Raw genomic sequence first — 111129 nt, forward strand, 5'->3', positions numbered from 1 at the left:
TCGGCTTGCTTTGCGCTATGCCGATGTTTCACAGGATTGCAGACCAATTTCAGGAAATTTCCTGCCGCTTGATAAGTTTCGACCGTCCGACCTGCCGACAGTTATGCGAAAGGCCTTTGATCTGACGCAAGGTTTTTTGCAGGAAGATTGAGTATCCCCGCGAAGACGCGTTATGATTTCACCAAAATCAAAAGGACGCCTGCGATGATCCCTGCTGCACAGGTTGCTAAGCTGCAAAATGCGTTGCCGTTCTGGCTTTCGCTTGGGATGGTTCCGCTGACCTATCTGGGGGCAGTTTTTGGCGGTTGGGCGCTTATCCTTCAGCCGTTCTATGGTTTGTGCCTGTTCAGTATTCTCGACAAACTCACCGGTCTCAATCTGGAAAACCCCGACGTAGAGACTGATGAGGCCGATTTGTTTTGGTATCGGCTGATTACGTTGCTCTGGTTTCCGATTCAGCTTTGCGTGGTTTTTGGGACAATCTGGTGGGTGACGCACACCGATCATCTGGCACTCTGGGAAAAGATTGTTCTTTTTTACGGTGTTGGGATGCTGTCAGGCGGTATCGGCATAACCTACAGCCACGAACTGATGCACCAGAAAAACAATCTGGAACGCTGGTTGGGGGATCTTTTGCTTGCGATGGTTCTCTACAGCCATTTTCGCAGCGAGCATCTGCAGGTGCATCACAGCTATGTCGCAACACCGCGAGACCCGGTAACAGCGCGTTACAACGAAGGATTTCACAAGTTTTTCCTGCGTGTGCTGCGCCAATGTCTGCGCTCTGCATGGAATGCAGAAAAGGCGATGCTGGCGCGTAAGGGCAAAGGTGCCTTTGACAGATCAAACCCGTTTTTTCGCTACGGGACATTGCAGGCGGCAATGCTTGTTCTGGCCTATCTGATCGGCGGTTGGGGCGGGCTGGCACTGTTCATCTATCAGGCATCCGTCGCTGTCTGGTTCTTAGAGCTGACGAACTACGTTGAGCACTATGGTCTAACCCGCAAACATCTTGGCGACGGAAAGTATGAACATGTCAAACCACGCCACAGCTGGAACGCAGCGCATAAAACAACAAACTGGTTGCTGATAAACCTGCAGCGCCATTCAGACCACCACTACAAACCGAACCGGCGTTTTCCGTTGCTGCAAAACTATTCTGAAGCAGAGGCACCACAGTTGCCCTATGGCTATCCGGTAATGACTGCAGTCGCGATGGTACCACCGCTCTGGCGGCGCATGATGAACCCGCGCGTGCGAAGGTGGCGTTCGATGTATTATCCGGAGATCACCGATTGGTCGGCCTACAAAACCGCGAGCAATCCAATGCCGAGGTAGCGACAGAAGGGCCGTCATGTCATTTCAATCCACAGATTTAGCGCCTTCAGCTATGGGCTCTTTCACCTTTAGGCGGTGATTGGCCGGTACATTTGACTAAGCGGCACACCCACAATATCTTTTAGAAGTCCTTATCTTTAAGGCCAAGGAAGGCTGCGACATTTGCTCGCAAATAGTTAGTATACATTTGTATACATCGCAGTCGGTAGTGTATGCGGCACGTGGCCGGGCACATCAGTGTTTAGCGTCACTGACCCAGTAGCGAGATGAATTTTATGACCCAAGCAACAATTTCCATAGACGACCGTATACAGTTCCTTGATGACCTCGAAATCATGGAAGCGGATTTTTCAAATTATGCGTTTGTGACATCTCCGGATGTAAACCATTTCTATGATCGGCTCGAAGCTCGGATCGCAGAAACCGGAGAGGACAAATGGTTCTTCCTGGTCAACCTGTCCGGTATGCGGATCGACCCAAGTGCGTGGCTTGTTTACGCAAAGCGCGGCAAGGCATTGAACCTCGCCCATTCGCAAGGATCCGTGCGGTTTGACGCAAGCGACGAAACCAAACGTCAGATTGAGCGCGACGCAAAAACAGAACGCTTTGACCCGAACCTCTTTTCCAATCGTGACGCCGCGCTCGCCCGGATTGCAGAGATGCCATCGAAACGTCGCCGTAAGATCGTTTATGATCTGTCACTCACGCTGGACCAGATTGCTGAACGTGTTCGGTTTTTGTTTGATGATCAGATTATGGAAGCGGATTTTTCGAACCTCACTTTTGCGCATTCCGGTGACGTGAACGCGTTCTATGACTTTCTGGAAGAAGCGATCAAAGAAACTGGCCAAAAATGGTATTTCCTCGTCAACTACGAAAGCACAAATATCTACCCGGAAGCTTGGGTCAGCTACGCCCAACGCGGCAAGAATCTTAACGCAGATGGTTCTTTGGGCACAGTACGCTTTGCGCCTGGTTCAGGGACTGAAGAACTGATCCGCATGCGTAGCGAAGGTCAGGACAGCCGCCCCAATATCCGCAACACGCGCAAAGAAGCGCTTGAGCGGATCGCCGAAATGAAATCTGGGCAGGCCTAAGAGCGGTATGTCATTCTGACATTTCGCTAAAGCGCAGCCTGTTCATCTGAATCTGCGGAAATTTGAAACTGCTGGAGTGTTAGGCGTAGTACCGAAAGCTCAGTTACCCGCTTGCCCGGTAGACACGCTAATTGAATTTGTAGACCTGTTTTGCGCCACCATGCGTTCCCGCTTTTCAGCCAGCACTTCCTCACGCGGGCGCCAGGCGTAGCTCGAATCTTCACGCGGTGGCGTCCAGTGAAGCTCGCCGCTGTATCGCCAGGGGTCAAGCACCAGCCCCTCATACATCGTATCCCCACGGCTGCTGACGATTACAGTGCTGTGATCAATCCGAAGCAGCATGTTGGAATTCGCGATGGCCCGATGCAAATCGAGCGTTTGAAAGTTCTCTTGCTTTAGCCGGGTCTCCATATCCTGGGCCCAATGCCAGCAGAGCCCGCGCGGACGCGTGCCATTATTGACCTTCATATTATGTATAAGTGCCGAGTCAGTGATCTGATATTCTTGCGCCAGCTGAAGCGGATACTCGTAAGCAATGTGGGCCGCACGATCTGCCTCTTCGGGATCAACATCGTCGCCAAGCGCACGAATGACCTGCGCAAGTTCCAGAATCTCTTGCTGGTTCGGCGGTGGCGGACCAGCCGGAGACGTTGTTGCGCAACCGGCGAGAATAGTTATCACCAGCAGCGAAAGCACACAGGATATTCGCCTGATAATTTTCAATGTCTTAGCCCGACCTCTGAACACGGTGCCAAAGATGCTAGCGCGTCATTTCGCGGTTGTCGAGTAACTGCATGAATTACTGCTTCAATGTGCAAAAGAACGTGAAGCATTGTCGACTCCAGCGTCTGCTCACTGTTCTTTTCTTTGATTCGCAACTCCACTACGGGAGACGTCAGATAAAAAAGCCCCGCCGAAAAACGGCGAGGCAAGTTAATGCACTGTGTCAGGCCACAGGCACCGGCGGTAATTTCTTGGTTAGTTTCAGTTTGGCCGATCCGCCATTTCAGCGCGGATCTGTTGGCGCAGCAGGTCAATCGGAACACGCTGCCCGTCACGCTTGAAGCACCAGTATGTCCAGCCATTACAGCTTGGGGCGCCTTCAAGTGCGGCACCTACCTGATGGATAGAGCCCTTAACATCGTCACCAATCAGCGTGCCATCGGCGCGCACCTTGGCCTTGTGGCGGTTGTTCATACTGTAAAGTTCATCCCCTGGTGTAAGCATGCCGCGTTCTACAAGTTGGCCAAAGGGAACGCGTGGTTCAGCGCGTTTAGACGTGCTGACCTGAAGCGATTCACGGTCAAATTTGCGCACTTTGGAAAGACGTTTTTCAGCGACCTTGCGGTAGGCCTCTTCGCGTTCGATCCCGATGAATTCACGGCCTAGTTTCTTCGCCACTGCCCCGGTTGTGCCAGTTCCAAAAAACGGGTCCAGCACCACATCACCGGGGTTGGTTGACCCAACCAGAACACGGTGGAGAAGGCTTTCGGGTTTTTGTGTTGGATGGGCTTTCTCGCCCTCCTCATTCTTCAGGCGTTCATGTCCGGTGCAAATCGGCAAGACCCAGTCACTACGCATCTGCACGCCTTCGTTCAGCGATTTCAGCGCTTCGTAGTTAAAGGTGTATTTGCTGGCTTCTTCTTTTGAGGCCCAGATCATTGTCTCATGCGCGTTTGTGAACCGCTTGCCCCGGAAGTTGGGCATCGGGTTTGACTTGCGCCAGACCACATCATTCAAAATCCAGTAACCGGCGTTTTGCATCGCGGCCCCAACCCGAAAGATGTTGTGATATGAGCCGATGACCCAGATCGCACCGTGAGGCTTCAGCAATCTGCGTGCAGCCTTTAACCAGCCATTGGTAAACTTGTCATAGACAGCAAATGAGGAAAACTGGTCCCATTCATCATCCACAGCATCTACCTTGGAATTGTCGGGGCGGTGCAGGTCACCTTTGAGCTGTAAATTGTAAGGTGGATCAGCAAAGATCAGATCAATAGATCCTTCGGGCAGAGAGTTCATGATCTCTATGCAATCACCATCAAGAATTTGATTCAGAGGGAGCTTGCTTGCCCCTTTTGTATTTGTTTTTACCGTCATTTCCGCCTCTTTGCCCGAGCGTCATTTGCGCTTCGTTTATTTAGGACAAAGATGATTCATTGATGATTCGGCGTCAAATTCTTTTTTGAATCAGTTACTTACTGTTTTGTCTTGATACAAGATATTGTGCACTGGTTTAAAAGAACGTCTATGGTGTGGGGTCACACCCAGATTTCGCAGGGCTTCTTTGTGTGCCGGACTCGGATATCCGGCGTTTGTTTCCCATCCATATCCGGGAAACTGTTGCGCTAAATCCCACATCAGCCGATCACGCACAATTTTTGCCACAATTGAAGCCGCTGAAATCGACACGGATCGAGCATCGCCTTTGACAATTGTTTCGGCAGAAATGGTCACACCGCGCGGAAGCATATTGCCATCAATCAACAAATGGTCCGGTGGTGTCTGCAATCCGGCAATGGCCCGCTCCATTGCCAGATGCGAAGCACGAAGAATATTAATCTCGTCAATCTCTTCCACACTTGCATGGGATACGCTGACATCCGCTACTTTAAGAAGTTCCTCATAAAGCGTTTCACGGCGTTTCGCTGTAAGAACTTTAGAGTCATTCAGCCCGCTGGGAACATTGTTGGCATCAAGAACAACTGCAGCAGCGGTCACAGGTCCGGCAAGTGGGCCGCGCCCGACTTCGTCGACGCCCGCAATGCGGGTTGCGCCACGTAGCAGGGCCGCTTCTTCAAAGGTGTAGTCAGGAATGGATTTTGCCATAGGCAAACATCAACCCTTTAAGCCGGTCCTCTGCAAGAAAAAAAGGCGGAGGCTGGGGACCTCCGCCTTGTCGGCGCAACTGGGCTAGGGACACATTGCGCCTCTGCTCGACCTTAAAGATCATTCATGATCGCGACCGCGCCCAAGGCCGTGCCGGCGGGTAGAAACGCGATACCCCTGGCGGTCGAGACAGCGTGCCGAGTAAACATGGCGGGTACCACGCGGGGTATTCAACTGACGGGCACAACGGTTCGGCAGCCGAATGTTTCCGGCATTGCGGTTCAGACAACGCGCGCCGAAAGCGTCACGTGGGCCGTTATAGGTTTGAAAGGTGCGCAGACATTGCGCTGGCAAAACCGCACGACGGCGATTTTGCGGCCGGTAGTTGCGCTGGTGGATCCCTCCGTCGTTGTAGTACCGATCACCGTATCTGTCGCGCGTTGCCGGCGCGTGCTGTGCCGCCCGGCGATCATTGTTGTTATCAACAGCGGCCGCAATACCGCCAACGATTGCGAGACCAAGCAGGACTTTGGCAATGTCAGAGCCGTCAGCTTTGGCCTGGGTTGCGGTTACACCTGTTATGGCGAGCGAAGCAGCAAGTATTGCTGCAATAAAACTCTTGGTCATTGGTCCATCCTTTTTTTGCACCCAGCGTCGTCGGGCGTGCCAATTTCGATGAACCAAATTTGCAGCAGGGGGCGTCTGATAGACAATGACACCACCATGTTATCGGATAACCTGCACCGCGTTACCCAGTGGCAGCGTAGTTGTTATTGAATATCAGCGCCGCGTTCGCCATTCTCGCCCTCATGATGAAAAAACTTTTCCTGATCCTTGCGCTTCTCAGCGCCTCGCCCGCCAGCGCAGCCTGCTACGCCGACTACAAGGCCAAGCAGGACAATCCGCTTCGTCTGCATTATGGGGTGATTGAATTGCCGGACAGTGCCTGCACCGTGGCCGCTGCGCGGGGACAGATCGCAGCGCGGTTACGGGCTGACGGCTGGAAGTTGCTGAATGTTGTTTCGGTCTTTGACGAAAGCGGGCTGGCAGAACGCAGAGCCAGTGCAGGGCCATTCTATCTTCGTTATTGATAATTGGATTGGCGAAAACGAAGTATTACATGTCTTAAGGTTGGGGGCGCAGTTTCCGGGAAATCTGAGCTGCGGTGCCGGAAGGGCAAAAGGGAATATCCGTGATTGAAACGCAAACAAAGTTAGCTGCTGGCAGATTACACGGCAACCGTACAGTCGTGATCGGGCTTGTGGCGATTGTTACGATTTTGTTGGTTGCTGCGGTTCTGCTGTTTCTCAACCTGCCTGACGCAAATGCCTTTGACAGCCGCGTTGAGCAGATCTTTATTGAAAATGATGACCTGACGTCCACGGCTGAGATCAAGCTGCTGGAGATACTGGCGCAGTCTGGAACCGCCTTTTCCGATACGCTTGCGTCTTACCGGACGATCATTTTCGTTCTGTTGGTTTTCGCCACCTCGTTGCTTATCGCGGCATTGGTGTTTCTGGTCACCATACTCACGCTCAACCGTCGTATGTCAGAGATCGAGCGTGCTGGTATTCAGGTTTCTTCCCTGTTGATCAGCCGCGAGGAAAACACGGTTTATCTGAACAATATGGAATTCAAACTGACCGAAGCCGCGCTTGAGACCCTGTCTGTGCTGGCAGAGGCGCGGATGGATGACGAGGTTTTGTCAGGCGCCGAGATTGAATCGGTGATCACGGGAAAATCAGCGTTTGACTGTGATGAAGCGGCAGGTGCCACCCGGATCAAACGTCTTCGTGATACATTGGGAAATCAAATGGTAAGCGATCTGTTAGTCAAAAACATTGCGCGACGTGGGTACATGCTGGCGATCGAAAAAGACGTGATTAAAATGGTTTAAGCCCAAGCCGGGGCCCTTATCCGTCAAATGCGGCTTCAGAAATACGCACCAGATGCTTGAAGACTCCTTTTCCGCCAACTATTACGCGGCCACCTGTGGCGATCATATGATCGGCATTCTGCTCTTCGACGCACCCGCCTGCCTCAGAAATCAGTAACTGGCCAGCCAAACAGTCCCAGGCATTCATATGTTCCTCGGAATATCCCAGCAAGCGCCCTGCCGCGACATAGGCCAGCGATAACGCACCTGATGCGTTCCGCTGAAAAACGCTGCCTTCATCAAGCAGTGATCTGATGAGTTTGCAGGTCACATCAGGGCTGGTTCGGTTGGAATACCCAACGCCAATTGACCCGTCAGAAAGCCTTTTGTCGGTCGCCATTTGCAACTTTCGACCGTTAAGTGAAGCGCCCTGACCCGCGACTGCAGAATATGTTTCGTCATAGCAGGGATCATAGATAACCCCTAGTTCTGTCTGGCCACTGCGAACACCTGCCAAAACGACCGTCCATATGGGAATGCCGTTCACAAAGTTGGCTGTGCCATCGATCGGATCAATAACCCAGGTGAAACCAGAACTTCCAATTGTCGGGGCGTGTTCTTCGCCGACGATAGAGTCTTCGGGAAACATTTTGCTTAGCTCATCGCGCACAAAAGTTTCGACATCGCGGTCTGCCTGGCTGACGAAATCCTGATGCCCTTTTTCTTCGACAGTCAGACTTTCGAGTTGTCTAAAGTATCGTAGCGCCAACGCACCTGCCGCAGTTGCTATCTCAGAGGCTTTCTCTGCTCTCTCGCTAGTGGGCATCGAACTTCCTTTTTATAGTTTCAACGAGGGCGTTTACTATAAAAACAAACTACTCCAAGCAAACACCGGATAACCATGAAATATTTACCTTCCAATTTGAAGAGATGTTATCAACAGCCCATATTCAGCCATAACGGGAAAGTTTGAGAAAATATTTGGATTCACTAAATGAGAAAAAGAAACACCCATCGAACGCAAATATTTGACCTCTAACATAAATCTTGCTGTGGGAACTCCGCAACATCATGTAAAACCTTTACCAAAACCTTAATTCATCCTATTGCGTTAACGCAAACAATCACGTGATGGTTGTGCGAATGAAACGATTCGGCGAATGAGGAAAATTATGGTTGGCAATCGGTCGGACACAACGACAACATATGTAACGGGTATTACAAACCCGAAGTCAGATCAGCTTAAGCCTGGTGAGGTAGAATTTTCTGATCAGGTAAAATTGGTTGAATCTGCGATTGAGGTAGACTGTCTTACCCTGTGTGCTGAACCAAAAGAGTTTGCTGTCCACACCTTTGTAAAAGCGATTTTTCTGGCACACGCCTATGAAAAAGACGAAGTCATCGCCTACAATATCGCACCATGGATAAACAACTATTGCCGCAAAAACTGCACCACAGCCGAAGCTCTGAACTGGTTTGAAACAGTTATCACTGATGCAAGCAAGATACTTGAATGGTCAGCTCCATCAGTGGCACCGGATAAGCGCGACGATAATCTGGCATTCCGACTGCACGTTAGCAGGGATATCTCGGACTAAGCCCGTCTTTTCCTAAAAGAATATTAACAAATTTATGGTGACCCCGAGTGGATTCGAACCACTGGCCTACCGCTTAGGAGGCGGTCGCTCTATCCTGCTGAGCTACGGGGCCTTTGTTTAATTTCAATCACTTATGATTTACAAAAATATCTTAGTCTCTTTTTAGTCTCTTTTTTCTGCATACATCTAACGATTCACGGCTAGCCACGAACTATACTAGTCGAAACATCCGATCAATTGCATGATTGCTCGAACTAAAAACAAGCTTGCCGAAGATAAAAGCGTACAATGAACAATTTTGGCTAGCACCGTGTCCTAATCGCCAAATTGCCTGTCACCTAGACCAAGCGACAACGTTTCCTCGGTTAAAATTATCCTTTGGCTATGAAGTTTTCTGTTTCCCTCGCCACGAAGCATTTCTGCTGCTAGCCTGATCCCGCCTGGGTATTGTCGTAACCTTGGGCATCGCGATGCTCTTCAGAGATGGAGATATCGTGATGAGGATACTTTCAAAACCCCAGCTGAAGGAGTTGGTTCTTTATTCACCGCAACATGTCGCACGTCTGGAAAAGGCCGGTCAATTCCCCAAGCGGGTACAGCTTGGTCCAAACAGAGTGGGATGGGTAGAGGATGAAGTTCTGGACTGGCTTCAGCACCGGCTGGAGCGCCGAGACGACCTGACCGACACTCCTGAATAGGAGCCGGGTGACCAGATGTGCACATTTCTGGTCACCCATTTTTTAATCATTTGTGAGCAAAACCTCACCATAGGAGACTCTCGTCCAGGGTTCATGATATAGATTGGTCCAAACTTTCGATGGCATCCGTGGTTCTTGTGTGCCTTGAATTACCTGAGTCAGGACAAATGCTTTCGCACCACCACCTTGTGCGCGCATCATTTCCAAAAACCGAGCCTCGTTTGTTCTGTTGGTGAACACCCAAAGCACCAGCAAGCTTGCCTTGAGCCCGTAGTGGGATTTGTAAATCTGCCGTTCAATCAAAAGCCGATACATCTCAATTGAAGACGCATAGCTCTTACGCGCAACTGTGGACGTCTTCGGTTCTGTCCCGCGATCAACCTCGAGCGCAAAGACGCGGTAGCTGCTACCATAATCAAGGGCAAAGAGCTGATCCGGGATAAGTTTTTGTCCGCCAATTGGGATGGCCAGCGAGGCGTCCTTGATTGCGAGGATGTCATGTGCAGGGATATAACGCACACCTTCGCGTGCGGCCGCGATATCGATGGAGCTTGTGACGCACGACGTCATGTACCCATGACCCCAGTGTCCGGTGGGGCGAATCGTGGGCTCTGATATTCCGAGATCAAAAAGATGGTCCTGCGCTTTTTTTGTCAGGTCATAGATGTATGGATTGAACTCCGCGAACTCTGTTGCACGTTGCTGATGTGGAAGTCTCAGGACTCCGCCTGCCCGCAGCTTTTGCATTTGTCTGAGAGCCGTGTCCCTGCAGCGATGCGTGTCTCTGGTCAGCTCGAAGAGATATGCAGAGTTTTGCGGGCCGTGACGCTCTATGTGCTTGAGCCAACGCAGTTCACGCAGCGTAGGCCGCACGCCCTCTTGCGGCGGGATATGATGGAAGGTCGCACGACCCAACCTGTCTGTTTGTTTTTGTGCCTGTCGCATAGGCGTCAGGTTAGCTGGATCTAAAGCTCCGGCGAAGGATTTGTCGGGTCTTCCGGGTCGTTTTTCTCAGGAGGTTTTGGCGGACCATCGCTTGATGTGTCGCTATCTTCTACCTTGCGTTGCCATGGTTCTGCATAGGCCGAACGGCTGTGTGCCTTTATCGCCGCAATTTCTTCTTTTGTGGCACGGGGAAGCTCTTCCATCACAAAGAAGGGAAAGCTGATTGGGACAGCGCGTTCCGTGAGGCCGCGCACGAAGGTTGCAAATGTACCTTTCGGCTGGCGTTGAATGAGATCAGCATCCGCTGACATTTGCCCGGCCAAAGCACGTGCGTCCCGCGCCGAAACACCTCCGGCCAGTTTGATTGAGGTGTTGGCCTCAAAGGCCTCTTGCAGGCCGTTGCTGAGCTGGCCCAGATACTGATGTGCCATAATCATCCCAACGCGGAATTTGCGCGCCTGGCTCAGAATGATGCCGATGTTCTGGTCAAAGTAATCTTGGGCTTCATCGATATAAACCATGGCTGGAAGACGATCGCGGGCTGGTAGCGTGGCGCGTTCCTGAGCAGCCTGGGCAATCAGCGCGATAAAGAACCGTCCGAAGATCTCGGTGCCCTGTTCCTTCAACAGCGACTTTGAGGTGTTGACCAGAATGAGCTTGCCGGCATTGAGTTCGGTAAACATGTCGAACTTCGATTGCGGGTTGGTGAACATCCTCTCAAACGTCTGGTTTTCCAAGACCCCGTACAGGCGACGCAGCACTTGCGTTTTGGTGTTGGTGAACTCTTTGCTGTCAAACTCGGTCTCAAAGAACCGCCGCGGCGTGCCGTCCAGTTTGGCGATGTGATCGCGGTACTTGTCGGTGCCACCGGCCTCCATCAGTTCGCGCAGCGTATGAATGGTGGCGTCAGGAATGTGGAACATCAACCGTGTCACATAGCGAAACACCACACTTTGTTTGGCGGTCATGCCTGCAGACAAAAGCGAGCCCAGCACAAAGTCATAAAGCTCAATAATCGAATTGGTCAGACGCTCACGCTCGAGATCATTGTAGCTGTTGAGCCGGTCCTGGCCGACCGAGAACAGGTTGAGGCTGACGGGGTAGGCAATATCCTCTGGGTCAATCAGTACAATCTGCTCAGGTGGCAGGGTTTTTGCCTTGAGGATCGTATTGATGAGATCGCCCTGGCTATCAATCACCACGACGGATTTGTCGCCCCGCGCCACATCTTCCAGGTCTTTCGCAATGAAGTATTGCAATGTCTGGGTTTTACCATGGCCGGAACCCGCCACGATGTGGGTGTGTTCGAACCTCCTTTCCTCGGGGATGGCGAAGGGCGTTTTGAGCTTGAAAATCTCCTTGAGATAAGTTCCCCGGAGATAGGTCTCAACTACATCGTCGCCCTTAAAGTCGACCGGGTATACTGGGCTGGTACGATGCGTGGCAGTCAGGTTTGCACCAAGCCGTTCCTTCAAGCCTTTGAAGAGCGTGTAGTCGTTGTCCTGGAAAAACGGCGCAATAACATTCTGGATTGCCTGGCCGAGCGGGTGTGTGAATTGAGTCACCCCAACCAACACATCGCCTTCAATCGGCGGTACCGCATTGGCGATCGGAGCCAGTGCTTGGGAGATGATTTTAAGTGCCGTCAACGACATGTTCCGATCGCCGCGCGCCTGGCCAATTCGCGCCAACTGGTCCCTGTAGCGCGCGGCTTCCACCGTATTGTGAAGTGCTGGTGGTCGCGGGATCTCCGGACTGAGCCCTTCATCAGCAAAGATCGCTTTCCCAACCTCGATAAGCTGGATGCGCAAACTTTCCGGAACATCCGGAGGAAAGCTGGATGCCAGCGCAGTTTCTATCTCTGCGTCGCTCAAACGATCACGCCCGCGTCTCGCGTGGCGGTAAAGCGCCATAGTTTCGCGTCGGGCGGAAATTTCCGCCAAGAGTGGACTGTGCCGCAGCAATCGATATCCCGCCCAAACTGGAACCGCGATTAGAAAGAGGGGCGTCATAAGAAAAGCCAGAGACAAAATCAAACTAAGGAGCATCAAGTATATGATGATCTCGCCAATTGCGTAGAACGGGTCACGATCCATCATAGCTCGATAATCCGTCCCTCAGCCGGGTCAGCATTGTCACCGAGCCAGAGTTTCACCATCCGCAGCGCATCGATGAGCGTTTCTTCATATATTTTGGCTTCAGAAGGTGTCGCGCATTTGAACCGGTCAGTCTTACGTCGAACCAGGTGTTTTAGCCGCAGTTCAAACCAGTCATCCGGGTCATCATCACGCGCATTCGCTGGTCGGCGATCCATGATCTTGGTTTCCATGAGATCACGCTGGCGAATGATTTGTTTTTCCTCATGCGTGAAGTCCACACGTACACAAACTTCATGCATGGTGCGCCTAAAAAGGCCACCGACAGTTACGTCATTGTGGGTAATTTTGATCCTCATATGTAAGCCCGGCCCCTTACCATCGATCCCCCATCTCTCGGCGTAAACGGATCTGACGAGCTTTCCGGCGCAAGAGTTGGCCTATCATCACAAAGGCGGTCCCCGGAACGAAGAATATAAATGCAACCGGTGGAAACCAGAAAGCAAAGAGGCCGCAAATGAGAAAGATGAACCCAAATCCGACGAACACCGTACCAAGGAACCCCATGCGCCAGACCTTCAAACATCGCCACTATTATCGGCCCGTCGTTCCAGTGGTACGGTCTCGGGTTGCTTAGGATTGGATAGGATCGGCTCGGACCGATCGACCTGACGAAACCCTGAAGTGGCTTCATCCTTTTGACCAATCGCCGAATCGGAAGCTACAGTCCCATTCAATTTTTCTCGGCTGTTCTTACCCCTGTCACTTTGAGATGAAGCAGCGGTAGATGTGCGAGATCCTCGTCCGCTCTTGGTAAAAAGACCAAAGAAACCGTTTCGACTCGTCTTGCCATTTCCAAGTAACCTTCCTTGCTCGTCGGGTGCCATCTCAGCATAACCAGGGACAGAAAGGACGCCGATCTTTAGTGCTTGCCGCGATACTTTTAGCTGATCTTCCGCGACCCGAAGCATTTTCTTTGTGGCTGTCGCACTATCAAGCGTTGCCATGTAGTGATCCACCATGGCCAACAGTACCAGCCCGACCAATGCGATGATCATACCTGGAATAGCCGCGAGAATGGACGCAGGAATCGCCACACCGTAGCTCTGTCGCAGAGAATAACCCGCGCCCCCTGCGGCCGAGATCGCAATGATCACACCGACGACTAAAAGGCTGGCGCTGACAAGTCCAAGAAAAGCAAGAACGATACGTCCAAAAACATAGTCCATTTTAAAAATCCCCCAGTCAAAAATAGGCAGAGTTTTCCTCCACCATTCCTTATTCAAACTGCATCGTTCTCAAATGGATTCTTATTGTTACTCAAAGCCTAGACGGGCGTAATCAGGAAAGGAACAGTTTCTTTGTATTGGCTTTGCTTTGCAGCAGTTGACTGAGGAAGACGAGCGGTGTGGAGACACCGCGCATATCATCCACGAAAGTGGATGAAGTCATGGCTAAGAAAGCGGGTTTCCTGTTCTGCTATGCTCTCAAGCGTTCAGGGATGTATCCCCATACGTGATCCCCATAGAGGTTGGGGGTGTTCTATGGGGGTATTGATCCGTTCCAATTTGCTGAACTAGGAAAGCTATTTGGCGACAGGTAGCTCGTCTCCTAATGGCGACCTACTCCAACTCATCGCCCCCTAAAGGCTCCAGCAAGCCTGCATCCCGCGCCAAGGCCAGGGCTTCAAAACACGCCAGATTGTAAGGTTCACTTTTCCAGATCGGCGGTTTTTTGGGTACCAGATGCTTAATATCCGGAAACTGTTGCCCGAGGTCTTCAGCTTCGAGATAGGCATTCTTAAAATGCTTTTGCCGTCGCACCATCATGTTGAGGATGGGTTGATCTTCCGCGACAGTCCCTAATGTCTTCAGGATCCTAAGTTGCGCCCCGCGTTTTTGTCCCGCGCTGTCAGGGTTTTCTGTCACGAGAACATCTGGTCTGAACTCACAGATCCAGCGCCGCAGTTTTCTGGCGGCTTGCGCTTCTGTCTTAACCGCTTTGCGTGACGCATCCCAAATGATCAGGTTGCCGTCATCAATAACCACACAGGCCATGCGCCCTGTGCGCACAGCGACCGACAGAACCCGCCCACCCTCACCCGGCATACCGCGGATGGGATTCTTCCTGTAATCTCCGTTCAAGGGCTTTAAGCGTACTGGCTCGGTTAAACCCTCCAGGACGTTCTGCAACCGGATCCGGCAAAGTTTCGAGGTTCTCTGCCAAATCTTTGCGCACCTCAGTAAACATCTCGCCAAAAAGACTTTCAAAGTTGCGCCCGTATATAAGTGAAAGCGCACAGATCTCCTGGATCGTCGGGGGGCGTTCCCCGCGTTCCAACTGGCTGATCTTGTGGTTTGAGCCACCAATCAGGTGACCGCAATCTTCCTGAGTGAGGCCCGACTTTTTGCGGGCGACCTTCAGGTCTAAAATGAACTCTTCAAACATAGCATTGTTTGGTTACTGAATAATGGCCAATAATAACTCCCGCTCTCAATCTACAATACCACCCCTCGGTCGCATTTGATGAAAACGGGTTTTGCCTTTGCCACCGAGGCCGGAGCCGCGAGATACATTGACGCGCGAAAGGGCAAAGCCCGTTTCGCATCTCCCGACCCGAGCCCCGAAGTGGCAAAACCCGTTTTCAAATCCAGAGAGTGTCATTGTCGTCGAATTCACAAACCAAAACCAGACCCCCGCATTCGCAGAGAGTGCGACACCCATCGACTACAAAACAGCCCGCCCCATTTTTGGGGCGGGCCTTTGTTACAGAAGCGGTATCTGGGTATCGTCCGGGTCCGCGATCCCGTAAATGTAGCGCGCCATCGCCAGGGTCTCGCACCCCTGAAAGATCGGACGTTCCTGGTGATGGTTCACGATATGCCAGCCCGCCCAGATCTTCAGGCCGGAAGCCTGGTGCGCCACATCGAGCCGCCCCGGACCGCAACTTTCGCCAAAGATACCAAGAACCCGTTCCAAGGCGTTGGCGAGCTCATCATCGCGCATACCGAGCGTGATCTCTCTCGCATACCATTTTGGCAGTGCCCGGGTTGCGATCCGAAACGCCTCTTCTTTGTCAGCAACACTCAGGAAACGTTTCTTACGTGCCATCAATATTCACTGGCCAACATGATCGTTAACACGCGATGCGTTAGGACTGGATTTGCCGCATCGGGTGAATGCATCTCGAGCTTCAGATCAAAGTAATCAATCTTCCAGAAGATCTTTTGATCTTCCACCGTGATCGCACCAAAGTCATGCTCGCCGTGTGGGTCATTGTCTTCGGTAAAGCTTTGATAGTCCCGCACAGACTGGCTTGTACGCGCCAGAAAAGCGTCCCCCATGGCTTTAAGACCCGCAGTCACCACAACCGTCGCATTTGTGGCCTGACCCTGCCTCAGAGCGTCATTCAGCCGACAAATACGCTTTTTCCGGAAGTCCTTGTCGACCTTCCAGACCGGTTCATTGACTTCGCCGCATTTGTCGCAGGCAAAATCGTCAAACACCGTCTTTAACACCCAGTCCCCGGATGCCATGCTCCATTCAGCCCAGGCATCACGCACAACATTGCGCGCTCCACAAAGACCGCAGACCGGATAAGCACCGACCAGATCGCATACATCAATATCTTTTGGCATGTCTCTCTCCTTGCTTGAGGTGGGCCCGAAGGAGTTCAGGCGCACCGCTGGCAAGGAGAGAAAAGAACTGATCTGCACGTATTCTGACGCACATGCGAAATTCGAAAAGACCACCCAACTCGCAAATTTTGCAAATCGTGCAGAACCCGTTTTGGGTGGTGTATTTCCACACTATGCCTTCGGGCAAACTGTCTGGGATGGCAGATTTCTACAACCCAATCACCAGGCTTGGTATGGCACATTACCGCTATGGGGATTTTCCCTTTGGCATTCATCAGACTGACCGGTTCTCACATCTTTATGTTATTGGCCAAACCGGAACTGGGAAATCCACACTTCTTCTCAATATGGCACTGCAGGATGCAAAGCGTCTTACCGGGTTTTGTCTCATTGATCCTCACGGTGATCTCGCCAAATCGTTGTCAGGCTCATTAGAAGAAAATCATATCTACTGGGACGTTGCCGATGCGAGCAGCCCGCTTGGATACAATCCGCTGACCAGAACCAGCCCGGCTTTGCGTCCACTGATCACGTCTGGCCTCATCGAAACGCTCAAAAAGCAATGGACCGACGCCTGGGGGGTGCGGATGGAACACCTATTGCGATATGCCATTCTGGCGCTTCTCGAGCTGCCTCAGACCGATCTGCGCGACATTCTCCGACTCTATCTCGAGCGGGAGTTTCGCAAAGACGTCATATCCCATGTTTCTGACCCGCAGGTCCTGCAGTTCTGGACCAAAGAGCTGCCCGCGATGAACTACAAAAACGCCGCCGATGGGCTGGCTCCAATCGCCAACAAGCTTGGCGCGTTTCTGGCGCACCCGATTGTGCGCAAAGCAATCTGTGAGCCTGAAACGCCACTCAGGTTTCGTCAGATCATGGATGAAGGAAAAATACTGATTGTGAACCTGTCCAAGGGCCAGCTTGGCGCAGACGTGGCCAATGTCCTGGGCGGCTTGCTGGTCTCAAGTATCACGCACGCGGCGTTCACGCGTCACTCCATCCCTGAACCTGATCGTCGCCCGTTCATGCTTTACGTCGATGAGTTTCATTCGTTTACCACCGAGACGATCGCGGATCTGCTCTCAGAAACCCGTAAATACAAGCTTGGGATTGTCCTCTGCCAGCAACATACCCAGCAGGCCGGCGCTTCCGTCTTTGCCTCAATCATGGGGAACGCGGGTAGTTTGATCAGCTTTCGTGTCGGGGCCAGTGATGCGCCGATCTTAGCAAAACAGCTTGGAAACTTAGATCCCAGAGACCTGATCACTCAGCCAAATCACCGGGCCTTTGTCCGACTTATGGTTGAGGGTGAACAGACAAAACCCTTCACAATGACCGGGTTTCCGCCACCAACACGCGGGAATTGAAAATGCGGCTGTCTTTTATCTTCTCCTGGTTCCGGTAACCTGATCCTCATGAACAAAGACGATCATCTTCAACAGCATCTTGAGCTTTGCAAACGTATCTATTTGCGCATGCTCGCCGACGGATCCTGGCCCTGGAAAGACGGCAAGGATTCGCAAAAATCTGAGGATTTGGTAGAGTCAGGCGACAAACAAAACGACATATGAAACCGTGCTTTGGATACATTCGAGTATCCACCCAGAAACAAGGTGAAGGAGTGTCACTCGAGGCTCAAAAAGATGCAATCGAGGCTTTTGCGAGTCAAAACAACCTTACCGTCACCAAATGGTTCGAGGAAAAGGAAACCGCTGCTAAAAGCGGGAGGCCGATTTTTAACGCGATGCTGAAGCAGCTTAAGCACGGTGCCGCGTCCGGTCTGATCATGCATAAAATTGACAGGTCTGCGAGGAACCTTAGGGACTGGGCGATCGTATCGGAATTGCCTGATGCGGGAGTCGACGTCTACATCGCCACCGAAAGTTTGGACTTCAACTCGCGTGGAGGGCGTCTGACCGCTGATATTCAGGCCGTAATTGCTGCCGACTACATCCGCAATCTGCGCGAAGAATGTATCAAAGGGCTTAATGGACGACTGAAGCAGGGGCTGTATCCGTTCCGTGCACCGATTGGGTATTTGGACAATGGACGTGGGCAGCCAAAAACGATTTGCCCAGTCAAAGGGCCACTCGTTCACGATACCATTCAACTATACGCCAGTGGACGTTTCTCTATTAGGTCACTGATGAATGAGGCTGAACGTCGTGGGCTGCGCAACCATGCAGGCAAGCCACTTAGTCAGCATGGTATCGAAACCATTCTCGCAAACCCGTTCTACACCGGCCTTATCGTGATCAAACGTACTGGTGCAACGTTCCAGGGCGTTCATAAGCCATTGGTTGAAATGAAAACATTTCAGCGCGTTCAAGATATCAAAGCTGGAAAAGCCGGTAAGAAAGTGACCCGACACAATCATCAATACCGTGGTCTGTTTCGATGCGGTCTTTGCGATGGCCCAATGTCGCCAGAACGTCAAAAAGGCTGGGTGTATTACCGATGCCAGAAACCTGAGTGCGCCACCAAAACTGTCCGCGAAGACGCAATTGATCAAGCAGTCCAAGCCGCTTTGGGATTGTTAGAATTGTGCGAAGCTCAGGCAGAAAAATTGCGGAACGACTGGCTGGCATGGATCGAGAGCAACCAGAGAGAAACACACATTCGATCGATCGAATTGCGCCTTGATCATACGCGTGAGCGGCTGAGCCGACTGACTGATTTGCTCATTGATGGCACAATCGGAAAAGCAGATTTCAATGATCGCAAGAGAACGCTCGCATTAGAGCTAGCGCAGCTAGAAGAAAATCGGAAGGACGCAGACCGAAACCATCTTTCAATCGAACAGATGGAAATCTTCATCGAACTGATGAAAAACCTTTCCAGGCTTCATATTTCAGCGGAACCAGCGGAAAAACGATCTTTGGTTAAGAATTGCTTCTCGAACCGGACAGTGGTCGGAAAAGAGCCCTGTCTAAAGCCACATTCTTGGCTTCAAAGCCAAGAATTTTCCGAACTGTCCCCTTTGGTGAACCATATCGACCCACTTATCGAACTTTTTTGCAAATCTCGCAAACCAGCGGGTCCAAAAACTGAACCGCAATGGAAAAAGAACCTAAAGTATCAACATCCGACCGATGGCCGTTTGAATGACACTGTCTAGTGTTTTTCTTCATTGCCTTTGTATTGAACTACGCCGTCAATTATCATGCGATGACCGTTATGATCATCAGAAAAGACAAGCGCTCGAAGGCTACCACCCTCAAGGTCTGACTTAGTCTTTCCTCGAAAAAAATTTACTGCAGGTTTTTTGGGGATATTTATTTTAGGCATCGCTATTTCGTGATTGATGACTACCAGACGACCAGCATCTGCAAGCGATAGCTCAGCTATTATATCAGCATTTTGTACATCCAAATTCAGACTTGGTTTGACCATCAGGATCATTGTCTCGTTTGCCTTACCGATTGTAGCGTTCGGAATCTGAACAGCGTTCTTCATGCCTTTAGAAAGTGGCGAAGTGGCGGAAGACCATGGTGTCAGTATTTTGTAGGCGAGGATGATACCCGGTTTCACTTCAGAAGGCCGTGGCCATTCCTCTATTCGCCGCCGCCTCGAGTTTGAAGAAGGATCCAGCGGTAGCTTTGCCGCCGCCTCTGCGGAAAATGTTGTATGCCATTTACCTGAAGCATGAAAACTTGTATGTATTGTGCCGCCAAGTTCACGACAGGCCAAGTAGACTTCTTCACCCCACTGGGACGGTTGGGTCCATAACCGCCACGACGCTGCGCGAAGACGTTCCGTCGTTGTTACACAAAATCTGACTGGGTTGCTCATATGACTATGATACATCGGACGTCATTGCGATGCTACGTATGCCGGCTGGTGACGCACCGGCTACGGCTCGGGCAAACATTGAGCCTTTTTATTATTTCAATTTTGAAACCCAAAACAAGCCCCACCCATACGCGTTTCATGCGAATGAACTGGTCTAGACAATGTGACCCGCATCGGCACACAGATCCAACTTTTATTATTTGAAGAGAACCAAGAGCCTGTTTGAGTTATTTTTTGAGAAACAATCTGATTTTCCGAAAGCCTTTAACTCAATATGAGCATCAATTACCTTGAATGAAAATCGTCAAAATGACGGCAGTAGGTTACCAACATTTGTAAAACCGCACAAAATTTAACTTTCATAGTATTACATCAAAGCTGGTCGGAGAGATTTTTCATCAAATACGACATGCAACAGCTTGCGAGCTGCGGCACATGTGGTAAGGTTGGATTCATTGGAGCACCAAATGTAGTGTCAGCAAAACTTGATCTGACCAATACACCGAGACGCTTGATTCAAGTGCTCTGTGGGTCTAGATTGGTTTGGTGATGTTCCTTTGGAACGTTTCAGCTTTGATCGATGAGCCAGGTTCTAACTTTCAAGTTGAATTGATGTTGGGATTGCCCTTGACGGGCGGCATTGGCTCAGAGATTTGGCCTCGGGTGTGTTGATACCACCCCGAGGCCTTTTTATTTTTTGGAAACTAAATTGCCCGAGCCACGAATGGCCCGGGCACATAGGAAACCTAGATATGAGTTACCTATGTAGTGATGTGAGAAGCTCCCACCATGAGCCAGCCATAATGTAGCACAATATCTGCGCATATTACGACCACCAGGTGGAAGCAAAATTGAACAATAAAGCCCATCTCAGCCTCCTTTAGTAGTTTCAGCAATACCCGGCCGATCTGCTCTCGCAGTGATACACAGCCAAGGCAGCGAAACCGTACACTGAAATATGTTAAAAATTCAAGGTTTATGGATTACTGTCTGATGCTTCGAAAATTGGATTGGTGTGGAATAGGCCCATTTGTCCCTAACGAATGCATAAGAAAACCGTTCGATTGAACGGTTTTCTTGACTACTGCCACCGAATGGCAAATTTTGCGAATGTGAACCATATCGACCCACTTATCGAACTTTTTTGCAAATCTCGCAAACCAGTGGGTCATAAACCTGAGCCTCAATGGAAGAAAAACCTAAAGCATCAAAATCCAGATGTCGATTTGCCAGATGCGGCATGATTTGGTTTACTAACAGCAGACGTTGTCCTTGGGAATTTGGATTTAACTTTTTGAATCTATCAACCGAGGAGAATGAGATGCGTGAGAAATATATGCTGATCGAAATATATGACCGTAATGTAAAAAAGTTTGTGCCTCGTTGGTACAAGATTGGGTCTTGGTGGGAACTTCTCCCTGAGGGAGTTCACCCCGTATAAATGAAGTAGCATTTCATATTGCATGGTCGGAAGAAATCTAGAAAGGCTAGATTCATCCGGCCTTTTTATATTCTCAAATTCTGACTCCAAAACCAGACCACCCCATACGCATAGAGTGCAAATGGGTTAACCAAAGACTCCTCACACCACAGAGTCCAAGACTCGCAACGCTGACTCTTTCAGGATTCTTGATAGGATTCAAAAATGGAAGAAGATCCAGATTTTCATGTGCAGCAGCACCTAGAGCTTATGAAGTGTATGTATCTGAGGATGCAGAAGGATAACTCGTGGCCGTGGGTGGTCGACCCAGAGTCGTGGAGTAAGAATTTTCCGAAATCCAATGCAAAAACAAAATTATTGTCACATGAACATGCCAGAAATTCCGATTATTGATGAGTACTTCATGGGTCAGATGCATTACCAGGAAAAAACACCTTCGCAGACTACTTTGCGTAATACTTTTCACCTCGGTTTTTGAAAGAGGGCAACGTACCTTCCAAGACATCCAGCGCCGCCTGGTTCAGACTATAGGACTCAATTGAGCCGGACTCATATTTGACCTTGTTTCCGTGAGTTCGATCAATTTCAGACAAAATTATTTGTTCAGCGTCGCACACAACTGCTATGTTTGGGCTATGCGTTACCATTATCACCTGACGACGAGTTTTGACTTCTTGAATTGCAGGGGCAAGTAGACTGAAAACAGTTTGATTATCCAAATTTTCCTCAGGTTGATCTATCACTATTGGAATCTCGCCTTTGTCCAAAAGCAGGAAGAATACCAACAGAAGTAAACCTCTTTCTCCAGGTGAAAGTTGACTGAGATCTTTCCCATCCATTTGCAATGAGAATTCTGGATTCAGATACTCAAGCGACCAAAGATAATCGTAGATTTCTTTTCGTCCTTTGCCCTTTCGAAATTGCTTTTCTACGTCGATCGTTTTTGGAGACGCTTGACGATGGTCTTTGAGCAGTTGATCTTCTAGTTGTCTGGCTAGTTTGGTAACCGAGTGCATGTCCTGCAGATCTGAATTGTCCAGGGCTTCCTCAAGCCGACCCATGCCATCTTCCTTGCCCTGAAACGTGCCAACAACGTCCTGACGAATATACTCCTCAAACAAATTCTCGACCAATTGAGCGGCGTTGATGCTCGTATGAAAACTTAACTTCATTTGCTCCTTAATTATTGGATGTTCACCAATAAGGCGCGACAATGGAGAAAACAGTCTCTTGTGAATCTCTTGAATATTTAACAATTCAGAATGAATCTTTTCTGTCAGTTGTGTCCTTTTTAATTTTAGATTTTCGATTTTCGAAGGAAGGCCTTTATGGTTTTTGATTTGGTGGGATATGTACTCGATAGTCCCCAACGTCGTCTCATCACCAATAAGTTCAATTCGCCTTTTTCCGGCTGCCTTGAGCACCCCCTGGTAGGTTTGGTATCTTTTGGAAGGTTCATCCAACGCTTTTTGTAGCGCTGCAACTTCTTTGTTCAATTTACTCTTTTCAAACAACCAACCTGTAGCAATTGCAGGGTTAAGTTGATCGTTAACGACCACGAGCTCGGCAGAAAGCAATTGATTCAAAGTAGTTATGCCAGTCGTATCTACCGAGTATGAGATTACTTTTTTTACGTCGATTTCGAATAGCGCTAGTTCGTTTACTATCTCAGAAATTGATGATTCTACGGTTTCATCAAGACTTTTCAACTTTTCCAGAATCTTCCCGAGCCGGGCCTGCTTTTGTGCCAATTCAAGCTTCTTAGCGTGCGCAATTTCAATTTCTCGATCAAGAACCTCTAGGCGTCCTTTCTTATCTTCAATAGACTTGCGGAGTTCCGATAGCTCAGATCCAGACTTTTCTTCTGGAGGTGCCGGAACGGCCGGTACCAATTTTTGTTTTTCATCAAAAACTCTCAGGTGCTCCTTTTTTTCGACGAGCTCTAACTCTAACTTCCTCAGGGTAATCGGCGCCGCCCGCTCCTCCAGTTTTACAATGTCAAAATTGAGTTTTCGGATCTCCGCTTTGATCCTCGAAATCCGATCTTGGATCTCTTCATCATGATAATCGATAAGGTCATCAAGTGATTCTTTTTCCAACCTGTCGTGCCGTTCAATATGAGAAAAAATTACATTCTTTATCTCAGTTTGGAAAAGACTCTTTATCCCTGGTGACGTCTCAGTGCAGATCTTTTCCAAATATGATTGCGGTAAGTACCGGATTTTCTCTGGCTTAAGTGGATCTGGATCATCATTTAGATTTTTAGTCGTTTTTGTTCCGTCCGCCCAAGTCGCTCGCACCTCAAATTGTTCTGCTAGCCGCCCTCCTTTTTCACGGAATTTTCCTTTACTAAGAAATGAAAAATATCCAGAATTCCTAGCATTTCCGGCTAAGGCGATAATGTCCAAAAGGGCACTCTTCCCGTTACCCTTGTTGCCAATCACTGCTACCATATCGTGGTTGATTTCTAGGTTCACGTCGAACCAGTCATTTGAAGCTTTGCCGTCAACTCTCTGAACTTCAATACTAGCTAAATAATTCGATCTTCGACTTTCAAAATGTTCGAGTTTCGTTGGCAATTCACCTATGAACACACGTTTCTGAGGCTCATGAACGATTTGTTTGAGTCCTTGGAACGTTGGATCCGCTTTGATCCAACAAAACTTGTCTGTGGGAACGGAATTTTCGTCTTTCAAATTTCCGATCGGATCCTTCAGTGAATGTGAATCGCTACCCTTAACGCAAGGTTTTTTACGCTTAAACCATTTCAGGTATTGTTCTTCAGAATACTTTTTATCTTTCCACAAAAAGAAGTCGGACTGCTTCTTGTTTGATGATCCCAGAATATCAGCCTTCTTCACGAGCTCCTGTTTGAACATTGGGCTAGAAACAGGGTCAATCTCATCGATACCACCATATTCATCGTAGGGGATCCAGATCAGATGGCTGTCCTTCAACGTGGGGTTATTTCGCAATTCGTTTACGGTTTTGTTAAAATCCACCTGAACATCAGCCAACAAAAACTTGCGATCGCCATAGCGGCTTCCGATTCTAGTGTTGTCACTCAACTCCATCGATTTGACGAATGATTCAATTTCTTCAACTGGTAAATTGTCATCAAAAATTATGTGGAAATTTATCCGTGGTGTACCACCGTGACGGCTTTGGACAATGTTTGCCATCCTGCACTCGACCACAGGAATCAGCTTTTTTTTTCGTAACTTTTCGAGGCCGTCCAGAAATGCGTCACTAGTAATTTCCGGTGATTGCGAGCCATCCAGATAAGCTTGAACAATCTTGTAACCCGCGACTGAGAAGTAATCATTGATACCAATGACATCGCACTTCGAGTTACCTAATTGAATAACGAAATCATCAAACCCACCGTTCACGCCGTCTGAGGCTGGGCTATGAACATGCAAATCCCATATCCGCCATTCTGATCCTTTTGGAAATAGTTTACTTTTCATATTTTTCTCTAAAAGTTGTTTCGTATTGTCATATCACTATACCTTTAGTTGAACGCTCTGCAAAACATCACATTTACGTTCTCTAAGTGGGAGTATCAGGGCAAAGGAAGAAAGTTCGATTTCCCTTGGGTTGTTTGCCATTTTTGATGCAATTTTCCCAATTTACTCACAAAAAGACCGCTCAAAATAGGCGGTCTTTTTGTCTACTGCCACCAAATGGCAAATTTTGCGAATGTGAACCATATCGACCCACTTATCGAACTTTTTTGCAAATCGCGCAAACCAGTGGGTCAGAAACCTGAGCCTCAATGGAAGAAAAATCTAAAGCATCAGAGTTATGGTAAAGGTTTGCCAGAGTCAGCCTAATTTTTTCTGGCAAGATACCCTTCAATGATTGACTGAGTAACTTTTAAGGATTCAGATAACTCATCTGGTGTCATCTTGCGTACCAGGACCCGCTATAACCCGCATCCGGTCATGTTCAGAACCTGCGATGCCGTGCGCTGATGATCCCGCCTCTAGTTCGTCATTCCAAGCCATATCTGTAGTTCACCTAATATAGTACGGGTGTATCGTACCATGAGTTCGATTCTCCTCAAGGCTGTACAGAATAACGTTCACTTTCGTGCAGTTCTGCGCTTTGTTCTCGAACCGAAACCATCGCTCAACAGAGCGGTGGTTCTTGTCTACCCCTGCCAAGTAGCAAATTTTGCGAATGTGAACCATATCGACCCACTTATCGAACTTTTTTGCAAAGATCACAAACCAGTGGGTCAGAAACCTACGCCTCAGTGGAAGAAGAATCTGAAAGTTCAGCGTGCTGATGAATTAAGGGATATGGCGTAATCGCGAGAAATTAGTGAGTATCACGATATTGCTGCCTAGTCTGAGTAAAGAAATTTTGGTTGCCGGTTTGTTGATCAACTATCCATTCCGCAAACTCCTCGCTGTATTGGGGAGATGCGTTTTCGTGAGGCTTGAATACCAATTCCGGCCTGTTTTCAGGCTGGATGTTGTGCTGAGTTCTAATGCACAAGATATCATGCCCATTAAACCTAGTGCCGTCAGGTAGTTCCCTGAGGACTCGATCGATCAATTGAGTTTGGCGGTATGGCCAAAGTTCTTCAGCGTTATTTGGCCGAAAAGCTGCCGCACCGGGATCGTTACCAATCCTAGCATTTATGATTCCCCCGTCTGCATCAGCTTCCCTGACAATCTGAATTGTGTGACCAGACGGCGCCTCAACAACCTGCCTGATTCCACCGAGCCAGCTTTCTCTAGTTTTTTCCAACTCACGGTCTCGCCACTGCCTTAGATCATTCATCGTACCTGGTTCACTCTTCGCTCCATGGCGAAAGTAAACCGTACCCTTCGAGAACGCAGTTTTTTGACGTCCAGGCTCGACTTCATACGTTCCAGGCAATTCAAAAACCATTGGTGTGTTCGCTCCAAAAACAATGATCGCCGCAATAGGATGTTCTTCACGTTGTAAACCGTGGATTTCAAAATCCGAAAATTGGTGTCCAGTGTATCTTGCGATGCGGTTTGTCACGTCAGCTGGGTCAATCGCCAGCACTGGGGCAACATCAGTTCTCGACGGTTACCCACTATCGTTCAGTCCAATCACAAGCACACCGCCACCCGAGTTGGCAAAAGCAACTATGTCTTTGATGATCTCACACCAGTCACCCCTTTGGGCAAGGTTGAATTCCGATTTAAAATCCAATGTCTTGTTTTCTCGGACACCATTTTGTGCGCGGTCAAGTAGCTTTTCACGAGTAATCATAGGTTGAGTATACCAAAATCAAGCTATCTTACGCTAAGCATTTTCGTAATTTTGGTACATGGAAATGCCTGGCATCAGACGAGGTGCCTGACAGCTGGTGACGCACCGGTTAAGGCTTGGCCAACCTGAGCCTTTTTATTTTCTCAATTTTGAAACTCAAAACTAGACCCACTTATCGAACTTTTTTGTAAATCGCGAACCAGTGGGTCAGAAACCTGCGCCTCAATGGAAGAAAAACCTAAAGCATCAAATACCCAGTAAGAATGACGCAGTAGGAACGGCGGAATAGTCGACCGCAGATTGAGGACACAATCGGCGCACACTACGATGCTAACTGTTTTCTTTGTTCTCGGCGCTCAAAGGAGTCCCCAGAACGAGGCACGTTCCTAGGCGGGTGGGGTCTTCACCCGCCTGTCCGCGTCGCGAATTGTAGAAAAATCGAGAGGTGCTTTCCCCTAGCGCGCCGGTAAACCCCAACATGGCCGGGGCAGCATTCTTTCAATCTAGTCTGCGGAAGGTGACGACGATGTCACCCCGACTAACCAGTACACGAGTGTTCGTGCCCTCGTTCACACCGAGGTCGTATCGGGCGAGAGGAACTACGACCTCCGCGCCTTCTGAAAGATCTGCAACACCTATTACGAAGCTGTCAGGCTCTATCTCAGGTCCGATCATCGCCATTATTCTTAGTCTGTTTGCTCGGGTTTGCATTGTAAAGACAGCTGCACCAAGTGGAAGCGTCTGTCCCGGGAAGCCGTCAATCGTTGCTGTCCCGTCGCCAATAACGGCTTTACGACCAATCCTACGCGCAAGCTGATCCGGGTTACCTTCAATCGCAAATACTCGGGCAGCGGCTGTCAGTCGACCATCAGACCTAAAAAAGAAACGATCTTTGGTTGTTGGAGCAATTACAAGCTGCGTAAGATGTTCGTTGGGCAGCATGTTCCTGGCCGTCACCTCAAAGTTTCCCGCGTTTGCGAAACTGGCTGAAAACATCAAGATTACATAGGTAAACAGTCGAAACATGAATTTAATCCTTCTAAGGCGTGAACATTTGAAAACCGGTGCCGGAAGTTTGAATGAATTTCCGGTGGACCTTAAACTCAAAGAGCCGCTTTTGTTCTTCGGCCAAACCGTATTGCATCAACCATATCAGGAATGATGGCAGTAATGGAATGCTCAATTTACCAAGGCTGCTGCCCCGGCGCATCTTGGTCCGTCTTGAACTCCGAACCAATTCAGTCTCTCTGAAGTACAGGATAGCCCCGTGTGTAAATCCAATCTGTATCTTCTGCGGGTAACCAATACGTGCGCCAGTTGCTCGTGGTGGGAGTGACGTCGCTTGTCAGGCAGCAGCGCTTCCATCCGGAAAGAGCAAGCAAATGGTTGGCGGCGCAGTTTGAACGCAAACCCGCCTGTGTAGCGTCTGTTGCAATGGCGAACAAAACAGCTTGGATCGTCTTGGCAGTTTTGACAAAAACGAGCCTTACACGCCGAGAACAGCCCGAAAAAATTGAGGAACAAAAAACAGCAAGACCTACAAAATATTGGTGCACAAATCAGTCACAAAACCAAAACAACCCATCTAATATCCTGGGCGTCACTGCCCACAAAACAGAAAGGAACTTGGTTCGCGAACCCCATCTAGGCCAGCGGTCGAAAACCGCGTAAACAGACCGGACACAAGGCTGCTTCTTACCAGTATGCAGATCATACCAAATGCTGCTATTCGGAACCATACCCATCAATCGCAATAGTCAGTTCGAATGAAGCCCTTAGCTTGGGGCTCCTTTAAATGGCACCCCAAATTTTCGCAGCTTCGGTGGCTAGATATCAGCTTGAATTTGGGAAGTGTATTTTAGCAATAGCTTAGTGAAGTAACGGTAGTTTCCCTGTTTTTCTGGGCAATCACTAGCTCCGCCCTGAAATGCCGTTTTCGACTGCATACTCCGGACATGAGGAGAAGTCTTATGTGCGTTGTTGTCGGCATCCTGAAGGGGTTGGGAGCGTTTTGTTGCCGGGCGGAGACGACAGTATGTTCCTCTTGTCAAATCCTGAATTTGCGCTTCGCGGCTTGGGTGTTTTTCTATTGATGATCATAGTTATTGCGTTCTTACTAGACTTAAAATGCGACTTTTCTCCTAAACCCGTTTACTTCGCAAATCTGTTTCGTTTACCAAATATTGAACCGATGCTACGCTTTGTTCCAACGCGACAACGGGCATTTGAGAGCGCGCAAGTATACGCAGGCCGACATATTGGGTTTTCAGCACGTTTGCTAAGCCTCGACGTGCGTCAACGCTCGATGTTACATGTGAAAGGGATGCATCAAGCGCGACTTCAAAGGCTGCACGCATTTTTTCGAGCCCTCGTTTGACGACCTTGGCAATTTCGGGATCGTACGAAGCAGGACCCGCAGCAGCGGAACAGAGTAGACATCCTCTACGGTCGTTAATTTTCACGGCTCTCAAGATGATATCAAAAAGCATCGTAACACGGTCCCAGCCGTTTACAATTTTTGAGTCTGTTAAGAGCACTACCGCATCCTCAACTAACTTCTTTTCATAACGCTCCAACACGAGCATGAAAAGTGACTTCTTGTCCTTGAACGCTTTGTAAAGACTCCCGCGGGTCAACCCCATACCTGATAAAAGATCTGGTAACGACGTTCCCTCAAAGCCATGTATCCAGAAGACATCCATCGCGTCGTCGATTGCCGCGTCAATATCAAATTCGCGAGGTCTCGCCATTTTTTTTGCTCCGTATCAAGCGCATTCTTATAGTTCGGAACCAAAAGGTCAACAATTCACAGCTTTGTGTTTGGAACTATATGGTTCCTAACGTTATCCACACCGCGAAGCCAAGCAAATGGAGTTGCTGAAGCTCGACAAAAATTTTAAAAGGAACTTGAAATGAAAAACATCCTCGCACGAACTACAGCTGTTGCACTGTCGGCAATTTTCTTGTTTGCCCCCTTAGGCGCCAGCGCTGAAATTTCACCAACCACTGGAATGTTCACGGGTGCAAGTAATCACGTCACAACAGGCGGAGTAACAATTCTAAAGACTGCTGACGGGGGCGCACTTGTCGTTCTTGATACAGATTTTTCTTTGGACGGCGCACCCGATCCGCATGTTGGCTTTGGCAAGGACGGCGCTTTCGAGGTTGCGACCGATCTTGGGAAGCTTGAAAAATCTGACGGCCTTCAGGTTTTCGTCGTACCCCCAACGGTAAACGTCGACGATTTCAACGAAATCTATGTCTGGTGTTTAGAGTTTGGCGTGCCTCTCGGAATTGCTGCGTTGAATTGAAATCCTTCTATTCCTTTGTGCCTGGCAGGACAGTATTACCTGCCGGGTGCGCAATCCCTCAGTTTTAGTATCAATGATTTCGTACCGCCTACTTTTGTCCGACTTCAATGCACCTAGAGTTTTGGGTGTTATTGCATTTCTCATAGGGCCAAGCCTAATACAGTGACATGCCGCTTGTCGTGTTTGATTTGGGACAGATTGGGGCTGAACGTGTAGGATTGAAAAGCGAACCGTTGTGGTCGTTGGTGGTAAGATAACCTACCGAGAAGTTAGCGTCTTATCCAGAGCGACTTCTTCGGCAAGTTCTTGCATATTCCGACTCCCATACGACCTAAAGCTTTCAAGGTGGAAAGCCGTGAAATCCGAATATTTTCATCTTTGAGCGCCAACTCGTAAAACATTGTAGGTGCCTGAGCCAACCTGAGAAATTGCGTGCAATACCAATCGGTGAACTTCCTTTTTACTCCTTCTCACCTGATTTGGAACTTAAGAAGGTTAGCCGCGAAGCGCAATTTAGTTGCATATAAAACCTTTTAGATGTATATGCAATGAACTGCGCCCAACAAGTAGAGTGTGGCGTATCGAATCAACGTTCAAACGTCCTAGTGATCGTGTGTCGCACCGAGTCGCATTGATGTTAGCAGGCCGCGACAGCGCCGATGTGGAGAGGGAAAGCATGCCGGTGTACACCGCTTCAAATTGTCGAGTTCCGTTGCTACAGCCGCATAATACGTCAATCCCTGAATTGATCATTGGGTTGCAAAATACCAACATCGGTGCCCCAATCAGTTTTGCGCAAGTCAAAGCAAGGCTCACGGGTTGTCCCGCATTTTCTAGGCAGCCGGCGGAACACCAAACGGAAAATTCTCATTCCTGTTCGGTCCGAGCAGGGCGAAACACGCAAGTAAAAAACTCCCTAACATCACATGAGTCAAAAAGTTCCAGGTTGGATAATTTCATGATTTCTGCTGTTCTTTCGAACAGGTTTCCTACGGTAAAAGTACTTAAAAATGAAGAATTTCTCGATGAAAGGACAACTGTTTTCCTTGATGGCCGCCAAGTAAAACTTCCAGCTACATCCACCTTTGTGACGCGAGTGTGAGAATTATGAGCTACGTACAATGGTCCCTTCTCGGCATGGTTGCATATTCTCTGGTAACGCTTCTGGTAAAGTTTGCCACGCGCCCCGGCACACATTCCAGCTTTGCGGTACTAGCTGTCGCTACGGTCATCGTTGCTATCGGCGCTGTTGGAATTGCGCTTGCCGGGGGTCATTTTAGGACATTTAAAGGTGTTGACTATTTCAGCGTCAGTACTGGCTGGAGCATTCTGGCTGGAGCCGTTCTGCTGATTGCTGTCGGATCGCTGTTTAAGGCTCTGTCGCTGGGACCGGCAAGTGAAGTCGTTCCAATCTATGGAATGTTTGTCGTGGGCGGGTCGGTGCTTGGAATTATTTTCCTGGGTGAAGATCTGAGCCTCTCGAAAGTCACTGGAATCGCGCTTGCGGCGCTGTCGATTTACCTGATCGCGCGGTAGACGAACTGCACGTCCGCTCAAAGCTGCTCGTCAGCGCAAATTTACCTAAGCTTTTCTCTTCTTTCCATTAGAAGAGATTTGCTGAAGTTTTTCCAACGTTTCTAGTAACGGATCGCCACTGTCATCAGAAAAAATTTCGGAAGCGGATTCTCTAATCTTTTCCTGGGCTCGGCGCCAAGATATCGTCGCGCTTGCCAATTTTTCAATCCCTTTCGAGCTTAGTATCACTCGCTTTTGGCGTAGGTCTTTAGTTGATGAAAAATCAACCCAACCGTTTGAAGCAAGTACCTTTACATTCCGCGAAATAGTCGTCTTATCCAGAGCTACCTCTTCAGCGAGTTCTTGCATTGTTGCAGAGCCCATGCGGTCCAAAGCCCGCAAAGTAGAAAACTGCGAAATCCGGATTTTTTGTTCCCTGAGGGCGGAGTCGTAAATCTCTGTGAGTGCTTGCGCTGAGCGACGGAACTGCGTGCAATAACAATCGGTGAACATTCTATTGCTCCTTTTCATCAATGATATCCAATATGGAGAAACCTACCGCGAAAGGCAATATAGTTGTATGTAAAATCTTTTTGGGTGTATGTGCAATTAATAACGAATATGGTATACACACAACCTGTCAGGTCAACGTTCGCTTGAAAACTTGAGCTGAACAGGCTGCGGTTGAACTGAGGTGCATAAATCTTTTGCGGCTACGAACAACGGGTGCGATCTGATCGAACGGGCAAAATACTACGACTGCAGGCAAGCAGTTCTTTAGTCACAGACGCAAGGTTGCTATGATTTTTAAGGTTATAAGCTGACTGGACGCTGAAGATGCTTGGCAATGTTCCCTCGGGCGGCTTGCGGGGTAGTGAACTGCTCCTCGGCGCAACGCTCCTCCTGAGAAATGTATCAGCGATACCTTCCAAACGAGATATTTAAGAACAATGTCACTGAAGAAACCGCAATTCGGGTGTCACGCAACGCTTTCAAACCTAGTCACCATGACTATCGCCGCTATGATCATGGACGCCTTCGTCTGTGCCCAAGGTTGCGGCGCAGGACCCCGAATGTTCGTCTTCCATAGTCATACATTCGCCATCGTCAGGCGTGCAGTGATATTTTTCGACTGTATCCGATAGCGTTACAATATCTCGATAGGGCTCAGAGATGTTAAGTTTCAACGTCCACTTGCCTGGCATGTCAAAGTCAATAGTAGCAATGTACATACCTGGTTCGCCGGAAGGCTCGGCGATTTTTGCGGGCATATGATGAGCCCCGGGCATTGCCGGCATGTCTGTTGTGACTTCCATCACTACACCGTTGACCGGCTCGCCGCTGCTTAGGTTTGTGATCACGAAATTATACGAATATTCAAGGCCGCTTTCGCTTCGCGTAATCTGTTTCACGAATCCTGCCGCCAATCTCTCGCGAGCCAGGGCCGGGCTTTGAGACGAGAGGACTATTAGCGAGATCGCGATCGTTAATATAAATTTCATGAGTAGACGCCTCCTTGGCTTGGTTAAAATTTAAGGTATACGCTTGGCCGATTTGGCGAGGTAGGCTGTCGTCAGTGCTGGATCTTTCTTAAGCTCGTACGCCGCGCCTTCTGCGACAATGCAACCGTTGGCAAGGACATAGCCTCGATCAGAAATATCAAGAGAATGGGTCAGATGTTGTTCGACCAAAAGAATGGAAACCCCATGCTTGGATAATTTGGAAATTTTGCGGAACATGTCTTCGACGATACGCGGTGCAAGGCCCAAAGTCGGCTCGTCCAGCATAAGCAATTTGGGGCGCGACATAAGCGCCCGCCCAATCGCGAGCATCTGCAACTGTCCACCGCTCAACGCGCGTGCGCGTTCGCTCAGCCGACTGCGCAAGTCAGGAAACCAGTCAAGAGCCAGGTCTAAGTCGGGCTTTCGTTTCGCTATTTCGGCACCGATCATCAAGTTTTCGCGGACGGAAAGATCGCCAAAGATCATCCGGCCCTCCGGAACATGAACGACTCCTCTGCGAACAGCAGTATGACCGCCTTGGCCCAGGTCTGTGCCGTCAAGCGTGATTTTCCCGGCCTTTCGTGGTGCAACGCCGGAAATCGCCATCAGGGTAGATGTCTTGCCAGCACCGTTTGGGCCAAGAAGGACAACTATTTCGCCTTGCAATACGGACAGGCTCACGTTTTGGACCGCGAGGATTGCGCCATACGCAACCGTTAATCCCTCAACTTCAAGCATCGAGACCACCGAATCCAAGATATGCGTCTCGAACCACCGGATCGGATTGCACCGTTTCCGGAGCACCGTCGGATATCACTTTCCCCCGCTCAAGCACCAGAATGCGCTCGCTCAGGGACATGACCACTTCAAGCTTATGTTCGACTATGAGCACCGCAACACCGCGTTCAGCAATATCTGCGATCGTGGCGACAAGGCTGTCAGTTTCGACCGGTGTCATCCCGGAGGCTGGCTCGTCTAACAGGAGGAATTTAGGACGGCGCGCGATTGCGCGGGCCAGTTCCAATCGTCGCAACTCACCCAGAGGCAAATCGGTCGCTTCATCAAATTGCCGGCCTTCAATCCCTACAACCGCAAGGCATTCGCATACTTCGCGTGCACTATGTCGACGGCTTCTGAGATTACTCATCAAACCTTCGGGCGAAAGTCCGGCAGCGACATTGTCGAACACAGTCATATGAGGAAACACGGCAGGCGTTTGAAAGGTTCTGGCCACCCCGAGCCGTGCAATTTCGTGCTGCCCCTGCCCTACGACGTCGCGACCAAATATCTCAATGCTGCCGGCATCCGGTTTGAGCGCACCGCAAAGAATATTGATCAGGGTAGTTTTTCCAGAACCATTCGGACCAATAAGTCCAGTAATGCCCGAACTAAAATGGGTCGAGATGCCGTCAAGCGCCTTGTTAGAGCCGAAACTCTTGCGAATTTTCGCAACCGAAATAAGAGGCGGGGCCGCGTTCATGTCCTGCCTCGCCAAACCTGTCTAGCGACCGATTGATAAACCTTGCTTGCACGTTTCGAAACCGAACGTAAGGTGCGCTCGTCTAGCAACCCGCGCGGTCGTACAATCAAAATCAATGCAACCAACGAACCGAAGACAATCATCCGATAGCCGCTGAATATACGCAAAGTTTCAAGTAACCCGATATCTATCCCAACGCCTATTAGCGGCCCCAGAGCACTTCCTAATCCCCCAATCAAACCATAGGCAAGACTGTGAACGCCCAGCATGACTCCGAAATTCATTGGATCGAGAAAAGTCATGAAATGAGCAAATAAAACGCCACCCAGGCCAGCGATACCAGCTGCAACCCCCGACACAGCAATCCTGTAGGTAAGCGGGTTCACACCCATCGCAGAGGCGATTTCGGGTCTGCCTGCGATCATTCTAAGGCGAAGGCCAAAAAAAGATCTCTCCAGAAACATGAATAAAAGAAGAATAGATACGAGTATGGCAACGACGACCAACAGATAGGCCTCGGCAGACCACTCATTGTCCAGGACATAACGAATATCACGAAATCCCTCTGGTCCTTGCGGTCCGACAGAGATGTTGTCGACCTCCACTTGCCAAAACAGATTGACCCAGATCAGGCGTGTCATTTCGGCAAAGGCAAGGGTTGCGATGGCGAAATATAGTCCCCCCAGGCGCAATGTTAAGTAGCCCACAAATGCGCCTGCAGCCCCGGCAGCAATACAGGAAACAAGAATGGCTGTTGCAAGGTTCCAGCCGAACATACTTGTCATTGCGCCACCAAAGTAGGCACCGATACCAAAATAGGCCTGTTGTCCAAAAGAAATCTGCCCGGTGATAAGAAGAAGGTAGGCACTGAGTGCCATGAACGATTGGATGCCCACCAGCGTAAGAACACTTATCAAATAACTACTCATGTCCTGTTCCGCCTTTAGTAAAACGAGTCAACAGACCGCGCGGCGCAATAACGAGAAGAACGAAAAGCAGGAAGAACGCTGTCAAATCTCTAAAATTGGTACCAAGATACCAAGTGGTCTGAGTTTCAACCACGCCCAACATCAAACCGCCCAGCACAGCACCGGTTATGGACCCGACGCCACCAATCACCATCACGATCAGCCCTTTCAATGTCGCCCAAAGGCCAAAGTTTGGGGTGATTTGATAGAGGCTAGCCGCAATAAAGTAGGCAACCAGCGCTCCTACGGCGTGAACGATAACAACAACTTTTGTCGACACCCGCGGAACATCGATCCCGACTACACGGGCTGAAGAGGCATTTTCTGCAATGGCGCGCATCTGTCTACCTGTCGCAGTTCGGTATACAAGCAACCAGATGACACTCATCAGCACTGCCGCAATACAAAATAGAAACAGATAATCTCCGCGCAGGTAGAACGGGCCGAATTTAAGCGGCTCCAATCCGATTGGATTTTCAACCGGATATCGTCTCCCCCAAGTGAACAACACAATTATTTCTTCGAAAACCATCCACAGTGTGAAAGCACTGACCATTGACGCAAGCGGGTTCTCGCTTTTCACCCAACGAAAACTAACGCGGTCAACGACAAGGCCTGCCAGGACAGCGACACTCATTGCAACGACCAACGATGCAATCAACGACGAAAATATAAAAAGGCTGAACGAGCTTCCTGCATACACACCGAACATGAGCGTCGGTCCATAGGACAAATTCAGTTGCCGCATTATTCCAAAGGTCAATGTAAACCCTAGACCAAGCAGGGCGTAAGATGACCCAAGCATGATCCCGTCTAGGCAATTTTGAACAAAATCGTTCATCCTAGAACCCTTCTTTGTCACCTCAAGATAATCAATGCGGCGGCACGAATATCGCCACATTGATTATAGCTCATTTAAGTATCGACAAGTCGTAGGGAATTTCGTACGCCGAGTTTCGCGCGCCGGACGGCCCACGTCCGTCGGGTGCTTTCACCAACAACGTAACGCTTTCTGTTCCACTGAGCCCTGACGCATCGAAATCCACGATCGCGCCAGCCGTATAGGCAATATCTCCCATGAATCCCGACGGCGATGCCTTTTGCGGCGCATCAACCAGTATCGGCTCCAGAACTGCATCCCCGACAGACATGGAAAATTCGTAGGCAAGCATAAAGTCTTCGGTTGGGCCGGACGCCGTTACAATAAACTGCAAGCCACCGACAACTTCGTCATGGGCCGCTTTGATACGCTCATCGGTGATTTCGTGTACCCGCTGCGTACCGAATTTACGCTGAAATTCCGAACGCCGCACATAATCCGCCACTGCAAGATAGCGCGTACGCAACAGAACTTCTGGGTAGCCCAGACCGAGGTTGGTCAAGTAATCCCATTGGAATGCCACGGGGTGTTGATCAAAGTTGTCTGTGCCCAACTGGACCGCCTCTCCGAGCGTATCCTGGCTTGGATTGATCATCGTTTCGGCCAGTGCAGACTGACTAGTCAGAGCAAAGGCTAGACTAAAAACTGCTGCCGACCCTAAATTTGAAATTTGCATTTTGTTTTCCTCCTGTCGATTTTTTTCACTTTGAATTTGTTGCGGTGTGATTATCCGAATGCCCGGAGCCGCGGCGAAAGATTTTTTGAGTTATCTGCTTGACCAATGCCGCGGTGACGAGACCCTGGGGACGAAACAACATGGCGAGAAGCATAGCTGTCCCAAAAATTTCGAGCCGGTACTCTTTGGTAAAGCGAACGACTTCCGGCAAAAACGTGAAAAGAAGTGCGCCGATCAATGGGCCCCAGAATGTCTGCCCGCCACCGATCACGACGTAAGCAAGTATCATGACCGTCAGTGGGATTCCAAAATCGTCGCCACTGATAAAGGTGAGCAGGTGTGCATAGAGCGATCCACCAATTGCAGCAATGGCCGCACCTGCCGAAAATGCGATGACCTTCAGAAGGTTATGTGAAAGCCCAATGCCCTGCGTGGCGATTTCATCTGCCTCGACCGCACGCAACGCATAACCAAAACGAGACCGTTCCAGGAAGAAGAAAAGGACACCCAAAATGATCACAACCAAAATCAGCGCAAACGCATATTCGCCTGGTGAAATTCCGTTATCGGTCAAGTACGTAATGTGTCGAAACCCAATCGGACCGTCTGGACCAATCCAAGGAACATCAGCAGCATCTGAACTTTGAATTGCAAGCGTGCCCTCTCGGCCGTAGTGCATGTTATGTGTAACGACGCGCACGACCTCGACAAAGGCGACTGTTGCAATCGTCAAGTACAAACCGGTCAACCTGAGAGTTGGAATTGCAATAACAAGACCGATGGCGGCACCAACCCCGGCACCAAAGAGCGTTGCGGGGATGATGTGCCAACCATAAATCGCGGTCATCGATGCACCGGCAAAGGCGCCAATTCCGAAAAATGCAGCCTGGCCGAGTGAAACCGTGCCGGTCATGAAACTTGCATAGACACTCCACGCCAGAATGACGTTTATGCAAGCGAGGCTGACGATGGTATACCAATAGTCCATTTCTTTAACCTTCTAGATTTTGTCTTCGGTCTTGGTGCCAAAGAGCCCTTGGGGCCGTATAACCAAGAGAAGGAACAGCATTCCCATCGCAATGGCATCTCTGTAGGCGAACGAGACCAGGAACGAACTTTGTAATTCAACAAATCCGAGAACTGTGCCGCCGACGATTGCACCAGGCAGGCTTCCGGCTCCGCCAAGGATCATCGTGAACAGGCCTTTCACTGTCGCCAAGCTACCAGCATATGGGTTGGCAATGTTGGAAACGAGGCCCAAGAGATAGCCAGCCGCCCCACCGAAAGCCCCTGCTATTACAAAAGCGGCTGTCAGATGGCGTAGGACGTCCACTCCCATAAGTTGGGCGACATCGTGGTCCGCCGCGATCATACGAAAGGCCAAGCCAAGTTTTGTCCGGTAGATGATTATGTATAGTATGATTACCATCACTGAAGCCACTGCCAGCGTCAGCACATAATCGAAGCGAATAAAGAGTCCGCCGACTTGAAAACTTTTCAATGTGTAGGGGTTTGGAAATCTCTCGAAATCCGTGAAATAGAGATGAAAGTAGACCTTCTGAAGGGCTTCCTCTGTGGCGATCCAAAATCCAAGCGTTGCAATCATGGGCACGAGTTCGTGTGCTCTGCGAAGTGGTCTGTAGCAAAGCCGCTCGATGATGAATCCGATCGACATACCAGCCAACATTGAAAGCCCGAACGACACCACGGGCGGCAGCTCATAAACTGTAGCCGATATCATGCCTATGAACATTCCGAATGCGACAGTCTGACCGTGCGCCAGATTTAGAATTCCCAGCAACCCCCATATCAGGGCAAAGCCGATTGCCATCAGAGCGTAAACCGAACCAAACATGATCCCATCAAGGGCAGTCTGCGTCAGGTCTAGGAAAAAGAATTCGTCGAACACGTTACTTCTCCGATAAAGTTTCGATCAGTTTTGGCCTGAAAAAGGAGGAGCCGTCGTCGTTCCATCCGGCTCCCCAAGTCAGGGAGATGGTTAGTGCTCGATGAAACCCCTCTCAGGATGCCACCAAAGCTTGAAGTCACCGTCTTTGATCTGCACGTAGACATATTCGCGCGTTATGTCGCCGGTTTCTTCAACGGTCAGTTCAAGCCCAATCGGGTTCACCCAATTTTCCATGGAAGCCAGCTGATCCCGGACTTTGCGACGGTCTTCTTCAAGTGTCTCCGGAAGGTTTTTGATACCAGCGTTCTCGATCGCCCATTTAAGAATATAGATGCCCTCATATCCAAGATATGTGAAAGCTGGCATGTACCATTCGCCGGTCCGTGCTTTGTACTCTTCGTAAAGATCCTGAACACCAGGATTCCGGAAAAACGCAGTCGACGGGAATACAACGCCTTCAACTGCTTCACCGCCCAGATCAATCATCTCGACAGCATCCGACCCGATGTGACCCATTATGTATTCAGGACGTACGCCTTGTCGCGCCATTTCCAGCATTGCGCCCACATTCGCTTGATAATGCGAGCTCAGAATGAACAGATCCGGGTCAGCACGACGCATCCGGCGAATCTGAACCGAATAATCAGTGTCGGATTCGAACCATTCTACGAATTCCGAAGGTTCCAGGTCTCGTGATTGAAGCGAGCGATCGTAACAGGCGCGCCATGCAGCAACCGAATGCGCTTCATTGGACTCAAGCCCTACGACAACGCTGTCCCAGCTACCACCACCCTTGTGCTCTTCCATCAACGCCATGAGCTGTTCGTGCTGGTCGCATTCCTTTCCCGCGTTACGGAACGCCCAAGGTGAAATTGAAGCTACACCGGCCTTCATGGACAGAAATGAAATCGACGGCACTCTAAGGCCATTGTCCGAGGGGTCATCCAGGTTTTTTTGCAGCAGACCCCACATGCTTTCTGTCACCCGGCTGTATTGGGTGCCGGAAATAGCCAGAACTCTGTCGCTGCCTTCGAGCTTCCGAAAGATGGCGATGCCCTGGTCCGGCTTCGCCTGATCGTCCTCTGAGATCAGTTCGATCATGACCCTCTCGCCGTCGATCATGATGCCGCCAGCGGCATTGATCTCGTCGACGGCGATCAACTTGCCAATGTAATTCGGCTGTCCCAAAACGGCCGCAACACCGGTGAGAGGTTCCGTACTTCCTATCCTGACAGTTACCTCATTTTGAAAAGCGGCGGCATATGTCGCTGAAAGCGCCAATCCTATACCAATTGACATCCCCGCGATCCCGTTGCGATATTTATATAGAGTTTTCATCAGGTTCCTCCCTTATTGAAAAAGTCAATTTCAAGTTAAAGTAGTTGCTTCGTTCCTATTGCTCCCCCAGATATGCATCCAGAAAATCTCTGTTTTCGAGCAAATTCTTTGCCGTGTCTTCTGCCACGACCTCTCCGACGCGGAGCACGTAAGCGTAGTCAGCAATCGCAAGGGCACCGTAGGCGTTTTGCTCAACAAGCAGGATCGTTGTACCCGATTTCTTCAGTTCAGAGAGCGTCCTGAACATCTCTTGAACAATAAGCGGCGCGAGGCCCAGAGACGGCTCGTCAAGCATCAACAGGCGCGGTCGAGCCAACTGGGCGCGCGCGATCGCAAGCATCTGCCGTTCGCCGCCGCTAAGTGTTCGAGCTTTTTGCTTCGCACGCTGACGCAGGATCGGAAAACGTTCTTCGACCTCCAGGATATCCTCTTCGATAGCGGACTTGTCATTGCGACAGAAGGCGCCGGCACGAAGGTTTTCGTTTACGGTCATATCTTCTATCAACATGCGACCTTCGGGCACATGAATGAGGCCCGTGCGGGTCACCTGATGCGCGCCCAGTTTCAATAATTCCTTACCTCCAAAAGTGATTGAACCTTGAGTTGCACCAATCAGGCCAGAGATAGTGCGCAGGATCGTGGTTTTTCCAGCACCGTTGGAACCGACCAGTGAAACGAGTTGTCCCTGCTTGACATTGAGCGAAATGCCTTTAACCGCTTTTACCTCTCCATACGAGACGTGCAGATTTTTAACCTCAAGCATCGACATCCTCCGCGGCGGTTCCCAAATAGGCCTCGATAACCTGGGGGTTGTTGCGTATTTCATCCGGTGTGCCGGTCGACAGCAATTTACCGAAGTTCAGGACGACCATTTGATCTGACAGACCAAGCGCAACGTTCATGTCGTGCTCGATAATGGCTATTGTTACGCCCGTGCGGCTAAGCCTTCGAAGGTCTTCGATCAGCTGTTTGGTCTCGACGGGGGTCAATCCTGATGCTGGTTCATCCAACAACAAAAGCTTTGGCTGTGTGGCCAGAGCACGACATATTTCAAGACGCCGCATATCGCCGAATGCAAGATCTCCAGCTTTGCTGTCTTTCTTGCCGAGCAAGTGAAAATCTGACAGCAATTGTTCTGCTTCTGCTCGCAATGATTCTTCGCGACCTCGGGAAGAGAAAAATGTTGGGAACATGAAATTCACAAGCGCGTTCTGAGCCAGCCAGACATTCTCCCAAACCGTCATTCCCCGAAACAACCGAACGCCTTGGAACGTCCGCGCAATGCCGTGATTTACAATACGGTGGGGACGGGCGCCAGTGATGTTCTTGCCGTCAAAGGTAATCCGCCCTTCTGTCGGTACCGTAAATCCCGTGATCAAATTGAAGAGTGTGGTTTTACCGGCTCCGTTTGGGCCGATGATGCCAAGGGTCTCTTTCTCACGGCAGACAAAGTCCACTCCTGAAACCGCCTCGAGACCACCAAACCGCTTCGTCAGCCCACTAATTTCTAAGAGTGCACGCCCAGACATCAGAGGTTAACTCCATCATCGGCCAAAGCAACGCGCTTTTCGGGGGAAACTTTTTCTATCCACTCGGCCTCTAGGCCCGGCTCTGGCAGAACTCTGCCATACTCGATCATCTGAGCGGCTGAAATATCCTGAATGTACATCCAGATGTCTTCTCGACCGATTGAACAAATTTCAGCAACTGCCGCCACAACCCGAGTCATTAGGCTGTTTTTCGCCTCTGCGCTGCGTCCGACTCGAATCAATCCGTTGATAAAAATGTGAGGGTGGGTATTCTGATTTCCACCGAGAAAATGGTCTTCTCCTGCACAATTTTTAAAAAAAACCTGCGCAAAAAACCCAGGTGCGCCAGTATTGTCGTGGTGCGATTCCGTTATCGCTTCTGCAACCTTTTTCTTCTGTTGAATTGACAGGAAAACCCCAACAGATGAAACAGAATATGTAGGCATTGGTTCCTCTCCCAAATTAGCATTATTTTTGACGACTGAGTTGTCCGAATGCCGTCACGATAGAGGAATTAAGTTGTATGTGCAATCAAAAAGTTGCTAGTACAACTTTATTTAGGAAATCCCATTGGCAGAGCCACAGCGAGAAGTTCAAAGCCAAAGATCGCGAAAAATGCTTAGCGATTGATTTGGCTTATAAATTCAGGCCCAAGCCAAACACATATGTTTCCGATTTCTGCTTTGAATGACGGAAACATCCGATTCTGCAACATTTGCTGGTCTGCGTGGGACATAATACACACACTGCTACGGTAAGTATATGTGCTGCGATGAGAACGCGTGGAGGCTACCGGAAGAATTGAAATATCGAGAGTACCGTGAGGCGTCACGCACTCAACAAAGGCGTGGCTGTATACGAAACATCCTTCGAACCACAATCGTAGCCAGTTATCGCCCCCCAAATAGTCATAAGCGAACATCGGGCAATACCTTTTTGAGCAACCGATTTTTCCGCTGCGCGGTCGTTCGTTTAAGAAGAGGCTAGGGACTGCTTCGAGCCAAAGTGGCGAAGCCACCTGATAACGTGAGCGTGGTTGTCGCGAGCAGTTCGATCGCGATACCTATCGCCAGCAACAACCAGTGCATTGAGACATCACCCTTTCAGTTGTTTAAAAATTCTGCGATCAACACTGGCCGCACAAAGAATCCCGCCCCAGAGCGCGCCTTGAATGCCGATACTGACCACGTCCTGCCCTGAGAGATAGAGCCCTTCGATTGGGGTTTTGGCTTGGAGCGCATCGCTCATGACGCGTTCCGGCGTCCCATCCAGCCCATAGAAGCGGCCCTCGTGGTGACCGGTGATCGCGGCCGTTGCCAACGGCGTCGAAAGCTCACGAAAGACCACCAGTTCGGCCAGATCGGAGAAGTAGGCTTTGAACAGCGCGAACATCTTGTCCTCGACCTGCTGCTTGAAAGCTTTGTACTCGGCACCCCGTGCGCCCGAGGGAAGGTCCGCCCATCGGGCGACGCTGTTCCAATCAGCCCAGACGACCATGTCGCCCGCATATTTCTGCTTGGGCCCCGGATCGTGGTTTGGATCCTTCAGAGAGCCAAATGAGACGAAAAAGCCCGGCGGATTTCCATTCGGTGCATCGGCCCAGATCGCGTCGATCTCGCCCGTTGGATAGACCCAGTGGTTTGACCGTGTCGCTCCCGCCTCTTCCACATCGCCTTCAAAGCCAAGGAACAGATCAAAATGGGCAATGGAGGCGGGCAGCGCTTGTATTTCACTGATCCAGTCTTCGGGACCGAAGCCTTCGGGCAGCAAATTGTTGAGCGTCTCGCGCGCACCGATATTGGATATGACAACGTCTGAATAGATGTTTTCACCTGTCGATGTGCGTACTCCGACGACCTTGTCGTTCTCCACCAGAAGCGTTTCAACCTTCACTCCGGCGCGGGCCTCTCCACCCGCTTCTATGATCGTCGGTATCAGATGTTCGGCAAAAGCCTTTCCACCCCCCACCGGATACCATGCGCCGCTTTCCAGATAGCAACCAAGTATCAGGGCATGCATGGCAAAGCTTGCCTTGTGGGGACGTCCCCCATGATCCCCCCATTGCGCGGTAAAGGCAGCGGCAAGGTCCGGATTTTGCGTGATGCTGTCGACAACCTCCTGTGTCGTGCGCTTGCACCATTTATCGATGGCGCGCTGGTTCCACCATTCAATCATTTGGCCGACAAAGTCCGGCATGGCGCGGGTTGAAGCCACCGTGTACATCGTTTCCCGCCCTTCCCGGAGTGCTATGGTCCATTCCTCGATCGCTTCGGCCTCATCAGGGAACCGGTCTTTCAGATCGCGCTCCTGGGCCTCGAAGGGGCGTGAAAGCGCAAGCGGCGGAGCGTCCGCGAGATGCAGGTTGTCATAAACGGCCCCCATCGATTCAAATTCCATCGGCGTGTGGGTCAGCCAGTCGAGCATACCCCGCTCCCGGTCCTCGGGGGCCATGCAGCCGAGATAATGGATCCCAACGTCCCAGGAGAAGCCCTCGCGCGAGAAACTGTGCGTCAGGCCGCCCAAAGTCTTGTACTGCTCCAGAAGCAAGACCTTGTGGCCCATCTTCGACAATGCTGCTGCCGATGTCATGCCGCCCATACCGGACCCGATAACGATGGCGTCCCAATGTTCCTGATCTGTCATTTTGATACCTCCCTAAAAGAACTCGAAAAATTGCGCGTGGCCCGCGACACAGATTCTTCCGCGCCAAAATCATGCGATGCCACAACTGTCAGGCCCGGCAGGCATTGCTTCAACCGACGCACCTTGGCGAACGAGGCACATAGAGCTTCTCTGTCACCGGTCCCTGGGACGATATCGTCCTCAAGCAAAGCCGCCTCATAAGTGAGGTCTCCCACCAGAAGGATCGGGTCCCACCCGTCTTGGCGGATCAACATGGACATGGAACCGGCCGTATGCCCCGGTGTGGGTAGCAGGATCATCGAGCCGTCGCCGACGACGTCGTGGATTCCGTCAAACCCTTCGAAGAGCGGGTCGTCGGTCGGCTCGAACGAAATTTGCCGCCACTTAGCCGCAGGGATTTCGATGTGCTCGCGTAGGGTCCACTCGCGCTCGGGATGCGGTTCCGAGAGAATTGCCCACTCTCGTGCGCTTACCAGCAAGTCGGCCTGAGGAATAAGCGCAATCCCACCAACATGATCGAAATGAAGATGAGAGATGACTGCCTTATGAATGTCACTGGAAGCGACGCCCGCGGTTGAAAGAACCCGATCAATGCGATCGGTTTCTTTGACCTGCAACCGAAATATCCTCGGCAACAGAAAGCGACCGATCGCTTGTTTGATATAGCGCTTGTCGGACATGATTGCCGGGTCGATTCCAGTATCAAACAGCACCACCCCGTCGCGGTGATCAATCAAGAAGCATTGCAGAGGCACGGGTACCCAGCTCCGACCAAGGAAGACCCACCAAAGCTGCGGCTTCCTGCTGCCGTAGCGATGCTCTTCGTGCTGCTCGGCGCTCCCGCAATTCAAAACGTGAACCGACGCAATCTGTCGATCGGCCTGGCTGGCTGGTTCGACTTTGCTAGCTTGTGAGTCAGCCATGAGCCACCCCCTCCAGAAACGTCAGTCAAAACCACCGAACCCAACTGGATAGGTCACTCAGGAAACAGTAGCTTCGATTTCCAGCCTTGCACATAAAATGTCCGGTTCAATTGACCTGCCTCAATGACCCCCGAGCGCCCCTTGGCATAAAGCCAATGACCGGGCTCACATTGCGTTCGGTTCGCAACTAGGGGGCTCGATATGAAGGGTGCCATTCTTTATGCGACCAAATACGGTACCACAGCCCAATACGCTGAGTGGATTGTGGGCAAACATCAAACGGATGAACCGGCAACAACCAAACGCCAGAGACTTACGTGTCAGTTCCCAAGCGCGGGTCATGATGTCTGAGCGGTTAACCTGAACGCAGAAATCATTCTTGGTGCGGTGGCTCAGAACTCAAACTTTGGTGCGCACAGCGATATGAGCACGCACGCACGTAAATGTAAAAAATATCACAAAACTGTGCATTGAAGCTGGAAGCCGCTATCACCAATTCCAGGTCATGGGGCGCGACTGACCCAGAAAAATTCGAAATTCAACTTAAGGAACACACCATGAAACGTATCGCATTGAGCACCGCTCTTGTCCTCTCATTTGCAGCGCCGGCTTTGGCAGAAGATGCAGCTGAGTTTAACCTTCTAATCGCATCAACTGAAAAAACTGAGAATGTCGTTCAGACGAACCACGCAGCAATGTCAGCTTCCAGTTCAAGCAACGTGAATGCACGCAGTAATGTCTTTCACGAGCCTGTTGGTCGGTAACTTACCTTCTAATTCTTGATAAATTTACGGGCGAAGGGTTCCCGGATAGGGATCCCATTTCTCTCCTCTATACTTGGTAACTTCAGCCCTGACACGTTTGATCTGGACCTTGAGTCAAGTATTCGATCTCGGTAGCTTGGAATACGCTTATCATCCGCAACAACGCAACGCGTTTCTCGCTTTTGGCAATCTGCGTCATATGCCGCGAATGCCGCAGGATCTTCGCATGTAGGAACAGCAGTTGATCGCAAAGGTCCAAGACGACCTCTTCGGCGTCCTTTGGCAGGTTCAGCGGTTCTCCAGCCACGCAGTCCTTAGCAATTTGCAGCGCGTGATAAACGCCCTGAGGCAAGACGACACCAAACTCAGCCAACTGTGCCCGTAGCATATTGATGGTTTGAGTGCGCTGTCTCACGATCAGGTCGCGCGTGCGATGAACAGCGAGTATCGCCTGTTGTTCGGGTGTCTTCACCTCAACAAATCGCATGGTGGGCCGAGTGACAGCCTCGCAAATGGCCGCAGCATCAACGGCGTCTGATTTGCCACGCTTGACGTATGGTTTCACATAAGCAGGTGGGATCAGTTTAACGTTATGACCCAGTTTGATCAGTTCACGTGCCCAGTGGTGGCTTGTTCCACAGGCCTCAATGCCGATCAGACACGGCTCAAGACGTTCAAAGAATGCCAAGACTTGTACTCGTCTCAGAGCGCGGTTGAATGCAACCTCGCCGTGGTCGTCGATACCGTGGACCTGAAAAACGTTCTTGGCCAAATCTAGGCCGATTGTTGTAACCTGCATTGGGTGGCTCCTCTCATAAGCAGTTTATGATAACTGCACTATGGCGCATTGCGACGCCGGTTGATGCAGGAGCCATCCACCCCATCCGCATAGCAGACATTTGTGCCGGCCGAGCTCTAGGTCTGCTTTCGAACAACCCGACCGTTTTCTACGGCTAATCACAACTGCAGTTGTGGGTGCGTCAAAATTGTTGATTGCACCAAACACAGAATGCTGAATTATTTTTATTCCCCCGGGCAAAGAAATACTCGCGAATCATAGAAACGGTCCTCGTTGGGACTTCAAATCCCAAAATAAAATGGGTAAATGGGGTATCGCCGGGGATATTGGCAAAAATCGAACTTCTTATTTTCGTTTAATAACAAATCGATATTCTTTTTAAATGGGTCCTCTTCTGGCATTATCCAACTGCAGTGAAGACTTCTTCTGACAAGCAAAAAGTGTGTGGGTGCTAGCATTTAAAAGCTCTTAAACTTCCCGAACAGGATATCCCTGAACCAAGACCTGATGTACTGCATGACGCTTAAAATCTTCACTGCAATTTGATTTTCCCCTGAGATACGCTGGCACGGAAGCAAGGGTCACACGACTCGTACAGAAGCGGTTTGAGATTTCACGCACTGCCTATGGCGGCGACAAAGGTGAGCTTCACTTGATGAAACTGGTAGAAGACGCCGCTGGCGTTGAATTGCAAATGGATGGAAACTGGCTACCACATTAAAAAATAATCCCTCGAGGTGTCTATTTAGCGTCAGGTTGATACCACTTCGAGTGAGCGACGGAGCGGTTAGCTTTGGAACTCTCACGTGTGAAAAGGTGGCGTTGTTGATTGAAACGGAGAGGCTCAGCAGGGTTTCAGCGCGCTCTAGTGACTCACCTCAAATCCAACGATTTTTGCAATGTGCTGCTCATATGAACTTACGGCCGCTCGCATTTCTTCTAAATAGGTATGCCGATTGTAAATTGCCGCCACCCCACTGATCGTCCCAGAAACGTGGTTAAGAAGGCGTTCTGTAACGTGGAGGGGTGTCCCAATCTTAGCGTGTTCGGTGGAGTACGTCCTCCGGAGATCGTGGTGTGTCCAATGTGGGAAATTGAGCGCTTTATCGATTCTTACCTTTGCATTGTTCCAGCCATTGTAGATTTTGTGATCTGTAGTCGGTAGAAAACGCGCTGTTAGCGGGCCAAACGGAAATGTGTGCTCATATTTGTTTTTACTTAGCGAAGCTGGAACAGTAATTGTTCCGTCCGAAATCCAGCTTGGTTGAATATTGGCTACTTCACTCTTCCTTTGGCCCGTAAGAAGCATAAGTTTCAACAAGTTAGTGTAGGGTTCATCCTCAACAACCCATAGGAGCTCAATTTCTTCGTGGCTCAAAACCCTCGATCTTTTACCGTAAACAATAGGTATGTGTATGAAAGGATTCCGTTCACAATATTCGGCTCGAATGCACCAATTAAAAAACACCCTCCAAGCGTTAACTGCATGAGGTTCTGAAATATCCACTTGTCGTTTCTCGATCTTATCTAGCTGAATATCCGACAATTTCATTAAATGGCGTCGATACTCCTTTAAAGTGTTTGGTCGAATGCGAATTGCGCAATCTTCGAAATACGCTTCGCGAACTTCAGTGAACCGGTATACCTTTTTTCGAATTGGCCTACGTGCCAAAAGTGACATTGCTTCTTTTCTTGCATCTGCGAGCGATACTTCCGGATATCGCCCAATAGTCTTCAACTGTCGATCTTTCCCATACATTACGACAAAAGATTTGGATTTTGCCGAACAGCGAATACCAAACCCCGGTAATAAGTCATCGAAGTGGGTTTTCTGCCCTCTAACCGTTAGTGGTAATTTCCTGACTGCCAAATCTGTCAACTTCATTTTAGTCTCTTTTTAGTCTCTTAAATCTCTTACGTAATGATGATAAGCTATGTTCAGCTAAGATTCTATAACCATTTGGTATATAATACATATATACAAAAGATGTTCATTTATGATAAGCTATGAATACTGCAAAATTACGCTTAGGAGGCGGTCGCTCTATCCTGCTGAGCTACGGGGCCAAACATGGGCCAATAGCGCCTTTGTCGCGGGAAAAATGTAACAATTCAACCATGTTCTTACACTTGTTATGAAATGAAAAAGGGAAGACAAGTTTGGCCCACCGTCTTCCCTTTCGCCCGGGCAAAGCATGCTGAAGGGAGCTCACCTTGCTTGCCGGATGAATTGCTAGCGCTAACATATACGTCACAGATGACTTGGACAAGCATTAGTTTATCGCTAACAAGGAAGTATTAGAAAACACAGGATAGTTACAAATGACTCGCGGCTCCCAAGATCAAGCAAAACGCCCCCTGACCCTGCGTGATGTTTCAGAGGCTTCAGGGGTCAGCGAAATGACGGTTTCAAGGGTATTGCGGAACCGGGGGGATGTGTCTGCCGCGACGCGTAAGAAGGTGCTCGCAGCGGCAAAGACGCTTGGTTATGTCCCAAACAAGATTGCCGGGGCGCTCGCCTCTCAACGCGTTAATCTTGTAGCTGTCATAATTCCTTCTATGTCGAACATGGTTTTTCCGGATGTGATGACAGGAATTTCAGAGGTGCTGGACAACACACCGCTGCAACCGGTTGTCGGGCTGACAAATTACCTGCCGGAAAAAGAAGAATCCGTTCTGTACGAAATGTTGTCGTGGCGGCCCTCTGGCGTGATCATCGCTGGTTTGGAACATACAGATGCTGCTCGCGCAATGTTGCGGGGCGTCGATATTCCTGTTGTCGAAATTATGGATGTCGATGGCACGCCCATAGACGCGATGGTTGGGATATCGCACCGCCGCGCCGGGCGCATGATGGCACAGGCGATCGCTAAGGCAGGGTACGAACACATAGGGTTCCTCGGCACAAAAATGCCGCTCGATCACAGGGCCCGCAAAAGGTTTGAAGGATTTACAGAGGCTCTCGCCAAAGAAGGGCTGGAAGTTGAAGATCAGGAATTTTACGAAGGTGGATCTGCGTTGGTCAAAGGCCGCGAAATGACAGAAACCATTCTAAACAGATCCCCAGACCTTGATTTTCTTTATTATTCCAATGACATGATAGGCGCAGGCGGGCTGCTTTACTGCCTTGATAAGGGCATTGATGTGCCCGGTCAGATTGGGTTGGCTGGTTTCAACGGGGTGGAACTGCTCCAAGGTCTTCCCAAGCTACTCGCTACGATGGACGCCGGGCGAATAGAAACAGGCCGCAAAGCTGCCGAGATTGTTGCACGCATGGCTGCTGGTGACGTTGAAGGTTTGCAAACACGGGTGGAACTGACACCGAAGCTTCAGTACGGCGAAACCCTGCGCCGCTGAACAGTGTAGCCTTTGGGTCGGCTGGCTTTTAACCCACTCGTGCGCTGCCTACCCGACACTCATCGCCAATACACGACTGATTTCGGTTAGTGATCGACCAGATTGTGCAGCCCATTCATTGAATGCCGCCTGCGTTGCCGCCAGTGCTTTTTTAGATGTCGGGGTTTTGTCAACCACGTCTTCGGCGACAAGCCGCGCGACAACATCGGCAGACAGTACAAAACTATCTTTGCCCATGAAACGCAGGAAATACTGGGCTGTGGAACCGCCAAGCCGCGAGCCTCGTGATTTAAGCATCGAAAGTAGGCCGATGTAATCCTCAGACGGCCAGTCTGCAAGAACCCTGGCTGCACTGCCATGTTCTTTTTGGAGTTCCAGTAGAAAGGCGGCGTTTTCAGGCACTGATTTGATCTTTGTGCCGTTCCGGACAATGCGGGTGTCTGTCAGCAGGCTGTCAAACCACTCATCATCCATGAAAGCGCAGCGCCCAACATCAAATCCTTTGAACGCCTCTTCAAAACCGGGCCACTTGGCCTCAATCACTTTCCAGTTGAAGCCAGCGGAGAAAACCATTTGCGTTAACTTCGCAAGCCAGCGGTCATCTGGGATTGCGGCCAAAGCTTCTGCGGTTTGAGGCTTGCTTAATAATGCCTCAAGCGCGTCAGGACCACCCTTGCGATCAGCGGCAATTGCAAAAATCTCGTCAAAACTGCGCATCTTACTCCCCACACGGCTCCACTCTGCTCAACCAGAGTGTCGCAAACTGTACCGATATTCCAGTCACATAAGAATTGCCGCGCCAAAGCCTGTGTTTGCAGGCGATTGTCGTGGGGTTACCCTCCTCTGTGTTTGAAACTGTCACGGCGAAAACTGTAGAGAGCAGCCGGGTCAACCATGACATCGACGACCGCGGGTTTGCCACAGGAAAGCGCCGCCTCTATCGCTTCCGCCATTCCGCTCAGTGTATCTGCGCGATACCCCTTGGCGCCATAAAGCTCTGCCAGTTTGTCAAAGGCGGGACTGCTTACATCGGCACCGATGTAGCGTTCGCCAAAGAAATCACGCTGATACGCCTTTTCTGCCCCCCAGCATTTGTTGTTCATCACAACGGTTACTGTGTTGATGCCATGATCAACCGCTGTAGAAAGTTCCGACACGGTCATGCCAAAGCCGCCATCGCCCATCAGGCTGACAACCGGGCGGTCGGGACAGGCGAGTTTCACGCCAAGCCCGCAGGCGAAGGAAAACCCGACAAGCCCGAAATCAAGCGGCGTAAACAGGCTTTTATGGTGCCAATAGTTCAGCGCATCGGTCGCCTGCAAACATAGCGTACCCGCGTCCATTGTTACGGCAGCATTCTGTGGCAGTACATCGCGTAAAGTCTTGAACAGGCCAGAAGGGTGGATGGGCATCGCATCAACCTGCGCATCCGCATCTCGCTTGGCCAGATAGGCAGTTCTCTCTGCCTTAAAGCTTTCGGTCCAGGCGTCTGCCACCGTGCGTTTCACAAGCTTGTTCAATGCCGCACATAACTGCAAGGCCACGGTCGGGGCATCCGCCCAGATGCCCATCTCAACCGGGAAGTAGCGACCAATCGCTGTTGGCTCCAGTTCCACATGAATGATCGCCGCATCGCGATTGATGTTATCGTAACTGTAAAAAGTTGCGTTGAATCCGATCCGCGTCCCAAGCGCCAGAATGACATCGGCCTCTTGCACCAGCCGCGATGCAACGGGGTTGCCACGCGGGCCCATCTGGCCGGCATTCAGCGGATGGCCAAAGGGTATGGCGTCGCCGTGCCCGGGTGAGGTGACGATGGGTGAGTTAAGTGCTTCGGCCAGGGCAAGCACCTGTGCGTGCCCTTCGGTATTCTTGATGCCACCTCCTGCAATAATCACCGGGCGGGCGGCCTTGTACAAAAGCACAGCTGCGCGATCAATTGCGTCTTGCGATGCCGCCGGAACCGATTGAGACCGATAGGTTTCGGGGCGTTGAAAACCTTCATACTCCGCTTGTGCTGAAAGCACGTCGCGCGGAAGGTTCAGTTGAACGGGGCCTTTGCGCGGGGTGTTGGCGACGCGAAACGCCTCGCGAAACATTTCAGGCACCCGGTCGGCACCTGTGGCGGTCCATGTTTTCTTTGTCACTGGCGTAAACAACGCCTGCTGGTCAACCTCTTGAAACGCATCACGATAGACATGTGACGAAGCCAGAGACCCGGCAATCGACACCACCGGCGAAAACGCAGCCATCGCCTGACCCAGGCCCGTCACAAGGTTGGTTGCCCCCGGCCCATTCTGGCCCGCAAGTATGACGCCGGCATTGCCACTGGCACGGGCATAACCATCTGCCATATGAGTGCCGGTCCGTTCATCATGCACACCGACAAAGTTGATCTCGCGCGCGTCGTACAACGCGTCAAACATTTCCATCGTTGCCGACCCAATAAGGCCGAACACATGTTCGACCTTTTCCGCCTTCAGAGATTCAACAGCGGCCTGTCCGCCTGTCATTCTGGTCATGTCGCGTTTCCTTTGTTTCGTCTCAGCCAATGTAACGGCCAAGGAATTCCAGTACCGGACCGGTGAAGAGCGCCGGTTGCTCCAGCAAACCCAAATGTTGCAGACCCGGCACTATGATGGTTTCAGCACCCTCGATTTCACTGGCAATCGCATGGGACATGGCAGGTGTACTACCACTGTCATTCTCACAGGTCATAACTAGCGTGGGGTGCAGAATAGGAGGTTCTGGTCGGATCAGTTCCGTGACCCCCGCAGCCAATACATAGCGATGCGCGGTGTAGTTATCGGGATCGTTGGCCAATACAGCTTCGCGGACCCAGTTCACTGTATCAGCGTTGTTTTGCAGGTATTCCGGTGTGAACCAGCGCTTCAGCGTTTCTTCGATAGTGGCGGCAGGCCCACCTGCCCCTGTGTCACGCGCACGCTGTTCGACCAGCACCTGCGCCTCAAGGCTACGCTCATGCGGAGAGTTCTGAATGACCAGTGCCGAGGTGCGCTCGGGACGGTCCATCGCAAAGCGGCGGTTAATCATGCCACCCAGTGAAAAGCCAACGAGAGCAGCCTGCGCAACACCAAGATAATCAAGCAGCGCGCGTAGTTGTTCCGAAAGAACCGTCAGGCTTGGCGTTTCTTTCGGAAGCACGGTTTCGCCATGGCCACAAAGATCATAGGTCAGCACACGGTACTTCTTCGCAAAAGCGGGAACATGCCCCCGCCACGTCGCCCGCGTCAGGCCAAGCCCGTGTATAAGCGCAATGACTGGCGCACCATCGGGGCCGGTCATCTCGTAAGCAGTGCCATCAGGGCTGACAGCCATGTCAGACCCCTGCCGGGTTGTCGACGCTACGACCCATTTCTTCAAGGTCTTCATAGCGGTTACCGATACGGTGCAATGGATGCCCGCCCAGCGAGCCGCCCAGTGCGAGTATAATCTCGTCATCTGCCGGGGCATCCGGAATGGTGGTTTGTATCGTCTGGTAGTGTGAACGCCGACCTCCATCTTCCTTGTCCATCAGCGGTATGGTGATCATGCAACCCGCAGCACCGCGTGTATTGGAAAAGACAAGGTAGGTTTTCGCCTGAATTGCATCGCGAAGCTGATTTCCAAACCAAAGCGAGTGGGTCAGCGCCTGGGCGTGTTCCACCTCGCCGCCCATACCCACGACCGAAGCCTTGCCAACGCCTTCAATTATACCGCCCGACATCCCAAGCAATGTGTCTGTCAACAAGGTTCCAAGCATAGGGCAATGTTCGCGGATCTCGGGTTTCAGGTCTTCGACAAAACCGCGGCCAAACCACGGGTTTCGTATGATCGCCATTGCGGCGAATAGTTTTGTTGGTTCTGGAACCTTACGGGCCCCTTCGACCTGCGTTGTCTGGGTGAACTGCAAGGTACGGCGTATTTCAATGGCCATTCGTCAATCTTTCTGTTCGCGCTTATTGTGGATCAGGAAAAGTTCGGCATGACTTTGTCGATGAACAGTTGAAGGCTGCGCTTCTGCTGGCCCATGTCCATGCCCATGCTTGCGTAATAAATATATGCGTCGACCCCGATGTCTTCGTATTGCTTCACCTTAGCTGTCACCTGATCGGGCGTACCAAACATCAGGTTCTGCTCCAACATTTCAGGATCAACCCGCGCATTACCTTCAAGGCTGTCCAGCGGCACCCGATCCGGGAAACCGTTGATCACATCGCCCGATTTCATCATCAGGTTACCGAACTGGCCCAGCACAACGCGGATCGCATCCATCGCAGCCTTACGGTCATCTTCATTGTCATAAACGGCCGCGTGCCGCATCAGCGCCCAACGGCCATCATACTTGCCGCCATTTTTAGCAATCGCTTCGTCCAGCCGCACGCGATAGGTTTCGGCCTCGGAGAACGGCATAGTCAGCGGCCAGCTCATGATATTGCAGCCATGTTCGACTGCGTAATCAAAGGTGATGGGCGCGCGCGCCGCGACCCAGACTGGCACGTCCTTCTGCACTGGTTTGGGGCAGGATGTGGCACTCGGGAACTGCCAAAATTCGCCGTTATGTTCATAGTCGCCTTCCCAAAGCTTTTGCACCACAGGCAGCATTTCCTGCATGTAGCGCCAGCTGTCGCGTTGATCCAAGCCCGGTTTCATCCGGTCAAACTCGCGCTGATAGGCACCTGATCCGATACCAAATTCCAGCCGCCCGTCGCTGATAAGATCTAGAAACGCCGCCTCACCCGCGAGATCAATCGGATGCCAATAGGCCGCATTCACCACGCCCACACCCAGCCGGATGTTCTTGGCGTGATCACCCCACCACGTTAAAATCTGAAACGGGTTAGGCGCAATCGTCATCTCCATCGCATGGTGCTCGGCAGCCCATGCAATCTCGAACCCCGCTGCATCGGCCATCTTCACCATTTCCAATGTGTGGTCACGGACGTCCTTCATGTTTACGGAGTTATCCATCCGTTCGAGATTTATAGCGAGTTGGAACTTCATGAAACTCTCCTGAAATTAGTTATGTTCTCTGAGCGCTCAACGGGACACGAACTGACTTCCCAGCGGCTCGTCTGATGTGTTTATCCAAACCGTTTTTGGACGTGTGTAATCATAGATCGCCTGAAAACCGCTCTCCCTGCCGTAGCCCGAATTTTTCATCCCCCCGAATTCAGCAATAGGTGAAACCGCCCGGTAGGTGTTCACCCAGACAATTCCTGCTTTCACGGCCTTTGCCATACGCAGGGATCGCGCGCTGTTGCGTGTGAAAATTCCGGCGGCCAGCCCATGTTCGGAATTGTTCGCAAGGCGAATTGCCTCAGCCTCGTCCTTAAATCTTAGCACGCTCAGAACTGGCCCAAAAAGCTCCGTATCCAAGATGCGCAGATCCGGTGATGGGCAGTCGATGATTGTGGGCTGGAAGAACATGTCACTGCTGGCATCAGCCCGCTTGCCACCGCAGAGTATTGTGCCGCCTTCCACTTGCGCATTGGCGACTTCGCGTTCGATGTTTTCAAGCTGCCCTGTTGTGCAAAGCGGGCCCATCTCGGTTTCATCCAACATCGGATCACCAATACGGATCGCTTTCGCAAGCTCGGTCATTTTTGCAAGAAATTCATCTGCGATGTCTTCGTGCAGTAGCAGACGAGACCCCGCAACACAGCTTTGGCCCGAAGCCCCGAAAATGCCAGAAACAGCGCCATTTACCGCACTTTCAATCTCGGCGTCGTCAAAGACGATAAAAGGGGACTTGCCGCCAAGCTCGAGCGATACTTCGGCAAAGTTATTGGTCGAATTCATCAGAACGTGACGCGCAGCAACAGGCCCTCCGGTAAATGCAATTCGCGCGACCAAAGGATGCGAAGTCAGGGATTTGCCGCATGGGTCACCGTGGCCAGTAACGATGTTGACGACCCCGTCTGGGATACCCGCTTCGGCGATCAGTTCACCAAATTCCAGCATCGGACCCGAGGCATATTCAGACGCTTTCAGAACAACGGTATTGCCTGTGGCCAAGGCTGGTCCAATTTTCACAGCAGACAAGAACAACTGCGAATTCCATGGCACAACCGCGGCAATTACCCCGAGAGGTTCGCGTTCGGTAAAGACAAACATGTCCGGCTTGTCGATGGGCAGCGTTTCGCCGTGAATTTTATCAGCACAACCGGCGTAAAAATGGAAAAACTCCGAGATATATTTAGCCTGCCAACGGGTTTCCTTCAGCATCTTTCCGGTATCTGTGGTTTCCGTTGCACCCAGATCTTCGGATCGGTCGGCAAGAAGGTCGGCCAGACGCCGCAGACAATGGCCGCGTTCTGTTGCACTCATCCGTGACCATGGACCTTCATTAAAAGCACGGTCCGCTGCGCAAACGGCACGGTCTACATCTTCTGCAGTTGCCTCAGGTACACGCGCCCAGACTTGCCCTGTTGTTGGATTAAGAGAGTCAAACATCTTGCCGTCTGAGGCATTGACCCACTTGCCATCTATCAGCATTTTATACTGTTTTAGCTTTGTCATTTTTGTGCCTATCTAGTTCGTAGCAGCGCTGAATTTCGAAGATTGATCAGGATGCGGGACAACACGGTGATAAGCACCATCCAGATACGCGAGTGGCGCTTTTTGCCCCTCTCGAACGCTCTGGACATGACCGATCACAATGAGATGGCTCCCGGAAGTGACTGTTTGTTCAATAACGCAGGAAAAGACAGTCGCTTCTACAATCTCGGGTGCGATACCCGGAGCGTTTTTGCAATCGATACCTGAAAATCGGTCGGACACATGATTGTCGTGCATCCCGGCAAATCTGTTCGCAATCTCAGGGCTGTTTTGCGGCAAAACGTTTACGCAGAATGCACCGTTCCCCAAGACTGTTTCGGCGATCCGGCTGTTGGCCCGCAGACATATCAAAACTGTTGGCGGGTCTGCAGAAACCGATGAAAAGGCGCTCACGGTCGCCCCGTGACGGCCAGCAACACCATCCGTTGTCACGACGGTCACGCTGGCTGCAACCCCACGCATCGCGTGAATAAAAGCATCACGTGGAGCCAGTTTGAGTTCACCAAAACTATCAAGAGTCATCGCTGAATCTCCTCTGTTCGCGCTGTTTTGATCTCATGATTTTTGACAGAATTTGTATTATTTGAAAAACGAATTATTCTGCACATTAAATGCAAAATAATTGCATTGAACGGAGAATGTCATGAATATCATTTCCTTGCATACGTTTCTGGCCATCATTGAAACCGGTAGCCTGGTGCGTGCCTCGGAAAAGTTGAATGTCACGCAGTCAACCGTCACGGCGCGCCTTAAAACGCTCGAACAAGACCTTGGCCAGGTTTTGCTGCATCGGCACAAGTCCGGTGTCAGTCTTACCCCGGCGGGCACCAAGCTGCTGCGCTATGCGAAGATCATGACGGGGCTTTGGCGGCAGGCCCGCCACGAAGCCGGGCTCCCTGCCGGAACCGAAGCTGTTTTTGCGTTCGGATGTCATCAGGACCTTTGGGACCAAAGCGGTAAATCTTTCTTCGACCGGGTTGCCGTGGAACATGCTGAAATGGGTATGTCGGTTTACCAGGGCAGCCAACAAGAACTAGAGGATTGGCTCGTCGCTGGCCTGACAGATGTTGTTCTGACGTATGAGCCTATCGCGCGTGGTAACAACACGATTTACGAATTACCGCCAGAAGAACTGGTTCTTTACTCTGACCGGCGAGATAGCCCTACAAAATTTGATCCCGGGTATATCTTCGTCGATCACGGCGAGGGCTACCGTCGCTGGCATGGTGAAGTTTACTATGATGCTGGTACGGCACGCATTACTTTTTCTTCAGCCAGGTGGGCGCTGAAATACCTTCTGGAAAATGGAGGCTCTGCATATTTACCCGCTTCTTTAACGCGGCAGGAAGTACATGAGGAAAAGCTGTTCGCGATTGAAGCGGCAAAGATCTTCCTGAGAAAAAAATACCTCATCGTGAATGAAACCGCCGAGCAAAACTGGCCGTGGTTCGCACAAATGATCGAACAATTCAGAATCCCGATCACACGCAAAATCTAGGGTTACCCATTTAGGGTACTCCGAAGAAAGTTCCCAATCGTGTAGGTTAGCGCCTAAAGTTATCAGTCTTCCTTTTTCGGGAGCCGCCAATATGGAAATCTCAACCAACAACTCTGTTTGGCAAAAAGACCGCGCACATGTTTTGCACCCTCAAACTGATTTCAGCAGCTTTCATGATGAGGGAAGTCAGGTCATAGAGTCTGCAAAGGGCGTGCATGTCACCGACACAAAGGGCCGAAAGCTTCTGGACGGTATTGAAGGCCTTTGGTGCGTGAACATCGGGCACGGGCGCAAAGAAATGGCTGAGGCGATTTCGAAACAAGTCATGCAGATGCAATACTACAATCCCTTTGGACATTCGACGAATATTTCAGCCGCCGAACTGGCACATTGGCTTTCTTGCAATGCGCCGGGTGAATTGAACCATGTCTACTACACATGCGGCGGATCAACCGCAAATGATGCTGCAGTCAGGCTTGTTCATTACTACAACACAATCCGCGGGTTGCACCGCAAGAAGAAGATCATTTCGCGCAATTACGCCTATCACGGTGCAACTTATGTTGCCGCAGAACTGACCGGAATTCACGCAACCAAAAATAGCTTTGACAGGGTCGCGCAGGATATCATTCACCATATTTCAGCGGCCGACATGTATGCAAAACCGGCCTACTGGAGCGAGACAGAATATTGCGACTTTCTTGTTCAGGAATTTGACGACCGCATTCAACAGCTTGGCCCAGACAATGTAGCGGCCTTCATCGCAGAGCCGATCATGGGCGCTGGCGGCGTCCTGATTGCGCCGGCAAGCTATAACAAACGGATGCACAGCGTCTGTAAAAAATATGACATGCTTTATATAGCCGACGAAGTTGTAACCGCGTTCGGGCGGTTGGGAGAATGGTTCGCCTCGGAGAATATTTATGATTATCACCCCGACATATAGGTTTCAGCCAAGGGGATAACATCAGGCTATGTCCCACTTGGCGCCACACTGATTTCCGACGAAATTTACGAGGTCATCAGCCGACCCCAATTTGAAGGCGGCGTGTTTTCTATGGCGCTTACGTACTTCGGACACCCGGTTTCATGTGCGGCTGCGCTGAAGAACATTGAGATCATGGAGAATGAAAACCTGCTCGCGAACGCAAGTACCGTTGGTGACTATTTTCAGAAAGAGGCACTCTCTATGTTGCAGAACCCTGTTGTTGGTGACGTTCGCGGAAAGGGGCTAATGCTTGCCGTCGATATCGTTGCGGACAAATCGACAAAAGAAGCGTTCCCGGTTTCAGTGAGTGCCGGGCAATCGGTGTTCAACAAGTGCCTCGAGAAAGGCGTTATCGTGCAACCGGTTGGGGATCAGATCATTCTTTCCCCTCCAATTATCCTGGACAACTCACATTGCGATACGATGATCTCTGCGCTGTCAGAGGCTTTAGATGAGTTTGCCTCAGAACAAGGGTGATCTGGAATCCGGAAAAGTATTCGCTGGTTTTACGCCAGGTCGATCTGCGCTGCGTTAGATGCGATTCTGGTCCAAACAATTGCGACTCTAAGATTTCGAGATTGTGGTGTACTCTGATAGCTTAGCAATCTGGGAGGATGAAAATGACTGTAAGACCTGATCCAACATTTCACGCATCTCCGAAACTCGCCATGGAGGCACCCGCAGAAACGCTGGCGTTCACACTCATGCTTAGCCCAGACGGATCGCAACCCGATGGTCTCGCCGTGATTAACGTAGATTCATCCTCATCTGACTATGGCAAAATCGTCCATCAGGTCATCATGCCTAACAAAGGCGATGAGTTTCACCATTTCGGCTGGAACGCCTGCTCTTCGGCTCTTTCACCCTTGACCGGTCACGCGTTTCTGGAACGTCGTTACCTGATAATTCCTGGCATTCGGTCTTCGCGAATTTACGTCGTTGACGTCAAAAATCCTCTGAAAGCCAAGATCCACAAAATTATTGAACCCGAAGAGGTGTTTGCCAAAACCGGTTACTCGAGACCGCACACCATCCATTGCGGTCCGGAAGGCATATATGTCTCAACTCTTGGCGGAGGCGGCAAAGACGGAACTGATGGTCCTCCCGGAATCTTCATTATGGATTGCGAAACATTCGACATTATCGGCCGTTGGGAAATGGACCGAGGTGTTCAGGATAAGCACTATGATTTCTGGTGGAACCTGCCGCGCGACTATATGGTCAGTTCGGAATGGGGACTGCCGCCCCAATTTGAAAATGGGATCGTCGCCGAAGATCTGCTTTCGAACAAATACGGCCACTCGATCCATTTCTGGGATCTGCGCGGTCGCAAAAATGTTCAAACCATAGATCTGGGCGCAAACCATCAAATGGCGCTGGAAATTCGCCCAGCGCATGATCCGGTAAAGGAATATGGATTCTGTGGTGTGGTTGTTGATACGACCAACCTAGAAGGCGCGATCTTTACGTGGTGGCGCGAAAAGGACGGAACATTCAACGCCAAGAAAACAATAACGATTCCGCCGGTCGCCGCTGACCCAGACGATTTGCCTGATCTGCTGAAAGGTTTCAGTGCGGTGCCACCCTTGGTAACCGACATAGATCTAAGCCTCGACGATAAATATCTCTATGTTGCGTGTTGGGGAACTGGTGAGATGCATCAATATGATGTCAGTGATCCGATGAAGCCGGTTCTTGCGGGCAAGGTAGAAATTGGTGGGATCGTTGCCAAAACCAAGCATCCGAACGGCAAGGACTTTGGCTATGGCCCGCAAATGGTTGAAATCAGCCGTGACGGTAAGCGTGTCTATTGGACAAATTCGCTCTACTCGACCTGGGACGATCAGTTTTATCCCGGAGAAGGCGGGGCAGCAATGGTTAAGGCTGACGTCGGTGCAAACGGTGGGTTAACGCTGGACAAAAATTTCTGGGTTGAGTTTCCGAAAGGATATCGCTCACACCAAATCCGTCTTGAAGGCGGTGATTGTTCGACAGACAGCTTCTGTTACCCGTCGGTCTGATAAGTGTTTGAGATCGAAACGACGGCAGCTCTTTGGGGTGCCGTCGTAGCATCGGGCGTATACCACGGCGCAAACCCGGGTATGGGCTGGCCGTTGGCTGTTTCCGCTGCTCTTATGGAGCGGCGCAGACTTGCGCTGATCACTGCTTTGGGTGCTTTGGCGGTGGGCCATTTCTTGGCCATGACTGCAATTCTGATACCATTCTCTACAATGACCGCTTTGGTGGAATGGCAAAGCGAAATCCGAATTGGTGCCGGAATCATTGTCATCCTGCTGGGCATCTATTTGTTGATCAACAGGCGCCATCCCCGGTTTTTAGCCCGTGTACCACCGCATCGGCTGGCGCTCTGGTCTTTTTTGGCGGCAACGGCACATGGCGCTGGCCTCATGCTGGCGCCGATCTATCTGGGAATTTGCGCTGTCGATGAACTCGACGCGGGTCACCGCGCCGCATCAGAACTGATGAGCGCAAATATCGCGCAGGCTGTTTTAGTATCAGTCACGCATACTTTGGCAATGACAGTAACAGGTGGCCTTGCTGCCGTAGTCGTTTATTTCTGGCTTGGTTTGAAATTCGTTTCAAGAAGCTGGTTTAATCTTGATGTCGTTTGGGCGCTGAGCCTGATCCTGGTTGGATCAATCGGAATCTTAACTGCGTTATGATATTCTGCCCCCGCTGGAGCAAGCTATTTAGGAAAAGTAACTGACTGGGGATAATCCCATTTACTTTCCAACTACGAGCGTACCCTTGTGTGGTGATTTTTTAGCTGGTGCGGCAGAAACCGTTGCTAATTCAAGAACTAGGATTCACATTGGTCCGCACTCAGAGGCGTTAACAACAACAGCCCGATAGCGATTAACTTTAAAATACACGGAACCACCGCATAGAGCAGTGTCAGCATACCAACTGCTTCCACTGGGGCGGGAATCCCTGGCTCAAGACCGCTACTCTCAAGGAGTGGAAGCACCGTAATCGCCGCAACAGCAAGGGTAAGCTTCGAGACGAATGACCACAGGCCAAAAGCCGGACTCGCACTGTGAGAATGCTTTGCAACCCGGTCTGCAAAAATTGCAGGAAGCAAAGTAAGATCAGCCCCCAGCCCCAGACCCGAAGCAATGCATACAACCATGAAAGACAGCACATCTCCGGCGCCCAGCAGAGATGCGTAAGCAAATGTAGCAACCGAAACTGACATACCCATAAGCAAGGCTTTTTTTGAAGAAACACGTTTTGCAATATTGGCCCAGAACGGAGCACTCGCTGCTGCGGATACAAAGAAGAGTAGAAGCAATGGCCCCTCAAACCCGGGTGCATCCAACACAGTTTCCACAAAAAATAGGAACAATGTTGAGGTTACCGCAACAGGGGCTGCATTTACAAAAGCAATAAGCAGTAATTTTCGTACAACAGGGTCTTTCAGGATCGAACAAAAGGCAAAGGGATTTTCACTTTTTTCAATGCTCCATTCCGGGGCCATCATCACGACAGCCAGAGTTACCCCCGCAACAAAAAATCCTGTGAACACGGTGAATGGAGAAGGCGATATCCAGATAAAAACCGTCGGCGCAATTGCCGCGATACAGATGCCTGCGAGCGCCCCAGTTTCCCGCCAACTGGCCAGCCGAACATGACCGATCTGGCTGGATCGCACAGCTTTTTCAACTCCCTGCGCATAGAATGTAATCGTGAGAAAGCTGAACCCTGAGAACAACAGCGCCAGCATGATGCCAAACCAGACAAGCGGGGTCGTCAAAGGCGTTACTGCAAACAACCCGGACATTCCCAGAACCATCATGCTTGCCGCTATTGCGACCGCAATACGCCTCTGGCGCCTAAGGGCACCAGAAAGCCACCCGAGCGCCGGGTCCTGAATGACATCAAAAAGTCTTAGGAAGAAAAGAATACCGGCTATGGATGTAAGGCTAACGCCGTATTCATCGATGAAAAATTTGGGCGCGTGAATGTAGATTGGCAAACCCGCGGATGCTAAAACCCCAGCAAAGACCGCATATGCCGGCAATCTTTCGAGCGTATTTTTGTTTTCCAAAGGCATCTATCCAGCGTCGTCCTATTGGCGCTGACGTTGCGCGAAGATACAGCAACCTCAATAGAAACCCACACTGGCTACGGATACGTCCGCGTCATAGTCGCGTCCGTATGCTACCACTCCAATACTACGGGCAGACTGAGGCCTTAGTGATGCCCGAAACGTCCGGCCCGAAGGTTTGAAACTGTCAAAGGGAATGCGAATTTCTTTCCAATCGGGCGCTGTTGTGAAAGATGCCTGATAATATTGCCAAGGTAAAACTGTGCCGGGCGTACGTACGTGCAAAAAATACTCTTCGCCGTTTCCGCGAACGGTTAATGTAATACCCTGCGCCGACCGGGGAATGCGGCTTTCAAGTTTGGTTCTGATCTGAATGAAGCCACCATTGTTCTCGGTGCTGACCTGGCCGCGAAGCCTTACATAGTTTTCGTTTGCTTCCCGAGCAAAGGACGCTTCACCGTTCGAGACGCCGCCCATGACTTGGTCCGTAAAAAAGGCCCATCGCGTTTCGGGATCTGAAGTGAAGTCTTCAATCATGCGTTCGTCAGCTTTTGCAGAAACAGCAAGAAACCCGATTAGCACCATAGAAAGCGTCAACGAGAGAGGAAAAGTTACTCTGGCAAATCTCATACGACAAAAGAGAGTTTGTGACATTATACCAGTACCTTCTACTTAGTTGCGTTCCTGCGGTTACCCCTCAGCCAAATCAAATGGCTGAGGGCGAAACTCTCACGGTCCTTACTTAGGTAGAATGACCGCGTCGATCACATGGATAACGCCATTTGACGCCTCGATATCAGCCTGAACAACGTTTGCTCCGTCGATCATTACGCCAGACATTGCATCAATCATGGCGGACTGACCGTTCACAGTCGCAACATCCATTTTCTTGCCAGCGATATCACCTGACATGACCTTACCGGACACGACATGATAGGTGAGAATGGCGACCAACTGGTCCTTGTTCTCTGGCAGAAGCAGCGACTCAACTGTTCCTTCTGGCAATGCGGCAAAAGCCTCGTCTGTGGGCGCGAATACTGTAAATGGACCCTCGCCTTTCAGCGTGTCTACAAGGTCTGCGGCCTGAACAGCGGCAACCAATGTGTTAAAGCTACCCGCAGAAACAGCTGTATCGACGATATCCATTGAATGGCTATCAGCGAAAACTGGCGTTGCAAGAAGTGCTGCGGTTGTGACGGAAAGAAAGGTTCTGCGTAACATGGTTTATCCTTTGGTTAGCCGTTGAATTGTACTGCTGTTACGCAGGCATTCACGGTTTGGATCAAAGAATTTGATACGCAATTTTGAAATGCTGAACTTTCTGTCAGCGCTATATGCTTTGCCAGTCACCGAGCTTCTGGAAAAATTTCAGACACGCCTTGATTTGAGACAGTTCAATATATTCATCCGGTTTGTGGGCCTGTTCGATACTTCCCGGGCCAAAAACAACCGTGGGCAATCCGTCGCGAAAAAAGCATCCCGCGTCCGTTCCAAACGGCACCGTTGTAAACGTGTTTTCACCGCTGATCTGCTGTACCACCGACAAGGCAGTGGAGCCCGGATCAAAGGCAAGGCCCGGGTATTCGGATTCTGTTGTGGTGACGATATCAGCAGTAGGAAAGTTCTTCTGCATCTCTGATAACAACAGATCCGTCAGAAAACTGTTGATCCGCTTCATCGTTTCTTTGCCATCATCAGGTGGTGTTATACGAAGCTCCCAGCCGAGCGCACAGTCTTCGGCGATAATGCTGCGCCCTGCACCGCCGCGTATTGTTCCAATATTAAGGGTGCTCTGGGGTGGATCAAAAGCTGAATCAGCGGGTGGGTTTTGGGCAAATTCTGCAGACAGGTTTTCTAAGAAAACAATAAAACGTGCCGCGTAGTGAATTGCGTTCACACCTCGCCGCGGATCAGACGAATGCCCCGCGATTCCAGTGAAATGCGTATGCATTTCGTAGCCGCCTTTGTGCCCGGCAATCACTTTCATTTCTGTTGGTTCCCCAACAATAACAGCAGCGGGTTTCATCCCCGAATCAACGATCTGACGCGAAAGTATCGGGGCACCGATCGAGCCGGTTTCTTCATCAAAGGACAGCGCCAAATGAATTGGGCGTTGTAAAGGCGCCCTTTGAAAAGACGGGACCATCGCAAGTGCGCAAGCAAGAAAACCCTTCATATCAACTGAGCCCCGACCAAAAAGCCGATCATCCTTCCGGGTCAGTTCAAAAGCAGGCAGAGTCCAGTTTTGTCCGTCGACCGGGACAACATCGGTATGCCCCGACAATGCAACACCCCCGTCTGCTTTGGGACCAATCGTAGCAAACAGATTGGCGCGCAGACCTGTTTCATCGTGACTTAGGTCTGTTTGAATCCCATAGCCATCCAGATAGTCCGAAACATATGAAATCAGATCAAGATTGGTTTGGCCCGAAAAGCTTTTAAAGCTGACCAGTTTTTCAAGGATCTTAACTGTCATCTCAACGGCATTCTGCATTGGGTTCCTATCCTTGGTCATTCAATCACTGATCGCAATGAAACAGTGCATTCACACTAACAGCGCACTTTGACTTGTTTGTTGAATTCCAAATCAAACTTCGAAGACACAATCAATCTTCATTCGTGCGAGTTACGCTAAATTCTTTTAGGCGTTGAACGTTTGAGACCGCGTCTAAAGCTTATGCATCGACGCGCGCTCCCAACGGCATTTCACCTCGACCCTCTCATTAAATCAAACTACTGTCCTGACACATTTCTTATAGTTTTGAAGTTCGTTAAATCCGGTCGGGGCAAGTAAATAATGCAACAAAGAGTCACTCTAAAAGATGTCTTTGAGGCGCAAAAATCCATTCGCGGAAAAGTTTTGCGCACTCCTCTGGTTACAGCCGCACGTCTAAGCAACCGTTTTGGCGCAGAAATCCTGATGAAAATGGAAACGCTTCAGCCTATCGGCGCGTTCAAGCAGCGTGGCGCCACAAACGCAGTCGCACATTTATCTGAAGCCGCTCGCAAGAATGGGGTGGTGTGCTGTTCGACAGGAAACCATGGCTGCGCTTTGGCATACGCAGCAGGCGCCGCAGGTGTAAAGGCCGTTGTCTGCCTGTCAAATCTGGTTCCGGGCGTGAAGGTGAAAGCGATAGAGGCATTAGGGGCCGACGTCCGCAGGGTAGGCACCAGCCAGGACGAGGCGCAAAACGAAGTTACACGGCTCGTTTCAGACAAAGGGATGACGGACATCCCACCCTTTGATCACCCGGACGTTTTAGCGGGACAGGGAACAATTGGATTGGAGTTGTTGGAAGATCAGCCTGACCTTGAAACGATCATGGTCCCATTGTCTGGTGGCGGTCTTGCGGGGGGCATTGCGCTGGCCGCAAAAACGATCAACCCTAAAATTCGTATTGTCGGAATAAGCATGGAAAACGGTGCCGCGATGGCGCGTAGTTTATGTGAAGGCAAACCTGTCGAAGTAGAGGAGTATGCATCTTTGGCAGACTCTCTTGGCGGTGGGATTGGCCTTGAAAACCGATGGACTTACCCGCTTTGTCGCGATTATCTGGACGATGTTGTAACCGTATCGGAAGAAGAAATTTATCAGGGCATGCAGGTTCTGTTTCACGACGAAGGTATCGTTGCCGAGGGTGGCAGTGTCGTTAGCGTCGCAGCTTTGCTAGCTCAAAAATCGAAGGCGAATGGTAAGACAGCGATGATCATCAGCGGAAAGAATGTTGAAATGACCCAATTCACTGCCATCATTACGGGACAAGACGTGATCCTTGGGGATACTGTTTTAAAAGGGGAGCGTTATGCGTGAAATTCTGATCCTGACCGAAACAGAACTTAGAGACTGCGTTGCTCTGAACCTTTCAGCGATCGATACGATCGAAGACGTCTTTCGCGCGCTTGCCCGTGGCGAGGTGGAAATGCCGCCGATCACGTCGATGGAAATTGCAGAACATCACGGTGATCTGGACGTGAAAACAGCATATATTCCCGGCTTTGACGGTTTTGCGGTCAAAATCAGCCCGGGATTTTTCAACAATCCCTCACTGGGATTACCCAGTGTGAACGGCCTAATGGTTGTTCTTGCTTCGAAAACAGGGCTGGTAGATGCGGTCTTGCTGGACAACGGGTATCTCACCGATCTGCGCACCGCCGCAGCTGGTGCAGTAGCCGCCCGCCATCTGGCTCCCGAACAGGTAGATACCGCAATGGTGTTCGGTGCGGGTGTTCAGGCGCGCCTTCAGATGCAGGCAGCACATCTGGTACGCCCATTCAAACGGGTTCTTGTATGGGGCCGGGATGCAGAAAAAGCAGCGGCTTGCGCACGCGATCTGGGCGAAAGCCTGGGTATGAGCGCCGAAGCTGTAACAGACGCGGCGGCGGCGGTTGCCCAAAGTCAACTGGTTGTAACCACAACGCCATCTACAGAGCCATTCTTCAAAAGGGACTGGCTGCACCCGGGGCTGCACATCACCGCTATGGGGTCTGATCTGGCGAACAAATCAGAAATCACACCCAAAGCGCTGGCTGCAGCAGATTTATACGTCGTTGACCATCTGAACCAATGCGCAACAATGGGTGAACTGCGGGAAGCGCGCGATGCCGGGCTTATGATGGATGTTACCCCGCCCGAACTTGGGCATATCGTCGAAGGAATGCATAAAGGCCGCGTGTCGAATAGTGACATCACAATATGTGATCTGACCGGAACCGGGGCCCAGGATACGGCGATTGCCACAGTTGCTTTGGCTGCAGCACGCGTTGCGTCAAAAGGCGTGAGTATCTCTACCTGAGAGGGGTAAAAGGTGCATAAGCTCGACAAAATCGACCTGAAGATACTCAAGATACTTCAGTTAGAAGGACGGATCACAAAAGCGGCTCTGGCTGAACGTGTTGGCCTGTCACCGTCACCATGCTGGGACAGATTGAAAAAACTTGAAAAGGCGGGTTTGATAGGCGGCTATCACGCAAACATTAATTTGAAAAAACTCGCTTCCAACGTGACTGTATTTGTTTCCGCAGAACTGGCGGATCACACAGCTGCCAGTTTTCGCGCTTTTGAAAATGCTGTCCAGAAATATGATGAAATCATTGCGTGTTGGGCATTGGGCGGTGGGTTTGACTACCTGTTGCAAATCGTAACTGTCGACATCAATGCGTATCAAAAACTCATAGACGAAATGCTAGATGCCCGCATCGGCCTGTCGCGCTACTACACATATATCGTCACCAAGCCTGTAAAGGCAAATCAAACGCTGCCGTTAGAACTGCTCTTGGGAAAGTGACGCGACACGATTGTCCAAACTCCCATCAGCAGAAGAATCTACTGTAGATCGCGCGAAATACAGCCACACCCTCTGACCAATTTCCGCACACTCCGCCCAAAGAGCCGGGTGTTTGTCATTTGCAGGAAATTGCTTTTTGATACACGAACACTTAATCGAGATACCTATCGGCACCGGCCGTGAGAACAGTATAAAAGGACGCAAAATGCTGAAAAATGATCTGCTTGATCAATGGGATCGAGAGAATTTTTTCCACCCTTCGACACATCTTGCACAGCACGCGCGGGGCGAAAGCGCCAGTCGTGTGATCAAGACCGCCTCGGGGGTGCATATCGAAGACCGGGATGGCAATAAACTGTTGGATGCTTTTGCCGGGCTTTACTGCGTGAATGTCGGATACGGCCGTCAGAAAATTGCAGAGGCGATCGCCGATCAGGCAAAAGAGCTGGCCTACTATCATTCCTACGTTGGTCATGGGACGGAAGCGTCAATTACCTTGTCAAAAATGATTCTTGATCGCGCGCCTGCAAATATGTCGAAGGTCTATTTCGGCCTTGGTGGGTCGGACGCGAACGAAACGAATGTCAAACTGATCTGGTACTACAACAATATTCTGGGTCGGCCGGAAAAGAAAAAGTTCATCAGCCGCTGGCGCGGTTATCATGGGTCGGGCTTAATCACAGGCTCGCTTACCGGGTTGGAGCTGTTCCACAAGAAATTTGATCTTCCTCTGGCCAACATCATCCACACCGAAGCACCCTATTACTTCCGACGTACCGATGAAGACATGAGTGAAGCCCAGTTCAGTGCGCATCTGGCGGCCGAACTTGAAGAGCTGATCGAACGTGAAGGTGCGGACACGATCGCTGCGTTCATCGGCGAACCAGTTTTGGGAACTGGCGGGATCGTGCCACCCCCAGTCGGGTACTGGGAAGCCATCCAATCAGTGCTGAAAAAGCACGACATTCTGCTTGTCGCGGACGAAGTTGTCACCGGCTTTGGCCGACTGGGTACAATGTTCGGCTCTGATCACTACGGGATTGAGGCTGACATTATCACCATCGCCAAAGGTCTGACTTCTGCTTATGCGCCGCTTTCTGGTTCAATCATTTCTGACAAAGTCTGGAAAGTACTGGAACAAGGCACAGATGAAAACGGGCCAATTGGTCATGGCTGGACATATTCTGCCCATCCAATCGGTGCGGCGGCTGGAGTTGCCAACCTTAAACTTATTGATGAACTGAATCTTGTGGATAACGCAGGCACGGTCGGTGCTTACCTGAACAAAGCCATGAAAGACACCTTGGGAGAACACACTAACGTAGGTGACATCAGAGGCGAAGGAATGCTTTGCGCCGTAGAGTTCGTTGAAGACAAAGAGAAACGCGAGTTTTTCGATGCTTCCATAAAAATTGGCCCGCAGGTCGCCGCTGCCTTACTTAGCGAAGGGGTAATCGGGCGCGCGATGCCACAGGGCGACATTCTGGGTTTTGCGCCACCCTTCTGCCTGACGAAAAGCGAGGCGGACGAGGTCGTGGCTAAAACCGCAAAAGCTGTGAAGGCCGTATTGGGGTAATCGGCATTGATGGCGCCCGCTGAACCGGCTTGCAATTAGTACGTCGCGATGCGTTGGCTGCCAAGGTTGCCAGAGACAAGGTCACCCATATCAGCGGTTGCGCCGCCGACCGAAACCATGACTGCGATAGCAAGGCCAACAATACCGGCCGACAGCACAACCCAGTCAACAGTGATTGCACCGGATTCATCGGTGCAAAAGCGCTTTACCGTTTCATGAAACTTGATCTTCATGCTCAGGATAGGATGCAAAGGATTGGCCGCGCACCCATCATATTGGGCATGGATTCTTTTATAAGTAGAATAGTTATAATAACTTTCTATCTTAGGCGTTTTCCGAGATGCTCGGTCTCAAGCTGCTGCCTTTCGTTCATAAGAATCGATTGGAAAAACTTCGGTAACTGGGACCTATCGACCGTATCGGTTTCTACGCCTGGTTTGACGGGGCGTCACGCCTGTTTTGGAATTGTGCTGAGACTCTCGCTATGTGGTTTGACGAAACTTAAGGTGGCTCCAACTTTATTAGTCAGAAGGTCTTACAAGCGCTCACCACAAACCCATACAGTTATAGCGAAGTGAGTGATGTCCAAAATTCGATTGTCCAAAAGCATCGTCGGCAAACTCACCATCTGCCTTTCTGATACTGTTTACTTGGGTACCTCATTAATTGCCTTTGGTGTACGCGTGAAGGGGATATAGAAAATATTGGCTCTTTGTCTTCAGAGGGTGCCGTCTTGATTCCTGCGAGGTCCAAGCCGGTGGAGGGTCGGATAGCAACCTGTGCGACCTATGATGGACCTGAACGATCCGATGTCGAAGCAAGTTTGAAGCAGGTTGAAATCGAAGGTAATCTTGCGTGCGTGACTAAAAACCCGTTTTGCATCTTAGTTTCTGGCCAAATCCTCAGCTGGTCAAATCAGAGTAGGCCTCGACAAAGACCCGCGCGCGCTGTGCCAGTTCGTCTAACCCATCGCCTGGCTTGAACAGCGCTGAGCCGAGGCCGAAACTGTTGACCCCCGCAGCGTAGTAACTGCGCATGATTTCGGGTTTTATGCCGCCCACTGCAGCAACCAGAGCTGACTTGGGCAGAACTGCGCGCATGGCGGAAAAGACTGCGGGCGAAACCATTTCAGCGGGAAAGAATTTCAAGACCGCCGCGCCCAATCGCAACGCTTCGAACGCTTCGGTTGGGGTCATCACACCGGGACACCATTTGGCGCCCAATTGAATAGCACGCGCCCCGACTTCGGGGCTCATGTTTGGTGACACAATGATCTGGCCACCTGCGTCCACAACCGCCGAAACTTCGTCCGCCGTTAAAACTGTTCCGGCCCCGATGACGATGTGATCACCGTATTTGGCGGCGATACGTTTGATCGACACCAAGGGGTCGGGTGAATTCAAAGGTACTTCAATTATGCGAAATCCCGCGTCAACCAGCACTTCAGCAACGGAAACTGCATTATCCGGTTCGAGCCCTCTTAGAATCGCAATAAGCGGGTTTTGTGTGAGTGCATCTTGCCACAATGTCATAATATCAATCCTGCTGATTGGGCGATCAGGAAATGGCCCAGCGCCACAATGTCATCTGGGGCACGCTGGCTGGTTAAACCGGCAATACCCATTGCTGTTTCGTATCGGTCTGCAAGATCATCGCGCCCAACAATTGTGATCAGATCGCTGATTTCATTGTCCGGCATGTGTGCCGAAATTTCCGCGCCGATCAACATGCCCGACAAATAGTCCGCTACCATGTCCGCGCTAATTCTTCCAAACAAGGGCATCGTGCGAACATGAAACAGGTCATGCAGCAGGTTCGATCCCTCCCGAAGCCCAGCCAATACGCCCATACGAAAGCCCGTTTCATTAAAAGGCCCGTCTTCCATCAGGGTCCCCAAGATCGTGTACCCCCGCAGAGCGGCAAAGATTTCGCCAGTCATAAAAGTTGCGTAGTCCTCAATCTTGCCAGCACGAACGGTGACCCATTTGCTGTGGGTTCCGGGCATGACGACAACGCCGTCACCCATTCCCAGTGAGAATGCCCCGACGATCTGGGTTTCTTCGCCGCGCATGACGTCCGGCGCGCCGTTATGTTCCGTTGTCATGCCGGTCACGAACCGCACAATCGTTCCGTCTGCCGTTTCAAACGACATCAGGTTCTCCGCCAGTTCCTGGGCACCGGATGGCACGTTGATATAAGGCGTTTCGACCCACCCATTGCGGCTGGTGATCATACCGGACGCAATAACCGGCACGTTGCAAGCCGCGGGCCACTCTGAAACCAACGCGTTGAAAACTAAGTCGAAATCTCGGTTCGGAACATGCATGATCCCCTGCGAAGTCGAGATGCGGTCAAGCACCTCGCCCTGCGCGCCAATCAAGAAAGCCCGCAAAGATGAAGTGCCCCAATCGATTCCAATCAGAACGGGGTCAGATGCGACCGAATTCATTCAACAGATCCTTAACCATTTTTCCTTTGGCCACCCATTTGACCGCCACAAACCGATGTGCCCTGACCACCGTTGGACAGCTGAATGTTAATCGCTTGACTGGCCTTTGGTGCGGAACGGGGGTTTGAGGCCGCTGTCCGTCACGCCAAGGCGATGCTGAACGTCCACGAAAACCGTTGTTGGCAAATAACATTTCAGAACTTGGTCAAATTTCGCCAACAAATCAGGGCAGCGTTCAAATTGATAATTAACTTTGAGCATTTTTCCGTTCCAGGTTTAAGATACTCGAGCCGCGGGGAATAACCTCAAAACCAAGATCAAGTCGCTTTCGCGCTGTCACTGAATCCGTCTCTAAAGACCGAACAATCGTTTTAATAGCCGCACCTCCGATACGGTACCGGGGCGTTGCGACAGAGGTTAGCCCGGGGTTGAGTTGCTTACTGATTTCGAGATCGTTGAAGCCACATATGCCAAAATCTTCAGGTATACGGATGCCACGGCGCTGTGCCTCAAGCAACGCACCAATTGCAAGGTCATCATTGTTGCAGAAGATCGCATCAGTGTCTGGCGCGCGGACAAGTAGTTCTCTTAGCAACTCGGCACCAAGGCCCACCGAGGAAGCTTCGGGGGTGGTAACCGTCCGCTCGGCCGAAAGGCTCCCTCGGCTTTTAAGCTCCTGGCGGAATCCGGCCAGACGGCGTTGTGAACGCGGGTCCATGCGCGCACCCAGAAATCCAATCCGCTCGTAACCCTGCTCTATCAGATGACGTGTTGCCGCAGCACCCGCCTCGAAATGCGAAAACCCGATCATGCTATCAACGGGTCCCTTGTCGAATTCCATAATCTGAACGATCGGGCAAGAAGCCTCCATCAGCAATTTTCGGGAGGTCTCGGTCTGATCGAGCCCGGCCACAATCAGGCCTGCCGGTTTCTGGCACAGGAAGGTACGGATGAGTTTCTCTTCTGTCAGCGGACTATACCGGTAATTACCTATCTGTATTGAATACGGGGTGCCTTCGATCTCGTCATACATGCCCCGCAAAACCTCGGCAAAAACGCTGTTGGTCAGTGATGGGATCAACAAACCAATGACATCCGTACGGTTGGAGGCAAGCGCAGAAGCTGCTGCGTCCGGCACGTAGCCAAGCGCATCAACCGCAGCTTCAACCTTCTCACGTGCCTTAGGCGACACCATGTGTGGTGAGCGAATTGTGCGTGAAACCGTGATTGCGCTAACACCCGCTTCTTTAGCGACGTCCACAAGTGTAATTTTTTGCTTTGTCTTAATTTTCTTCATATTCTGCAATCCTATTACAAAATAAACAACGCGGAAAGTTGACAAATGATTGCGCAATCATTAACAGTTTGCAAGTGCGGCCAAGAAGTCAGCATTTTGGGAGGAAGAGAAGAGATGTATAAGATTTTTTCAAAGTTCACCGTGTCTGCGGTAGTCGGGGTGGTCCTTGCCGGATCCGCTCTGGCGCAAGATTACAACTTCCGGTTCCAGTCATCGGACCCGGCAGGAAACGCCAACTTTATCCTGCAACAGTCTTGGGCTGAAGGAGTGACCGAACGGACAGGTGGTCGTGTTGCGATCGAACTGCTGCCGGTTGGCACGATTGTCGCCCACACCGAGACACAGGATGCCGTAGCGGCGGGCATTCTGGACGGCCACTTCACCGACACGTCCTACTTCGCCGGCAAAGAACCTGCGTTCGGCCTGATCGCCAATCCGGTTGGCGCCTGGTCCGATCCCGAGCAGATGTTCGATTTCATGGAAAATGGCGGCGGCAAAGAGCTGATGAATTCGCTGATGGAGCCCTATGGCCTGCACTTTATCGGTGCCACCACCCCGGGTCTGGAGTCGTTTCTGTCGAAGAAGCCACTGGATGGCGTTGATGACCTTATGGGTCTGAAAATGCGCGCGCCTGAAGGCATGGTTCAGCGTGTATTTGCAGCAGCAGGTGCCGCGCCGGTCAACCTGCCAGGCAGCGAAGTTTTCACGTCGCTGGACAAGGGCGTGATCGATGCCGCCGACTATACCGTGTTCTCGACCAACCACGCCCAGGGCATGCACGATATTGCCAGTCATCCGGTCTATCCGGGTTTTCACTCCATGCCGCTGGTTGAAGTGAGCATCAACAAGGCAACCTGGGACGGGCTTCCTGAGGATATTCAAGCCGCGCTGGAGCAGAGCGTATCGGACTTTGCGCGGATGCAGGTCAGCACTCTGGCCGAACGCGACGTCGCAGCGGTTGCCGAAGCTGTCGCCTCGGGTGAGGTGACTGTTCACGATTGGTCGGCGGAAGAGCGCGCGAAGTTCCGTGCCATCGCCAAGGTTGAATGGGAAGCCGCCGCAGGTGCATCAGACGCATCCGCTGTGGTCTATGAAGCTTTGACCAAATACCTGAGTGACAACGGCCTGCTGCAATAAGCCGTGCTAACTTGACTGCCCCAGCCTTGAAAGCTGGGGCAGTCGCGGTTTAAGGGAGGTGGGTAAATGGCAGATATTACGAATGAACGAGAGCCAGAGAGAGTTGCAGAGGCAATCCCTCAGGCAGGTGCATTTGGCAAGGTAATCAATGCTTTCGGCATCGTTTTCGCGATAGCCATTCTTTCCTCCGCGGCAATCCTGTTTCTGGAAGTCATTTTGCGCTACGGCCTCAATCGGCCAACGATCTGGGCGCATGAGACCGTGATCTTTCTTACAGCCTGTTCCTTTGTGTTCGGTGGGCTCTATGTTGCATCGCGCAATGCCCACATCCGGGTGGTGCTGATTTACGACCAGCTTGGCGCAGCCAAACGTCGACGGTTCGATGTTGCCATATCTGTGGCTTGCAGTTTCGCCTGTGCGGTTTTTGCCTGGGCCTCATGGCAGAGTGTTGTGCGAGCGGTATGGACCCCGACAGGCGACTTTCGCTTGGAAACCAGTGGCAGTGCCTGGGATCCGCCCACGCCCGGACTGGTCAAGGTATTTCTCTTTATCGTGCTTATTCTGATGGCGCTGCAATTTGCAATTCTCGCCTTCAACTACCTGCGCAAGCCTGTGGGGCGCTGAACCGTGGAATTTCTGTCTTATTTGACCGACATGAAGTCAATGGGCATTGAGTGGGGAACCCTCGTGATGTTCGTCCTGCTGCTGGGGCTTTTGTTGACCGGAATGCCGTTGGCGTTCGTGACGCTCCTGGTCGCGCTGATCTTCGCGCTTGGTTGGTTCGGGCCAATGTCGGTGCCGCTGATCACCTCGCGGATATTTAGCTTTGTTAACAGCTTCGTTTTCGTCTCAGTACCGATGTTCGTGCTGATGGCGTCCATGCTGGACCGATCCGGCATCGCCAAAGACCTGTTTGACGCCATGCGCGTGGTCGGCGGGCGGCTTCGCGGCGGGATTGCCATTCAGACACTTCTTGTGGCCGTTGTGCTCGCCGCGATGTCGGGTATCATCGGCGGCGAAGTTGTTCTTTTAGGTCTGCTGGCGCTGCCACAAATGTTGCGTCTGGGCTATGATCGGCGGTTGGCCATCGGTGTTTGCTGCGCCGGCGGTGCACTGGGCACGATGATCCCGCCCTCAATTGTTCTGATTATTTATGGTCTGACGGCAAGTGTTTCTATCGGGGACTTGTTCACCGCGTCGTTCCTGCCGGGGTTGATGCTGGCATCATTTTATATCGCCTATGTGCTGATACGTGCCTATCTGAATCCGGCCATCGCACCTGTGCCCGAAGCCGGTGAAATCCCAACGCGTGAGAAGCTACGGCTGCTTAAAGGGCTAATCCTGCCCATAATCGTGGTAATTTTTGTTCTGGGGTCAATCTATGGCGGTATCGCATCAGTAACAGAAGCCTCTGCCATGGGTGTGGTGGGCGTAGCCCTGTCTACCGTGATCCGGGGCGAGTTCACTTTGGGTCTTCTAAAAGGCGCTGCACTGCAAACCCTGTCAACCGTCGGCATGATCGTTTGGATCGGTATTGGAGCCTCGGCGCTGGTCGGTGTGTTCAACCTGATGGGCGGGATCAACTTCGTTTCTGGACTCATTGTTGGTGTTTCGGAAAACCCAACCGTGATCGTGCTTCTGATGATGCTTATCCTGTTTGTGCTGGGCATGTTCCTTGATTGGGTTGGTATCGCCCTGCTGACCATGCCGATCTTTGTGCCAATTGTCCGCGATCTGGGGCTGGACCCGGTTTGGTTCGGCGTTGTCTTTGCCATGAACATGCAGGTCAGTTTCCTGTCGCCGCCCTTTGGGCCTGCAGCCTTCTATCTGAAATCGGTGGCGCCGCCGGATATTTCACTGGGTGAGATTTTTCGTTCCCTGCTGCCGTTTATTGCCATGCAGGTACTGGCACTGGCTATTCTGATCATGTTTCCTGGTGTGACCGGCCGATAGAGGAAAGAGTAAATGACAAAAATAAAATTACGTTCGCGAGACTGGTTCAACAATCTGGATGATCCGGAGATGACCGCGCTCTACATCGAACGCTATCTGAACTATGGCCTGACGCTTGAAGAATTACGCTCGGACAAGCCAATCATTGCTATTGCGCAGACCGGTAGCGACCTGTCACCCTGCAACAGGCATCATCTGGAACTGGCGGGGCGGACCCGCGAAGCCATTCGCACGGCCGGGGGCATTGTGCTTGAGTTCCCAGTTCATCCGATTCAGGAAACCGGCAAACGCCCTACCGCAATGCTGGACCGGAATCTGGCCTACCTTGGTCTCGTCGAAACCCTTTTCGGCTATCCAATTGATGGCGTCGTGCTGACAATCGGCTGTGACAAGACCACCCCAGCTCTTTTAATGGCGGCCGCGACCGTCAATATTCCTGCGATTGCGTTATCGGTCGGACCCATGCTTAACGGTTGGCACAATGGCGAACGCGCCGGGTCGGGAAGCGTCATCTGGGATGCGCGGCAGCAACTCGCCGCTGGCGAGATTGACACCGAAGAGTTTCTGGAACGCGCGGCTTCGTCGGCACCTTCTGTCGGCTATTGCAACACTATGGGCACCGCCACGACGATGAACTCGTTGGCTGAGGTATTGGGGATGCAACTACCCGGAGCGGCTGCGATTCCTGCACCATACCGTGAGCGAGGGCAGATGGCCTATTACACCGGATTGCGTATCGTCGATATGGTGCTGGAGGATCTGCGCCCCAGCGAGATCATGACACGCGACGCGTTCGAAAACGCAATTGTCATCAATTCAGCGTTGGGGGGGTCAACCAACGCTCCGATCCACCTGAATGCAATCGCCCGTCATTTGGGGATTGAACTGACCAACGACGACTGGGAACGCTTGGGGCATCACATTCCACTCTTGGTTAATATGCAGCCCTCGGGTGCGTATCTGGGAGAGGATTTTTTTCGTGCCGGAGGTGTTCCCGCAGTGGTGTCCGAGTTGTTGCGCGCCGGGTTGCTGCCACATCCCGGCGCAAAAGGCGCAAACGGAAAAACTCTTGCGCAGAATTACGACGGGCAAGTGGCAAGCAATGGTGATGTGATCCGGTGCGCCGAAAACCCGATGCTGGAAAATGCAGGCTTTCTCAACCTCAAAGGCAATCTGTTTGATAGTGCTCTGATGAAAACTTCGGTCATCAACGAAGAATTTCGCCAGCGTTATCTTTCAAATCCTGATGATCCCGAAGCCTTTGAAGGTCGGGCGATCGTATTCGACGGTCCGGAGCAGTTTCGCAGCATCATCGACGACCCGGCACTTGATATCGATGAGACGTGCATCCTGGTTATGCGTGGTGCCGGACCCAAGGGGTATCCGGGCGGGGCCGAGGTGGTTAACATGCGACCGCCCTCGTATCTGATCAAACAGGGTGTTCATGCCCTTCCCTGCATCGGTGATGGCCGGCAATCGGGAACTTCGGGATCAGCTTCGATTCTGAACGCTTCACCCGAGGCCTGCGACGGTGGTGGACTTGCGTTGCTGAAAACTGGCGATGTTATCCGCGTGGACCTGCGCTCCAAGGCCGTAAACGTGCTGGTCTCGGACGGTGAACTTACCTTGCGTCGACAACAGTTGGAAGAGGCAGGTGGTTTCCCTATCCCAGCAAGCCAGACGCCATGGCAGGGTATCTTCCGAGACATGGTCCGCCCGTTTTCCGAGGGCATGATTTTGGATGGCGCGACGGACTATCAGGATATCGAGCGGAAATTCAAACTTCGAAACAACCACTGAGACAGAAAATGAAAAAGCCCGATCTGATTTGCCTCGGCGAACCTCTGTTCGAATTCAGCGATGTTGGGAACGGTACCTGGGTTTCAGGGATTGGAGGCGACGTATCTAACGTTGCAATTGCAGCTGCCCGTCAGGGTGCCCGCGTGGCGATGCTGACGCAACTTGGCAACGATCCGTTCGGTGCCATGATCCGAGAGACATGGCGGTCGGAAGGAATCGACGACACACGTGTGGTGACACATGAAGAGGCCGCAACTGGAATTTACTTCATCACGCATAAAACCGGCGAGCATCAGTTTGAGTACCGCCGCGCTGGTTCAGCAGCGGCGCGAATGCGCCCAGTGGATATGAACAGCGCCGCGTTGAAAGGGGCCCAAGTCCTGCATCTTTCAGGCATTTCACAAGCCATCAGCGCCTCTGCCAGTGCAACAGCGTCGGCAGCCATCGATCAGATGCGGCAGTACGGAGGTCGGGTCTCCTATGACACGAACCTACGGCTAAAACTCTGGCCCTTGGAACGGGCACGCAAGGTCATCCACGACACTGTCGCTCGTGCAGACATCGTTCTGCCTGGCTACGATGACGCACGTCAGCTTACCGGCATGGACCGACCCGAAGACATCTTGAGTTACTATCGCAGCCTGGGACCCGAGGTTGTGGCGATGACCATGGGTGACAATGGCGTTCTGGTGTCTTTTCAAGACGAAGTGCAGCACCTACCCAGCCCAAAAGTTGAAGTCGTAGATGCCAGCGGCGCCGGAGACTGTTTCGACGGTGCATTTCTGTCAAAACTGATTGAAAGGAAGACAGTACCCGAGGCAGCGGTCTACGCAGCGGCTGCTGCAGCTTTGTCCGTAACAGGCTACGGTGCTACGAAACCAATCCCGACGCACGAAACCATCATGACACAATTCCCCGAGCTGCGCGGTGCGGCATGACCAAACTCGCCAGAGCAAACAGCAAACGCCTGCGCAAGATCTGCGCTCATAGCGCGGCAATCCCGGTTCTGTCACACGAAGCACCAATTGTGACCTGGACAAGTGTCCATTTGACTTACGCAGTGTTTTCTCTGAAACAGAACTTCGGTTGGCTGAGCCCTACGTTAGCTCCTCCAAATGATTGTGTTTTGAGATGCGCCTAAGCTCCAAGCAACTGCGCAATCGTTTCGAGATGCAGGATTGGCAGGACATTCACAATATCATCGGAGACGCATTCGCAGCGATCACCCCGTCACAGTAAAGGAACGGATCGGGAAAGCGGCGGGAAGGTATCGGTGGACCTGACACGCGTGGTTGTATCGGGCAACTTTTGATATGTGTTGCGGCATCCACAACCACCACCTGACCTCTTCCGGATTCTGAGGCTGTAAGTGCCTACGATTCTTTACGGTGGAAAAGTTTTGCTTTGGCGAATCTCAACTCGTCCCTAACTAGATAGTTCCAACTCAAGCGCTATGCCGCAGCGCCTTGCGTTGCCTACGCGACTCGGAGATCGCGATACCGATGGCACGCAGCAGGCGCCGACTCAGGAATGGGACAATCCCGGGAAAACCTCGCGTGATGAACGCCGCCCTTATCTCTCCTTCGCTTGCGCGGAGCGCCAAGAAACGAAATCTCGTGATCAGGACTCATACCGAAGGTCTGTATATCTATGAGACGCTGCTTGAAAACGCAGATATCATGGTCGACTTCGCGTAGGCGCTTCTTTCGGAAGGCTTCCTTTGTAAGCGCCTCCGTCGGTGTGTTTGTGAGGCCCGCCCCCATCCGATAGGTCAGCAACGGCGCATCGATGAAATGCAGCCTCCCCTCGAGGGCAGCTCGGAACCCGTGGATCAGATCCTCATGGGCGTTCGCAAATTGTATCAGCCCATATTTCCGATAAAGATCGCGATGCCAAGCGCATGTTGCACCGAGATAAAGCGCACGCGATTTCGCTGCGGCAAGGGGGTCCGTGGTCGTGTAAAACGTTGCCTTCCTGTAGGTCGCCTCAGCGGGCGACCGATCGAGCTTCGTCACGTCGGCATGCGAATACACAAGCAAAGGATCCGCTTCTTCGAACGCCTCCATAATGCGCCGCGCGCGATCAGGATAGTATATGTCGTCTCCAGCGGCCGCGATTATTACGTCCCCGCTACACATCTCAAGGCACTTCTTGAGATGTGCATTCACGTCGAGGTTGGTGTCATATCGGTTTAAGAGAACATCGTGCGGCCGTCATACTGGTCCACGACCTCCTTCATGCGGCTGTAATTGTCATCACGCGAAGCATCGTCGGAGAGGACGATCTGCATCGGCGCGCATTCCTGCAACAATGCGCTGCGCACCGCCTCTGCGATGTAGGGCGCTTGCTCGTAGGAGAGAAGTAGACAGGTGTAGGTGTAACGACGTGTCATGCTGCTGCGATTTCTGGCTTCGTTCGAACTCAGACCGCGTAGCAGATCACGTCTGTTCCGTCCACACCGTGCGCGCGCCAGCTTTAAGTTTCGCATCGCTGACGCCGCAGTTCCAGCACGTTTCCCTCACACCATGTATCGATTGATGTTCCTTCAGATTGCCAATCGCCTGTTCCTCAATGAACCTTGATCGCTTCGTCGGTGGTCTCCTTCGACAGGAATTGACTAACTCAAAATTGCAAACATCTAAGGGGCGATAGCACTAGGTCTTCTATTCAATGGTCGCAGGTTGGTGGCAGCCTCATCTAATCAGCCCAAAAAGCTTCCTATTGGCGAACAAATACAGCAACGATAACGCATGATAGACACCGCCAGTTACCTAAAATTTACTGATTAACAACCCCAGTGACTGGCAGCACATATCATTTGAGTATCACAAATGAGCGGTCCGGTAAGAAACGTGATCTTTTGACAATGTAGCTTTTCCCTTTCAGCCATTCGCGAACGGCCATTGTTTCGCCCGGGTAATGCTCGTCGTTCAATTCGTCGAATACTAGTACACTGCCAGAAAGCAAACGCTCTTCCATTGCCACGAGCGCGGCTTTTGTAGGCTCATACAGAGCCATGTCAAAATAGGCGAGGGCAATCACGGTTTCAGGATGCTGGTCAAGATATTCGGCTACGGTTTCGCAAGCATCACCTTGCACAAGATTGTGCCGAAGCGCGTGTCCCATTGCGTTTTCTGAGCGATGATAAGCCAACAGGGCACCAAGATAGTCTTTGTAGTTTTCGGACACAACATACCCATCGTCTTTTACCGTTTCCGAGCGGGTATCATTGCCGGTAATGCCCTCGTACCCACAAAAGTATCAAAACCTACGAGCGCTCTGGCCGCATTATAGGGTTCCAGCATTGCTCTCATGGATTCAAATACAACAAGATCCTAGCCCAGCCATGTTCCCAAAACGAAGATGTCGTCAGGCAAGGTCAGCGCCTCACTATAGGCTTCTTACAAGAAAAAGATCTTCGCCAAAGCGGAAGATCGAGCAAAAAGGCCAAAATTGGTGAGAAGAGTCGCATCATCAAAGGGTCGGCTTTCAAACAGACTATAAAGCTGCTGGCGGGCTAACAGCTGCTCATCCGATGTGTTATTGTGAGGCACGTAATTTGGGGGCTGCATTTTGTTTTCCTGTGAAATGTTCCTAACGTATGAATGCCCGAAATATTCCACCGTCGCAGTTTAATTGGCTATCTTCAGTGTAAGGTGGCTGTTTTCGGTGAGAAAAGACCTTCTGCATACCCAGCGTGTCGGCGGTGACACCAGAAATCAGCAAACGACGCTGTTGCTGCAGCGTCACACCCACCAAACTCCTCCTGCTGCTTTCACAGCACTTTCACGTGGAATTTGGCAAAACAAATGTCCGCTTCTTGTTGGTGATTAGCATGTTGTTTTATATAAGAAAGGTTGATTTCAGGAATAAGATTTGAACCTACGGCCTTCAGGATATGCGCCCATGAAGAACCGACTTTTCCAGCTGACGCGCTTGGCGGTCTATCTTGGACCGCACGCTATTCTGGAACTACTGTTTCTGGTTTCGTAGCCGTAGAAATTTGCTCGGCAAACAATGTCATTGACATAACACGATGCGGGCGAATGAACTTTCCTAGCCTTCGCAGAAAACCGATAACATTGCGTTCCGACAACACCGCAACTTTGCAAGTCGCGATTCCCGGCAGCTTCCACAGTGCTTCCTCAAAAGCCCATCGCGACAATCACGATGCACAAAATAGCACTAGCTTACTGAAAATAGAAAGATGTGGTGAGCCCTACTGGGCTCGAACCAGTGACCTACTGATTAAAGTCTTACGGTCCCTACTTCTCTACTATTCTGTGGGTTTCGAAATTACCCTGTAAGCATATATTTTGATAGTATTTAATTCTATGCCATTACTATTTCAAACTATCTTCTACTTCCAATTTCTCGACTTTTTGCTTACCTTATGCTTACCCATACAGTTCAAGCGAATTGAGTTATGTCAAAAATCCGATTGTCCAAAAGCGTCGTCGATAAGCTTGCCCCCTGCCCTTTTGACACTGTTTACTGGGACACCTCATTGATTGGCTTTGGTGTACGCGTGAAGCCAAACAACACCAAAAGCTATGTCGTTCAATACCGAAGCAAAACCACGGGTAGATCTCGTAGAAAGACAATTGGACAACACGGCCCTCTAATGTCATTTGCACAGGCTAAGGAAATTGCGACGGGCCTTTTCTCCGACGTCCTCAGAGGTCAAGATCCAGTAGCAGAAGCCAAGTCAAAGCGAGATGCACCTTCTGTGCAGGACTTGGCTCTACAGTACTTGGAAATTCACGCGATCCCAAAAAAGCGCCCCAAAAGCGTTGCAAATGATCAATCTATGCTGAATCGCCTGATCTTGCCAAAGCTCGGCAATCACAGAGCCTCCGGAGTTGGTCATAAAGATATTCAGACCCTTCACAATTCCCTCAAGCAAACACCCTATCAAGCCAACCGGGTTCTCTCTCTTCTTTCCAAGATGTTTGAACTTTCTATCAAATGGGGATGGCGCACGGACAACCCGGTCAAGGGCGTTGAAAAATTTCACGAAGAAAAAAGGTATCGTTGGCTGTCGGATGACGAACTTGGCAGACTGGTCGTTGCCCTCAATCAGCATCAAAATCAAAAAGCTGCAAATGCAATTCGACTGCAACTACTGACAGGGGCACGAATTGGCGAAGTTTTAACCGCTCGATGGGTAGATTTTGATCTTGAGCGTGGCGTTTGGATCAAGCCTTCACACCACACGAAGCAAAAGCGGACGGAGCATTTGCCTCTCTCCACCGCTTCCCAAGAACTCCTAGCGGGGATATTTGACATCAAAAACGAAGGATCGGAATTTGTTTTCCCAGGCCGATCACCTCAAAAACCCCTTGTTGATCTCAAGAAATTTTGGCGCACTGTCGTTACAAAAGCTAAGATTCAAGACTATCGCATTCACGACAATCGCCACACGCATGCATCACAACTCGTTTCCAGCGGTATGAGCCTTGCTATTGTGGGGCGGCTACTAGGGCACACAAATCCAATGACGACACAGCGATATTCACATCTTGCAGATGAGCCATTAAGAGCTGCTGCCGAGATTATGGCGTCGAAGCTCAAGTAACTTTAAAAAACCTTCTGCGTTCTAATCTGCTTTCGGCCCAAACCGATCGTTCGTGGAGGGACGGCGAACTACCGCAACGAGCCCGTTTTAACCAATGCTGCGCAGCGCACGAATGGCAGGTTTGGCGGTGTCTGACCTGACGTGTCTTACAGGCCGCCTCAGCGATCCGCAGCAGTATCGCCCTTACTTCGGACGTTTCTTCACTCCGTCGCGTTACAATGTGCTTCGAGCACCAGAGCGGGCAGTTTGAACCGATTTTTCGATCCTGTTTCTCGGTGCTTGATGGGCAGTGGATAGCGGGAAGCCAAGGCGCGCTTGGCTTTTTGAATCTGATCAACGATACGGAGATTCTGCCAGATGCGCTTCAACATGCGCGGCAAAGGCAACTGCGTTCTTGCTATCGTCGTGTGCCATAAAGGTCGTCACATTACCGATGCTTGGCAAACCAAGTTCCGACGAAACAAGTGAAACATCGTTCTTTGCAATTGCTTTTGGCAACGCTGCAATTGCAAGATCAGCCCGCACCGCCGCCAGCTGCCCTGCGGATGTGTCGCTCGAATAAGCCACTCGATAAGGGATTGCTGCCTGATCCAACGCGGCAAGTGCTGCATCCCGCCACGAACACCCCTTTTCCGAAACAGCAATTGGCAGAGGCGTATTCTGCACGGCCGCACCATCTGTCGCTTGCAACCAACAAAGCTCTTCCGTATAGAGTTTGCGCGCAGCGCGTATCCTAGAATTCTGCTCACTGAAAAAGACTACCTGTGCATTTCCAGACCCAAAAAGGTCCTGAGCCGCATCACATGCATCCAGTCTGACTTCGACGCATATGTTCGGGTGCGTCACGGCAAAGCGTTTCAAAAGCGCGGGAACCGTCGATATTCCCAAATCATGCGGTGCAGCAAGCCGCAGATGTCCCGAAAGTGTCGACCCGCGAAATTTTGACAGCGTCTCATCGTTCAGGCTCAGCAGGCGACGGGCATATCCCAAAAACTGTTCACCTGCTTGGGTCAACGTGACCTTCCGGGCATCTCTGTGCAGCAGCTCACAGTTCAGGAGCTCTTCGAGCTTTGCAACTTGTAAGCTGACAGCCGAAGGGGAGCGATTGACGCGGTTTGCGGCCAATCGAAAACTCCCTGTGTCACAAATCGCCGCAAATGTGCGCGCCATGTCGAGGCTAATCGTCCGCATTGGCTCAGCATCACTAGAAAATAACGGTGAGGATATCTCATTCATAAGTCCAGAATGTATCGTTTTTCTAATGTGATGAACAGGGCTAACTTCCCCTCAACTGAGGAGAACAGACGTGGATGCATCAACGAAGACCCTATTGTCAGGCCTGTTTTGGGGCGGCATCGCCGTCGCGGTATTGTCCGGATCTCTCGTCATGTTGCGGCTTGGCGTTCAGACATCCCTCACGCCGTTCGATCTTGCGGCACTGCGTTTTGGCATCGCGGCCTTGTTGTTGGTCGGTGTCATCTGGCGACGCGGGTGGGCGATGGACAAGCTGGGCGTCTTGGGTGTTCTGGCTCTCGTCACGTGCAATGGCGCGCCCTACATAATGGTGCTGTCCTTCGGGTTTGAGTTTGCGCCTGCCTCTGACGCCGGGGCGATCAATCCAGGTCTCATGGCTGTGTTCGTTGGCATTCTTGGGTGGATCTTTCTGGGCGAAAACATGAGGGTGGCCAAAATCGCAGGGATACTGGCGGTGCTGGCCGGGACCGCGCTGTTCACGGACCTGCTGACTTTGAGGCAGGCCTCCTTCGGGCACCTCATTTTCGCAATAACGGGTGGGATGTGGGCGAGCTATGTCATCATCGTGCGGAAAACCAATCTCCCCGCCCTTCATGCAACCGCGATCATTGCCGTCGGATCAGCTCTATCGTTTCTGCCGGTCTATCTTGTGTTTTTTGGGGGGCAAATATTGCAGGCTCCGGTGCGCGACATTGCAGCCCAAGCGATTTACCAAGGTGCGCTCACTGGTGCTTTGGCGGTATTTGCATTCACAAAGTCAACAGAATACTTAGGAGCCTCGGCTGGGGCGGCTTTGACAGCGCTTATTCCAATCGTCACGCTGATTATGGGCGCAGCTTTTCTGGGGGAGACGGTTGATGGTTGGAAAATTTTCGCCTGCGCTCTGGTTGGTCTCGGCGTCTTCCTCACACTTTATGCCCAGCGTTCGTCAGCCGCCAGCCGCAGATCCGAGATGACAGAGCAGCAAACTACGCCCCGGCAATGGCCCACAGGAGAGTCGGGCGCATAACGCCAAGTGAGATACAAAACCGCCAACAACAGCCATTTGCTGAAAATGTCACAGCTCGGCTTGCTTTAAAGCGCGCGCCTGTCTGCGATCAAGACCTCAGGTTTGTCAAGTACCGGAGCAGATTAGTGCTTGTCCAAAGGGGTCATTGGAGCAACCGCAGCGAAGGCTCGCTAAGTCCGCACATCTGACATCTGGGAATGACGCAGCGAATGGCCGCTTCCGCCCATCTCTGTTGGAGAGGATAGTGTAGTAAGCGCAGAAAGGCAGGGCCTCGCCTTGCTAGATCACTTCCGATCGCGCGCGGACTTTTCTTCTTTAGTCAGCTTGTTGTTCCAAGAATTGTTGCTCAAACCCAGCTCACTTGGCAGGGGTTTGGTTTTGCCAACGCTGACTTTGCCGCCTTTGTTCAGGAATTCCTGAATAAGCGCTTCATCCGTGGTATTTTTGGGGACTTGTTTCATGCAGACATGCCTAGACTACTTCGCATTCGTCTCGCAACACTGATCCCCCCGCCTCCTTTTTTTGGATTTTTGGCATAGGCGATGGCGTCAACACTTTTGGGGGTGGTGTCATCAGCGAACACTATGCGGGCGCCAAGCCGCTCTATGAGCACTCACAATTTGCGTTGAATATCGCGTTCTTCGTTCGTCATGAAAACTTCCTCCATCCCAAATCAGGGAATTTACAGGAAGTGTCCCGAGAGTCCGTACATATCTACATTGCATTCTACGAAGAAATTTTTTTTATAATCGAGTGTAAGTGAGTTGGTGTAACAATCGGAATTTCGCCTTTGCCAACTTGCAAGGTCTAGTTAGACAATCAATACATTGGTTTTCACTTGGATTGGATTTCCATGATACCGCTTCTGGGCCTCTCGATTACTGACCTAGTCTGGTGCGGGACCGTCCTATTTGTAGCGTCCTACATACGCGGCTATTCCGGGTTTGGTTTTACAGCGGTTCTCATGTCGGGGTTAACGATCTCGCTCCCGATCATCGAGATCGTACCGCTGTCGATCGCTTTAGAATTAGCTGCCTCGTCCGGTCAGGCCCGTGGAATATTTTCTGACATTCGGTGGAAGCAACTTTCCATACTTCTGACTGCCGGTTTCGTTGGAACCCCAATAGGCGTCTATCTTCTCGGAATTCTTCCTGAAGATCCCCTTCGCATTTCAGTCCTCGCCTTTATCTTTATCTCAAGTTTTTATCTTATTTTCTCACACAAACGGTTACGCACATTGCCGTCATTGGTGCACGGATTGGTGGGTTTTGCCATCGGTATAGCCAACGGAGCAACTGCCTTAAGTGGTTTGGTTCTGGCGTTGTTTTTCAGCCTGACAGATGAAAAAGCCACGCGCATGCGCGCCACCATGATTGCATACTTGTTTGTGGCGGATGTTTGGGCGGGTGGATTTCTAGCTACTTCAGGGTTCTACGATGGTCTCACAGTCCACCGGATCTTGGTATCACTTCCACTGCTGGGTCTTGGTGTATGGCTTGGCTCTAGGCAGTTCGCATCAACGGATCCAAAAACTTTCAGGGCCGTCGTTTTGTGGCTTTTGTTGATCTTAAGTGCCACCGGTCTGTTGTTCGTTACGACTGCAAACTTTCCCTGATCCAGCCTACTTGGCGAGTAGCTGATATTTGCTTCGGTTTTTGAGATTTTAAAGATCTATATTAAATGCCCCCCCCAGCACTATAAATGTGCCATCAAACACCGACCCTAGGGTTGTCAGACTAGTTCGAACCAATCTCCGTTTGCCGCAAATAGGGCGCACTTATGCGGAACAAAGTTGGCGTCACTCGGCCAGACCAGCTGTGCGGTTAAGCTTGAATTTGGCCCAACTGTAGAGGTGGCGCTCCAAATTGAAGTGAGTGTAGTCAGAGGCTTGAACAGATACAAATTTCTGCAAACTTCGCATGTACGTGAAGCACTGCATCGCGCGCGGCCAGGGAAAGATTGACAAATGTCAGCACTCGGTCCCATTTTCTGGGCAAGAAGTTCGCTCGGTGAGTGGACGATCATATGCCATTCAGTTTCCAACATTTCTATTGGTGCTTTCAGACAGAAGCAAACCAGTCCCCACAGGCACGGCGAGTTTCTGAAACAACCGCTGCATACTGTCTAAAAAATGGCGCTACAGACTCCGATTTCGACGGATGCGAGGCATAGCTCTCTCTTCGCTGAAATTGCGGATTCGAGCTCTCCTAACGAGTATTCAGCCAACGGTTCATCTTCTGATGTTCGATGGTGCGAATGATTGACAAACGTCAATGAGAAAAATTTGCAAACACCTAAGTTGTTTTCAGGAGAGCTTCGTTTACTTCCTTAGAAATTCTGGAGGACATACTATGAACAAGAAAAGCGATATAGCCGTAAAAACAAAAGAAGACATGCCAGACGCATCAAGATCACAATGGCACCCGTTGCTCGATCTGCGTGAAGAAATCGAAAACGTTTTTGACGAGTTTCAGGGAGGGTGGCCGTTTGGACGATTGGCGCGTCAATGGAAAGTTCCGACATTGTCCACGCCCTTTGATTTTGGCACCAAAGTCCCAGCTATAGACGTCATTGACAAGGAAAAGGAAGTTCAGATCAAAGCTGAGCTGCCCGGTATGGACGAAAACGATATCGAAGTCGAACTTTCTGATCGCATGCTGACCATCCGCGGTGAAAAAAAGGAAGAACGCGAAGAGGGTGAGAAAGAAGGAAATTACTATCTCTCCGAACGGCGCTATGGCTCCTTCACCCGATCGCTTGCTGTACCCGAAGGGGTTAACACAGACAAGGTTGATGCCTCTTTCAGCAAGGGTGTTTTGACGGTCACTTTACCAAAACTACCTGAAGCGAAAGCCAAAACGAAAAAGGTGAAGGTCAAAGCCAAAGCATAGATGGCCTTCGAATGACACTTGAGAAAGCTCCGGTCACCTTTAAATTTCCGGAACGAAACAGGTGGCGGAACTATTTTATGTCTGCCACCGACGATGTGCCCCCGCACCCCCAAGTATCACGCGGGGGCCATCTTATTACTTAAATGCTTCAAGTTATTGCACTGAGCAAGTTGGGACTGCAAAATGCCCTACAAAAATATAACATTCCGGTCAGACGCCCGACAGAAAATTTTACGCGGAACATCTGCCTTGGCCGACGCGGTGCGTGTAACGCTTGGGCCACGATCAAAATCTGTTCTCATCGAGAAAAAATGGGGTGCGCCAATTGTCTGCGATGATGGTGTCACCATCGCCAAGGAAGTCGAGTTGAAAGATCCCGAGGAAAACCTGGGAGCGCGCATGCTTCGTCAGGCTGCCGAAACAACAGGTGACGCGGTGGGTGACGGCACAAGCACCGCGACGATACTTGCCCATGCAATTTTCGCGGACGGAACACGGAACGTTGTGGCGGGCGCCAGTGCGGTCGAAATCAAACGAGGTCTTGAAAAAGGGTTGAATACCGTCGTCAAAACCCTGCAAGAAATGTCGAAACCCGTCGAAACAAAATTGGAAAAAGCACAGGTCGCCGCCATTTCCGCGCATAGCGATACAGTAATCGGCGAACTTATTGCTGACGCAATGGAAAAGGTTGGGAACGACGGTGTGATCACGGTGGAGGAATCGAAGACCACCGAAACCGTGCTGGATATTGTCGAAGGGATGCAATTTGATCACGGTTACATCTCCCCCTATTTCGTGACCGATGCGGCTAAAATGGAAGCTGTTTTAGAAGATCCATTGATCCTGTTATGTGACCGAAAAATTACAACGATGAATGACCTTGTTCCTTTACTGGAGCAGATTGTAAAAAGCGGAAATTCCCTCCTTATTATCGCAGAGGACGTAGATGGGGAAGCGCTCGCAACCCTGGTTGTAAATCAGATGCGGCGTGTTTTACCCAACGTTGCAGTCAAAGCACCGGGTTTTGGAGACAGGCGTAAAGCCATGCTAGAGGACATCGCAATTCTTGTCGGAGCTCAGATGGTTTCGTCAGATATTGGGCTCACGCTCGAAAAAGTTCAGCTTCCGCAGCTTGGGCGCGCCAGTCGCGTTGTCTGTGACGGCGACAAAACAACGATCGTCGGCGGCGCTGGCGAAAGCGCGGCGATCAAGGCCAGGGTTGAACAAATTCACAACCTGATTGAAAAGACGACAAGCGATTATGACCGCGAGAAACTGGAAGAACGTGCTGCTAAACTCTCTGGTGGTGTTGCTGTTATCCGCGTGGGCGCGCCGACAGAAACTGAAATGAAACGAAAGAAAGAAGCGCTTGATGATGCGATTAATGCGACCAAAGCTGCCGTTTCCGAAGGGATAGTCCCAGGAGGCGGACTGGCACTTTTACGCTGCACGAAGCCTTTGGAAGACCTTGAAAAATCTGTCGAGGGTGACGAACGTACCGGTCTCCAGATACTGCGGCGCGCACTTTCCGCACCGATGCGGCAGATCGCTGAAAATTCTGGCGTCGATGACGGCGTTGTTGTCGCCCAAAGTATGAACAGCAAAAAGAATGTCGGATATGACGCTGCAACAAATACATATGTAGATCTGGTTGACGCTGGCATCATTGACCCAACAAAGGTTGTACGTATCGCCCTTGAAAACGCTGTTTCTGTAGCCAGTGTTCTTTTGCTGACAGAAGCAACAATGACGGAAGTCCCCGAATCTGAAGAAAAAGGGCAACGAGAAAGCGCTGTAGGGATTTAGGCAAAAAATAGGCCGTAGTATGCGTCACTATATAATTATTTTTCTAGATCTATATCGATTAGAGGCAGGTCCCCAGAAAAGGTTAAGAGCCAAGCGCATGTGTGATTTTCGTCAATGGAGTACGCAGTCCGCATAAGTTCACCGTCTCTAAGACAAAGACATTAGATGATATTTTGTGAAAATGGAGGGATATCAGATGGACAGGTTCTTTTTTAGATTTCTTTTCATAAGTGTAACCTTGGTTTTTGTGAATGCTCAGGCGTTTCCGGCACAGGCACAGATTTTAGCTCAAACAGATGAACGTGGCATACCCACGATTGCGCCCTTGCTGCAGAAAATCACTGACGCAGTTGTGAACATTGCTGTGGTCTCAGAGAAACCTATTCGAATGAACCCGCTGTTTAACGATCCCTTCTTTCGGCGTTACTTTGATTTTCCCGAACGCATGGAGCCACAGCGGCGTCTAAGTGCTGGCTCCGGCGTCGTTATTGACGCGGAAAAAGGTTATATTCTCACCAACCATCACGTGATCGAAAATGGGGTCGAAATCACGGTGACGCTGAACGACCGACGAAACTTTAAGGCGGTGGTTATCGGCTCAGACAGTGCAACTGATATTGCGCTTTTAAAAATTGACCCATCAGATTTGACCGCCCTGCAAATGGGAGATTCCTCGACTTTGCGGGTTGGTGATTTTGTTGTGGCGGTCGGTAACCCCTTCGGTTTGGGTCAGACTGTGACTTCCGGCATTATAAGTGCACTTGATCGTTCTGGTATCAACCCCGAAGGGTTTGAAGATTTCATTCAGACGGATGCATCAATCAACCCAGGTAACTCAGGGGGAGCTCTTGTAACACTCGACGGCAATCTTGTCGGCATAAACTCGGCAATCATTGCCCCTTCTGGTGGCAACGTCGGAATAGGGTTTGCGGTGCCCATCAACATGGCACAACTGGTTATGGAGCAATTGATCGAATATGGCGAAGTCCGTCGTGGATTGCTTGGTGTTTCTGCACAGGATTTGACACCAGATTTGGCGGCCGCCCTTGACTTGGATACTACGCAAGGCGCGATCATTGTACAGGTAGAGCCGGGTTCTGCCGCAGAAAAGGCCGGGCTTTTGCCCGGTGATATCGTGATTGATGTCGATGGCGAAAGCATTGACGATTCTGGTGACCTGCGAAATATGGTCGGCCTGACAAAACCCGGAGAAACGCTTTGGATTACACTACTCAGAGATGGCGAATTGATGACGCTGGATACAACAATCGACATACCAACCGAACCCACGCGTACCGGAGTAGAAAGCCGCGTTAACAGACTCACGGGTGCCGAATTCAAAGCCCTGAGTTCCGGAATGCAAGGCTTTGGAATTGTAGAAGGTGTGTCAGTCGTCTCAGTTCTCCGCCATAGTCCCGCAGCCAACGCAGGGTTGCGGGCAGGTGATGTAATAATGGCCGTAAACAAACAGAAAATATTGACTGTAGAGGAGCTATTTAGCGCTCTTCCCGATAACAGTTCTGCTGTAGCGCTCACGATTTTTCGTGGAGGAACAAGACTTTATCTTATTATTCGATAGGTAAAAAAGTTTCTTTATTCTTGAGTAGAGCCGTCAATTTTCTTGTACGATCGGTGACATCTTGCAACACGGTCTTTGTACCCTTCAGCGTCTCCATAATCTGCGAACGAATGGTAACTCCCATGAGGATTTGGAATTCGACGCGCATGCTTGATCGGACACCAGTACTTTTCCGTATCTGAAGCAACAGCAACTACATACGAGAGGACTCCATTCGCGTAAGAACAGTAAACGCAGTTTATTTTCTCGATACCGTTCAGATATTTAAGGCGGTGTCGATCGAACACAATGTGATTGCTTCGACGTACTTTTTTTATGCCGTAGACCGGAAAACAGATCAGTTGATATATTGAAACAAACAAATCAAGCAACGCCAAAGGAACAAAAACAGCGTAGATAGCAGGAGCTGTCAGGATAGTCAGCAATTTTGCACCGCTGACATATTTCAAAAGACTTGTTCGAAGTTCGCTGTGGCGCTGCAGCACTTCTTCCCGGAACACTGCACGTCCGTTCTCAATATGAACACCCAATGCCACGCGTGCGTCCTCGAATTCAGCCTCCAATTCGTCTTCGAGCTTTTGGATGTGTTGTCTCAACTCTTCAATTTTCTTTAGCACCAAACGTTCCCTTCAGATTTGAAAAAATTGTAACTCTTTTTGAACTTACGAGAGACTTTTTTGTTAAAAGATAACCTTTCTTAAAGCGCTTCGTAAATTTTTTACCACCAGTTGAGCTGTGATAAACTTCGATATCGTTCGATGACAGAGCACACGAATCCCAAAAAGGCCGCGTTGCCCATAGCCACCAGTTACGGTGGTTTGCTTTCGATGATGAGAATCTTGGCCACGATATTGCCCTGAGTTAGTTGGGTCCATTCTATAAGGACCGATAGGAAACGGAGCGGTAACGTCAGTATGATATTGCAATCTTGCAGCGCACGACAGCATCCCTCCAGCTTGCGAAAGTAGTGCCGCAGGCCAATAGTCGTTTTCGGTTCTTCTCGTCAAAATGTACAAGTCGCAACATTGGTCACTAGGGACTCAAAACAGCCGTTTGCCGCTCGCCGCCCCGATGGCAGCTATGCGGGACAGAGCGGATATTGGTCGGCAACTGCCAAATATCGCTTTGCACCCAAACTGCCACTAAGCGCAAAAGCAGAGATCCGTGGACGTTCCACTAACTTTTCCTTGCCGAAACTCGATCTTCAACCCAGATCAAGGGTTGGCTTGATGAACACGTCCAACGCCGCACGCAACTGAGGATGTTGGCGTGAATATTTCTCGATCGATATGCCGGCGCGCGCCGCATCGGCGGCCTGTCGCAAAGCGATCACACCGTCACCAGGGCCACCTGGATGACTCATGATCCCGCCACCTGCGCAGAAGATGAAATCGTCGTTTCCCAAAAGGGTTCTGGCCGGTTGGATTTGCCAAATTGTCTGCGCTGATGAGAAAACCGGCATGGCAAGATGTGCTGGTCCGCGATCGTAGAAGACCGGAGTTTGGACTGACTTGGCGGATTCTGCGACAACTGGATCAGGCTCGGTAAATTTGCTGGCCAAGCCGTTGACATGCAGGTGGTCGGCACCGGCGAGGCGCCAGAGTTTCTGCCAAGCTGGAAAACTGATGCCAATATGAGGCGATCTGGAATAAAGTCCCCATCCAGCTCTGTGGCCATGAATGATATGGTTGCCGTGATCGCGTGCTGCACGCAGGCCGCTCAGGCCTACCGAATTCATGCAGACCATTGCGCATGTGGCCCCATGCGCGCTCAGCAGGTCCATATTGCGCTTCATCTGGTCAACTTCGTCGGTGATGTTAAAGGCATACATCACCCGTTTGCCTGTTTTGTCAGCGTGGGCGTTCAGAACGCCCATAACTGCTTCGACGCGCTTTGGGAATGGGCAATGCGGCCCATTGGCCTGCAACTCATCATCTTTGATGAAGTCGATTCCTGCGACCGCCAATATCTGAACAAGGTCGGCTGTCTCTGCAGGGCTTAGTCCGACACAAGGTTTGATGATTGTGCCAATGATCGGTCCATCATGCGCACCCAATTCCCCTCTCGTCCCTGTGGCACCGAAAGCGGGGCCGGGATTGGTTTTGGCAAAGACCTTGGGCAGGCCGATATCTGTCATGCGGATCGCCGAAAGTTCTGCCAGCTCGAAAAGATTGCCTGCAATTGTTGACATGAGGTTTGGTAAAGACGTCCCCAGATTGTCGATGGGCCAACTGATTTTGACGATCCCGCGCTCGTAACTGTTGCTAGAAAAACGACTTGGTAGGGACGGGCTGTGCCCAACACTATTAACGGTCAATTCATCGATTTGGGCCGCGCACCGGGCACGTAGTTCGTCTGTTTCCAACGCGATTTTTCCAAAGGTGCCTGTGGATTGTTCGCCCGCCATGACCTCGGCTGCTTTGGTAATCCCAATGGGAGATTCAATCTCGTATGTTGCTGTAATGCGGTTCATCGTGCTCCTCCTCCGCTTCGGACCCAGCCGAAGTAATCATGGCTGCCCATTTGGCCGCCCTTTAGTGCCAGTTCTAAACCATCCATTGCCCCGTCAGCATGGGCCTTGAAGATCGCTGCGGCAGGTATGGTGGGCGCCAGCGCCGAAAGCGCAAAGATGCCCAGTTGACGTGTCGCATGCCCGGATGTGTCACCGCCCGAAACCACGGCGCGCCGCGCTCCGCTACGTTCCAAAACGCGATACAGGATCCGGCCAAGGGCCTCACCAGTCATCTGATTTGCGGCAGACATGTCGTGTTCTGACTCGGCCACAGCTGCTCTGAACCGATTAACTGCAGGGTCATCGGGGCCTTCTGCGGTGTGGATCAGGGGATCAAGGCCTTGCGCGATCGCTTCAAGTGCCGCGTCAATCACACGGTCCATTTCATATCCCAGCACTGTGGCGTCATCGCAGACAACTGAGGCGTCAAAGGCAATACCGGCAAATCCGTTTTCTTTGGACCACGCGATCTGTTCGGCTGTGGTCGGCGAAACCGAACCAGAGACAACGACCATTTTCTCGGCGCGACCAATGCTCTTTGGCGGGTCCATCGGCGTCAGAAGACCCGCGTCTTGCCAATGCCGGACCAGCGCGTATTCCACACCCTGCGATCCAACCACAAAGCGGCTGCCGTGACGGCCCTGCCAGATTATCTGACCGGTAGCCGATTCGGATCTGGCATCGACGCTGTCTAGCGTGACAGCCGTGATCCGACCATCAACTGAGGCTTTGGATGGCATAAGGGCGTCGCTGCCAGAGCCGAGCGTTGTTAACGAAATGCAGCTTACGTCCAGCCGGTTCGACTGTTTTGCGATGTGCACCGCAACGTCGGATTCGTCCATTGGAGTGATAGGATGGCGGGACATGACAGGGTGTCGGTCTAACCGGAACACTGCCTCTCCCATACCCGCAAACAAATGCCCGAAGCACTGGTATCGGCGCATCTGGGGGGCCGCGATCAATACAGGAATAACTGCGGGCGGGAATAGGTCTGCACCGATCTCGATTGCCCGCCCGATTGATCCGACGTCGGGCGAAGAATCCAGCGTAGAGCAGACCTTATAGTGAAGGATGGCTGGGTTCAGCGCTTTTAGCCGTGAGAAAATATCAGACAGTTGCGTGTCCATCCATTCAGGGGATTGCGCCCGTGCCGTCGATGCGACGCCGATCCCTTTGATGCCCGGGAACGGCGCCAACTGAGCTTCTGTCGGCGGCTGTAGAAACAGCATCGAGGGAAGGCCAGCGAACGATAAAACCTCCATCACCGCTGAGGCACCTGTGAAGTCATCACCGTACCAAGCGACCAAAGGCCCATCAGGAAGGCTGCGTTCGGTGTTTTGCATGCGTGACACTCTCAATCATGAAATTTTTATTGACATAATCATTATGTTAGTACCTTATCATACCAGTTGTCAATTTGATTACGCGTTCAGCGTGGAGTGAAGGGAGGAAAGTTCATGACAAAGCTTGCTTTGTTTGGTGCGGGCGGAAAAATGGGGATGCGCCTTGGAGCCAACCTTGCCAAGACATCTGAATTCGAGACGCTTCATGTTGAGGTCTCAGACGAGGGCCGCGCGCGCGTTAAAGAAGCTTATGGCGTTGACTGCGTCGATGTGGATGTCGCGCTGGATGGGGCGGACGTCATTGTGCTTGCTGTGCCGGATACACACATTGGCAAGGTCGCCGCGGCGATCGTTGATAAAATCAAATCGGGCGCAATGCTTGTTTGCCTTGATGGTGCGGCCCCCTTTGCCGGTCATCTGCCCGAGCGTGCGGACATTACATATTTTGTCTCTCACCCGTGTCATCCGCCGATCTGGAATGATGAAACGGAAATGGAAGCCAAGAGGGATTACTTCGGCGGCATCGCGGCCAAGCAGGGTATCGTGAACACATTGGTTCAAGGCCCTGAAGAGGACTATGTCTTGGGCGAAAAGGTTGGCCGTGCGATTTATGCACCCGTTGCGCGTTCACACCGTGTCACACTCAAGCAGTTCGCGTTGCTCGAGCCAGGGTTGTCTGAAACAGTGAACGGTTCGCTGATGAAGGTCCTGCGCATGGCAATGGACGAAGTAGTCAGGAAGGGTGTGTCATACGACTGCGCCAGAGACTTTCTTCTTGGCCACATGAACATCATGGGCGCGGTCATGTTTGACGAACACAAGGGCGTCTTTTCGGACGCGGCCAACAAGGCCATCGAATTCGGGATCCCGGTCCTGATGAAAGACGATTGGCTACGCTGTTTCGACGACGATGAAATTGCGGCAAGCGTCGACCGGATCACCTGATCCAAGAGTAATTTGGGCATATGCCCGATCTGAAACGCTAAAGGGAGGAAACCAAATGCGTATGATAAACAAGACTTTGACTGGTGTAGCGGTTGTATTAGGGATGACTGCAACGACAGCAGTTGCTCAAGAATTCAACCTTGCCTTCACGCCACCGCTTGAGTCCCACTATGGCGATGGCGGCAAGGCCTTTGCTGAAACAATGGCGGAATTGTCCGGTGGCGCTATCACAATCAACCTCAAGCCAGCCGGCGCTTTGGGTGGAGAGCGTGACGTCATTGAAGGTCTACAAATCGGCACCGTCGATCTGGCCATTTCGTCGACCGGTCCGATAGGCAACTTTGTTCCCGATGTCTATGCTCTCGACTTCCCGTTCCTGTTCAAAGGCTACGATCAGGCACATGCAGTTCTGGACGGGCCAATCGGCCAAGGCCTGCTAGACGAATTCCAAGCCCACGACCTTGTTGGTCTGGCTTGGGGCGAAAACGGCTTCCGCAATGTTACAAATAACACCCACCCAATCAACACGCCTGCCGACCTTGCGGGTTTGAAACTGCGTACAATGGAAAACAAAGTCCATATCGCAGCTTTTGAAGCGGCTGGTGCCGCGCCAACACCGATGAGCTGGACTGAAGTTCTCACATCGCTGGCACAAGGCACCATCGACGGACAGGAAAACCCGATCCCGGTTCTGGTTGCCAACAACATGTGGGAAATCCAGAAATACGTAACCCTGACACAGCATGTGTACTCCCCCGCCGTCGTCGTGATGTCTAAGGGTCGATGGGATGGCCTGACCGAAGAGCAGCAGGGCTGGTTCGTTGAAGCTGGCATAGCCGCAGCAGCGGGAACACGCGCGACTGTAGCAGAAAACGAAGCGAATGGTGTTGCCTTGCTGCGTGAAAACGGCATGGACGTGGTCGAGAACGTCGACAAAGAAGCTTTCGCTGCTGCCGTTCAGCCTGCTTATGAGCAGTACGCCGTAGAAATGGGCGTTGCTGACCTGATCAAGCAGATCCAAGACGCGCAATAAGCGTTCGACCTCAAAAGCAGCGTCATCCGGGAGATCGGGTGGCGCTTTTCAAACAAGGGAGGGGAACATGAACTATATTATTAGGGCTTCAGATATTATTGTCCGGATCACCCATATCCTCGCTGCGATTATGCTTGGCGTCGCCGCACTTCTGGTTTTTTACCAAGTTATCACCCGCTTCATCCTTGGCGATTCTGCCGTGTGGTCCGAAGTTCTTGCACGCGCCGTCATCGTTTGGGGCGTGTTCCTGATCATGGGTCCTGCTTTTCGTTACGGCAAAATGATCCCAATTGATGTGCTCAGAAGTTTACTACCGCATAACAAGCAAATCTGGGTTATCCGTCTGGTGACAGCGGCCATCGCACTGTTCCTCTTCATCCTCATCTGGTTCGGCTACAAAATGACCCTGCGCGTTGTCGATCAGCAGGTCGCTATGCTGGATGTGTCCGTAGCCTGGTTCTACGTCGCGATCCCGATTGGCGCAGTGCTCGCCCTTCCCGGTTTGCTGCTTGCACATCTCGATGCAGAGCATGGCCATATCAATTTAACGGAGGTGTCAGAATGAACGGTGCTCTCGCCCTCTCGCTTATCATCTTCTTCGCCGTCACGATCCCTGTCGCGGTTTCCATCGCGCTTGCCTCGATCTTTGGCATTGTATTCTTCTCCAACCTTCCTTTGTTGGTTGTCCCGCAAAAGATGTTCACCGGCCTCGACAGCTTTCCGCTGATGGCTGTCCCCTTCTTCATTCTTGCCGGTAACCTGATGACCAAGGGCGGCGTGTCCCACCGTCTTGTTGATTTTGCAAAGTCTCTGGTGGGTGGCACGCAGGGTGGTCTCGCAAGCACCTGTGTCGTCGCCTGTATGGTGTTCGCGGCCATCTCCGGGTCTTCGGTTGCGACAACATTTGCGATCGGATCTATCCTGATCCCAGCGATGGTCAAGCATGGCTATCCGGTCAACATGGCCGCCTCTATTCAGGCCTCTTCATCGGAATTGGGTGTCATCATCCCGCCGTCGGTTCCCCTGATTTTGTTTGCGGTTTCAACCCAGACATCCATAACGCAGTTGTTCATTGCGGGCATTGGACCAGGCTTGCTGATTGTGTGTGTGTTGATCCTCATGGTGCAAATCTGGTGCCGTGTGAAAGGTTACGGAAAACAGGACGGCGACGATAAGAAGTCGATCATAAGCGCTTTCTTCAGAGCCTTCTGGGCCTTGATGATGCCGGTGATCATTCTTGGCGGGATCTATGGCGGCGTCTTTACTCCGACCGAAGCTGCAGCGGTTGCCGTGATGTATGCGCTCTTCCTCGGGCTGATTGTTTACAAAGAAATGAAGCTGAGCGACCTGCCTGAGTTGTTCAAGAGTGCGGCTATGTCCTCGGGTGCGGTCATGCTGATCATTTCCGCGGCTTCACTGTTCAGCTTCCTGATCAGCCTGTCCGGCATGCCGAACGTCGTTGGAGCTTGGGCACATTCAACCTTTGAACATGCATGGAGTTTCCTGTTGGCCATCAACATTCTGTTGTTCTTTGTCGGCATGTTCATTGAGACGGCTGCAGCGATCCTCGTTCTGGCGCCGATCCTGACTCCGGTTGCCATCGCCTTTGGCATTGATCCGGTACATTTCGGGATCGTCATTGTGGTTAACCTTGCTCTTGGCATGTTCACACCGCCTTTGGGGGTCAACCTCTTTGCCGCCGCTCAAGTGGCGACCATCCCGGTTCAGAACATGTTCAAATCGCTGGTCATCCCTGTGTTCACGATGATCACCGCACTGATGATCATTACCTATGTGCCGCAAGTATCGCTGTTTTTAAGCGACCTTATGAACTGAATACCACGCATGTCAGGTGGTCAACTTGTCATGCATGTGCAAATAATAGGATCGGATACCAGAAAGTAGTGAAATTACATGCCTGCAGACCCCAATACAAAACCCGAAAGGATTGACACGCCCATTGTGCGGCAAAAGCTGTCAGATCAGGTTTTTGAACGCCTCTGGGACATGGTCCAATCAGGTGAGCTTGCCCCCGGGGATGCGATGCCCTCGGAACGGGCTCTGATGGAACGGTTCAACGTGGGGCGCCCTGCTGTTCGTGAAGCGCTGCAATCGATGGCCAACAAAGGCCTGATTTCCATCACTCACGGTGAGCGGAGCAGGGTCAATAAATTGACCGCTGGTATTGCGTTTGATCAAATGGATGACATAGCAAAACTGCTGCTGTCGACCGAACCATCAAATCTGGAACACCTCAAGCAATTGCGAAAGATACTTGAAGCCGGAACAACGCAGCTCGCAGCAGAACGCTGTACGCCCGATGACATTTCGGTTCTTCGTGCCCTGATCGAAGATCAGCGCAGCAAGTTGGGCCAAGACAAAGCTTTCATCGAGGCAGATATTGCCTTTCATGTCGCGATTGCCAAGATTTCGGGCAATCCGCTTATTCAAGCCGTCACTCAAGCAATGCTGTCTTGGTTGTTTGAGTATTATAAGCCTTTGTTGCTATGGACCGGACGCGAGAATACGACCTTGCTTGAACATGACCGCATGGTTGATTTTCTGGAAACGCATGATGTTTCTGGCGCGATGAAGATGATGGGAGACCATCTGAGCCGCTCTGACCCGCTATACAAGGTTACATAAAGAAATGGTCTAATAAGAGGCACATCGAAGCCAGTTTGTCCATGCAAGGTTGGGTGGGCGCCTACTGTAGTCTGCTGGCTTGACCTCGTCAGGGCGATGTCCACCGCGAGGAATCTGCGCTGCGGTATCAGGCCTGTCAATGAACGGCCGATTTGGGTCCGCCTTGCGTACAGCCGTTTCCGCCTTCGGCACATCACGTCGGAATACGTACAGCGCAGCATCGGTCAAAATGGGCTCAAAGCTGACTTTCGCTGCGCGAGGAACGAGTGGCTGCTGAGGGTCGGAAGCGGAAATCGAACTATAAGAAACTGAATGCTAGGTGCACAATCCAAACAACAACAACCCCATCCTCAACCTTTCTTAAATTCAAAACACTTGCTTGGCATGCGGTGCGAATTACCCGCATGTCGAAAGGGTCGCGGAAGGACCCAAGGACTTCATGCCCGCACGTTTCATTGCACCAAAGGGCGGGAAGTGTGAATTCTCTGCAAGTGCGTGCCAACCATGCCGCGACATTGGAAGCCGACATTCAGCCGACACTGATACAGGGTTTCACTCTGCGCCGCCGCGTGACCGCAAAGAGCCCATGCAAGCCTTTGCTACACTACCTCATAAGACGATTTTTGAGGGTCTTTGCGTCTCGCCAACCCCTGGTGCTACACCAACTGGTGCGTTTTCAGGCGCAAGCGGTTTTCTTCCACGGATCAAATCCGCGGCACGCTCAGCTAGCATCATCGTCGGTGCATTAAGATTGCCGTTTGGTTCTGTCGGGAAAACCGAACTGTCTACGACACGCAGGTTCTCAATTCCTTGCACGCGCAACTCCGGGTCAACAACTGACATTTTATCTGTCCCCATCTTGCAAGTGCCACAGGGATGATAGGTACTTTCCAGATTATCACGAACGAAATCATCCAATTCATCGTCCGTAGTTGCTTCGGCACCCGGGGCTATTTCACCCGCGTTGAAATCAGCCATGGCTGGTTGATTCATAACTTCACGCGTCAGCCGAATACAGGAACGAAACCCATCGCGATCCTCTTCACGGTTAAGATAGTTAAAAAGGATATCCGGATGCGTGTAAGGGTCGTCACTGTTCAGCCTCACGTAACCCCGGCTTTTGGGCTTGTTTGGGCCGGTAAGGATCATGAAACCATGTCCTTTGATTGGCTTCTTGCCGTCGTAACGAACCGCAGCTGGCAAAAAGTGATACTGGATGTCTGGCCATTCCATTTTAGGGGAAGACCGGATGAAACCGCCGGCTTCGAAATGGTTTGTTGCCCCAAGCCCATCTTTGAACAGCAGCCAACGCATGCCAATCAGACCTTTGGAAATCAGACCCATTTTGGAGTTCAACGTTATTGGCTGTTTACAGGCAAACTGGATGTATATTTCGGCATGATCCTGCAGGTTTTCACCAACACCGGGGAGATCGTGAACAATTTTTACTCCCGCCTCTTTCAGAACGGCGACGGGCCCGATTCCCGAACGCTGGAGCAAATGCGGAGACCCGATGGGGCCGCAGGCAACAATAACTTCCCGGCGTGCGGTAACCTTCGTGATCTTCCCACCCTTTTCATATTCCACCCCGGTCGCCTTGCGGCCTTCCGTCAGGATACGACGGGTCATGACTTTTGTGCGAACCACGAGATTTTCGCGGGACATCGCTGGGCGCAGATAGGCGTTTGCAGCAGACCAGCGCACACCGTCTTTAACGGTCATATGCATTGGCCCAAAACCTTCTTGCATATAGCCATTTGAATCATCGGTTCTGATGTATCCTGCTTCAGTTCCGGCCTCCACAAAGGCACCGTAAAGCGGGTTTTTCATGCGATTTCCAGCATTTACACTCAACGGGCCTGAGGTGCCGCGATATGTAGGGTCACCGCCCTCAAAACTTTCGGATTTCTTGAAATACGGTAAACAACTGGCGTACCCCCATCCGGCTGCTCCAAGCTGTTCCCATTCATCAAAATCACGCGCATGACCCCGCACATAGACCAACCCGTTTATCGAGGACGAACCACCCAAAACTTTTCCACGCGGGCAATGAACCCGCCGCCCGTTCAACCCCGGTTCAGGCAGGGTTTCATATTTCCAGTTATAAAGTTTGGTGTTCATCGGCATCGAAAAGGCTGACGGCATCTGAATGATTACGTTACGGTCAGACCCCCCGAATTCAAGAACAAGAATCCTGTTCGTCGGATCTTCACTTAGCCGGTTGGCCAGCACACACCCTGCAGATCCGGCACCAACGATGATATAGTCAAATTCCTCAGTCATGGTTATCTCGTTTCCTGTGATCAGGTCATTGCAAGGGCTTTGTCGACCTCAGCGTGCAAGCTCGACATGATGCGTTTTTTCAGGTCGACAAATTCTGAGCTGGTGGTCACCGAGTAGTCCCGGGGGCGCTCTATGCCGACATGAACGGTGTCTATTATCCGGCCGGGACGTGCGGACATCACATAAACCACATCCCCGAGATACAGCGCTTCATCGATGTCGTGAGTGATGAACAAAACGGTCTTGCGTTCTTGCTGCCAGATTTTCAAAAGGAGCTCCTGCATCACGGATCGCGTTTGACTGTCGAGTGCGCCAAAGGGTTCATCCATCAACAAAACTTCCGGATTGACTGCCAAAGCGCGGGCGATCGCTACGCGTTGCTTCATCCCGCCAGATAGCTGAGAAGGATAGGCCTTGCGAAACTTTGTGAGACCAACCGCATCAACATAGTGGCTTGCTCGTTCAGTGCGCTCTGCGTTGGGCACATTCTTGAGCGCGAGCCCATACTCCACGTTTTTCTGGACCGTTAACCAGGGAAATAGAGAGTAGTTTTGCGGGACCATACCCCGTTCGGAACCCGGTTTTTCAATCACGGTGCTCCCCAAGGTGACCCGGCCTTCGGTTGCCCGGTTCAGGCCGGCCACAAGATCAAGTGCACTGGATTTGCCGCAACCCGATGGGCCGACGATAACTGCAAACTGTTCTTCAGGGATAACCAGATCAAGGTTTTGAAGCGCAGTTATCTGGTTCGATTTAGCGGATCCAAACCGGACCGTTACGTTTTCGAGATGTACTTGTGCCATGTTATTTTTCCTCTACTTCCCGACGTTTTCCCAAGGCAGGATCATCCGTTTGACCCACTTGAAAGCCAGATCAGTAATCAGTCCCAAAAATCCGATAACAAAGATTCCGACAAAAATGCCCGCAGGATCGAGGCCACGCATCGATTGCAGGATCATGTAGCCAAGCCCTGCATTCGAAGCGACCAGTTCTGCAACCACCAGAAAGGTCCAAGCCCAGCCCATTGTGACCCGCAAAGTATCCATGACCCCGGAAAGGGTCGCTGGCACCAGAACACGGGTGACAATCTGGCCACGCGTTGCTCCTAGCGTGTAGGAAACGTTGAACAGGTCGGCCTGCACACCGCGAGCTACATCCGAAACCATGACGATCTGTTGAAAAAACGTGCCCAGAAATATTACGGCGATCTTTTCTTCAAGCCCTATGCCAATCCATAGGATTAGAAGCGGGATCATTGATGTGACCGGCAGGTACCGCATGAAGTTGACCAGCGGTTCAAGTGCGGACTGAACAATCTTAAATCCGCCCATAAATATTCCGATAGGAACTGCAATGATCGAGGACAAAAAGAACCCCAGATAGATCTCCGTGAGCGACACGCCAATGTGTTTTCTCAGTGAGCCATCCGAAGCCTTGTCGTTGAATGACGTCCAAACGTCAGTTGGCGAAGGCAGAAAATCCTTGCTGGCGTATCCGGTGTAAGAAACAAGCATCCAAAGTGCCAGGATACTGCCAGCAACGACAATACCAGCTCCCATTTCCACCTTTTTGGGAATTGCCAGTTTCGGTGTCAGATACCGATCCATAAAACTCAATGTAGCCATTTGATTTACCTACCTTCCTTGCGCTTTATTGGAGGAACGACGTGTCGATTAGATCGCTGGCTTGCAGGCCTTCAACTTTGATCCGCCCAAGATCTCCCCAAATGGTGATGGCATTCGAGATTGTATCGGTCAAAATGCCGGGCGCATCTGCCGTGCCGAACATTTCCAGATTCGTGGAGATATCCAAGTATTGAATTCCGGAGGCAGCGGCTTTGAATTCATTTGGGTCTTCCAGCCAACCGCCAACACCGACAGCCATAATCTGGTAGGCTTCGTCCGGATTTGTCTCCAAGAAATCGAGCGCGCGCTGCCATGCCCGGACAAATGCCTTCAGCTCTTCTTCGTGCTCATCGGCAGTGCTGCCCAGAACCGCGACAACGTCAACGATCAGGCCGGGGGTCTCGGAACTGCTAACCAAAATCTTGCCGTGCTCGGTGGCTGCCCCCTGGCTGAGACTCGGCTCCCAGGTTACCGCCGCGTCAACCCGGCCGGCGGTGAAGGCCACACCAGCGTCGGTCGCCGTCATATTGACCATTTCGATATCGTCCTGCGTCAATCCTTCGCGACGCAATAGCGCATTGATAAAGAACTGAGAGACTGACCCTTCTTCGAAAGCGACAGTCCGGCCCTTGAGGTCAGCCACCGTGGCGATGTCTTTGTTGGAAACAACGCCGTCGCCGCCATTTGAGTTGTCGACTGCGAGAATGTAGCGCAACGGTTTGCCATCACGCATATATGTAGGAAACTCGTCTGCGGTCGAGGCAACGATATCAATGCGCCCAGCCATCAACGCCCCCATTTTCAGAGGGGTATTTTCCATCACCGTCAGTTCGATCTCGACACCTTCTTCAGTAAAGAACCCCTTTTCCTGTGCTATGTAAAAAGGCCCGTAACCTACCCATGTCGAATGGGCGAGTTTCAAGGCCTCAGCATGTGCGGCTAGAGCCGTGACCGCACTCAGCGCGCTGGCCACCAAAAGTGATTTGATAGACGTATTCATGGTATCCTCCATTGGGTTGTTTGTTGTTTCTTGCTTCAGGCTTTTACTGGTGACGAATAGTAAGGAATTTGATCCACACGCGGCGTCCATGTCCGCTCTTTGACGCATCGGTTCACATGTGCTGCAATGTCTTCCATAGGGGCAAACCAGACGTCTCCCCGGTCAAGAATTTTTTTCAAAAATGCTGTCACCACCCGCCATCGCGCCATTCGGCCTGTCGCAAACGGGTGCACGACTGGCACCCAGAGGCCGCCAAAGGCATATGCGGCTTCGAATTCTTCGGCAAACGCCTGCCAACCAGCGGATGCGGACCGGATTGGCATCATGTAATTTAGGTCTATCGACTGAACATATTGAGGCCAGTCGTCCAAACCCCAATGAGACGGGAGCTCTACCAACTGTCCAGATTCAGTGTTCAGCAGATACGGCTGATCATCCCCCATCAGCGAGGCGTCATAGCTGAATCCGGATGCTGCGAGCAGATCACCAGTGCGATGTGAAAAATTATATAGTGGTGCGCGAAATCCACGCGGGGCGTGACCGGTCAGGCGTTTGATTACTTCTGAGCTTCGCTCGAACCAATAGACCTCGTCTTCGTCGCTCAGTTCGCTTGGGTGTTCATGTAGATAGCCGTGCTGTGCAATTTCGTGACCGCCCTGCAGGATCGTCTCGATAGCCTTTGGATAGGTCTCAATGCACCATGCGGGTATAAAGAATGTTTGTTTGATCCCCAGGTCGCGATACGTCTGAACGATGCGAGGAATGGCCACCTCAGGTCCGTATTTCAGCATCGAAATAGCAGACATGCGTTTGTATCCGTCGTCGGGATGCGCAATGTGGATCAGGCTGTCCGCATCCATGTCAAAGGTAACACAGGCAGCGCATTTGGCCCCATTGGGCCAGGGGATAGGGTTAGCAATCATGGCATCGCGCTCCCACCATTTATGCCAATCCCCTGCCCGGTAATGAAACCGGCATAAGGCCCGATCAAAAAAGCCGCCATATGCGCCACTTCATCGGGGCGACCAAAGCGAGCCAAGGGAATGTCAAGCTCGCGTGCGCGCCATTCAGGCGTCATATTCTTTGCACCCAGCATGTCGGTGTCGATAGGACCCGGACACAGCGCATTAACCAGAATGCGGGGTGCAAATTCCTTGGCCCAGGATCGCACGAGCCCCATAACTCCATGTTTGGAAGCCACATAAGGCGAGAATGTTTCACGGCCTGATACCCCAAGGTCTGAGGACGTTAGCACAACACGCCCTTCGCGCCCTTCCATCCGGCGCAAAGCCTCGCGCCCAACCAGAAAGCTACCGCGCAGATTGATTGCAATAACGCGATCAAATTCCTCAACGCTGGTTTCAAGAAGCGGTCGTTCAGCGATCACACCGGCACAATGAACGACAGCATCAATAGAGCCAATTTTCTTGTCTAAATCTGCAAACATTCCCACAACCGAGGTTTCGTCAGAAACATCGCAAGCCAATGAAACGTGACCCTTGGAATGCTCTACTAATCCGGCCACCGTTGCATCCGGTACGATGATATCAGCGCAGGCAACACGCAGACCATTCGTTGCCAAAACATGTGCCGTAGCCGCACCGATACCCTGATGAGCACCTGTTACAAGGACGTTTCTAGGGGAAAAATCGTTCATCCCATCACCTCGCCGCGGTCCAGATTGTAAGACTGACCGGTGATGTCCTTCGCGTCATTAGAGGCAAGAAAGAGATAAAGCGCAGCCATATCCTGAGGTTCCAGAAGCCCGCCAATGACCTGAGCACCAGTGATTTCTTCCAGCAAATCATTCTCGCTTCGGCCGCTGCTTTCCGACATTTTATTTAAGGACAGCAAGGCAGCTTCGGTTTTCACCCATCCTGGACAGACTGCATTCACAGTAATGCCTCTGGGTCCGAGTTCGTGCGCAACTGAACGCATAAAACCAAGGTTCGCATGCTTGCTCGCACAATAGGCTGAGAACTCCGCCACAGCTGTATGGCTCCATATAGAACCTGTTAAAATGATCCGCCCACCGGACGTCATCTTTGAAACCGCATGTCGGGTTACGAGGAATGTGCCGACTACGTTGATGTCGACGATCCGGCGGAATGTATCCTCGACCGCATCATCAGGATCGGAAAGAGGCGTTACACGTTCCAGACCAGCATTATTGATCAATACATCAAGATGACCGATTTCTGTTAGGGCGTCTGCAACTGAGATGCTGTCTGTGATATCGCATTTAAGGGCGGTTGCATCTCCAACTTTCTTCAAATTTTCTGCTGCAGAATAAACCCCATCACCTGACGCTAAAAGAAAGGTGCGTGCACCTGCGCGAACAAAGCCTTCGGCGACAGCATAGCCAATCCCCCGACTTGCGCCTGTGACCAGAACCGTTTTTCCGGAAAAATCGTAAGTGACACACCCCATTAGCGAAGGCTCCTTGCATGAAGAATTCGCCCGATCAGGTTCATCAAGACCTGCGCAGCAAGGGTGCTGGTTGATCCGGAATGATCATAGTCCGGCGCAACTTCGACAAGGTCGACACCAACGATATCGCCGCGCTTGGCGAGCCCAGCCAGAAGTTCAATTACTTCGTAGTAGTTAAAACCGCCGTGGCTGGGGGTTCCGGTTCCCGGAGCGATCGAAGGGTCAAACGCATCTATGTCAATTGTCACGTAGTAGCGAACACCTTCTGGGATCCGCGCCAGCATACCTTCATTTCCAAGGGCACGATGCTGGCGAACGGACTGAATGTCAGACCCCATTTTACGCGCATCCTCATATCCGTCGCGCGCTGTGGAGGACACATTACGAATGCCGATCTGGCTTAGCCCGGTGACATAGGGTTTTTCAGCTGCGCGGCGCATCGGATTGCCGTGCCCAAAGCGCACGCCATGCCGTTCATCAACAAAATCAAGATGTGCATCGATCTGCACCACATGGATCGGATCCTGATCATCAAAGGCGTTGATGCAAGGGATGTTCACCGAATGATCACCGCCCATCACAACCGGAATTGCGCCTGCGGCGAGTATTTTTCGTACAGCGAATTCGATATTCGCGTGGCTCTTTTCGGTGTCTGTGTGAACGATGTCAGCATCGCCAATATCAACGATTCGCGTTGTTTCAAAAGGCAGATAGGTAACATCATCCTCATGGTCGTAGGCTCCGCCGTGACCGAAGGCGAACAAAGTAGATGCTTCCCGAATTGCGCGCGGTCCCATCCGCGCGCCGCTGCGCCATTGGCAGCCGAAATCATACGGCGCCCCTAGAACTGCAACGTCAGCTTCGATCGCATCCCAATCGGAAACATAGGGATATTTGCCAAATGTACAGATGCCCACAAATGGCAAGTTCAATCGGCCGCTGTCATAGGAATTGGTTGTCATAGTCGCTCCGGCATTTTTGTTGCGTCGAACGTAAGCTGGAAATTACTCAGATAAATATCATTGTATTAATGTTAACTTTGACTAATCTCAAAGTATGGAAAAACATGCCGGCAATATTCAGGACACCGATCTTAGATTGCTAAGGGTATTTCAGGCTGTTGTCAGACATGGCGGCTTTTCTGCCGCGCACGAAGCATTAGGACTGTCACCTGCAACGGTTTCCAACCACATGTCCGCTCTCGAAAGCCGGATGGGCGTTCGCTTATGTCACCGTGGGCGCGGCGGTTTTCGGCTTACTCAACAGGGAAAGCAGGTGCATAGCGCGATGCTTGATCTGTTCGGCGCCATCGAGAATTTCCGCGGAGAAGTCGGCGCTGCGAAAGGTGATATTGTCGGAACAGTCGAGTTTGGGGCTGTTGATGCAATCTACACCAACAGAAGCCTCCGGCTTGAAAAAGCAATTGGCGAATTTGCAAAAGCTGCACCGCTGGCAAAGTTAAATGTTCATATTGCATCACCTCAGGAGCTGCTTCAGGGTTTATTGACCGGAAAACTGCACGCAATTCTGACCCCGACCCAACATTTGCCCTCGGCACTTGATGTAACCCCAGTGTTTCGAGAACTCCAAAATCTCTACTGCAGTAAAAACCACTCTCTTTTTTCAGTAGCCGAGGCACAAATCACGCCTCAAATGCTTTCAAAATACCCGTTTGTCGGCCGCAGTTACGAACCAAAAGAACCGATTTGCGGAATCAGTTACAACTGGACCTCAGAGATTTCGCACATGGAAGGCGCCGTCCTGATGATTTTATCTGGCAAATACATTGGTTTTTTACCTGATCACTACGCGGATGAATTCGTGAAATCCGGGCAAATCAGGGCGATAGGTGGCGAAACCGCTAAATTCTTTGATAATTTCAGCATCGCACTACCAAGAAAGCACCCCAATGTCGCTGCAAAGCATTTCACTGAAATCGTGAAGGAAAATATATTTTAATGATGAAGGCAGAACTAAAGTCATCCGCAAATGAAAACACCGTTGAAGTAATTCGATTTTCGAGTTTATCAGGCTTGCAAAGGTGGACAAAAATCAAATATCACTCGACATAAAGATAGCGGCGGCGGGACTAACCTTGAAGTCCCCGGGGAGATATTGCCCTTAACTAATTTGAGGCCGTCGATTTTACATTTTGATCTCCACGATTTCGATAGAGATCTGTCTAAAAGTTTCGCGCTTTAAGTTGATGGAAAGTATCCAAACGGTATTCGCCAATGGCTGCTTTGGTTTGCTACGCTGCGACACTCCTTCCTTAGATGAACGACCGCTTTGTCCGGCGGTTTCAACGGGTGGTCGCAACACTTTAGTCTTTTTGGAAAGATGGAGTGTTAGAGATGAAATATCGGACGCGGACGTTTTAC

General features: G+C 51.1%; 106 protein-coding genes, 1 tRNA gene and 3 pseudogenes (1 of these 110 only partly in view). 40 read left to right on the top strand and 70 right to left on the bottom strand.

Features of this window, described 5'->3' with window-relative positions; all coding sequences use genetic code 11:
* From mutY to MWU63_RS12920, 3 genes are all read left to right on the top strand, one after another.
* Positions 1-151 carry the 3' portion of an A/G-specific adenine glycosylase gene (gene mutY, locus MWU63_RS12910; protein WP_213890236.1) on the top strand. The gene continues 908 nt to the left of window position 1, outside the view, so only the last 151 of its 1059 coding nucleotides appear in the window; its start codon lies beyond the left edge, outside the window; its stop codon occupies positions 149-151.
* Between the two features lie 53 nt (positions 152-204).
* Positions 205-1338, top strand: a complete 1134-nt coding sequence (locus tag MWU63_RS12915; RefSeq protein ID WP_213890237.1) for an alkane 1-monooxygenase — start codon at positions 205-207, stop codon at positions 1336-1338.
* A gap of 275 nt (positions 1339-1613) precedes the next feature.
* A complete protein-coding gene (locus MWU63_RS12920) occupies positions 1614-2435 on the top strand; it encodes a hypothetical protein (RefSeq protein WP_213890238.1) in 822 nt (273 codons plus the stop codon).
* 99 nt (positions 2436-2534) lie between these two features.
* Here the strand turns inward: MWU63_RS12920 and MWU63_RS12925 are convergent, their stop codons facing one another.
* The 4 genes from MWU63_RS12925 to MWU63_RS12940 all read right to left on the bottom strand — a co-directional run bounded on the left by MWU63_RS12925 (position 2535) and on the right by MWU63_RS12940 (position 5891).
* Positions 2535-3158 carry a hypothetical protein gene (locus MWU63_RS12925; protein ID WP_213890239.1) on the bottom strand — a complete coding sequence of 208 codons (624 nt, stop codon included), beginning with the start codon at positions 3156-3158 and terminating at the stop codon, positions 2535-2537.
* 261 nt (positions 3159-3419) lie between these two features.
* A complete protein-coding gene (locus tag MWU63_RS12930) occupies positions 3420-4535 on the bottom strand; it encodes a site-specific DNA-methyltransferase (protein ID WP_213890240.1) in 1116 nt (371 codons plus the stop codon).
* A gap of 90 nt (positions 4536-4625) precedes the next feature.
* Positions 4626-5264: a ribonuclease HII gene (locus tag MWU63_RS12935; protein WP_213890241.1), complete on the bottom strand. Its 639-nt coding sequence runs from the start codon at positions 5262-5264 to the stop codon at positions 4626-4628.
* A gap of 120 nt (positions 5265-5384) precedes the next feature.
* Positions 5385-5891: a hypothetical protein gene (locus MWU63_RS12940; protein WP_247078128.1), complete on the bottom strand. Its 507-nt coding sequence runs from the start codon at positions 5889-5891 to the stop codon at positions 5385-5387.
* Between the two features lie 185 nt (positions 5892-6076).
* Here MWU63_RS12940 and MWU63_RS12945 point away from each other — a divergent pair, with 185 nt between their 5' ends.
* The gene (locus tag MWU63_RS12945) at positions 6077-6355 is read left to right on the top strand and encodes a hypothetical protein (protein ID WP_213890306.1); all 279 of its coding nucleotides are present in this window, start codon (positions 6077-6079) and stop codon (positions 6353-6355) included.
* A 101-nt stretch (positions 6356-6456) separates the two neighbouring features.
* On the top strand, positions 6457-7161 hold the full coding sequence (locus tag MWU63_RS12950) for a helix-turn-helix domain-containing protein (protein WP_247078130.1): 705 nt from the start codon (positions 6457-6459) through the stop codon (positions 7159-7161).
* A gap of 16 nt (positions 7162-7177) precedes the next feature.
* Here MWU63_RS12950 and MWU63_RS12955 read toward each other — a convergent pair whose 3' ends face one another.
* A complete protein-coding gene (locus MWU63_RS12955) occupies positions 7178-7966 on the bottom strand; it encodes an inositol monophosphatase family protein (protein ID WP_247078132.1) in 789 nt (262 codons plus the stop codon).
* Positions 7967-8300: 334 nt separating this feature from the next.
* On the opposite strand from MWU63_RS12955, the gene MWU63_RS12960 reads away from it, so the two are divergent.
* Positions 8301-8738, top strand: a complete 438-nt coding sequence (locus MWU63_RS12960) for a hypothetical protein (RefSeq protein ID WP_213890244.1) — start codon at positions 8301-8303, stop codon at positions 8736-8738.
* A gap of 35 nt (positions 8739-8773) precedes the next feature.
* Here MWU63_RS12960 and MWU63_RS12965 read toward each other — a convergent pair.
* A tRNA-Arg gene (locus tag MWU63_RS12965) sits at positions 8774-8850 on the bottom strand.
* Between the two features lie 385 nt (positions 8851-9235).
* On the opposite strand from MWU63_RS12965, the gene MWU63_RS12970 reads away from it, so the two are divergent.
* Complete coding sequence (locus MWU63_RS12970) at positions 9236-9436, top strand: AlpA family phage regulatory protein (RefSeq protein WP_213887030.1); 201 nt, start codon at positions 9236-9238, stop codon at positions 9434-9436.
* A gap of 42 nt (positions 9437-9478) precedes the next feature.
* On the opposite strand, the gene MWU63_RS12975 is transcribed toward MWU63_RS12970, so the two are convergent.
* The 8 genes from MWU63_RS12975 to MWU63_RS13010 all read right to left on the bottom strand — a co-directional run bounded on the left by MWU63_RS12975 (position 9479) and on the right by MWU63_RS13010 (position 16115).
* Entirely contained in the window at positions 9479-10381 is a 903-nt protein-coding gene (locus MWU63_RS12975) for a replication-relaxation family protein (protein WP_247078141.1), read from the bottom strand.
* A 20-nt stretch (positions 10382-10401) separates the two neighbouring features.
* Complete coding sequence (locus tag MWU63_RS12980; protein ID WP_247078143.1) at positions 10402-12480, bottom strand: type IV secretory system conjugative DNA transfer family protein; 2079 nt, start codon at positions 12478-12480, stop codon at positions 10402-10404.
* Positions 12477-12836, bottom strand: coding sequence for a hypothetical protein (locus tag MWU63_RS12985; RefSeq protein ID WP_247078145.1), 360 nt, complete (start codon positions 12834-12836; stop codon positions 12477-12479). Before MWU63_RS12985 ends, MWU63_RS12980 begins: the two co-directional genes overlap by 4 nt.
* 219 nt (positions 12837-13055) lie before the next feature.
* Positions 13056-13706, bottom strand: a complete 651-nt coding sequence (locus MWU63_RS12990) for a hypothetical protein (RefSeq protein ID WP_247078147.1) — start codon at positions 13704-13706, stop codon at positions 13056-13058.
* 393 nt (positions 13707-14099) lie between these two features.
* Entirely contained in the window at positions 14100-14585 is a 486-nt protein-coding gene (locus tag MWU63_RS12995) for a hypothetical protein (RefSeq protein ID WP_247078149.1), read from the bottom strand.
* The gene (locus tag MWU63_RS13000) at positions 14575-14925 is read right to left on the bottom strand and encodes a helix-turn-helix transcriptional regulator (protein ID WP_247078151.1); all 351 of its coding nucleotides are present in this window, start codon (positions 14923-14925) and stop codon (positions 14575-14577) included. Before MWU63_RS13000 ends, MWU63_RS12995 begins: the two co-directional genes overlap by 11 nt.
* A gap of 318 nt (positions 14926-15243) precedes the next feature.
* A complete protein-coding gene (locus MWU63_RS13005; RefSeq protein WP_247078153.1) occupies positions 15244-15588 on the bottom strand; it encodes a hypothetical protein in 345 nt (114 codons plus the stop codon).
* A complete protein-coding gene (locus MWU63_RS13010) occupies positions 15588-16115 on the bottom strand; it encodes a DUF3768 domain-containing protein (protein WP_247078155.1) in 528 nt (175 codons plus the stop codon). Before MWU63_RS13010 ends, MWU63_RS13005 begins: the two co-directional genes overlap by 1 nt.
* A 197-nt stretch (positions 16116-16312) precedes the next feature.
* Here MWU63_RS13010 and MWU63_RS13015 point away from each other — a divergent pair, with 197 nt between their 5' ends.
* On the top strand, positions 16313-17485 hold the full coding sequence (locus MWU63_RS13015) for a DUF87 domain-containing protein (RefSeq protein WP_247078165.1): 1173 nt from the start codon (positions 16313-16315) through the stop codon (positions 17483-17485).
* Positions 17486-17685: 200 nt separating this feature from the next.
* Positions 17686-19236 (top strand): recombinase family protein, encoded by a 1551-nt coding sequence (locus MWU63_RS13020; RefSeq protein ID WP_281496563.1) that lies wholly within the window; start codon positions 17686-17688, stop codon positions 19234-19236.
* Here the strand turns inward: MWU63_RS13020 and MWU63_RS13025 are convergent.
* From MWU63_RS13025 to MWU63_RS13045, 5 genes are all read right to left on the bottom strand, one after another.
* Entirely contained in the window at positions 19233-19808 is a 576-nt protein-coding gene (locus MWU63_RS13025) for a hypothetical protein (RefSeq protein ID WP_247078169.1), read from the bottom strand. The two genes, MWU63_RS13020 and MWU63_RS13025, sit on opposite strands and share 4 nt — an antisense overlap.
* Positions 19809-21794: 1986 nt before the next feature.
* Positions 21795-24821 (bottom strand): TrlF family AAA-like ATPase, encoded by a 3027-nt coding sequence (locus MWU63_RS13030; RefSeq protein ID WP_247078171.1) that lies wholly within the window; start codon positions 24819-24821, stop codon positions 21795-21797.
* 856 nt (positions 24822-25677) lie between these two features.
* A complete protein-coding gene (locus MWU63_RS13035; protein WP_247078181.1) occupies positions 25678-26397 on the bottom strand; it encodes a hypothetical protein in 720 nt (239 codons plus the stop codon).
* 24 nt (positions 26398-26421) lie between these two features.
* On the bottom strand, positions 26422-26607 hold the full coding sequence (locus MWU63_RS13040) for an ATP-binding protein (RefSeq protein ID WP_247078183.1): 186 nt from the start codon (positions 26605-26607) through the stop codon (positions 26422-26424).
* A 498-nt stretch (positions 26608-27105) separates the two neighbouring features.
* Entirely contained in the window at positions 27106-27633 is a 528-nt protein-coding gene (locus MWU63_RS13045) for a hypothetical protein (protein ID WP_247078185.1), read from the bottom strand.
* Between the two features lie 282 nt (positions 27634-27915).
* Here MWU63_RS13045 and MWU63_RS13050 point away from each other — a divergent pair, with 282 nt between their 5' ends.
* Positions 27916-28278, top strand: coding sequence for a hypothetical protein (locus tag MWU63_RS13050; protein ID WP_247078187.1), 363 nt, complete (start codon positions 27916-27918; stop codon positions 28276-28278).
* A 470-nt stretch (positions 28279-28748) separates the two neighbouring features.
* On the opposite strand, the gene MWU63_RS13055 is transcribed toward MWU63_RS13050, so the two are convergent.
* The gene (locus MWU63_RS13055) at positions 28749-29357 is read right to left on the bottom strand and encodes a TetR/AcrR family transcriptional regulator (RefSeq protein ID WP_247078189.1); all 609 of its coding nucleotides are present in this window, start codon (positions 29355-29357) and stop codon (positions 28749-28751) included.
* Between the two features lie 162 nt (positions 29358-29519).
* Here MWU63_RS13055 and MWU63_RS13060 point away from each other — a divergent pair, with 162 nt between their 5' ends.
* The gene (locus tag MWU63_RS13060) at positions 29520-29918 is read left to right on the top strand and encodes a DM13 domain-containing protein (protein WP_247078191.1); all 399 of its coding nucleotides are present in this window, start codon (positions 29520-29522) and stop codon (positions 29916-29918) included.
* Between the two features lie 1107 nt (positions 29919-31025).
* On the top strand, positions 31026-31454 hold the full coding sequence (locus tag MWU63_RS13065) for an EamA family transporter (RefSeq protein ID WP_247078193.1): 429 nt from the start codon (positions 31026-31028) through the stop codon (positions 31452-31454).
* Positions 31455-31499: 45 nt separating this feature from the next.
* Here MWU63_RS13065 and MWU63_RS13070 read toward each other — a convergent pair whose 3' ends face one another.
* The 15 genes from MWU63_RS13070 to MWU63_RS13140 all read right to left on the bottom strand — a co-directional run bounded on the left by MWU63_RS13070 (position 31500) and on the right by MWU63_RS13140 (position 45281).
* Positions 31500-31946, bottom strand: a complete 447-nt coding sequence (locus MWU63_RS13070; RefSeq protein ID WP_247078201.1) for a MarR family transcriptional regulator — start codon at positions 31944-31946, stop codon at positions 31500-31502.
* Between the two features lie 485 nt (positions 31947-32431).
* Positions 32432-32935 (bottom strand): FixH family protein, encoded by a 504-nt coding sequence (locus MWU63_RS13075; protein WP_247078203.1) that lies wholly within the window; start codon positions 32933-32935, stop codon positions 32432-32434.
* Positions 32936-32965: 30 nt separating this feature from the next.
* The gene (locus MWU63_RS13080; RefSeq protein ID WP_247078224.1) at positions 32966-33673 is read right to left on the bottom strand and encodes an ABC transporter ATP-binding protein; all 708 of its coding nucleotides are present in this window, start codon (positions 33671-33673) and stop codon (positions 32966-32968) included.
* The gene (locus tag MWU63_RS13085; protein WP_247078226.1) at positions 33666-34415 is read right to left on the bottom strand and encodes an ABC transporter ATP-binding protein; all 750 of its coding nucleotides are present in this window, start codon (positions 34413-34415) and stop codon (positions 33666-33668) included. Before MWU63_RS13085 ends, MWU63_RS13080 begins: the two co-directional genes overlap by 8 nt.
* Complete coding sequence (locus MWU63_RS13090) at positions 34412-35344, bottom strand: branched-chain amino acid ABC transporter permease (RefSeq protein ID WP_247078228.1); 933 nt, start codon at positions 35342-35344, stop codon at positions 34412-34414. The genes MWU63_RS13085 and MWU63_RS13090 overlap by 4 nt, the downstream gene beginning before the upstream one ends.
* On the bottom strand, positions 35337-36224 hold the full coding sequence (locus tag MWU63_RS13095) for a branched-chain amino acid ABC transporter permease (protein WP_247078230.1): 888 nt from the start codon (positions 36222-36224) through the stop codon (positions 35337-35339). Before MWU63_RS13095 ends, MWU63_RS13090 begins: the two co-directional genes overlap by 8 nt.
* Positions 36225-36294: 70 nt before the next feature.
* On the bottom strand, positions 36295-36939 hold the full coding sequence (locus MWU63_RS13100) for a hypothetical protein (protein ID WP_247078232.1): 645 nt from the start codon (positions 36937-36939) through the stop codon (positions 36295-36297).
* 25 nt (positions 36940-36964) lie between these two features.
* Positions 36965-37927 (bottom strand): branched-chain amino acid ABC transporter permease, encoded by a 963-nt coding sequence (locus MWU63_RS13105; RefSeq protein ID WP_247078234.1) that lies wholly within the window; start codon positions 37925-37927, stop codon positions 36965-36967.
* A gap of 12 nt (positions 37928-37939) precedes the next feature.
* On the bottom strand, positions 37940-38848 hold the full coding sequence (locus tag MWU63_RS13110) for a branched-chain amino acid ABC transporter permease (protein WP_247078236.1): 909 nt from the start codon (positions 38846-38848) through the stop codon (positions 37940-37942).
* A 90-nt stretch (positions 38849-38938) separates the two neighbouring features.
* A complete protein-coding gene (locus MWU63_RS13115; RefSeq protein ID WP_247078238.1) occupies positions 38939-40186 on the bottom strand; it encodes an ABC transporter substrate-binding protein in 1248 nt (415 codons plus the stop codon).
* Between the two features lie 55 nt (positions 40187-40241).
* Positions 40242-40955, bottom strand: coding sequence for an ABC transporter ATP-binding protein (locus MWU63_RS13120; protein ID WP_348646235.1), 714 nt, complete (start codon positions 40953-40955; stop codon positions 40242-40244).
* On the bottom strand, positions 40942-41715 hold the full coding sequence (locus MWU63_RS13125; RefSeq protein ID WP_247078242.1) for an ABC transporter ATP-binding protein: 774 nt from the start codon (positions 41713-41715) through the stop codon (positions 40942-40944). The genes MWU63_RS13120 and MWU63_RS13125 overlap by 14 nt, the downstream gene beginning before the upstream one ends.
* Positions 41715-42161: a tautomerase family protein gene (locus MWU63_RS13130; protein ID WP_247078244.1), complete on the bottom strand. Its 447-nt coding sequence runs from the start codon at positions 42159-42161 to the stop codon at positions 41715-41717. Before MWU63_RS13130 ends, MWU63_RS13125 begins: the two co-directional genes overlap by 1 nt.
* A 649-nt stretch (positions 42162-42810) precedes the next feature.
* Positions 42811-44358: an NAD(P)/FAD-dependent oxidoreductase gene (locus MWU63_RS13135; protein ID WP_247078246.1), complete on the bottom strand. Its 1548-nt coding sequence runs from the start codon at positions 44356-44358 to the stop codon at positions 42811-42813.
* Complete coding sequence (locus MWU63_RS13140; protein WP_247078248.1) at positions 44355-45281, bottom strand: N-acyl homoserine lactonase family protein; 927 nt, start codon at positions 45279-45281, stop codon at positions 44355-44357. The genes MWU63_RS13135 and MWU63_RS13140 overlap by 4 nt, the downstream gene beginning before the upstream one ends.
* Before the next feature lie 201 nt (positions 45282-45482).
* On the opposite strand from MWU63_RS13140, the gene MWU63_RS13145 reads away from it, so the two are divergent.
* Together MWU63_RS13145 and MWU63_RS13150 are read left to right on the top strand one after the other, a co-directional pair.
* Positions 45483-45632, top strand: coding sequence for a flavodoxin domain-containing protein (locus tag MWU63_RS13145; protein WP_247078250.1), 150 nt, complete (start codon positions 45483-45485; stop codon positions 45630-45632).
* A 206-nt stretch (positions 45633-45838) separates the two neighbouring features.
* Positions 45839-46045 (top strand): hypothetical protein, encoded by a 207-nt coding sequence (locus tag MWU63_RS13150; RefSeq protein ID WP_247078251.1) that lies wholly within the window; start codon positions 45839-45841, stop codon positions 46043-46045.
* Between the two features lie 148 nt (positions 46046-46193).
* Here the strand turns inward: MWU63_RS13150 and MWU63_RS13155 are convergent.
* Positions 46194-46844 (bottom strand): annotated as a pseudogene (locus MWU63_RS13155) (IS110 family transposase); the annotation flags it as partial.
* A gap of 865 nt (positions 46845-47709) precedes the next feature.
* Positions 47710-48729, bottom strand: a complete 1020-nt coding sequence (locus MWU63_RS13160; RefSeq protein ID WP_247078252.1) for an integrase family protein — start codon at positions 48727-48729, stop codon at positions 47710-47712.
* 437 nt (positions 48730-49166) lie between these two features.
* Between MWU63_RS13160 and MWU63_RS13165 the strand changes: the two genes are divergently transcribed.
* The gene (locus tag MWU63_RS13165) at positions 49167-50201 is read left to right on the top strand and encodes a LacI family DNA-binding transcriptional regulator (protein WP_213890245.1); all 1035 of its coding nucleotides are present in this window, start codon (positions 49167-49169) and stop codon (positions 50199-50201) included.
* A gap of 48 nt (positions 50202-50249) precedes the next feature.
* Here MWU63_RS13165 and MWU63_RS13170 read toward each other — a convergent pair whose 3' ends face one another.
* The 7 genes from MWU63_RS13170 to MWU63_RS13200 form a co-directional block, all read right to left on the bottom strand.
* On the bottom strand, positions 50250-50918 hold the full coding sequence (locus tag MWU63_RS13170; RefSeq protein WP_213890246.1) for a DNA-3-methyladenine glycosylase I: 669 nt from the start codon (positions 50916-50918) through the stop codon (positions 50250-50252).
* A gap of 116 nt (positions 50919-51034) precedes the next feature.
* A complete protein-coding gene (locus MWU63_RS13175; protein WP_247078253.1) occupies positions 51035-52723 on the bottom strand; it encodes a thiamine pyrophosphate-binding protein in 1689 nt (562 codons plus the stop codon).
* A gap of 22 nt (positions 52724-52745) precedes the next feature.
* The gene (locus MWU63_RS13180) at positions 52746-53540 is read right to left on the bottom strand and encodes an alpha/beta fold hydrolase (protein WP_213890248.1); all 795 of its coding nucleotides are present in this window, start codon (positions 53538-53540) and stop codon (positions 52746-52748) included.
* Position 53541: 1 nt separating this feature from the next.
* Positions 53542-54138, bottom strand: a complete 597-nt coding sequence (locus tag MWU63_RS13185) for an amino acid synthesis family protein (RefSeq protein WP_213890249.1) — start codon at positions 54136-54138, stop codon at positions 53542-53544.
* A 32-nt stretch (positions 54139-54170) separates the two neighbouring features.
* On the bottom strand, positions 54171-55205 hold the full coding sequence (locus MWU63_RS13190) for an LLM class flavin-dependent oxidoreductase (RefSeq protein ID WP_213890250.1): 1035 nt from the start codon (positions 55203-55205) through the stop codon (positions 54171-54173).
* Between the two features lie 36 nt (positions 55206-55241).
* Positions 55242-56723, bottom strand: a complete 1482-nt coding sequence (locus tag MWU63_RS13195) for an aldehyde dehydrogenase (protein ID WP_213890251.1) — start codon at positions 56721-56723, stop codon at positions 55242-55244.
* A gap of 12 nt (positions 56724-56735) precedes the next feature.
* Complete coding sequence (locus MWU63_RS13200) at positions 56736-57284, bottom strand: flavin reductase family protein (protein WP_246531762.1); 549 nt, start codon at positions 57282-57284, stop codon at positions 56736-56738.
* Between the two features lie 121 nt (positions 57285-57405).
* Between MWU63_RS13200 and MWU63_RS13205 the strand changes: the two genes are divergently transcribed.
* From MWU63_RS13205 to MWU63_RS13220, 4 genes and pseudogenes are all read left to right on the top strand, one after another.
* Positions 57406-58260 carry a LysR family transcriptional regulator gene (locus tag MWU63_RS13205; RefSeq protein WP_213890252.1) on the top strand — a complete coding sequence of 285 codons (855 nt, stop codon included), beginning with the start codon at positions 57406-57408 and terminating at the stop codon, positions 58258-58260.
* A gap of 91 nt (positions 58261-58351) precedes the next feature.
* A pseudogene (locus MWU63_RS13210) lies at positions 58352-59725 on the top strand (aminotransferase).
* 143 nt (positions 59726-59868) lie between these two features.
* A complete protein-coding gene (locus MWU63_RS13215; RefSeq protein ID WP_247078254.1) occupies positions 59869-61269 on the top strand; it encodes a selenium-binding family protein in 1401 nt (466 codons plus the stop codon).
* 3 nt (positions 61270-61272) lie between these two features.
* Positions 61273-61932: a hypothetical protein gene (locus MWU63_RS13220; protein WP_213890255.1), complete on the top strand. Its 660-nt coding sequence runs from the start codon at positions 61273-61275 to the stop codon at positions 61930-61932.
* 137 nt (positions 61933-62069) lie between these two features.
* Here the strand turns inward: MWU63_RS13220 and MWU63_RS13225 are convergent, their stop codons facing one another.
* The 4 genes from MWU63_RS13225 to argE form a co-directional block, all read right to left on the bottom strand.
* Positions 62070-63317: an MFS transporter gene (locus tag MWU63_RS13225; protein ID WP_247078255.1), complete on the bottom strand. Its 1248-nt coding sequence runs from the start codon at positions 63315-63317 to the stop codon at positions 62070-62072.
* A gap of 57 nt (positions 63318-63374) precedes the next feature.
* Positions 63375-63902: a CIA30 family protein gene (locus tag MWU63_RS13230; protein WP_247078256.1), complete on the bottom strand. Its 528-nt coding sequence runs from the start codon at positions 63900-63902 to the stop codon at positions 63375-63377.
* A gap of 153 nt (positions 63903-64055) precedes the next feature.
* Positions 64056-64538, bottom strand: a complete 483-nt coding sequence (locus MWU63_RS13235) for a fasciclin domain-containing protein (RefSeq protein ID WP_213890257.1) — start codon at positions 64536-64538, stop codon at positions 64056-64058.
* 109 nt (positions 64539-64647) lie between these two features.
* Positions 64648-65811, bottom strand: a complete 1164-nt coding sequence (gene argE, locus MWU63_RS13240) for an acetylornithine deacetylase (RefSeq protein WP_247078257.1) — start codon at positions 65809-65811, stop codon at positions 64648-64650.
* Between the two features lie 303 nt (positions 65812-66114).
* Here argE and eutB point away from each other — a divergent pair, with 303 nt between their 5' ends.
* From eutB to MWU63_RS13260, 4 genes are all read left to right on the top strand, one after another.
* Entirely contained in the window at positions 66115-67128 is a 1014-nt protein-coding gene (eutB, locus tag MWU63_RS13245; RefSeq protein WP_213890259.1) for a hydroxyectoine utilization dehydratase EutB, read from the top strand.
* Complete coding sequence (locus tag MWU63_RS13250; protein ID WP_213890260.1) at positions 67121-68110, top strand: cyclodeaminase; 990 nt, start codon at positions 67121-67123, stop codon at positions 68108-68110. Before eutB ends, MWU63_RS13250 begins: the two co-directional genes overlap by 8 nt.
* Positions 68111-68122: 12 nt before the next feature.
* Positions 68123-68602, top strand: coding sequence for an Lrp/AsnC family transcriptional regulator (locus tag MWU63_RS13255; protein WP_213890261.1), 480 nt, complete (start codon positions 68123-68125; stop codon positions 68600-68602).
* 205 nt (positions 68603-68807) lie between these two features.
* Complete coding sequence (locus MWU63_RS13260; protein ID WP_213890262.1) at positions 68808-70178, top strand: aspartate aminotransferase family protein; 1371 nt, start codon at positions 68808-68810, stop codon at positions 70176-70178.
* 35 nt (positions 70179-70213) lie between these two features.
* Here the strand turns inward: MWU63_RS13260 and MWU63_RS13265 are convergent, their stop codons facing one another.
* The 4 genes from MWU63_RS13265 to MWU63_RS13280 all read right to left on the bottom strand — a co-directional run bounded on the left by MWU63_RS13265 (position 70214) and on the right by MWU63_RS13280 (position 73924).
* Positions 70214-70411 carry a hypothetical protein gene (locus MWU63_RS13265; protein ID WP_213890263.1) on the bottom strand — a complete coding sequence of 66 codons (198 nt, stop codon included), beginning with the start codon at positions 70409-70411 and terminating at the stop codon, positions 70214-70216.
* A gap of 669 nt (positions 70412-71080) precedes the next feature.
* Complete coding sequence (locus tag MWU63_RS13270) at positions 71081-71710, bottom strand: 2-dehydro-3-deoxy-6-phosphogalactonate aldolase (protein WP_213890264.1); 630 nt, start codon at positions 71708-71710, stop codon at positions 71081-71083.
* Complete coding sequence (locus MWU63_RS13275) at positions 71707-72627, bottom strand: 2-dehydro-3-deoxygalactonokinase (protein ID WP_213890265.1); 921 nt, start codon at positions 72625-72627, stop codon at positions 71707-71709. The genes MWU63_RS13270 and MWU63_RS13275 overlap by 4 nt, the downstream gene beginning before the upstream one ends.
* A gap of 247 nt (positions 72628-72874) precedes the next feature.
* Positions 72875-73924, bottom strand: coding sequence for a LacI family DNA-binding transcriptional regulator (locus MWU63_RS13280; RefSeq protein ID WP_213890266.1), 1050 nt, complete (start codon positions 73922-73924; stop codon positions 72875-72877).
* A 114-nt stretch (positions 73925-74038) separates the two neighbouring features.
* Between MWU63_RS13280 and MWU63_RS13285 the strand changes: the two genes are divergently transcribed.
* The 5 genes from MWU63_RS13285 to MWU63_RS13305 all read left to right on the top strand — a co-directional run bounded on the left by MWU63_RS13285 (position 74039) and on the right by MWU63_RS13305 (position 79752).
* The gene (locus MWU63_RS13285) at positions 74039-75061 is read left to right on the top strand and encodes a TRAP transporter substrate-binding protein (RefSeq protein ID WP_213890311.1); all 1023 of its coding nucleotides are present in this window, start codon (positions 74039-74041) and stop codon (positions 75059-75061) included.
* Between the two features lie 66 nt (positions 75062-75127).
* The gene (locus MWU63_RS13290) at positions 75128-75685 is read left to right on the top strand and encodes a TRAP transporter small permease (protein WP_247078259.1); all 558 of its coding nucleotides are present in this window, start codon (positions 75128-75130) and stop codon (positions 75683-75685) included.
* Positions 75686-75697: 12 nt separating this feature from the next.
* Complete coding sequence (locus MWU63_RS13295; RefSeq protein WP_213890312.1) at positions 75698-77014, top strand: TRAP transporter large permease subunit; 1317 nt, start codon at positions 75698-75700, stop codon at positions 77012-77014.
* A 12-nt stretch (positions 77015-77026) separates the two neighbouring features.
* Positions 77027-78814, top strand: a complete 1788-nt coding sequence (locus MWU63_RS13300; protein WP_213890268.1) for an IlvD/Edd family dehydratase — start codon at positions 77027-77029, stop codon at positions 78812-78814.
* Positions 78815-78822: 8 nt separating this feature from the next.
* The gene (locus MWU63_RS13305) at positions 78823-79752 is read left to right on the top strand and encodes a sugar kinase (RefSeq protein ID WP_247078261.1); all 930 of its coding nucleotides are present in this window, start codon (positions 78823-78825) and stop codon (positions 79750-79752) included.
* 537 nt (positions 79753-80289) lie between these two features.
* Here the strand turns inward: MWU63_RS13305 and MWU63_RS13310 are convergent.
* The 3 genes from MWU63_RS13310 to MWU63_RS13320 form a co-directional block, all read right to left on the bottom strand.
* Positions 80290-80952: a hypothetical protein gene (locus MWU63_RS13310; protein WP_247078263.1), complete on the bottom strand. Its 663-nt coding sequence runs from the start codon at positions 80950-80952 to the stop codon at positions 80290-80292.
* A 53-nt stretch (positions 80953-81005) separates the two neighbouring features.
* The gene (locus tag MWU63_RS13315) at positions 81006-81206 is read right to left on the bottom strand and encodes a glycosyltransferase (RefSeq protein WP_213890271.1); all 201 of its coding nucleotides are present in this window, start codon (positions 81204-81206) and stop codon (positions 81006-81008) included.
* A gap of 422 nt (positions 81207-81628) precedes the next feature.
* On the bottom strand, positions 81629-82003 hold the full coding sequence (locus tag MWU63_RS13320; RefSeq protein ID WP_247078265.1) for a hypothetical protein: 375 nt from the start codon (positions 82001-82003) through the stop codon (positions 81629-81631).
* 1237 nt (positions 82004-83240) lie between these two features.
* Here MWU63_RS13320 and MWU63_RS13325 point away from each other — a divergent pair.
* On the top strand, positions 83241-84392 hold the full coding sequence (locus MWU63_RS13325; RefSeq protein ID WP_247078272.1) for a site-specific integrase: 1152 nt from the start codon (positions 83241-83243) through the stop codon (positions 84390-84392).
* 333 nt (positions 84393-84725) lie between these two features.
* On the opposite strand, the gene MWU63_RS13330 is transcribed toward MWU63_RS13325, so the two are convergent.
* Entirely contained in the window at positions 84726-85583 is an 858-nt protein-coding gene (locus tag MWU63_RS13330; RefSeq protein WP_170865130.1) for a LysR family transcriptional regulator, read from the bottom strand.
* Positions 85584-85698: 115 nt separating this feature from the next.
* Here MWU63_RS13330 and MWU63_RS13335 point away from each other — a divergent pair, with 115 nt between their 5' ends.
* Complete coding sequence (locus MWU63_RS13335; protein WP_213891398.1) at positions 85699-86655, top strand: DMT family transporter; 957 nt, start codon at positions 85699-85701, stop codon at positions 86653-86655.
* A gap of 284 nt (positions 86656-86939) precedes the next feature.
* On the opposite strand, the gene MWU63_RS13340 is transcribed toward MWU63_RS13335, so the two are convergent.
* Positions 86940-87116, bottom strand: coding sequence for a hypothetical protein (locus tag MWU63_RS13340; RefSeq protein WP_213890276.1), 177 nt, complete (start codon positions 87114-87116; stop codon positions 86940-86942).
* A 392-nt stretch (positions 87117-87508) separates the two neighbouring features.
* Here MWU63_RS13340 and MWU63_RS13345 point away from each other — a divergent pair, with 392 nt between their 5' ends.
* Positions 87509-88270: a sulfite exporter TauE/SafE family protein gene (locus MWU63_RS13345; RefSeq protein WP_213890277.1), complete on the top strand. Its 762-nt coding sequence runs from the start codon at positions 87509-87511 to the stop codon at positions 88268-88270.
* Between the two features lie 183 nt (positions 88271-88453).
* Here MWU63_RS13345 and MWU63_RS13350 read toward each other — a convergent pair.
* Positions 88454-88600, bottom strand: a pseudogene (locus MWU63_RS13350) (IS6 family transposase); the annotation flags it as partial.
* 406 nt (positions 88601-89006) lie between these two features.
* Here MWU63_RS13350 and MWU63_RS13355 point away from each other — a divergent pair.
* The 3 genes from MWU63_RS13355 to MWU63_RS13365 all read left to right on the top strand — a co-directional run bounded on the left by MWU63_RS13355 (position 89007) and on the right by MWU63_RS13365 (position 92931).
* Positions 89007-89546, top strand: coding sequence for an Hsp20/alpha crystallin family protein (locus tag MWU63_RS13355; protein WP_213890278.1), 540 nt, complete (start codon positions 89007-89009; stop codon positions 89544-89546).
* 183 nt (positions 89547-89729) lie between these two features.
* Positions 89730-91352: a chaperonin GroEL gene (gene groL / locus MWU63_RS13360; RefSeq protein WP_213890279.1), complete on the top strand. Its 1623-nt coding sequence runs from the start codon at positions 89730-89732 to the stop codon at positions 91350-91352.
* A 196-nt stretch (positions 91353-91548) separates the two neighbouring features.
* Entirely contained in the window at positions 91549-92931 is a 1383-nt protein-coding gene (locus MWU63_RS13365; RefSeq protein WP_213890280.1) for a DegQ family serine endoprotease, read from the top strand.
* Between the two features lie 14 nt (positions 92932-92945).
* On the opposite strand, the gene MWU63_RS13370 is transcribed toward MWU63_RS13365, so the two are convergent.
* From MWU63_RS13370 to MWU63_RS13380, 3 genes are all read right to left on the bottom strand, one after another.
* The gene (locus MWU63_RS13370) at positions 92946-93548 is read right to left on the bottom strand and encodes a hypothetical protein (protein WP_213890281.1); all 603 of its coding nucleotides are present in this window, start codon (positions 93546-93548) and stop codon (positions 92946-92948) included.
* Positions 93549-94135: 587 nt separating this feature from the next.
* Positions 94136-95404, bottom strand: a complete 1269-nt coding sequence (locus tag MWU63_RS13375) for a ribulose-bisphosphate carboxylase large subunit family protein (RefSeq protein ID WP_213890282.1) — start codon at positions 95402-95404, stop codon at positions 94136-94138.
* A complete protein-coding gene (locus MWU63_RS13380; protein ID WP_247078274.1) occupies positions 95401-96786 on the bottom strand; it encodes a four-carbon acid sugar kinase family protein in 1386 nt (461 codons plus the stop codon). The genes MWU63_RS13375 and MWU63_RS13380 overlap by 4 nt, the downstream gene beginning before the upstream one ends.
* 114 nt (positions 96787-96900) lie before the next feature.
* Here MWU63_RS13380 and MWU63_RS13385 point away from each other — a divergent pair, with 114 nt between their 5' ends.
* The 5 genes from MWU63_RS13385 to nanR all read left to right on the top strand — a co-directional run bounded on the left by MWU63_RS13385 (position 96901) and on the right by nanR (position 101410).
* Complete coding sequence (locus tag MWU63_RS13385; RefSeq protein WP_213890284.1) at positions 96901-97731, top strand: phosphogluconate dehydrogenase C-terminal domain-containing protein; 831 nt, start codon at positions 96901-96903, stop codon at positions 97729-97731.
* Between the two features lie 55 nt (positions 97732-97786).
* On the top strand, positions 97787-98764 hold the full coding sequence (locus MWU63_RS13390) for a TRAP transporter substrate-binding protein (RefSeq protein WP_246531764.1): 978 nt from the start codon (positions 97787-97789) through the stop codon (positions 98762-98764).
* A 67-nt stretch (positions 98765-98831) separates the two neighbouring features.
* Positions 98832-99329 (top strand): TRAP transporter small permease subunit, encoded by a 498-nt coding sequence (locus tag MWU63_RS13395; protein ID WP_213890285.1) that lies wholly within the window; start codon positions 98832-98834, stop codon positions 99327-99329.
* Complete coding sequence (locus tag MWU63_RS13400; protein WP_213890286.1) at positions 99326-100600, top strand: TRAP transporter large permease; 1275 nt, start codon at positions 99326-99328, stop codon at positions 100598-100600. Before MWU63_RS13395 ends, MWU63_RS13400 begins: the two co-directional genes overlap by 4 nt.
* A gap of 78 nt (positions 100601-100678) precedes the next feature.
* Entirely contained in the window at positions 100679-101410 is a 732-nt protein-coding gene (gene nanR, locus MWU63_RS13405; protein ID WP_213890287.1) for a transcriptional regulator NanR, read from the top strand.
* A 609-nt stretch (positions 101411-102019) separates the two neighbouring features.
* On the opposite strand, the gene betA is transcribed toward nanR, so the two are convergent.
* Genes betA through speB form a run of 8 tightly spaced genes read right to left on the bottom strand, consistent with a single transcriptional unit; the run spans position 102020 to position 109710 of the window.
* Positions 102020-103693, bottom strand: coding sequence for a choline dehydrogenase (gene betA, locus MWU63_RS13410; RefSeq protein ID WP_213890288.1), 1674 nt, complete (start codon positions 103691-103693; stop codon positions 102020-102022).
* Between the two features lie 20 nt (positions 103694-103713).
* Positions 103714-104496: an ABC transporter ATP-binding protein gene (locus tag MWU63_RS13415; RefSeq protein ID WP_213890289.1), complete on the bottom strand. Its 783-nt coding sequence runs from the start codon at positions 104494-104496 to the stop codon at positions 103714-103716.
* Between the two features lie 12 nt (positions 104497-104508).
* Complete coding sequence (locus MWU63_RS13420) at positions 104509-105318, bottom strand: ABC transporter permease (protein WP_213890290.1); 810 nt, start codon at positions 105316-105318, stop codon at positions 104509-104511.
* Between the two features lie 25 nt (positions 105319-105343).
* The gene (locus MWU63_RS13425; protein ID WP_247078276.1) at positions 105344-106318 is read right to left on the bottom strand and encodes an ABC transporter substrate-binding protein; all 975 of its coding nucleotides are present in this window, start codon (positions 106316-106318) and stop codon (positions 105344-105346) included.
* A 35-nt stretch (positions 106319-106353) separates the two neighbouring features.
* Complete coding sequence (locus tag MWU63_RS13430; RefSeq protein ID WP_213890292.1) at positions 106354-107241, bottom strand: polysaccharide deacetylase; 888 nt, start codon at positions 107239-107241, stop codon at positions 106354-106356.
* Positions 107238-107975, bottom strand: a complete 738-nt coding sequence (locus tag MWU63_RS13435; RefSeq protein WP_213890293.1) for an SDR family oxidoreductase — start codon at positions 107973-107975, stop codon at positions 107238-107240. The genes MWU63_RS13430 and MWU63_RS13435 overlap by 4 nt, the downstream gene beginning before the upstream one ends.
* Positions 107972-108748, bottom strand: a complete 777-nt coding sequence (locus MWU63_RS13440) for an SDR family oxidoreductase (RefSeq protein WP_213890294.1) — start codon at positions 108746-108748, stop codon at positions 107972-107974. The genes MWU63_RS13435 and MWU63_RS13440 overlap by 4 nt, the downstream gene beginning before the upstream one ends.
* The gene (speB, locus tag MWU63_RS13445; RefSeq protein WP_213890295.1) at positions 108748-109710 is read right to left on the bottom strand and encodes an agmatinase; all 963 of its coding nucleotides are present in this window, start codon (positions 109708-109710) and stop codon (positions 108748-108750) included. The genes MWU63_RS13440 and speB overlap by 1 nt, the downstream gene beginning before the upstream one ends.
* A gap of 94 nt (positions 109711-109804) precedes the next feature.
* Here speB and MWU63_RS13450 point away from each other — a divergent pair, with 94 nt between their 5' ends.
* Positions 109805-110707 carry a LysR family transcriptional regulator gene (locus MWU63_RS13450; protein ID WP_213890296.1) on the top strand — a complete coding sequence of 301 codons (903 nt, stop codon included), beginning with the start codon at positions 109805-109807 and terminating at the stop codon, positions 110705-110707.
* A gap of 186 nt (positions 110708-110893) precedes the next feature.
* On the opposite strand, the gene MWU63_RS13455 is transcribed toward MWU63_RS13450, so the two are convergent.
* Positions 110894-111129 (bottom strand): hypothetical protein (locus MWU63_RS13455; RefSeq protein WP_247078278.1); only part of this gene is annotated, 236 nt, incomplete at its 5' end.

Source organism: Pseudohalocynthiibacter sp. F2068 (assembly GCF_023015645.1).
GTDB classification, from domain to species: domain Bacteria; phylum Pseudomonadota; class Alphaproteobacteria; order Rhodobacterales; family Rhodobacteraceae; genus Pseudohalocynthiibacter; species Pseudohalocynthiibacter aestuariivivens.

Excerpts from the sequence above, each read along its gene's own strand:
- MWU63_RS12915 (WP_213890237.1), top strand. The coding sequence starts at position 205 with ATGATCCCTGCTGCACAGGTTGCTAAGCTGCAAAATGCGTTGCCGTTC.
- MWU63_RS12920 (WP_213890238.1), top strand. The coding sequence starts at position 1,614 with ATGACCCAAGCAACAATTTCCATAGACGACCGTATACAGTTCCTTGAT.
- MWU63_RS12930 (WP_213890240.1), bottom strand. The coding sequence starts at position 4,535 with ATGACGGTAAAAACAAATACAAAAGGGGCAAGCAAGCTCCCTCTGAAT.
- MWU63_RS12935 (WP_213890241.1), bottom strand. The coding sequence starts at position 5,264 with ATGGCAAAATCCATTCCTGACTACACCTTTGAAGAAGCGGCCCTGCTA.
- MWU63_RS12940 (WP_247078128.1), bottom strand. The coding sequence starts at position 5,891 with ATGACCAAGAGTTTTATTGCAGCAATACTTGCTGCTTCGCTCGCCATA.
- MWU63_RS12945 (WP_213890306.1), top strand. The coding sequence starts at position 6,077 with ATGAAAAAACTTTTCCTGATCCTTGCGCTTCTCAGCGCCTCGCCCGCC.
- MWU63_RS12955 (WP_247078132.1), bottom strand. The coding sequence starts at position 7,966 with ATGCCCACTAGCGAGAGAGCAGAGAAAGCCTCTGAGATAGCAACTGCG.
- MWU63_RS12960 (WP_213890244.1), top strand. The coding sequence starts at position 8,301 with ATGAGGAAAATTATGGTTGGCAATCGGTCGGACACAACGACAACATAT.
- MWU63_RS12970 (WP_213887030.1), top strand. The coding sequence starts at position 9,236 with ATGAGGATACTTTCAAAACCCCAGCTGAAGGAGTTGGTTCTTTATTCA.
- MWU63_RS12975 (WP_247078141.1), bottom strand. The coding sequence starts at position 10,381 with ATGCGACAGGCACAAAAACAAACAGACAGGTTGGGTCGTGCGACCTTC.
- MWU63_RS12980 (WP_247078143.1), bottom strand. The coding sequence starts at position 12,480 with ATGATGGATCGTGACCCGTTCTACGCAATTGGCGAGATCATCATATAC.
- MWU63_RS12985 (WP_247078145.1), bottom strand. The coding sequence starts at position 12,836 with ATGAGGATCAAAATTACCCACAATGACGTAACTGTCGGTGGCCTTTTT.
- MWU63_RS12990 (WP_247078147.1), bottom strand. The coding sequence starts at position 13,706 with ATGGACTATGTTTTTGGACGTATCGTTCTTGCTTTTCTTGGACTTGTC.
- MWU63_RS12995 (WP_247078149.1), bottom strand. The coding sequence starts at position 14,585 with ATGCCGGGTGAGGGTGGGCGGGTTCTGTCGGTCGCTGTGCGCACAGGG.
- MWU63_RS13000 (WP_247078151.1), bottom strand. The coding sequence starts at position 14,925 with ATGTTTGAAGAGTTCATTTTAGACCTGAAGGTCGCCCGCAAAAAGTCG.
- MWU63_RS13005 (WP_247078153.1), bottom strand. The coding sequence starts at position 15,588 with ATGGCACGTAAGAAACGTTTCCTGAGTGTTGCTGACAAAGAAGAGGCG.
- MWU63_RS13010 (WP_247078155.1), bottom strand. The coding sequence starts at position 16,115 with ATGCCAAAAGATATTGATGTATGCGATCTGGTCGGTGCTTATCCGGTC.
- MWU63_RS13015 (WP_247078165.1), top strand. The coding sequence starts at position 16,313 with ATGGCAGATTTCTACAACCCAATCACCAGGCTTGGTATGGCACATTAC.
- MWU63_RS13020 (WP_281496563.1), top strand. The coding sequence starts at position 17,686 with ATGAAACCGTGCTTTGGATACATTCGAGTATCCACCCAGAAACAAGGT.
- MWU63_RS13030 (WP_247078171.1), bottom strand. The coding sequence starts at position 24,821 with ATGAAAAGTAAACTATTTCCAAAAGGATCAGAATGGCGGATATGGGAT.
- MWU63_RS13040 (WP_247078183.1), bottom strand. The coding sequence starts at position 26,607 with ATGATTACTCGTGAAAAGCTACTTGACCGCGCACAAAATGGTGTCCGA.
- MWU63_RS13045 (WP_247078185.1), bottom strand. The coding sequence starts at position 27,633 with ATGTTTCGACTGTTTACCTATGTAATCTTGATGTTTTCAGCCAGTTTC.
- MWU63_RS13055 (WP_247078189.1), bottom strand. The coding sequence starts at position 29,357 with ATGGCGAGACCTCGCGAATTTGATATTGACGCGGCAATCGACGACGCG.
- MWU63_RS13060 (WP_247078191.1), top strand. The coding sequence starts at position 29,520 with ATGAAAAACATCCTCGCACGAACTACAGCTGTTGCACTGTCGGCAATT.
- MWU63_RS13065 (WP_247078193.1), top strand. The coding sequence starts at position 31,026 with ATGAGCTACGTACAATGGTCCCTTCTCGGCATGGTTGCATATTCTCTG.
- MWU63_RS13070 (WP_247078201.1), bottom strand. The coding sequence starts at position 31,946 with ATGTTCACCGATTGTTATTGCACGCAGTTCCGTCGCTCAGCGCAAGCA.
- MWU63_RS13075 (WP_247078203.1), bottom strand. The coding sequence starts at position 32,935 with ATGAAATTTATATTAACGATCGCGATCTCGCTAATAGTCCTCTCGTCT.
- MWU63_RS13080 (WP_247078224.1), bottom strand. The coding sequence starts at position 33,673 with ATGCTTGAAGTTGAGGGATTAACGGTTGCGTATGGCGCAATCCTCGCG.
- MWU63_RS13085 (WP_247078226.1), bottom strand. The coding sequence starts at position 34,415 with ATGAACGCGGCCCCGCCTCTTATTTCGGTTGCGAAAATTCGCAAGAGT.
- MWU63_RS13090 (WP_247078228.1), bottom strand. The coding sequence starts at position 35,344 with ATGAGTAGTTATTTGATAAGTGTTCTTACGCTGGTGGGCATCCAATCG.
- MWU63_RS13095 (WP_247078230.1), bottom strand. The coding sequence starts at position 36,224 with ATGAACGATTTTGTTCAAAATTGCCTAGACGGGATCATGCTTGGGTCA.
- MWU63_RS13100 (WP_247078232.1), bottom strand. The coding sequence starts at position 36,939 with ATGCAAATTTCAAATTTAGGGTCGGCAGCAGTTTTTAGTCTAGCCTTT.
- MWU63_RS13105 (WP_247078234.1), bottom strand. The coding sequence starts at position 37,927 with ATGGACTATTGGTATACCATCGTCAGCCTCGCTTGCATAAACGTCATT.
- MWU63_RS13115 (WP_247078238.1), bottom strand. The coding sequence starts at position 40,186 with ATGAAAACTCTATATAAATATCGCAACGGGATCGCGGGGATGTCAATT.
- MWU63_RS13120 (WP_348646235.1), bottom strand. The coding sequence starts at position 40,955 with ATGTCGATGCTTGAGGTTAAAAATCTGCACGTCTCGTATGGAGAGGTA.
- MWU63_RS13125 (WP_247078242.1), bottom strand. The coding sequence starts at position 41,715 with ATGTCTGGGCGTGCACTCTTAGAAATTAGTGGGCTGACGAAGCGGTTT.
- MWU63_RS13130 (WP_247078244.1), bottom strand. The coding sequence starts at position 42,161 with ATGCCTACATATTCTGTTTCATCTGTTGGGGTTTTCCTGTCAATTCAA.
- MWU63_RS13135 (WP_247078246.1), bottom strand. The coding sequence starts at position 44,358 with ATGACAGATCAGGAACATTGGGACGCCATCGTTATCGGGTCCGGTATG.
- MWU63_RS13140 (WP_247078248.1), bottom strand. The coding sequence starts at position 45,281 with ATGGCTGACTCACAAGCTAGCAAAGTCGAACCAGCCAGCCAGGCCGAT.
- MWU63_RS13145 (WP_247078250.1), top strand. The coding sequence starts at position 45,483 with ATGAAGGGTGCCATTCTTTATGCGACCAAATACGGTACCACAGCCCAA.
- MWU63_RS13150 (WP_247078251.1), top strand. The coding sequence starts at position 45,839 with ATGAAACGTATCGCATTGAGCACCGCTCTTGTCCTCTCATTTGCAGCG.
- MWU63_RS13160 (WP_247078252.1), bottom strand. The coding sequence starts at position 48,729 with ATGAAGTTGACAGATTTGGCAGTCAGGAAATTACCACTAACGGTTAGA.
- MWU63_RS13165 (WP_213890245.1), top strand. The coding sequence starts at position 49,167 with ATGACTCGCGGCTCCCAAGATCAAGCAAAACGCCCCCTGACCCTGCGT.
- MWU63_RS13170 (WP_213890246.1), bottom strand. The coding sequence starts at position 50,918 with ATGCGCAGTTTTGACGAGATTTTTGCAATTGCCGCTGATCGCAAGGGT.
- MWU63_RS13175 (WP_247078253.1), bottom strand. The coding sequence starts at position 52,723 with ATGACCAGAATGACAGGCGGACAGGCCGCTGTTGAATCTCTGAAGGCG.
- MWU63_RS13180 (WP_213890248.1), bottom strand. The coding sequence starts at position 53,540 with ATGGCTGTCAGCCCTGATGGCACTGCTTACGAGATGACCGGCCCCGAT.
- MWU63_RS13185 (WP_213890249.1), bottom strand. The coding sequence starts at position 54,138 with ATGGCCATTGAAATACGCCGTACCTTGCAGTTCACCCAGACAACGCAG.
- MWU63_RS13190 (WP_213890250.1), bottom strand. The coding sequence starts at position 55,205 with ATGAAGTTCCAACTCGCTATAAATCTCGAACGGATGGATAACTCCGTA.
- MWU63_RS13195 (WP_213890251.1), bottom strand. The coding sequence starts at position 56,723 with ATGACAAAGCTAAAACAGTATAAAATGCTGATAGATGGCAAGTGGGTC.
- MWU63_RS13200 (WP_246531762.1), bottom strand. The coding sequence starts at position 57,284 with ATGACTCTTGATAGTTTTGGTGAACTCAAACTGGCTCCACGTGATGCT.
- MWU63_RS13205 (WP_213890252.1), top strand. The coding sequence starts at position 57,406 with ATGAATATCATTTCCTTGCATACGTTTCTGGCCATCATTGAAACCGGT.
- MWU63_RS13215 (WP_247078254.1), top strand. The coding sequence starts at position 59,869 with ATGACTGTAAGACCTGATCCAACATTTCACGCATCTCCGAAACTCGCC.
- MWU63_RS13230 (WP_247078256.1), bottom strand. The coding sequence starts at position 63,902 with ATGGTGCTAATCGGGTTTCTTGCTGTTTCTGCAAAAGCTGACGAACGC.
- MWU63_RS13235 (WP_213890257.1), bottom strand. The coding sequence starts at position 64,538 with ATGTTACGCAGAACCTTTCTTTCCGTCACAACCGCAGCACTTCTTGCA.
- argE (WP_247078257.1), bottom strand. The coding sequence starts at position 65,811 with ATGCAGAATGCCGTTGAGATGACAGTTAAGATCCTTGAAAAACTGGTC.
- eutB (WP_213890259.1), top strand. The coding sequence starts at position 66,115 with ATGCAACAAAGAGTCACTCTAAAAGATGTCTTTGAGGCGCAAAAATCC.
- MWU63_RS13250 (WP_213890260.1), top strand. The coding sequence starts at position 67,121 with ATGCGTGAAATTCTGATCCTGACCGAAACAGAACTTAGAGACTGCGTT.
- MWU63_RS13260 (WP_213890262.1), top strand. The coding sequence starts at position 68,808 with ATGCTGAAAAATGATCTGCTTGATCAATGGGATCGAGAGAATTTTTTC.
- MWU63_RS13265 (WP_213890263.1), bottom strand. The coding sequence starts at position 70,411 with ATGAAGATCAAGTTTCATGAAACGGTAAAGCGCTTTTGCACCGATGAA.
- MWU63_RS13270 (WP_213890264.1), bottom strand. The coding sequence starts at position 71,710 with ATGACATTGTGGCAAGATGCACTCACACAAAACCCGCTTATTGCGATT.
- MWU63_RS13275 (WP_213890265.1), bottom strand. The coding sequence starts at position 72,627 with ATGAATTCGGTCGCATCTGACCCCGTTCTGATTGGAATCGATTGGGGC.
- MWU63_RS13280 (WP_213890266.1), bottom strand. The coding sequence starts at position 73,924 with ATGAAGAAAATTAAGACAAAGCAAAAAATTACACTTGTGGACGTCGCT.
- MWU63_RS13285 (WP_213890311.1), top strand. The coding sequence starts at position 74,039 with ATGTATAAGATTTTTTCAAAGTTCACCGTGTCTGCGGTAGTCGGGGTG.
- MWU63_RS13290 (WP_247078259.1), top strand. The coding sequence starts at position 75,128 with ATGGCAGATATTACGAATGAACGAGAGCCAGAGAGAGTTGCAGAGGCA.
- MWU63_RS13300 (WP_213890268.1), top strand. The coding sequence starts at position 77,027 with ATGACAAAAATAAAATTACGTTCGCGAGACTGGTTCAACAATCTGGAT.
- MWU63_RS13305 (WP_247078261.1), top strand. The coding sequence starts at position 78,823 with ATGAAAAAGCCCGATCTGATTTGCCTCGGCGAACCTCTGTTCGAATTC.
- MWU63_RS13310 (WP_247078263.1), bottom strand. The coding sequence starts at position 80,952 with ATGTGTAGCGGGGACGTAATAATCGCGGCCGCTGGAGACGACATATAC.
- MWU63_RS13315 (WP_213890271.1), bottom strand. The coding sequence starts at position 81,206 with ATGACACGTCGTTACACCTACACCTGTCTACTTCTCTCCTACGAGCAA.
- MWU63_RS13325 (WP_247078272.1), top strand. The coding sequence starts at position 83,241 with ATGTCAAAAATCCGATTGTCCAAAAGCGTCGTCGATAAGCTTGCCCCC.
- MWU63_RS13330 (WP_170865130.1), bottom strand. The coding sequence starts at position 85,583 with ATGCGGACGATTAGCCTCGACATGGCGCGCACATTTGCGGCGATTTGT.
- MWU63_RS13340 (WP_213890276.1), bottom strand. The coding sequence starts at position 87,116 with ATGAAACAAGTCCCCAAAAATACCACGGATGAAGCGCTTATTCAGGAA.
- MWU63_RS13345 (WP_213890277.1), top strand. The coding sequence starts at position 87,509 with ATGATACCGCTTCTGGGCCTCTCGATTACTGACCTAGTCTGGTGCGGG.
- MWU63_RS13355 (WP_213890278.1), top strand. The coding sequence starts at position 89,007 with ATGAACAAGAAAAGCGATATAGCCGTAAAAACAAAAGAAGACATGCCA.
- groL (WP_213890279.1), top strand. The coding sequence starts at position 89,730 with ATGCCCTACAAAAATATAACATTCCGGTCAGACGCCCGACAGAAAATT.
- MWU63_RS13365 (WP_213890280.1), top strand. The coding sequence starts at position 91,549 with ATGGACAGGTTCTTTTTTAGATTTCTTTTCATAAGTGTAACCTTGGTT.
- MWU63_RS13375 (WP_213890282.1), bottom strand. The coding sequence starts at position 95,404 with ATGAACCGCATTACAGCAACATACGAGATTGAATCTCCCATTGGGATT.
- MWU63_RS13380 (WP_247078274.1), bottom strand. The coding sequence starts at position 96,786 with ATGCAAAACACCGAACGCAGCCTTCCTGATGGGCCTTTGGTCGCTTGG.
- MWU63_RS13385 (WP_213890284.1), top strand. The coding sequence starts at position 96,901 with ATGACAAAGCTTGCTTTGTTTGGTGCGGGCGGAAAAATGGGGATGCGC.
- MWU63_RS13390 (WP_246531764.1), top strand. The coding sequence starts at position 97,787 with ATGCGTATGATAAACAAGACTTTGACTGGTGTAGCGGTTGTATTAGGG.
- MWU63_RS13395 (WP_213890285.1), top strand. The coding sequence starts at position 98,832 with ATGAACTATATTATTAGGGCTTCAGATATTATTGTCCGGATCACCCAT.
- MWU63_RS13400 (WP_213890286.1), top strand. The coding sequence starts at position 99,326 with ATGAACGGTGCTCTCGCCCTCTCGCTTATCATCTTCTTCGCCGTCACG.
- nanR (WP_213890287.1), top strand. The coding sequence starts at position 100,679 with ATGCCTGCAGACCCCAATACAAAACCCGAAAGGATTGACACGCCCATT.
- betA (WP_213890288.1), bottom strand. The coding sequence starts at position 103,693 with ATGACTGAGGAATTTGACTATATCATCGTTGGTGCCGGATCTGCAGGG.
- MWU63_RS13415 (WP_213890289.1), bottom strand. The coding sequence starts at position 104,496 with ATGGCACAAGTACATCTCGAAAACGTAACGGTCCGGTTTGGATCCGCT.
- MWU63_RS13420 (WP_213890290.1), bottom strand. The coding sequence starts at position 105,318 with ATGGCTACATTGAGTTTTATGGATCGGTATCTGACACCGAAACTGGCA.
- MWU63_RS13425 (WP_247078276.1), bottom strand. The coding sequence starts at position 106,318 with ATGAATACGTCTATCAAATCACTTTTGGTGGCCAGCGCGCTGAGTGCG.
- MWU63_RS13430 (WP_213890292.1), bottom strand. The coding sequence starts at position 107,241 with ATGATTGCTAACCCTATCCCCTGGCCCAATGGGGCCAAATGCGCTGCC.
- MWU63_RS13435 (WP_213890293.1), bottom strand. The coding sequence starts at position 107,975 with ATGAACGATTTTTCCCCTAGAAACGTCCTTGTAACAGGTGCTCATCAG.
- MWU63_RS13440 (WP_213890294.1), bottom strand. The coding sequence starts at position 108,748 with ATGGGGTGTGTCACTTACGATTTTTCCGGAAAAACGGTTCTGGTCACA.
- speB (WP_213890295.1), bottom strand. The coding sequence starts at position 109,710 with ATGACAACCAATTCCTATGACAGCGGCCGATTGAACTTGCCATTTGTG.
- MWU63_RS13450 (WP_213890296.1), top strand. The coding sequence starts at position 109,805 with ATGGAAAAACATGCCGGCAATATTCAGGACACCGATCTTAGATTGCTA.